Origin of the sequence: Pseudomonas sp. NPDC086581, assembly GCF_044746165.1 — a bacterium.
Taxonomy (GTDB): domain Bacteria; phylum Pseudomonadota; class Gammaproteobacteria; order Pseudomonadales; family Pseudomonadaceae; genus Pseudomonas.
Window position 1 is genome coordinate 278510 of record NZ_JBIVBR010000006.1, and the last position, 83044, is coordinate 361553.

Below are 83044 nucleotides of genomic sequence, written 5' to 3' on the forward strand. Positions count from 1 at the left end.
GTAGTAGGTATTGACGATGCCGACGTCGCACTGGCCGGCGGCGATGGCCTGCAGCAGCGCGTTGTCATCGGAGAATACGTCGGTCGCCAGGTTGTTCACCCAGCCCTTGAGGATTTCCTCGGTCTTTTCGGTGCCATGGGTCTCGATCAGGGTCGCGGTCAGCGACTGGTTGTAGACCTTCTTCGCAGTGCGCAGGCACAGGCGGCCTTCCCACTTCGCATCGGCCAGCTCCTCGTAGGTCGAGAGTTCCTCGGGCTTCACCCGCTGGGTCGAATAGGCGATGGTGCGCGCGCGCAGCGACAGGCCGGTCCAGCTGTCGGTGCCTGAGCGGTACTGCGGCGGGATGTTGGCATCCAGGGTCGGTGAATCGAACGGTTGCAGGATGCCCATCTTCTCGGCCTGCCAGAGATTGCCGGCGTCGACGGTAAGCAGCAGGTCGGCTGGCGTGTTGGCGCCTTCGGCCTTGATCCGCGCCATCAGCGGCGCTTCCTTGTCGGTGATGAACTTGATCTTCACCCCGGTGGCCTGGGTGTAGGCGTCGAAGACCGGCTTGATCAGCTCGTCGATGCGCGAGGAGTAGACCACCACTTCGTCGGCGGCCTGGGCGGTGCTACCGAGGGCGGCCAGCAGAAGGGTGGCGAGAAGACCTTTGCGCACGAGCATGGGGATGTCCTTTGCGGGGAAGATATCCCGCAAATGATAAGGAACCTCATTTGCTAACGAGCCGCGCGTTTGTGTCGGGGTGTTTCGATGGGGTGCGGTTTGGGGTCGCGGGGGAGTCAGGTGCGGAGCTCGCCGGCTGACTCCGAGTCATCCAGGCACTCCGTTCGGCTCCCTCTCCCTCCGGGAGACGGCTGGGGTGAGGGGCCGCAGGCCGCCTTGAGTTACACCCGCGCCAGATTCGGCAAATCCCCCGACAGTCCCAGCGCCTGGCGCACGAAAACACCCTTGGCCTCATGGTGCTTATTCACCAGCCGCAGCCCAGCGTTACGCAGCCAGCGCACCGCCAGCGGGTCGGCCTGGAACAGGCGCTGGAAGCCTTCCATCGCCGCCATCATCGCCAGGTTGTGTGGCATACGCCGACGTTCGAAGCGACTCAGCACACGTTCCTCGGCGATATTCTCGCCACGGGCGTGGGCATGCTCGATCACCTCTGCGAGCACCGCGGCATCCAGGAAGCCCAGGTTCACGCCTTGCCCGGCCAGTGGGTGGATGGTGTGCGCGGCGTCGCCGATCAGCACCAGCCCCGGCTCCACATAACGCTTGGCGTGGCGCTGGCGCAGCGGGATACACAACCGGCGATCGGCGTGCGCGATGGCACCCAGGCGATGTTCGAAGGCGAGGCCCAGGGCCTTGCAGAAGCCTTCGTCATCCAGCGCCATGAGCTTCTCGGCCTGCTCCGGGGTGGTCGACCAGACGATCGAGCACCAGTGTGCGTCGCCCTCCTTCGCCAACGGCAGGAAGGCCAGCGGGCCGTCGTCGGTGAAACGCTGCCAGGCAGTGGCCTGGTGCGGCTTCTCGCAGCGCACGCTAGTGACGATGGCGTGGTGCAGGTAATCCCACTCGCGGGTCGCGCAGCCGGCCAGCCGGCGTACCGCGGAGTTGGCACCGTCGGCGGCGACCACCAGCGGCGTACGGATTTCACGGCCGTCGGAGAGGCTCAGCAGCCAGTCGTCGCCGGAGTGGCGCAGTTGTTCCAGGCGCGCATTGGGCAGCAGGCCGAGGGCGGACTCGTGCAGGCGCTCCAGCAGGGCGTCCTGCACCACGCGGTTCTCGACGATATGGCCGAGCATCTCAGCGTGTACGCTGGCGGCGCTGAAGTGAATCTGCCCGGTACCCGAGCCGTCCCACACCTGCATCTCGCAGTAGGGCTCGGCGCGCCGTGCAGCGATGCCGTCCCAGGCGTGCAGGCGTTGGAGAATACGTCGGCTGGCCTCAGACAGCGCACTGACGCGCGGCTCGAAAGGCGCTTCGCGGTCGAACGGCTTGACGCTCAGCGGCGAGCCGTCCAGCAGCAGGATATCCAGCCCGCTGCCTTCCAGGGCCAGGGCCAGCGCGCTGCCGACCATTCCCGCCCCGACGATAACCATATCCGCGTGCATGTGCGTTCCTTCTTCAGCGGCCCGCGCAGCTTCGGCGCGGGCATCGAAATTCAAGCGGCCTGCCGCGCGCGCGGCTTGAGCCGGACGTACAGGGTCTTCTGCACCCGCGCCACCAGGGTGCCTTCGCCGTCACGCACTTCGGCGTGCAGGCGCGGCAGGTATTTCTCGCCCGCCGCGGTGCGCGCGCGGATGTCGTCGAGCAGGTGCTGGTCGATACGGAAATCGGCATACACCGGCCCTTTGCCGGGGCTTACGAATTCGATGTTGGCGGCCTTGTCCCAGACGATGTAGTCGCGCCCCAGGTTCTCCATCAGCATCAGCATGAAGAAGGGGTCGGTCATGCTGTACAGGCTGCCGCCGAACTGGGTGCCGACGTAATTGCGGTTGAACAGGCTAAGGCCCATCTTCACGCGGATCTCGCGGAAGTCCGCGCTGATGTGGCGCACCCGCACCCCGGCACCGAGGTACGGCGGATAGAGGTTCAGGCCGAAACGCAGCAGGCGGGCGCGGCGGGAGCTCTTGCGTACTTGCATCGACTCAGACCGGTCGGGCGCCCAGGCCCATGGCCTGGCGGGCGAACCAGCGCTTGGCCGGGGGCAGCAGGTCGAGGCCAAGCAGCCCGATGTTGCGGCCGGTGGCCAGCAACGGCTGAGCATTGGAGAACAGACGGGTGACGCGGTCGGAGAAACCGACGGTCATCTGCTGGTCCAACCGCTGGCCATCCAGGTAGCGCTGCAGCACGGCGAAATCGCCCGGCGCGGCCTCTTCCTGCAACAGGCAGTCGCCCAGGGCCTTGGCATCGCGCAGCGACAGGTTGAAGCCCTGTCCGGCAATCGGGTGCAGGCTATGTGCGGCGTTGCCCAGCACGACGAGGTGCGGACGAATCTGCTCGTCGGCCTCGGTCAGGCTCAGCGGGTAGCCATAGCGCACACCGACCTGGCGCAAGGTGCCCAGACGGTAGCCAAAGGCCACCTGCAACTCGGCGAGGAAAGCCGCGTCGGACAGCTCGCGCAGGCGCTCGGCGTCGCTGCCATTGCGGGTCCAAACGAGCGCGCAGCGATTTTCCGGCAGCGGCAGCAGGGCCAGCGGGCCGTTCTCGGTGAAGCGTTCGAAGGCTTGTCCGCGATGGGCTTCGGACGGGCTGATGTTGGCGATCAGCGCGGTCTGCCCGTAGGACGAGGAGCGCACGTTGATGCCCAACTGCTCGCGAAGACCGGAGCGGCCGCCGTCGGCCAGCACGGCGAGGTCGCAGTCGATCTGCGAGTCGTCGTCCAGGGTCAAGCGGTAGCCGTCGCCCAGTGCATCCATCCGGCGCACTTCGGCCGGGCAGCGCCAGCTCACCACTTCCGGGTCGAGCGCATGCCACAGGCACTGGCCGAGCCAGGCGTTCTCCACCACGTAGCCGAGAGCGGGAACGCCCTCTTCCACCGCCGTCAGGCGCGCGGCGCCGAAGCGGCCGCGGTCGGAGACGTGGATCTGGGTGATGGGTTCGGCGCGCTGGGCAATCTGCTGCCACAGCCCCAGGCGCTCGTAGATCTGCCGGCTGCCGAAGGACAACGCCGAGGAGCGCGCGTCATAGCTGGGCTGGTAGGCATCGCCGGGGGCGAAGGGCTCGATCAGCACGATCTGCCAGCCGCGCGCACGGGCGCCGGCCTGGAGGATCAGCGCAAGGCTTGCGCCGACGAGTCCGCCACCGATGATGGCCAGTTGCGTACGTTGCATCTCAGGCGGCCTGGGTCTTGGCTTCGGCCATCAGCGCTTCGATCTCGGCGACCGTTTTCGGCACGCCGTTGGTCAGCACTTCGCAGCCGGTCTTGGTCACCACCACGTCGTCCTCGATACGCACACCGATGCCGCGCCACTTCTTCGGCACGTCGGTGTTGTCCGGGGAGATGTAGATGCCCGGCTCGACGGTCATCGCCATGCCCGGTTCGAGGACGCGCCATTCGCCGCCGACGCGGTACTCGCCAACGTCATGCACGTCCATGCCCAGCCAGTGGCCGGCGCGGTGCATGTAGAAGGCCTTGTAGGCCTCGCGCTCGATCAGCTCGTCGACGTCGCCCTTGAGCAGGCCCAGTTCCACCAGGCCGGCAGTGATGACCCGCACGGTGGCCTCGTGGGCTTCGTTCCAGTGACGGCCCGGAGCGATGTAGTCGAAGGCCGCCATGTTGGCGTCCAGCACCAGCTGGTAGATGGCCTTCTGCTCGGGGCTGAAGACTCCGCTGGCCGGGAAGGTGCGGGTGATGTCGCTGGCGTAGCAGTCGATCTCGCAGCCGGCGTCGATCAGGATCAGGTCGCCGTCCTTGATCTGCGCGTCGTTCTCCCGGTAGTGCAGGATGCAGGCGTTGCGACCGGTGGCGACGATGGAGCCGTAGGCCGGCATCTTCGCGCCGCCCAGACGGAAGGCGTATTCCAGCTCGGCTTCCAGGTGGAACTCGTAGAGGCCCGGACGGCAAGCCTGCATGGCGCGGATGTGCGCGCCGGCGGAGACTTCCGCGGCATAGCGCATCACCTTCACTTCGCCGGCACTCTTGTACAGGCGTTGGTCGTGCAGCAGGTGGTCGAGGGCGACGAACTCGTTCGGCGGCTGCGCACCCTGGCGCGCCTTGGAGCGAATCACGTTGATCCAGTCCATCAGCCGGCGGTCGAATTCCTGGTTGGCGCCCAGCGCGTAGTACACACGGTCGCGGCCCTCGATCAGGCCGGGAAGGATGTCGTCGATATCGCCGATGGGGAAGGCATCGTCGGCGCCGAAGGTGCTGATGGCGCCGTCCTGGCCGGCGCGCAGGCCGTCCCAGAGTTCACGCTCCGGATCGCGCTCGCGGCAGAACAGCACATACTCGCCATGCTCGCGGCCGGGGATCAGCGCCATCACCGCTTCCGGTTCGGGGAAACCGGTGAGGTATTGGAAATCGCTGTCCTGGCGGTAAACGTGCTCGACGTCGCGGTTGCGGATGTACATCGGCGCCGCCGGGAGAATGGCGATGCTGTTGGGTTCCATCTGCGCCATCAGCGCCTTGCGACGACGGGCGTATTCCGACTTGGCGATACGGATCATGCGCGACCTCAATGCAGGGAGGGTTTCTCGGCCGGTGCCGGCACCTTGCCGAATTCAGAGAACAGCAACAGCGGGGCGACGCGCAGGTATTCCTGCACTTCCATGTAGTCGGCCTCGCCGTCTTCGGATTCTTCCAGCTGGCCGCCAACCTGGGCGATGGCGGCGATGTCCTGCAGCACTTCGTCGGCTTCGTCGGACAGGCTGGGGGAACGCAGCGCCAGGCCGAAGCCGGCGAGGAAACCCTGGCACCACTGGCCCAGCGCTGTGGCGCGTTCAAGCAGCGGTTCGTCATCGTTGGGCAGCATCAGCACCACGGCCATCTCGCCCTGGGTGAAGTCCTGCTGGACCATGCCCAACAGACCGCCCAGGGCTGCGCCCAGGCGCTCGCCCGGTTCGCCGCCGAGCAGCTCACCAGCGGCCTGCAGCCACTCGCCCTGGTCGAAGCCTGAACCGGCGCAGACGCGACCGAGTAAGTGACCGTGCAGTTCGGCGGGGGAAATCGGCAGGGCAGCCTCAGCGAGCAGGGCGGCGAAGGCGGTGTAGGCGGAGCTGGAAGTGGACATGATCGAACCTGGGTGACGGCTAGGCGCCATCAGGCGCCGCGCATAGAATATGGTCCGTTATCCTAGCACCGGCACACACCCCAAGACCATGTGACGACGTGCCGGGCAGCCGTGCGTTGACCCACCCCCACGGCAGTCCTATATAGTTCTCGATTACTTAAGCAACTCCCAAGCGAGAGCCCATGGAAGACGCCGACCTGCACGCGCTGATCGCCAAGTTCGACCTGCTGCTCCAGCGCCTGGAACAGCTCAAGGCCGAGAACCGGCTGCTGCGGGCGAACGAGAAAAGCTGGCGGGAAGAACGCGCCCATCTGATCGAGAAGAACGATTTGGCTCGGCAGAAGGTCGAAGCGATGATTTTGCGTCTTAAAGCCCTGGAGCAGGACTCATGAGCCAGTCGAACACCCTGAACGTCCAAATCCTCGACAAGGAGTACTGCATCGCGTGCCCTGCGGACGAGCGCGTCAACCTGGAAAGCGCCGCGCGCTATCTGGACAGCAAGATGCGCGAGATCCGATCCAGCGGCAAAGTGATCGGTGCCGACCGTGTCGCGGTGATGGCGGCCCTGAACATCACCCACGACCTGCTGCACAAGCAGGAGCGCGTGGAGCACGACAGCGGCTCCACCCGTGAGCGCGTGCGCGAACTGCTCGAACGCGTGGATCGCGCGCTGACCACAGACACCCCTACCACCGATAAAGACCAGGGTGAAGTCTGACCAGGGAAATTTCCTTGGGGTATAATCGCCTCGCTCCCTGGTGTGTTTGCCAGTCGGTGATGTCCCTGAGCCGATAATTGCAACAACGGGGGTTGCCAGTTGGGCTGGTGTGCATGTCCGCACGACGGAAAGCCTTAAAGCCTACTGCAACCACCACCTTGAACTCTCGGGTTCAAGGGCTAACCCGACAGCGGCATGTCCGGGGAGCTTTACCCTTCCATGATCCACGCAGATTCCCTCTCTCGTCCTGCCCTGCGCCGCCAGTTGCGCCAGGCCAGACGCGCGCTCACTCCCCTTCAGCAACGCCTCGCCGCCCAGGCCCTGTATCGCCAGCTCGCGCAGCATCCGCTGTTCCGCCGAGCGAAGCACGTTGCCCTGTACTTGCCGGCCGACGGCGAAATCGACCCGCGCCCATTGATGAAGGCTGCGCAGAAGCGCGGCAAGGCGACCTACCTGCCGGTGCTCTCCGACTGGCCGCGTACGCACATGACCTTCCAGCAGGTGGGCATCGGCGAACGCTGGGTGCGCAACCGCTTCAACATCGCCGAACCGCAGGCCGACCGCCGTCGCCAGCGACCTGCCTGGGCGCTTGACCTTCTCCTGCTACCGCTGGTCGGTTTTGATCCACAAGGCGGCCGCCTGGGAATGGGCAAGGGGTTCTACGACCGTACCCTGGCCTACCTGGGAATGCGCAAAAATTGGCAGAAGCCGACGCTATTGGGCTTGGCGCACGAGTGCCAGAAGGTCGACAAGCTGGAGCTGGCGAGCTGGGATGTGCCGCTGATGGGCATAGTGACGGACGGCGGCTGGTATGGCCGTCTCGCGACGGAATCGCGTTCCTTGCGATAGCCGTGGCGGAAGCAGCTGACTCAGGTGAACTGGATCAGGGCTGCTGGGTGACCTGCACCGGGGCATTGCCCTGGCGTTGTTCCCACAGGCTCTGGGTGTAACCGGTAGTGACGACACCCAGACCGAAAAGTATTACCAACACCCACAAAAGATCAGGCTTGCGTTTCATCGATTGCCTCCCCCTTCCAGGCAAACTGTCAACGATGACCGGCGGTGGTTTTTTTATCCGTCCGGCGGGCCAAGCTAAAAACGGCGGCATTCTCCGACAATGAAAAGCTTCTCGCAATTCTGACGCCAACCGATCGTCGGAGGAGCTGTCGCTCCCAAAACTCCCGGCACTTTCAGGCAATGTTCATGCCGGTAATCCCACATCTTCTTCTTACAATTTGTATCCGGCGAGCTGTCAGCTTGTCGCAGGGAAACGCCCACCCGCCTACCCTTAGTCAAATCCCGCCACACACAAGGAGACCCTCGCGGATGGCACGTGCTTACTGGCTGATGAAATCCGAGCCCGACGAACTTTCGATCCACGACCTGCAGCGCCTGAAAACCGCGCGTTGGGACGGCGTGCGCAATTACCAGGCACGCAACTTCATGCGCAGCATGCAGCCGGGCGACCTGTTCTTCTTCTACCACTCCAGCTGCCCGGAACCTGGCATCGCCGGCATCGCGCAGATCGACGGCGAAGCCTATCCCGATCCAACCGCGCTCGATCCGCAAAGCCACTACCACGACCCCAAGGCCAGCGACGAGAAGAATCCCTGGACGGCCCGCGACGTGAGCTTCGTCGAGGCCTTCCGCTCGGTGCTGCCGCTGGGCACACTCAAGGCACAGGCTGGCCTGGAAGAGATGCCCCTGGTGCAGAAAGGCAGCCGCCTGTCGGTGATGCCGGTCACTGCCGAACAGTGGGCGATCGTCGTCGGCCTGGCGCACAAGTAGAGGCACTGTGCTATTAGGTTACTGAAGCCCCCGGAATTCGCCGTATGCACCGCCTTCAGTCCTCACTCGCAACCTACCTCGGGCTTGGCGGTCTGCTCTGCATGCTCCTGCTCGCCAGCGCCTGGCTTGGCGAGGAGCTGGCGAGCAGCGAGCGGCAGCGCGTGCAGGAACGCCTGACCTACCAGGGTCGCAGCCTGGCGCACCAGCTGGAAGCCAACCTCCACGAGCAGGTCCTGGGCCTGGACCTGCTGGCCCAGCTGTGGACCCATCACGGTCGCATGCCCCGTGCCGAGTGGGAGCTGGATGCGCGCTTCTACGTGCGCAGCTTCCCCGGCTACCAGTCGATCCAGTGGGCCGACCCGGACCTGAACATTCGCTGGCTGGAACCACTGCAGGGGAACGAGGCGGCGCTCAACTTCCGCCTGACCGAGCAGCACCCCAACTACCCGACGGCGATGGGCGCCCGCGACAGTGGCAAAGCGCGCCTGAGCGACAGCGTGGAACTGCTCCAGGGCGGACGCGGTTTCGTGCTCTACACCCCGGTCTACATCCGCGACGCGGACAACCAGCTCCGCTTCGACGGCTTCATGCAGGGGGTCTTCCGCGTCGGCCCGCTGATGGACAACCTGCTCAAGCAGGCTGACAACCACCTGTTCAGCGTGCGTCTGCTGGAGCACGGCCAGCCGCTCTATGTGCGCGACCAACCCGACAGCGATGCCGACCAGCCCCTGCGCGTCCCACTGCGCCTGCTCGATAACCGCAGCTTCGAGCTGGAGCTGCGTCCCACCGCGACATTGGTGCAATCACTGTCCACGCCCTTGCCGATGGTTGTATTCGGCGGCGGCGTCACCATCAGCCTATTGCTGGTGGCGTCGCTATTCCTCGCCCGCGAGAACGCCCGCCGGGCCACTGCGCTGAGCGCCAGCAACCAGTTGCTCAGCCAGGAAGCCGAGCAACGCCAGTCGGTAGAGGCAAACCTGCGCGACAGCCGCGAGCGCTTGCAACTGGCGCTGGACCTCACCGACTCCAGCCGCGATGCGCTGTTCATCTTCGACCTGCAACAGCGCGAGCTGCTGCACATGAACCGGGCGACCTACAACGGCCTGGGCTACAGCGCCGAGGAATTCCGCCACCTGCTGCGCGATGATCCGGAGCGGCTGATTCCCGGCTTCCACGCCTGGATCCAACTGGTCCAGCAGGCGCACCGGCTGAACCTGTCGATGATCTTCCAGCGCGAGATGCAGCGTCGCGATGGCAGCCTGCAACCGGCGGAGATCAATACCCAGCTGATCCACCAGGGCGACCACGACTATCTGATCGCCGTGGCCCGCGACAACAGCGAGCGCCTGCAACTCGAAGCACAGTTGCACAAGCTCTCGCAGCAGGACGGTCTCACCGGCCTGTTCAACCGCCGCTACTTCGATCGCCAGCTACAGAGCGAGTGGCGCCGCCTGCGCCGTGCCGACGCGCCGCTGGCGGTACTGATGCTCGACGTCGATCACTTCAAGCGCTTCAACGACTGCCTGGGTCACCTCGCCGGCGACGACGCACTGCGCCGCCTCGCCAGCTGCCTGCAGGAATGCCTGCAACGTGAGGGCGATGTGGCGTGCCGTTATGGTGGCGAAGAGTTCGTCATCATCCTCACCGATACAGGCCTGGAAGGTGCCAACCATGTTGCCGCGCGCGTCCACCAGCGCGTGGCCGAGATGGGCATCGCGCATCCGGCCGGCGAGCTGGGGCGGCTGACGGTAAGTATCGGCCTGGCCATCGCCACGCCGGGGCAGGACGCCGAGCCGGACCAACTGATCGCCCAGGCCGATCAGGCGCTGTATGCCGCCAAGCACAAGGGACGAAACCAGACCTGCGTGTGGCCGGTGGATATGGCCGAGCGCACGCTCTCCTGAATACCCGTGCGAAGCTTGCCCTTTCCCCAGTCCTGGCTGCGCGCCCCGCTCCGAAGAGAGAGGGAGCCGTTCGGCGCTCGCTGCAATCACGGTGTCAGCCGGCGAGCGCTGAACTTCCGCCTCACTCGGGACAGTCCCCTCTCCCTTCAGGGAGAGGGTTACGGAGAGGGAGCGGGGCAAACGTGATCGCATTAATCACGCCCTGGTACCTACCCAAGTCAGGCCATCTGCCCGATGGTCCGGCGGAAGCGCCACAAGGCGCCTGCGAAGAACGCCGCGCCGATCCCGACGATGGCCAGCAGTTGCGGCCAGACGATGGACAGGTCCGCGCCGCGATAGAGGATCGCCTGGGCCAGGCTGACGAAGTGGGTAGTCGGCGCCGCCAGCATGATGGTCTGCACCAGTTCCGGCATGCTCTCGCGCGGCGTGGTGCCGCCGGAGAGAATCTGCAGCGGCATCAGGGTGAGGATCACCAGCAGCCCCAGTTGCGGCATCGAGCGCGCCACGGTGCCGATGAAGATGCCCATGGATGTAGTGGCGAACAGATGTAGCGCCGCGCCGAGCAGGAACAGCCCCACCGAGCCGCTGATCGGCACGTCCAGCCAGCCACGCACCACCAGCTGCAGCGAAATCGCCGCCGCCACCAGCACCACGGTGCCCATGGACCAGACCTTGGCCATCATGATCTCGAAGGCGGTCAGCGGCATCACCAGCAGGTGCTCCACCGTGCCGTGCTCGCGCTCGCGGATCAGCGCGGCGCCGGTGAGGATGATCGACAGCATGGTGATCTGGTTGATCACTTCCATCACTGCGCCGAACCAGGCCTGGGTCAGGTTCGGGTTGAACTCCATGCGCACCGCCAGCTCCGCCGGCATCGCCGGCTCGGCGCGGTAGCGGCTGACGAACTCGCGCACCTCGGTGCCGACGATGTTCTGGATGTAGCCGGCACCGGAGAATGCCTGGCCGGTCTGTGTCGCATCGACATTGACCTGGATCGCCGGTTGCCGCCCGGCCAGCACGTCGCGCTGGAAGTCCGGCGGGATGTCCAGGGTGAAGGTGTACAGGCCGACGTCCATGCCGCGGTCCATCTGCGCGTGGCCGATCATTTCCGGCACCCGGAAGTACGGCGGCTGGAAGGCGTTGACGATGCGCGAGGAGAGCTGCGACTGGTCCTCGTCGACGATGGCAATCGGCGCGTGGTGCAGGGTTTCCGGCACGCCGGTGGCCGAGCTGTAGACGCCCAGGGTAAAGGCCCAGGCGATCAGGATCAGCATCGCGTAGTCGCGGCCCAGGCTGCGGAATTCCTTGATGCCGAGGTTGAAGATGTTCGCCAGCTTGTTCAACTCAGACCTCCTGCTTCTTCAGGCAGGCCACGCTGAGCAGCGTCAGCACCACCACCATGGCCAGCAGCGGCAGGTAGTAGACCCACAGGTCAGCAAACCCCAGCGCCTTGGAGAAGGCGCCACGGCTGACGATGAGGAAATGCGAGGTCGGGTAGAGCTTGCCGATCACCGCCGCCGCGCCTTCCAGCGAGGACACCGGGTGGATCAGCCCGGAGAACTGGATCGCCGGGATCATGGTGGCGATGGCGGTGCCGAACACCGCAGCGATCTGGCTCTTCATGAAGGTCGAGAGCAGCAGGCCGAGCCCGGTGCTGGTCACCACGTAGAGGAGCGCGCCGACCAGCAGGGCCAGGAAACTGCCCTTGAGCGGCACCTGGAACAGCAGCACGGCCATGGCCAGCATCAGCACGAAGTTGATCATGCCCATGCCGATGTACGGCAGCTGCTTGCCGAGCAGGAACTCCAGGCGCGTGACCGGGGTGACGTAGAGGTTGGTGATCGAGCCCAGCTCCTTCTCGCGCACCACGCCCAGAGCGGTGAGCATCGCCGGGATCATGATCAGCAGCAGCGGGATCACCGCCGGCACCATGGCCTTGAGGCTCTCCACGTCCGGGTTGTAACGGAAGCGCACTTCGGTGCTCGCCGCGGCACTGGCGGCGGCGTTGCCATTCTGTCGCGCGAGGTCGGCGAGGTAGCTGGCGTGCAGCCCCTGTACGTAGCCGAGCACGGTGTTGGCGCGGGTCGGCATGGCGCCGTCGATCCACACGCCAATGGCCGGATCGGCGCCGCGCTTGAGATCACGGCCGAAGTTCGGCGGGATCTCCACCGCCAGGCTGATATCACCGCTGCGCAGGCGCCGCTCCAGCTCCTCGGGGTTCTGGATCGGCGCCTTCTCGATAAAGTAGCGCGAGCCGGAAATGTTCAGCGCATAGGCCTGGCTGGTGGTGGTCTGGTCGCGGTCGAGCACCGCGTAGGTGAGGTCCTCGACGTCCATGTTGATGCCGTAGCCGATGATGAACATCAGCAGCGCGGTGCCCACCAGCGCCAGGGTCAGGCGGATCGGGTCGCGGCGCAGCTCCATGGCCTCGCGGCGCGCATAGCTGAACAGGCGCAGCCAGCTGAAGCGGTCGCTGCCCTTGTAGCGGGCGGGCGCGGCAGGCTGCTCGGGAGCGGGCGTGGCGTCGGGCACCGGCGCGCTGCCGGCGGCCTCTTCAAGATAGGCGATGAAGGTGGCTTCCAGGGTCGGCAGGCCACGCTTGTCGATCAGCCCCTGCGGGGTATCGCTGTCGAGCACCTTGCCGGCGTGCATCAGCGAGATGCGGTCGCAGCGCTCCGCCTCGTTCATGAAGTGGGTGGAGATGAAGATGGTCACGCCGTCGTTGCGCGACAGCTCCACCATCAGCTCCCAGAAGCCGTCGCGCGCCACCGGGTCGACGCCCGAGGTGGGCTCGTCGAGGATCAGGATTTCCGGCTTGTGGATCACCGCAACCGCCAGCGACAGGCGCTGGCGGATGCCCAGCGGCAGGCTGTCGGGCAGCTCGTCGCGGACCTTGCCCAGGTCGAAGCGCTGGAGCATTTCCTCGACGCGCGGGGCGATCTGCTCATGCGGGATGTGAAACAGCTTGGCGTGTAGTTCGAGGTTCTGCAGCACCGTCAGCTCGGCGTACAGCGAGAAGGCCTGGGACATGTAGCCGACGCGCCGACGGGTCTCCATGTCGTTGGCGTTCACCGGCTGGCCGAACAGCGCGCAGGTACCTTCGCTGGCCGGTAGCAGGCCGGTGAGCATCTTCATGGTGGTGGACTTGCCGCAGCCGTTGGAGCCGAGGAAGCCGAAGATTTCTCCGCGCTCGATGCGGAAGCTGACGCGGTCCACCGCGACGAAATCGCCGAAACGGCAGGTCAACCCTTCTGCTTCGATGGCAATCTGCGGCGCGCCGTCAGGCTGCGGCCGCGGGGGAATGACCAGCTTGTGGTGACCGGCGCGCTTGCTCTCGGGCAGCAGCGCAATGAAGGCCTCTTCCAGATTCTGCGTGCCGGTGTGTGCGCGCAACTCGGCGGGTGTGCCAGTGGCGAGCACCTTGCCATCGTCCATCGCCACCAGGTGATCGAAGCGTTCGGCCTCTTCCATGTAGGCGGTGGCCACCAGCACGCTCATGCCCTCGCGGCCGGCGCGGATGCGCGCGATCAGCTCCCAGAACTGGTTGCGCGACAGCGGGTCGACGCCGGTGGTGGGCTCGTCGAGGATCAGCAGGTCAGGGTCGTGGATCAACGCACAGCACAGCCCGAGTTTCTGCTTCATGCCGCCGGAGAGCTTGCCCGCCGGGCGTTCCGCGAAGGGCGCAAGGCCGGTGCTGTGCAGCAGGTCGGCGATGCGCCGCTCGCGCTCGGCCTTGTCGTGGCCGAACAGGCGGCCGAAGAAATCGACGTTCTCGAACACCGAGAGCGTCGGATAGAGGTTCTTGCCCAGGCCCTGGGGCATGTAGGCGATGCGCGGGCACACGGCGCGGCGGTGGCGTGCGTCGCGCATGTCGCCGCCGAGCACCTGGATTTCGCCGTCCTGCATCTTCCGCGCGCCGGCCAGCAGCGCCAGCAGGCTGGACTTGCCGACGCCGTCCGGGCCGATCAGGCCGACCATGCGGTTGGCCGGAATCTCCAGGGTGACGTCGTCCACCGCGCGGGTCTCGCCGTAGCGCAGCGAGACGCCAGCCAGACGGGCCACGCAGTCGGCGGCGTTCATTGCGGGACCTTGATCTGCAGTTCAGCCGGCCACTGCACCTGCGGGTCGAGGCGCAGGTAGGCCATGCCCGGCACGCCGGTCTTCACGTAGGTGATGTACTTCTCCAGCAGGCCCGGATCGAGGCGCGCCTTGACGCGGAACATCAGCTTCTCGCGCTCGTTGGCGGTCTCCACGGTCTTGGGCGTGAACTGCGCGACGCTGGCGACGTAGGACACCTTGGCCGGGATCACGTACTCGGGCACGGCATCGATCACCAGGCGTACTTCCTGGCCCAGTTCGACCTTGCCGGCCTGGCCCGAGGGCAGGAAGAAGGTCATGTAGACGTCGGCCAGGTCGACCATGTTGAGCAGCTTGCCACCGGCCGCCAGCACCTCCCCCGGCTGCGCCACGCGGTACTGCACACGACCGTTGCGCGGGGCCTTGAGCAGGCTGTCGTCGATGTCCGCCTGCAGGCGCTCGACGCTCGCGGTGGCAGCCTCGATGGCCGACTGCGCTTCGATCACCTGGGAACGCGCGGCGGAAATGCCAGCCTGCGCCGACACCACCTGGGAACGCGCCGCGGCAAGCGCCGCTTGCCCGCTCTGCATCGTGGCACGGTCATCATCCAGTTGCTGCTGCGGCAGGGCGTTGCGCTTGACCAGTTGCTCGGTGCGGGTGAAGCGCTTCTGTGCGGCGGTCAGTTCCGCCTGGCGTTGCGCGACCACGGCTTCGGCGGTGGATTCCTCGCTGGTGCGCTGGGCCACCAGGGACTCGGCGGTGAGCCGGGCATTCTGCGCCCGCCGCACTTCCGCCTGGGCCTGGGCGAGCTGGGCCTGGAGCACCTGGGTGTCCATCTTCGCCACCACGTCGCCGGCCTTCACGAAGTCGCCTTCGTCCACCAGGATTTCCGCCACGCGGCCGGGCAGCTTGGTGGCCACGTCGACTTCGGTGGCCTCGATGCGCCCATTGCCGCTGGCGAAGCCTTCGGGCAGGCCCGTCGGCTTGAACGTCTGCCAGGCCAGCGCGGCGAGCACGGCCACCACCAGCACCGCGAGACCGCGGGTGCGCCAGCTTTTTGCGTTTCCTGTCATCCGATTTCCCCTTTGTCCAGGCGCTCGAATTCGAGCGGATCATGAGGGGATGTTCGGCGACCAGCGGCAAACGGGGTTTGATTCAGGTCAGGCGTGCGCCGGAAATTTCCTACGCGCCTTGTGAGGCGGGGCTTTCAGCCCGGCATTGCGGCGAGCAGCCGCAGCCGGGTGTCGCTTCGCCTGCATGAGGCGCACTCATGCAGGCGAAGACCGGAGGGGATCAGGGCTGGACGATCAGGTTGTTGAACAGCAGGTCGTCGACCAGCGGCTTGCCCTCCTCCTGCTGGAGGGCGGTCTGCACCTGCTTGAGGGCTTCCTGGCGCAGCTTCTCCTTGCCGTCGACGCTGCCGAGGGAGTCGTCGGTCTGCTGGGCGAACAGCATCACCAGCTGGTTGCGGATCAGCGGCTCGTGGTGTTCGACCTTCTCGGAGGCCTCCTTGCCGATGACCTTCAGCGCGATGTCGGCCTTGAAGTACTTCAGGCGCGGACCGCTGCCATAGTTGCCCACCAGCGCCGGGGTAAGGTCGATGAACACGGGCTTGTTGGCGTCTTCCGGCTTGGCTTCCTCGGATTCGGAAGCCATGACGAAGGTACTGAAGGAAAAGGCCAGCAACAGGGCGAGGAAAGCTCTCAAGGCGATGTCTCCGGATTCGATGGGCAAAGGATAGCCACACTCTCGCCGCCGCCCAAGCTATATCGGGGCATAAGCCCGGGCCATGGTGATTTGCCCCCTCTGCCCGCGCTCCTACACTGGCCCACTACTCACCAAGAAGAACCTCCAACGGAGTACGTCCTCATGAAAGCCGTGCTGTGCAAAGCCTTCGGCCCCGCCGAAACCCTGGTGCTGGAAGACATCGCCAGCCCTGAGCCGAAGAAGAACGAAGTCGTGCTGCAGGTTCACGCCGCCGGGGTGAACTTCCCCGACACGCTGATCATCGAGGGCAAGTACCAGTTCAAACCGCCCTTCCCATTCTCGCCGGGTGGCGAGGCTGCCGGCGTGGTCGGCGCAGTCGGTGAAAAAGTCAGCCATGTGAAACCCGGTGACCGCGTGATGGCCCTGACCGGCTGGGGCAGCTTCGCCGAGGAAGTCGCGGTGCCCGGCTACAACGTCATGCCGATCCCCGACGGCATGGACTTCCCCAGCGCCGCCGCCTTCGGCATGACCTACGGCACCTCCATGCACGCGCTCAAGCAGCGCGCCAACCTGCAGCCGGGCGAAACCCTGCTGGTGCTCGGCGCCTCCGGCGGCGTCGGCCTGGCCGCGGTTGAGATCGGCAAGGCCATGGGCGCCAAGGTCATCGCCGCCGCCAGCAGCGACGCCAAGCTGGAAGTGGCCAAGGCCGCCGGCGCCGACGTGCTGATCAACTACAGCGAAGGCAGCCTGAAGGACAAGCTAAAGGAAATCACCGGCGGCCAGGGTGTGGACGTGATCTACGACCCGGTGGGCGGCGACCTGTTCGAGGAAGCCTTCCGCTCCATCGCCTGGAACGGCCGCATGCTGGTGGTCGGTTTTGCCAGCGGCACCATCCCGGCGCTGCCGGCCAACCTCACCCTGCTCAAGGGCGCCTCCCTGGTCGGCGTGTTCTGGGGCTCCTTCGCCCAGCGCCAGCCGCAGGACAACGCCGCGAACTTCCAGCAGCTGTTCGCCTGGTTCGCCGAAGGCAAGATCAAGCCGCTGGTGTCGCAGACCTATCCACTGGAAAAAGCTGCCGACGCGATCAATCACCTGGGCCAGCGCAAGGCGGTGGGCAAGGTGGTGGTGACCGTTCGCTGAGCGCTTCCCGCACCATGAAAAAGCCCCGCTGATGCGGGGCTTTTTCATTCCTACGAGTGAGCACCGGCGCTGGGCGGTTCGCGAGCAAGCTCGCTCCTACAAATAAGCACTTCGGCGCGGGGTGAAGCTGTAAGAGCGAGCTTGCTCGCGAACAACCGGCCACACCGGGCCATCTGGATCGTAGGGCGCATAACGCGCCAGCGTTATCCGCCGCGGTGGCATCGGCGGATAACCCGTTCCGGGTTATGCGCCCTACGTACAGGCTCTGTCTCTGGCTTCCAGAGAAATGTCCGCTCACGCCGAGTGCCCCGTTCAGGAGGCCTCGTTGAAGCGGAGTTTCAGGGGTTGAGCGGCATGGATGCCGCGAGAGCGTTGTCGGGTCAGGGATGGCCCGTCGAGGGGGACGCCTAGTTCGTGCCCCTGAAACTTCGCTTCAACGAGGGTATTTTTCGCCTAAGCGAAAAACCGGATGTCCGGGGCAAGACCTCTGCCTTCTTTGGGGCGTTTGCCAAAGAAGGTCGCCCGAGGGGGCGAAACAAAGAGTCCCAGCGCACGCCGAAGCGGCGCGGGAAAACCCAGCGCGACGCAGGCACATCGCGGACGCAGTCCGCTCCTACGCGAACTCGATGCACCGTAGATCTCCGGTTGGAACGGATTACGCCGCGAAGGATTTCGCGGAGGAGCTCCGCTCATACAGAAGCAAAAGCCCCGCGTGAGCGGGGCTTCTTTTGCTCCGGAGGCTCAGGAATACAGCGCCTTGAACTGCTCGCGCAGCACGTTCTTCTGCACCTTGCCCATCACGTTGCGCGGCAGCGCGTCGACCACCATCACCCGCTTGGGCTGCTTGAAGCGCGCCAGCTTGCCGTCCAGCGCAGCGAGCACCTGCGCCTCGCTCGGCGCCTCGCCCTTGCTGGCCACCAGCACCGCGGTCACGCCTTCGCCGAAGTCCGGGTGCGGCACGCCGATCACCGCCGATTCGGCCACGCCCGGCAGAGTATCGAGGATTTCCTCCAGCTCCTTGGGATACACGTTGAAGCCGCCGCTGATGATCATGTCCTTGTTTCGGCCGACGATCTGCACGTAGCCGCGGTCGTCGACGAAGCCGATGTCGCCAGTCATGAAGTAGCCGTCCGCGCGCAGTTCCTCGGCGGTTTTCTCCGGCATCCGCCAGTAGCCCTGGAACACGTTCGGCCCGCGCACTTCGATCATCCCCGGTTCGCCCTGGGGCAGCAGCGTCGGTTCGGCCTGGGCCGGGTCGGTGATGCGCAGCTCGACGCCCGGCAGCGGGAAACCAACGGTGCCGGCGATGCGCTGGCCGTCCAGCGGGTTGGAGGTGTTCATGCCGGTCTCGGTCATGCCGTAGCGTTCGAGGATGGCCATGCCGGTGCGCTCGGAGAACGCCTTGTGGGTCTCGGCGGTGAGCGGTGCGGAACCGGAGATGAACAGGCGCATGTGCGCCACCGCCTCGCGAGTCAGACCGGGCTGGTCGAGCAGACGGGTGTAGAAGGTCGGCACGCCCATCAGCAGGTTCACCTGAGGCAATAGCTTGAGCATCTGCGCCGCGTCGAACTTGCTCAGGAAAAGCATCGAGCCGCCGGCCATCAGCAGGCTATTGCAGGCCACGAACAGGCCGTGGATGTGGAAGATCGGCAGCGCATGGAGCAGCCAGTCCTCGGCAGTGATCTTCCAGGCATCCACCAGAGCGCGGGCGTTGGAGACCAGATTGCCATGGCTGATCATCGCGCCCTTGGAACGCCCGGTGGTGCCGGAGGTGTAGAGGATCGCGGCAAGGTCGGAAGCGGCACGCTCGACATCGGCAAAGCGCCCCGGCTTGCCGTGAACACGCGCCATCAGCGAGCCGTCGCCGGCATCGCCCAGGGTTTCCACGTGCGCCACGCCGCTGACTTTCGCCAGCTCGCGGGCCTGGGTCTCGAAGGCCGGTGCACAGACGAACAGCGAGGGCTCGGCATCGTCGAGGAAGTAGCGCAGCTCCTCGCCGGTGTAGCCGCTGTTGAGCGGCAGGTAGACCGCGCCGACGCGCAGCACGGCGAGGTAGAGCATCACCGTCTCGGGGCTCTTGTCGACCTGCACGGCGACGCGGTCGCCCGGCTGTACACCGAGCTCCACCAGCGCATGGGCGAACTGCGAGGTGCTGCGCAGCATGTCGGCGTAGCTGTAGCCGCCGCCATCCGGGGTACGGATGAACGGCTTGGAAAGGTCGCTGGGCAGGTGTTTGCCGACTTCGGCAAAAAGACTCTGGTTCATGGTGAGGTCCTAGCGTTTTGTTTTCGCCGACAGGGTGGCCAGTTTGCGCACCTCGGGTGAGGCGGTGACCGCGCCCTGGTTGGCGTAGGCTTCGTGGTTCTTTTCGATCTGGCGCAGTTCGTAGCGGTAATTGACCATCAGCCCGGCAGCCTGGCGCAGGCCGCTGGCGGAAAGGTCGCCGCGCCAGTTCAGGCGTTCCAGGCGGGCACCGTTGCCCAGGTGGAAGCGCGCCACCGGGTCCAGCGGGAAACCCGCTCCGTTACGGGCATGCAGGAAGTACTCGGCGGCGAGCGCCAGCATCGGTTGCTCCGTGCGCGGCGGCGGTGCTGCATCGGGCTTGAGCGCCTTGAGCAGCTCGGCGGTGGCCGCGCCCAGTTGCGGGTCGTCGCCCAGGCTGTCGAGCCAGCGGCGGAAGCCAGGCACCGGCGACAGGGTGACGAACTGGCGCAGGCCGGGAATCTCCCGCGCCAGCTCCTCCACCACCTGCTTGATCAGGAAGTTGCCGAAGGAGATGCCGCGCAGGCCGTCCTGGCAGTTGCTGATGGAGTAGAACACTGCGGTGTCCGGCTCCTCCGCCGGCAGCGCTTGCGCACCGGGCTCCAGAATGTCCGCGATGGCACCGGGCATCGCACGGGTCAGTGCCACCTCGACGAAGATCAGCGGCTCGTCGGCCAGCGCCGGGTGGAAGAAGGCGAAACAGCGGCGGTCAGCAGGCTGCAGACGGCTGCGCAGGTCGTCCCAGTCCTTGATGGCGTGGACGGCCTCGTACTGGATGATCTTTTCCAGGATCGACGCCGGGGTCGACCAGTCAATACGCCGCAGCACCAGGAAGCCCCGGTTGAACCAGGATGCCAACAGGTGCTGCAGGTCGTGGTCCACCGCGGCCAGCTCGGGATTGGCTTTGAGTTCCTGCAGCAGCAGGCGGCGCATGGCGATCAGCTCGGCGGTGCCGCCGGGCGCCTGGTTGAGGCGGCGGAACAGCTCCTGGCGCGGCGGCTCGCTGGCCTCGAACAATGCGGTGGTGTTGGCCGACGACGGCTCGTCGAGGTAGCGCTGGCAGGCTTGCGCCAGCGCGTCGTGGGGCGGTGCGAAGTCCGTCAGCAGAGTGTCGAAGAAGGCCTTCTGCTGGTCCTGCGGACAGTCCCGATAGGCGCACAGGACCTGCTTCGCCAGGGCCACGCCCGAGGCTTCGCCATGGCTGGAGATCAGCTTGTGGCAAGCCTGCGCCAGCGCCTGGGCATTGCCCGGCGCCGGCTCGCGCGACTCCAGCAATTGCCGGCCGCGCTCGGTGATGCTTTGCAGCAGTTCCTGGAAGAAGCTGATGTTCATGCGTCCCCCTCAGCTTGTGGATAAGTAACTCAATCCCCCGCCAGCATCGGCGGCGGGCAGCGCTGGTACCAGCGCGAAGCCTGCTCGTAGGCGTGGGCCAGTTGCAGCACGGCCATGTCGGCCTGGTGCCTGCCGATGATCTGGATACCCATGGGCAGACCCTGCTCATTGAAGCCCACCGGCACGTTGGCTGCCGGGCACCCAGACAGGGTGGCCGGGATCACCACTTCCATCCAGCGGTGGTAGGTATCCATGGCCTGGCCAGCGATTTCCTTGGGCCAGTCCCAGGTCTTGTCGAACGGGAACACCTGGGCGCTGGGCAGCAGCAGGTAGTCGTAGCGCTCGAACAGTCGGCTGATGGCACGGTACCAGTCGCTGCGCGCGGCGGAAGCACGGAACACGTCCATGGCGGAGAGTTTCAGGCCGTTCTCCACTTCCCAGATCGCCTCGGGCTTGAGCAGCTCGCGCTTGGCCGGGTCGGTGTAGGCCGCGCCGAGAGACCCGGCGACCATCCAGTGACGCAGGGTGCGCCAGGTATCCCAGAGGCGCTCGGGGGAGAAGCCCATGGCGGTCGCTTCGACGTGGCAACCGATGGCTTCGAAGTCGGCGAAGGACTTGCGGCACAGCTCCAGCACGCCCTTTTCCATCGGCAGGTGGCCGCCCAGGTCGCCCAGCCAGCCCAGGCGCGCACCCTTGAAGTCGCGCTCAAGCCGGCCGGCGAATTGCTCACCGCTCTCGGCGATGGACAGCGGCGCACGGGCATCGCCACCAGCCTGTACCGACAGCAGCAGCGCCACGTCGCGCACGCTGCGGCCCATCGGGCCTTCGTAGCCCATCTGGTCGATGAACAGGTCGGCGCTGTCGTCGAAGGGCACGCGCCCCTGGGACGGACGGAAACCGATGATGTTGTTGAAGGCTGCCGGGTTGCGCAGCGAGCCCATCATGTCGCTGCCGTCGGCCACCGGGACCATCTGCAGCGCCAGGGCCGCCGCCGCGCCACCGCTGCTGCCGCCGGCGGTACGGTCGGGCGCGTAGGCACAGCCGGTGACACCGAAGATCGGGTTGTAGCTGTGCGAGCCGAGGCCGAATTCGGGGGTGTTGGTCTTGCCGATGATGATCGCGCCGGCCGCCTTGATACGTTCGACCATGATGCCGTCGCGCTCGGGCAGGTAGTCGCTGAACAGCGGCGAGCCGAGGGTGGTGCGTATGCCCTGGGTCAGCGACAGGTCCTTTACCGCGTGGGGCAGGCCGTGCATCCAGCCGCGGTATTCGCCGCGGGCCAGGTCGGCGTCGCGCTGGTCGGCTTCGGCCAGCAGGAGGTCGTCCGGCTGCTGGCTGACGATGGCGTTGACTGCCGGGTTGTAGCGCTCGATCTGCTCGAGGTGCGCCTGCATCACTTCACGGCAGGAAACTTCGCGCAGGCGGATGCGCTGGGCCAGCTCAAAGGCCTGGAGCTGGACGAGTTCGTTTTGCTTGTTCTTCTGGCTCATGGAACGAGGCCTTTTTTCATCAGGATTTCCCGCAACGGGAAGGTTCAGTCGGGTTCAACGGCCCCATACGCTGATGGGGCTTGTAGCGAATAGCGCGTTCGCCGGGCCGCACGCTGCCGGCACGCCCACCAAAGTGGACGCGAGCAGCAACGGTCTGTGGCTTTCCCGGTCGGGGATCAGCGCATCAGGTTGGTCCAGATACGGTCGGCCAGGCGGATCGCGCCTTCGCCACAGGTCTTGCTGAACACCACCTTGGTGCCCTCGGGGATGTGCAGTTCCGGCGCGTCCTTCAGGCTGGCGTCGAGGAAGGGTTCAACACCCTTGATCGGGCTCTGGTGCTTGAGGAAGTTCTGGGTCATCGCCGAGTTCTCAGGCTGGCTGAGGAAGGCGATGAACTTCTTCGCGTTCTCCGGGTGCTTGGCGCCGGCCGGGATCACCAGGTTGTCCACCCAGGCCATCACGCCCTCTTTCGGGTAGAGGTACTTCAGGCTGGATTTCATCTCACGCGCACGCATCGACGAGCCGCCCCAGAACATCGACATGTCGACTTCGCCCGAGGCCAGGTTCTCGCGGATCGAGCCGGCCTTGGAGCTGTAGGTCTTCACGAAGGGCTTCTGGGTCTTCAGCAGGGTCAGCACCTGTTGCATCTGCTTGGGGTCCTCGCTGCACAGCGGGATGCCCAGGTAGAGGCTGGCGGTGTCGATTACCTCGCTCGCCGAGTCGAACATGTTGATCTTGCCCTGCAACTCCGCCGGCGGAGTGAACAGCACCGAGTAGCTGTCGGCCGGGCCGCTGTACTTGGCGCTGTCCAGCACCACGCTGGTGGTCCCCCAGATGAAGGGCACGGCGTAGGCGCCTTCCGGGTCCCAGGTGGGCTTCTTCAGGTTGTCCTCGACGTTGGCGTAGTACGGCTGGCTGGCCGGGTCGAAGCGCTCCAGCAGCTTCTCCTGGATCAGGATCGGCACGAACTGGTGCGAGGGAATGGCCACGTCGTAGCCGGTACCGCCCTGCTTGAGCTTGGCCAGCAGCGTTTCGTTAGAGTCGTAGGAGTCCACGGTCACCTTGATGCCGGTTTCCATCTCGAACTTCTCCAGGATCTGCGGCGTGAAATAGCCACTCCAGCTCACCACGTTCAGTTGCTCGGCGGCGTGCACGTTGGCCACCAGCCCCATGGCCAGCGAGGCCCCTACAGCAGCGATCAGTTTGCTCATCTTCTACTCCGGTATGTGGGCTCAGGCTTTCTTCTTGCCAAGCAGGAAGGACAGGGTTACGAACAGCACGGAAACGCCGAGGATCAGGGTCGACACTGCATTCACATCAGGCGTCACGCCCATGCGCAGCAGGCCGAAAATGAAGATCGGCAAGGTGGTGGCGCCGGCCTGGGAGACCATCATCGAGATCACGAAGTTATCCAGCGAGACGATGAAGGCCAGCATCAGCCCGGAGAAGATCCCCGGCATCAGCAGCGGCAGGGTCACCTTGCGGAAGGCCCGCCAGGGGCCGGCGTAGAGGTCGGCGGCGGCCTGCTCCAGGGACAGGTCCATGTCATTGAGACGGGCGCGGATCGGCAGGTAGGCGAACGGGATGCAGAACACCGTGTGGGCGATGATCAGGTTGCCGTAGCCCAGCGACAGGCCGAGGGTGGAGAACAGCGCCAGGGTGGCGACGCCGACGACGATCTCGGGCAGCACCAGCGGCAACATGATCGCCCCCATGGACAGACGCAGACCCTTGAATTTTGCCCCGCGCGAGGTGCCCAGCGCAGCCAGGGTGGCAATCACGGTGGCGATCACGCTGGCGCACACGGCGATCAGCAGGCTGTTGCCGGCGGCCTGGCGCAGCGCCTGGTTGGCGAAGGCGCTGCGGTACCAGTCGAGGCTGAAGCCGGTCCACACGGTGGCGGACTGGTTGGCGTTGAACGAAAGCACCACCAGCACCACGATGGGCGCGTAGAGGTACAGGTAGAACAGGAAGCTCAGCGCGCCGAAGCCACGGAAATCCTGCACACCCAAGCGACGTTTAGTCAGCAGCGACAGCATCATTCACCTCCCCGGGCGATGCGCAGGCGTTCGGCGCGCATCGCGTAGAACATCAGCACCAGCATCACGGCTCCCATCAGCACCAGCGACAGCGCCGCACCGAAGGGCCAGTTCCGCGAGTCGCTGAACTGCCGGAAGATCAGGTTGCCGAGCATCATCTTGGTGCCGCCGCCGAGCAGCTCGGGGGCGATCATCGCGCCCAGGCAAGGCACGAAGGTGAGGATGGCGCCGGCCAGGATGCCCGGACGGGCGATCGGCAGGACCACCTTGCGCAGGGTGCGGATACGCCCGGCGTAGAGGTCCTGGGCCGCTTCGAGCAGACGCATGTCCATCTTCTCGAGGGTGGCGTAGATCGGCAGCACCACGAAGGGCGCGTAGGTGTAGACAAGCCCCAGCAGCACGGCTCCGTCGGTGTAGAGCATGTTCAGCGGCTGGTGGATGATGCCGAGGCTCATCAGCGTGCCGTTGACCACGCCGGTGCCGCGCAGCAGCAGGATCCAGGCGTAGGTGCGGATCAGCAGGTTGGCCCAGAACGGCACGGTGATCAGGAAGATCAGCAGGCCGCGACGGTGCGCCGGTTGCATCGCCAGCCACACCGCCACCGGGAAGCCCACCAGTAGGGTGATGGCGGTGGTCGCCGCGGCGATACCGATGGAGCGCAGGGCGATCATCACGTAGGAGTCGGCGAAGGCCAGGCTGTCGTCGAGCTGGCGCTCGAACAGCAGCGAGACATAGGCGTCGATGCTGAAGTGCGGGTTCACTCCGCCATAGGGGTTGGCCTGCATCAGCGAGTAACCGACCACGATGAAGATCGGCACGATCAGGAACAGCCCGATGGAGACCAGTGCGGGCGACACGCCGAGGAAGCTGCGCAGCGCCTGGCGCCGCTCCAGCGAATTGCCGGCGGTTGTGGATAACCGGTTCATGCTCACCTCCGCTCAGTCCACCAGGACGCTGGCGCTGCCTTTTTCGAAGAGCAGCCCGGCGCGTTGCCCGGCTGCCAGACGCCCGCGCTGGCCGGCGCTGTTGGGCGCGCGGACCGTCAGGCGGGTGCCGTCGGCAAGGCTGATCTGGTACTGCAGGTCGGTGCCCAGGTAGATCTGCTGGACCACGGTGCAGGGCGTGGCGGACGGAGTGTCCTCGGCCACCAGTTGCAAGCGCTCGGGGCGGATCGACAGGGTGACCTCGGCGCCGACTTTGAGGCCTTCGCGGGCCTGGGCTTCGATCAGTTGCTCGCCGGGAACGCGGTACTGCGCGCAGTCGCCGGTGAAGTTCTCGACCCGCGCCGGGAGGAAGTTGGTCTCGCCGATGAAGTCGGCGACGAAGCGGTTGCGCGGGTTTTCGTAGATGTCGTCCGGGCGGCCGACCTGCTGCACCTCGCCCTCGGAGAGCACGGCGATGCGGTCGGACATGGTCAGGGCTTCTTCCTGGTCATGGGTGACGAAGATGAAGGTGATGCCGGTCTTGGACTGGATCGCCTTGAGCTCTTCGCGCATGGCCTGGCGCAGCTTGAGGTCGAGTGCGGACAGCGGCTCATCGAGCAGCAGCACTTTCGGATGCGGCGCCAGCGCGCGGGCCAGGGCGACGCGCTGTTGCTGGCCGCCGGAAAGCTGGGTCGGCTTGCGCTGGGCGAAGCGTTCCATCTGCACCAGGGCGAGCATCTCGCGGACGCGCTCGGCAACCTGCGCCTTGCTCATGCGCTGGCCCATCGGGTGGGACTCCAGGCCGAAGGCCAGGTTCTCGGCGATGGTCATGTGCGGGAACAGCGCGTAGTGCTGGAACACGGTATTCACCGGGCGCTCGAAGGGCGGCCGGTCGGCGATGTTCTCGCCGTAGAGCTGGATTTCCCCGGAGGTGGGGAACTCGAAGCCGGCGATCATCCGCAACAGGGTGGTCTTGCCGCAGCCGGAGGGGCCGAGCAGGGTGAAGAACTCGTTGTCGCGGATGTCCAGGTCGACGCATTTCAGAGCGACGGGACCACTCGCCGGGTCGCCGTAGACCTTGCGCACGGAGCGGATGGAGACCGCCGCCGTCTGCAGGCTGTGCAGGGCACTCATGGTGAAACCTCCGTACCTTCCCTTCCGCCACCAGCAGGTGGTCGGGGGATCTTGTAGTTGTTCTGGCAGGACTAGAGACGCTGGGGTGCAGCGCTGGCCTTGGGTCAGGCCCAAGTTGTGATGTTGTTGAGGCGGATATTCGAAGAAAGGTAGTTGAGCGGAAAGCTCAATTTTCTTACATTCGATATTAAATAATTTAACAGCTAAAAAGTTGATACCCCCGAGGCCTCGCCATGTCCATCCAGCGTCTTCCGCCGCTCAATGCCGTCCGCGCCTTCGAGGCCGCCGCCCGGCTGGGCAGCTATGTCGCCGCCTCGAAAGACCTGCATGTGACGCAGCCGGCCATCGGCCGTCACGTGAAGCTGCTGGAGGACTGGCTGGGCGTGCAGCTGTTCGAGCGCACCCCGCGCGGGGTCAGCCTGACGCCAGCCGGGCAGCGCTACTACGCGAAGATATCCACCGCCCTGCAGCAGATCGCCGACGCCGGCCACGAGTTGGCACCCGGCGGCACCGCACGCTGGCTGAAGATTCTGGTGGTGCCGGCCTTCGCCAAGCGCTGGCTGATGCCGCGCCTGGAAACCCTGCGCCAGCAGCGCCCCGGCCTGAAAGTGGCAGTGGAGCCGAACCCGACTTTCACCGAAGTGGACGGTAAAAGCGCCGATCTGGGTATTGTCTACGGGCTTCCCGGCGTCTATCCGCAGTGCCACAGCACCCTGGTGCGACCGGCGGTGTTCCCGGTGTGCTCGCCCTCTTACCTTGAGGAGCACGGCCCACTGACCAGCGTTCACGAGCTCGCGCAGCACAAGCTGATCCACGTCGACGACGGCGAATGGTGGAACCTCTGGCTGTCCACCATCGGGCTGGACCTGCGGGTGAACTCCGACGTGCTCTACGTCAGCAACGACCACGCGCTGTCCATGGCCGAGGCCGGCCACGGCATCGCCCTGGCCAACCTGGTGCTGGTGAAGCACCAGCTGGCCGCCGGCACGCTGGTGCGACCACTGCCCGAGGAGGTGCCGCTGGAGAGCTACCAGCTGCTGCTGCCGCCCGGCGCGGTGAGCGCCGATGTGGCCTGGTTCGAGGACTGGATTCGTGCGGCGCTGCAAGAGGAATTCTCGCCCAGCGCAGGGCCGCGTGACTGAGTCAGCCGCATGGCTAGGCGGAGCGCCGAGGACAGTGCGACCAGCACGGCGAGGCGCCCCAACGACGCCAGGCGGTTGAATCAGCCGCGCGGCGCGTAGGCGAAGACGTCGGCGCGCATTTGATGCGGGTCCATGCCCGCCGCCACCAGCGCGTCCAGCGTGCCGTAGACCATCGCCGGCGAGCCGCTGGCGTAGACGCGCAGGCCGGACAGATCGGCGAAGTCCTCGCACACCGCTTCATGCAGCAGGCCGCAACGCCCCTGCCAACCGCACAGGTCGCTGACGATCTTGTGCAGATGCAGGTTGGGTACGCTCTCCCACTGTTCCCAGTGCGGCAGCTCGTAGAAATCCTCCGGGCGCCGCACCCCCCAGTAAAGGTGCACCGGGTGGGCGAAACCGGTGGCGCGGCAGAATTCGATCAGGCTGTGCATCTGCGCCATGCCGGTGCCGGCAGCGATCAGCACCAGCGGGCCGTCCGGCAGGTCGGCCAGGTGCGCATCACCGAAGGGCATCTGCACGCGAGCAAAGCGGTCGCGTTGCAACTGGGTCAGCAGGTCGATGGCGCTGTTCTCGCGGGCCAGGATATGCAGCTCCAGGTCGCGTCCTTCCTGCGGCGCGGACGCCAGGGAGAAGGCCGCCGGGTCGCTGCCCTCGCGCTCGATCAGCACGTATTGCCCGGCGTGGTAGCGCGGGGGTTTGCCGGCCGGGGCACGCAGGCGCACACGCCAGACGTCACCGCTTACCGGCTCGCAGAGGGTCAGCTGGCAGGACAGCGTGCGCACCGGCAGCTCGCCGGGGGCCAGCACACCGTCCCAGTGCAGCACGCAGTCCTCCAGCGGCTCGGCCAGGCAGGTGAAGAGCTCGCCGTGGTCGCGCACCTCGCCGTCCTGGCGCACGCGGCCTTCCACCAGCAGCGCCGCGCAGATGTGGCAATTGCCGTTGCGGCAGCTCTGCGGGCACTCGTAGCCCAGGCGCCGCGCACCGTCGAGGATACGTTCCCCGGGCCGCAGGTCGAGCTGGGCACCGGAAGGTTGCAAGGTCACTTTCAAGCGATGTTCTCGTTCTTCTGATTTCGTCGGAGTAGCCGATTCCTCCTGGATACTCCGCGCCAGCACTTCCCCCCTCTCCCCAACCCTCTCCCTGAGGGAGAGGGGTTAGACCGTGCCGGCTGACACCATGGCGTCATCCTGCACCGAACGGCCCCTCTCCCGCTTGCGGGAGGGGGTCAGGGTGAGGGGCTGTTGATCTCGCCTGTTCGCGAGCAAGCTCGCTCCTACAGGGTGCCCCAGACATCAGTCGATGCCCAGGCTCGCCCAGATTTCGTCGACGCGACGGGTCACCGCCGGGTCCTTTTCGATCACCCGGCCCCATTCGCGGCTGGTCTCGCCCGGCCACTTGTGGGTGGCGTCCAGGCCCATCTTCGAGCCCAGGCCGGAGATCGGAGAGGCGAAGTCCAGGTAGTCGATCGGGGTGTTGTCGATCATCACCGTGTCGCGCTTGGGGTCCATGCGCGTGGTGATGGCCCAGATCACATCGTTCCAGTCGCGGGCGTTGATGTCGTCGTCGGTGACGATAACGAACTTGGTGTACATGAACTGTCGCAGGAACGACCAGACACCCAACATCACGCGCTTGGCGTGGCCGGGATACTGCTTCTTCATGGTCACCACCGCCATGCGGTAGGAGCACCCTTCGGGCGGCAGGTAGAAATCGGTGATCTCGGGGAACTGCTTCTGCAGGATCGGCACGAAGACTTCGTTCAGCGCTACACCGAGGATCGCCGGCTCATCCGGCGGGCGGCCGGTGTAGGTGCTGTGGTAGATGGGTTTCTGCCGGCGGGTGATGCGCTCGACGGTGAACACCGGGAAGCGATCTACCTCGTTGTAGTAGCCGGTATGGTCGCCGTAGGGGCCTTCATCGGCCATCTCGCCGGGATGGATCACCCCTTCGAGGACGATTTCGGCGCTGGCCGGCACCTGCAGGTCGTTGCCGATGCACTTGACCAGTTCGGTCTTGTGCCCGCGCAGCAGGCCGGCGAAGGCGTATTCGGAGAGGGTGTCCGGCACCGGGGTCACGGCGCCGAGGATGGTCGCCGGGTCCGCGCCGAGGGCCACAGCCACCGGATAGGGCTGGCCAGGGTGCTTCTGGCACCACTCGCGGAAGTCCAGCGCGCCGCCGCGGTGGCTGAGCCAGCGCATGATGACCTTGTTGCGGCCGATCACTTGCTGGCGGTAGATGCCCAGGTTCTGCCGCTCCTTGTTCGGCCCGCGGGTGACGGTCAGGCCCCAGGTGATCAGCGGCGCGACGTCTCCGGGCCAGCAGGTCTGCACCGGCAGCTTCGACAGGTCGACGTCGTCGCCCTCCTCGATCACTTCCTGGCACGGCGCGTCCCTGAGGACCTTGGGCGCCATGTTGATGACCTTCTTGAAGATCGGCAGCTTGGACCAGGCGTCCTTCAACCCCTTGGGCGGCTCGGGCTCCTTGAGGAAGGCCAGCAGCTTGCCGATCTCGCGCAGTTCGGAGACGTCCTCGGCGCCCATGCCCAGCGCCACGCGCTCGGGCGTGCCGAACAGGTTGCCCAGTACGGGGATGTCATAGCCGGTGGGTTTTTCGAACAGCAGGGCCGGGCCCCTGGCGCGCAGGGTGCGGTCGCACACCTCGGTCATTTCCAGCACCGGGGATACCGGCGCCTGGATGCGCTTGAGCTGTCCGCGCTGCTCCAGGGCAGCGATGAACTCGCGCAGGTCGCGATACTGCATGAGGGTCTCGATGGCGGCAGGATGATGCGACAGTCTACCGCCTATCAGCGCCTTGCAGAAACACGAAGGCCGGGTTTCCCCGGCCTTGTGCGGTTCGAGAGGCGCTTACTTGCTGCGCTTCATCGAATCGAAGAACTCATCGTTGGTCTTCGTCTGGCGCAGCTTGTCCAGGAGGAATTCCACGGCGGCGATCTCGTCCATCGGGTGGAGGATCTTGCGCAGGATCCACATGCGCTGCAGCTCTTCCTCACCGGTGAGCAGCTCTTCGCGACGGGTGCCGGAGCGATTGATGTTGATCGCCGGGAACACACGCTTTTCCGAGATGCGACGGTCGAGGATGAGTTCCGAGTTACCGGTACCCTTGAATTCCTCGTAGATCACTTCGTCCATCTTCGAGCCGGTTTCGATCAGCGCGGTGGCGAGGATGGTCAGCGAACCGCCTTCCTCGATGTTGCGCGCGGCGCCGAAGAAGCGCTTGGGCTTCTCCAGGGCGTGGGCGTCGACACCACCGGTGAGCACCTTGCCGGAGCTGGGGATCACGGTGTTGTAGGCACGGGCCAGACGGGTGATGGAGTCCAGCAGGATGATCACGTCCTTCTTGTGCTCGACCAGGCGCTTGGCCTTCTCGATCACCATCTCGGCGACCTGCACGTGGCGGGTCGGCGGTTCGTCGAAGGTGGAGGCGACCACTTCGCCGCGCACGGTGCGCTGCATCTCGGTCACTTCTTCCGGGCGCTCGTCGATCAGCAGGACGATCAAGTGGCACTCGGGGTTGTTGCGGGTGATGTTCGAGGCGATGTTCTGCAGCATGATGGTCTTGCCCGCTTTCGGCGGGGCGACGATCAGGCCGCGCTGGCCCTTGCCGATCGGCGAGCAGAGGTCGATCACACGGCCGGTGAGGTCCTCGGTGGAGCCGTTGCCGGCTTCCATGGTCAGGCGCTTGGTCGGGAACAGCGGCGTCAGGTTCTCGAAGAGAATCTTGTTCTTCGCGTTCTCCGGACGATCAAAGTTGATTGAGTCGACTTTCAGCAGGGCGAAATAACGCTCACCTTCCTTCGGCGGACGAATCTTGCCGATGATGGTATCGCCCGTGCGCAGGTTGAAGCGACGGATCTGGCTGGGCGAGACATAGATGTCGTCCGGGCCGGCCAGGTACGAGGAATCGGCGGAGCGCAGGAAGCCGAAGCCATCCTGGAGAATCTCCAGCACGCCGTCACCGGAGATTTCCTCGCCGCTTTTCGCGTGCTTTTTCAGCAGTGCGAAGATGATGTCCTGTTTGCGCGAACGAGCCATGTTTTCCAGGCCCATGGCATCGGACATTTCCAGCAATTCGGCAATCGGCTTTTGCTTGAGTTCGGTCAGATTCATAGAAGGGACGTAAATACGCTGAAAGGGGAAAAGGGAACAAGCGTGATGCTTGAAGAGCCGCGCCGTAGATGACGGACAGGATCGCTTGGAATTCGAATGGGAAGTGCGTCGGCGACGGCTTGCAGGGGACAACGAAACAATCGTTGTGCGCCCGAATTTAACACCCGAGTTTCGGAGCGTCTAGGGGCAATAACGAAAAAACCCCGCGCATTGGCGGGGTTTTTCGGGCTTCTTCGACTTAGATGTTGCTGTCGAGGAAGGCGGCCAGTTGCGACTTGGACAGTGCGCCGACCTTGGTCGCTTCGACGTTGCCGCCCTTGAACAGCATCAGGGTCGGAATGCCACGCACGCCGTACTTCGGCGGGGTGTCCTGGTTCTCGTCGATGTTCAGCTTGCAGACTTTCAGCTTGCCCTGATAGTCCTTGGCGATCTCGTCGAGTACCGGGGCGATCATCTTGCACGGGCCGCACCATTCGGCCCAGTAGTCGACCAGCACGGGACTATCGGACTTCAGTACGTCCTGCTCGAAGCTGGCATCGGTAACATTGACGATATGTTCGCTCATGTATTCTCTCCGTCAATCGGATGCGAAAAAGTGTCCGCCATCATATCCCGCCTCGGCCCACACCGAAAGGCGCAGCCGATTGAGTGTATCTATCGCTGCCGCGGTGACTTCTGATCGGTGACAACCCCTTCATTGGCACTACCTGCCTAAAATGGCAGGATGTCTCCCGTATTTATCCGGACCCGCCCCTATGCCCCATACACCTGCCAAGACCTTTCCCATGATCGCGGCCATTGATCTTGGCTCGAACAGTTTCCACATGGTTTTGGCGAAGGCCGATCACGGCGAGATCCGCATCCTCGAGCGGTTGGGCGAGAAGGTCCAGCTGGCCGCTGGCATCGGTGAGGACCGCATGCTCACCAAGGAAGCGATGCAGCGCGGCTACGACTGCCTGAAGCAGTTCGCCCAGTTCATCAACGGCATGCCCCCGGGTTCGGTGCGCGTCGTAGGCACCAACGCCCTGCGCGAAGCACGCAATCGCGCCGAATTCATCCGCGAAGCCGACCGCATCCTCGGTCACCCGGTGGAAGTCATCTCAGGCCGTGAAGAAGCGCGCCTGATCTACCTGGGCGTCTCCCACACCCTGCAGGACAACCCCGGCAAGCGCCTGGTGGTCGACATCGGCGGCGGCAGCACCGAGTTCATCATCGGCCAGCAGTTCGAATCGCAGCTGCGCGAGAGCCTGCAGATGGGCTGCGTGAGCTTCACCCAGCGCTACTTCAAGGACGGCAAGATCACCCCGGCGCGCTACGCCCAGGCCTACACCTCGGCGCGCCTGGAGCTGATGAGCATCGAGAACAGCCTGCGCCGCCTGGGCTGGGACGAGGCCGTCGGCGCCTCCGGCACCATCCGCGCAATTTGCCTGGCGATCCAGGCCGGCGGCCACGGCAACGGCGAGATCAACCCCGAGGGCCTGGCCTGGCTCAAACGCAAGATGTTCAAGCTGGGCGAGGTCGAGAAGCTCGACATCGACGGCATCAAGCCGGACCGCCGACCGATCTTCCCGGCCGGTATGGCGATCCTCGAGGCCCTGTTCGACGCCCTCGAGCTGACCCGCATGACCCACTCCGAAGGCGCCCTGCGCGAAGGCGTGCTCTACGACCTGCTGGGCCGCCACCACCACGAGGACGTCCGCGAACGCACCATTGGCGCCCTCATGGAGCGCTACCACGTCGATCCGGAACAGGCCGCGCGCGTCGAGGCCAAGGCGCTGGCGTCCCTGGACCAAGTCGCCAAGGCCTGGGACCTGAACGACGAGGGTCACCGCGAGCTGCTGATGTGGGCGGCGCGCGTGCATGAACTGGGCCTGGACATCGCCCACTATCACTACCACAAGCACGGCGCCTACCTGCTGGAGCACTCGGACCTGGCCGGCTTCTCGCGCCTGGACCAACTGACCCTGGCGCTGCTGGTGCGCGGCCACCGCCGCAACATCCCGGTGGACAAGTTCAACGAGCTGGGCGACGAGGGCGACAAGCTGATCCGCCTGTGCATCGTGCTGCGCTTCGCCATCCTCTTCCACCACATCCGTGGCACCCAGGAAATGCCGGCCGTGACCCTGAAGGCTTCCGGCAAGTCGCTGGACGTGCGCTTCCCCGACGGCTGGCTGGCCGCCAATCCGCTGACCCAGGCGGACTTCGAGCAGGAAGCCGAATGGCTCAAGCGCGTGGGCTACTCGCTCAGCGTGAGCTGATCGCCCCGCGACAGACGAAGGCCCCGGCGCACAAACGCCGGGGCCTTTTCATTTCGAATGCCAGGCCCTGTAGGAGCGAGCTTGCTCGCGACCCCCTGCTCCGCTGCGGGACCGGCTCGTGAGCAACGACTGGGCGTCCCCTCGGTCCTACGAAGAGCATTCGTGCAGCCATGAAAAAGCCCTGCCGAGGCAGGGCTTTCACGCCACGCGGACGGATCAGCGAACGCTGATCACCGGCGTGCACAGGCGCTCCAGCAGCGTCGCCTGGGCGTTGCGCGCGTTCTGGTTGCCGCTGGGGCTCTGGCGCACGTAGCTGCCGTCGGACTGCAGTACCCAGGCCTGGGTGTTGTCGGTCAGGTAGGACTCCAGCTCTTTCTTCACGCGCAGCACGAGCTTCTTGCCTTCCACCGGGAAGCAGGTCTCAACGCGCATGTCGAGGTTGCGCTCCATCCAGTCGGCGCTGGAGAGATAGAGCCTCTCCTCGCCGCCGTTGAGGAAGTAGTAGATCCGGCTGTGTTCCAGGAAGCGGCCGATGATCGAGCGCACCTGGATGTTGTGCGACACGCCCGGCACGCCCGGACGCAGGCAGCACATGCCGCGCACCACCAGGTCGATCTTCACGCCGGCCTGGCTGGCCTTGTACAGCGCGCGGATGACCTTGGCGTCGGTCAGCGAGTTGACCTTGGCCATGATGTGCGCCGGCTTGCCTTCGGCAGCCTGGGCGGCCTCGCGGTTGATCATCTCCAGCAGGTTCTTCTTCAGGGTGAAGGGCGCGTGCAGGAGCTTCTTCATGCGCAGGGTCTTGCCCATGCCGATCAGCTGGTTGAACAGCTTGTGCAGGTCCTCGCAGAGCGCCACGTCGGCGGTCAGCAGGCTGTAGTCGGTGTACAGGCGGGCATTGCCGGCGTGGTAGTTGCCGGTGCCCAGGTGCGCGTAGCGGCGCAGCTCGCCGTCCTCGCGACGCAGGATGAGCATCATCTTGGCGTGGGTCTTGAAGCCGACCACGCCGTAGATCACCACCGCACCGGCCTGCTGCAGGCGGCTGGCCAGCTGCAGGTTGGATTCTTCGTCGAAGCGCGCCCGCAGCTCGATCACCACGGTGACTTCCTTGCCGTTGCGCGCGGCTTCCACCAGTGCGTCGACGATCTCCGAGTTGGCCCCGGAGCGGTACAGCGTCTGCTTGATCGCCAGCACGCTGGGATCCTTGGCGGCCTGGCGCAGCAGGTCGACCACCGGGGTGAAGGACTCGAACGGGTGCATCAGTAGCACGTCGAGCTTGCCCAGCACGTTGAACAGGTTTTCCTTCTTTTGCAGCAGCTTGGGAATCGCCGGGGTGAACGGCGGGGACTGCAGCTCCGGATGACTGGCCAAGCCTGTGACGCTGAACAGGCGGGTCAGGTTGACCGGTCCGCTGACGCGGTACAGCTCGGTCTCGGACAGGCCGAACTGCTTGAGCAGGTAGTTGGACAGCGGCACCGGGCAGGTATCCACCACCTCCAGACGCACGGCGTCGCCGTAACGGCGCGAGAACAGCTCGCCACGCAGTGCGCGGGCCAGGTCCTCGACGTCCTCGGCATCCACCGAGAGGTCGGCGTTACGGGTCAGGCGGAACTGGTAGCAGCCCTTCACCTTCATGCCGTGGAACAGATCGTCGGCGTGGGCGTGGATCATCGACGAGAGGAACACGTAGTTGTCGCCGGGGCCGGCGACGTCTTCGGGCAGGCGGATGATCCGCGGCAGCGAGCGCGGCGCCGGGATGATCGCAAGGCCGGAGTCGCGGCCGAAGGCGTCCAGGCCTTCGAGCTCGACCATGAAGTTCAGGCTCTTGTTCACCAGCAGCGGGAACGGGTGCGTTGGATCGAGGCCGATCGGGGTGACGATGGGCGCGATCTCGTCGCGGAAGAAGCGACGAACCCAGGCCTTGATCTTCGGCGTCCAGTAGCGGCGGCGGATGAAGCGGATGTCGTGCTTGGCCAGCTCCGGCAACAGGATGTCGTTGAGGATGCTGTACTGGCGGGCGACCTGCTCGTGCACCTGCTCGCTGATGCGTGCCAGCGCCTGGTGCGGCAACAGGCCGTCGGCGCCGGCCTGTTCACGGGCGAAGGTGATCTGCTTCTTCAGGCCGGCGACGCGGATCTCGAAGAATTCGTCGAGGTTGCTGGAGAAGATCAACAGGAACTTCAGGCGTTCCAGCAGCGGGTACGACTCATCCAGCGCCTGTTCCAGCACGCGGATGTTGAACTGCAGCTGCGAGAGCTCGCGATGAATGTAGAGGGCACTGTCGTCCACGTTGATCGCCGGAACTGCCGGTTCGACGGGCGGCGGCGTCGCCTCGGCGACCTCATCCACGACGACTTCGGTGATTTCAGCGGTGGTGTCAGCTTCGATAACTTCGGTTTCGCTAATGCCTTCGGTATTCATCGCGGGTCTCATCGTCGGAGGGGTTAGCCCCCGCTTTTCAATTGTTGTGCGGCGCGCTTGGCGAAGTAGGTCAGGATGCCATCTGCGCCTGCGCGTTTGAAGGCCAGCAGCGATTCGAGGATCACCGCCTCGCTGAGCCAGCCGTTGTTGATCGCGGCCATGTGCATCGCGTACTCGCCGCTGACCTGATAGACAAAGGTCGGCGCGCGGAATTCGTCCTTGGCGCGGCGAACGATGTCGAGATAGGGCATGCCCGGCTTGACCATGATCATGTCGGCGCCTTCGGCGAGGTCAGCGTAGATCTCGTGCAGCGCTTCGTCGCTGTTGGCCGGATCCATCTGGTAGGTGGCCTTGTTGCCCTTGCCCAGATTGGCGGCGGAGCCGACGGCATCGCGGAACGGGCCGTAGTAGGCGCTGGCGTACTTGGCCGAGTAGGCCATGATGCGGGTGTTGATGTGGCCGGTGGATTCCAGGGCCTCGCGGATCGCGCCGATGCGGCCGTCCATCATGTCGGAGGGCGCCACGACCTGGGCGCCGGCTTCGGCGTGGGAAAGCGCCTGCTTGACCAGCACATCAACGGAAATGTCGTTCAGAACGTAGCCGTCCTCGTCGAGGATGCCGTCCTGGCCGTGGCTGGTGAACGGGTCCAGCGCCACGTCGGTGATGATGCCCAGCTCCGGGAAGCGCTCGCGCAGGGCGCGGGTGGCGCGCTGGGCGATGCCGTCAGGGTTGAAGGCTTCGGCGCCATCGAGGGATTTCTTCTCCAGCGGGGTCACCGGGAACAGCGCCAGCGCCGGGATGCCCAGCTCCACCAGCTCTTCGGCTTCCTTGAGCAGCAGGTCGATGGACATGCGCTCCACACCCGGCATCGAGGGCACCGCTTCACGCTGGTTCTTGCCGTCGAGGACGAACACCGGAAGGATCAGGTCGTTGCTGGTCAAGACATTTTCGCGCACCAGACGGCGGGAAAAATCGTCACGACGATTGCGACGCAGACGAGTGAAGGGGAAGGCACGATCGGCGGGAATGAAGCTCACGGCGTACTCCAGGGCCTGATGCAGCAGGCACAGTCTGACAGTTATAGCCCTGAATTATGACCGATTGGTAACAACCGGTAACAGTGACCCTTGGTCGCGGCATCCTGCCGCAGCGGCATGCCGCCGCTCTGCACCGGTACAGAGTTGTTCCAGGTCAGCTGTGCTGACTGGGGTGCCTTCCCTGCGGGCGACAACCGGGTTAGGCTTCGCGTTCATTTCGCTGCGTTGCCTCGATAATGCTCCAACAATTCCTGCAGGATTTCGGCTACTTCGCGCTGTTTCTCGGCACGTTCTTCGAGGGTGAGACCATTCTGGTCCTGGCCGGCTTCCTGGCATTCCGCGGCTACATGCAACTGGAGTACGTCATCGCGGTGGCATTCTTCGGCAGTTACGCGGGCGACCAGCTCTGGTATTTCCTCGGCCGTCGCCATGGTCGCAAGCTGCTTGCGCGCAAACCGCGCTGGCAGAAGATGGGCGACAAAGCCTTGGAGCACGTGCGCAAGCATCCCGACCTGTGGGTGCTGAGCTTCCGCTTCGTCTACGGTCTGCGCACCGTGATGCCGGTGGCCATCGGCCTGTCCGGCTATCCGCCGGCGCGCTACCTGCTGCTCAACGGCATCGGCGCCATCGTCTGGGCCACCGTGCTGGGCAGCGCTGCCTTCTACTTCGGCAGCGTGCTCGAAGGTGTGCTGGGCAACATCAAGAAGTACGAACTCATGGTCCTCGGTGGCCTCGTGGTGATCGGCCTGCTGTTCTGGCTGCGTCGCCGCTTCAAGGCCAGCAAGACCGACTGAGCACCCCGGCCGTTCAGGCCGCCTGCGGCAGGCGCTCGGCGCGCCGCAGGCCCAGCAGACCGATCAGGCTGAGCAGCGAGTAGACCGCCAGCGCCCAGGGCGCCCACTGCGGCAGCTCGATCCCTCCCCATAGCGCCATGACCGCCACTGCCAGCACGTTCAACGCTAATCGCAACAGTTCCAGGCGCAGCGCCCAGTTACGGTTCTCCAACCAGCAGCCGATGGCGTAGAGCCCGAAGGCCATCCAGCTCCAACCGATCACCAGCGGCAGCACCTGCCAGTGCTCCCCGACGCCCAGCAACCAGGTGCCGGCCACCACGTAGGTGGCGAACTGCAGCCCGGCGTACCACTGCCTGCCACGCGTCAGCGGCACCTCGAACTTACGGAAGGACGCCAGGTCCGGCTTGGCCATCGGGTAGCGCTGGGCGACATCCTCGGGGCGCCAGCCGGTGCGCATGAACCAGATGCGCAGCTTGTCCCAGGTACTGCCGGCGCGGCGCGCATCGTTCCACAGGTGCGCGTAGACCTGCAGGTTGGCCCACAGCGGGTTCCAGCTGGCCAGCGGCACAGTCACGCCGAACACCACCGGCTCCTCGTCCAGCTCTTCCTGGAAGGTGCCGAACAGGCGATCCCAGACGATGAACACGCCGCCATAGTTGCGATCCATGTAGACCGGGTTCTGCGCATGGTGCACGCGGTGGTTGGATGGGGTGATGAAGATCCATTCGAACCAGCCCAGCTTAGGGATGTGCCGCGTGTGCACCCAAAATTGGTAGAGCAGGTTCAGCGCGCCGACGGTGAGGAACACCAGCGGCGGCACGCCGACGATGGCCATGGGCAGATAGAAGATCCAGCCGAAGATGAAACCGGTGCTGGTCTGCCGCAGCGCGGTGGAGAGGTTGTAGTCCTCGCTCTGGTGGTGCACCGAGTGAGCGGCCCAGAGCACGTTGCGCTCATGGCCCAGGCGGTGGTTCCAGTAGTAGCAGAAGTCGTAGAAGACGAAAGCGAACACCCAGACCCAGAGGTTCTGTGTGGACATCTCCAATAGCGCCAGATGCTGCCAGGCGATGACGTAGGTGAGCACCGCCAGGCCCTTGGTCAGCAGGCCGCTGGTGGTTGACAGCACACCGGCGCTGAGGCTGTTCAGCGCATCGCTCAGACGGTAGGTGCGCACGCCACGCCAGCGGTCGGCGAGCAACTCGATGGCGATCAAAAGGAAAAAGAAGGGTACGGCGAAGAGGATGTAGTTCATGGCGTGGCCGAGTCGTTATGCTTATGGGAAGGCCCAGATTCGTTGATCCTAGCCTCTACCTCCGCGCCGGCCCCGACCGCCGGCGCCAAGCCGGGCGGCATATCGCGACATGCCCGGCATCCTCGAACAGGAGCAGTCCATGCAGAAGAAAGTTGCCGTCATCCTCTCCGGCTGCGGCGTCTACGACGGCGCCGAGATCCACGAAAGCGTGATCACCCTGCTGCGTCTTTCCCAGCGCGGCGCCAAGGTGCAGTGCTTCGCCCCGAACATCGCCCAGCACCATGTGCTGAACCACCTCACCGGCGAGGAAATGGCCGAGAGCCGCAACGTGCTGGTGGAATCCGCGCGCATCGCCCGTGGCGAGGTGAAGGACGTGCGCGAAGCCAAGGTGGAAGATTTCGACGCACTGATCGTGCCCGGCGGCTTCGGCGCGGCGAAGAACCTCAGCGACTTCGCCTTCAAGGGCGACCAGTGCGAAGTACAGCCGGACGTACTGGCCCTGGCCAAGGCCTTCGCCGCGGCGAAGAAGCCGGTTGGCCTGCTCTGCATCGCCCCGGCCCTGGCCGCGCGCATCTATGGCGCCGGCGTGGAATGCACCATCGGCACCGACGAAGGCACCGCCCAGGCGCTGACCAGCATGGGCGCCAAGCACATCGACTGCGCCGTGGAAGACATCGTCGAGGACAAGGACCACAAGCTGGTCACCACCCCGGCCTACATGCTCGCGCAATCCATCGCCGAAGCCGCCAGCGGCATCAACAAGGCGGTCGACCGGGTGCTGGAACTGGCCTGAGCGGTACGCTGAACGCAAAACGCCCGGCAATGCCGGGCGTTTTCGTTTTGTGCCAGATCAGCCCTTGCGGCTCTCCGCCTCGCGCAGCAGGCGCGTCAGCAGCCGGTCCAGGCCGTTGGCGAAGGCCTGGCGGTCCTTGTCGCCGTAGGGCGCCTGCCCTCCCCCCACCTGGCCCTGTTCGCGCAGGTCGGTGAACAGGTTGCGCACGGCCAGGCGCTCGCCCATGTTCTTCTCGTCGAACTCGCGGCCACGCGGGTCCAGCGCATCGACGCCCTTCTTCACCAGCCGGTCGGCCAGCGGCACGTCGCTGCAGATCACCAGGTCGCCGGGCTCGGCCTGCTCCACCAGGTAATCGTCGGCGGCGTCCATCCCGCTGGGCACCACTATCAGGCTGACGCAGGCGAACGGCGGCTTGGCCACGGGCTGGCCGGCGACCATCACCACCTCGAGCTTGCGCTTGAGGGCGAACTTGGCCACCAGTTCCTTGGCCGCGCGCGGGCAGGCGTCGGCATCGATCCAGATACGCATAATCGGAAAACCAATCTCCAGAAAGCACGACGGCCAGTATCGCACTGGCCGTCGTGTATCGCTCAGCTATCGCCTCAGGACGAGGCGATCTCGGCGGCCTTGCGGCGCTCGGAGAAGTAGCTGCGTCCGTAGAGCACGGCCACCGCCACCAGCGCCACGGCCTGGGCCGACAGCGAGTAGGCGTCGGCCTTGATGCCGAGCCAGTCGAAGTCGAAGAAGGGCACCGGGCGGGTACCGATCACGCCGGCTTCCTGCAGGGCGACCACGCCGTGGCCGGCGAAGACCACCGACAGGGCGCACAGCAGCGCGGCGTTGACGGTGAAGAACAGCTTCAGGGGCAGCTTCGCCGAGCCACGCAGGATCACGAAGGCGATGGCGATCAGGATCACCACAGCGGTGCCCGCACCAGCGATCACTGCGTTGTGACCGGCCGGGCCGGCCTGCAGCCAGAGGGTCTCGTAGAACAGGATGACCTCGAACAGCTCGCGGTAGACCGAGAAGAACGCCAGCACCGCGAAGCCGAAGCGGCCACCGCCGCCCACCAGGCTGCTGCGGATGTAGTCCTGCCAGGCGGCGGCGTGGCGGCGGTCGTGCATCCACACGCCGAGCCAGAGCACCATCACGCAGGCGAACAGCGAGGTGAAGCCTTCCATCAGCTCGCGCTGGGCACCGCCGATGTCGATGACGTAGGCGGCGACTGCCCAGGTAGCGAAGCCGGCAACGAAGGCCAGGCCCCAGCCGATGTGGACGCCGCGCACGGCCTTCTCCTGCCCGGTGTTGCGCAGGAAGGCGAGGATCGCGGCCAGCACCAGGATCGCTTCCACGCCTTCGCGCAGGAGGATCAGCAGGGCCGAGACGAAGCTGATGGAGGTGCTCAGCGAGTCGCCGCTCAGGGCCTTGGCGGCGTCCGCCAGCTTGGCCTTGGCCAGTGCCAGCTGCTGAGCCACTTCGGCTTCCGGCAGGCCGTCACGCAGCGCCTGACGGTAGGCCATCAGCTGCTTCTCGGTGGCCTTGCGCAGGTCGGCGTCGACGTTGTCCAGCGAGCTTTCCACCAGCTCGAAGCCTTCCAGGTAGGCCGCCACGGACAGGTCGTAGGCCTGATCGTGGTCGCCGGAGCGGTACACGGCGAAGCTCTTGTCCAGGGTCGCGGAGGTGTAGTCGATCTGCTGCGCCGGACCACGGTGCTCCAGCGGCGGGTGGGCACGCAGGGCACGGAAGCTCTCGGCCGCTGCCTCGCCATCGCGCTCGGCGACATCGGCCGGGGTCTGGGTCGAAAGGGTCGCCAGCGGGTAGGCGTGGGCCGGATCGGCCTTGGCCTGACCGGCACTGAGGCCGGCGATATAGGACGCCAGGTCCCAGCGCTGACGCTCGTCGAGCTGGTCGGCGAACGCCGGCATGTCGGTGCCGGAAACACCCAGGCCGATGACGTTGCGCAGGTCGTACAGGCTCAGATGGTCCAGGCGCGCGCGGTCGGTCAGGTTGGCCGGCGGCGGCTCCAGGCCGATACCTGCAGGACCGTCGCCCTTGCCGGCGTCACCGTGGCAGATCGAGCACTGCTGGGTGTAGATCTCGGCGGCACGGGTCGGGTCCGGGGTGATCGAGGGGGTCTGCACCACCTGGTAGGTATCGGCGACACGCGCCTCCAGGTGACGAGCCTGCTGGGCGACCTGCTTGCCAGGAAGGCGCTGCTCGATGGCCTGCTTGAGGCCGGCGGCGTCCTTTTCCAGATCGGCGCGTTCGGGAACGGCCGGCAGGGTGACGATCAGCGCCTGCAGATTACCGACGAACTCCAGCTGCTCCTTGTATTCGCTTTCGTCCACGACCTTGCCGTCAGTGACGGTGGCCGGGTAGTCGGCAGCGAGATAGCTGAGCAGGTGAAGGGCTTGGGAGGGGTCGACAGCCGTGTCGGCGTGAGCTCCAAGGCTGAAGAAACCGACCAGCGGCAACAGCCAGACGAAAAGTTTGGAGGGGCGCATACGGAAAGGTAAATGAGAATGAAAGAGGTTAAATTGTCACCTCAGGTTTCCGTCTATGCAAGGAGAAATGTCCCGCAGAGTTGCGTCCGAAGCGCTCAGGAGGCCACTCCGGAGGCCAGAAATCAGCCTTAGACCGGTGCGCGGCGGACGGTGGCGAGCAGTGCGGCGGCGCCCACGAAGAGGGTCGCGAAAGTCCGATTCATCACCCGCTGCTGACGTTGCGAGCGCAGGGCGCGCAGTACGCGCGCGGCCAGGCCGGTGTACCCGGCCATGACGATCAGGTCCACGGTGATCATGGTGGCGCCCATGATCACGTACTGGATCGCCATCGGACGGTGCGGGTCGACGAACTGCGGCAGCACCGCGAGCATGAAGATCACCGCCTTGGGGTTGCTTGCGTTGACCAGGAAGCCGCGCAGCACCAGGGTCAGCGGCCGGCCGATGGGGCGCTCGCCGCTCGCCGCCATCACCTGCGGGGCAGCGGTCCACTGGCGGTACGCAAGGTAGACCAGGTAGACCACGCCGAACCACTTGATCGCGCTGAACGCCACGGCCGAAGCCGAGAGCAGCGCGCCAACGCCGGCAGCGACGATGGCGATCTGCAGCGCCAGGCCGATCTGCAGGCCCAGGGCATTCCAGTAACCGCGCCAGAATCCGTATTGCAGCCCGCAGGACATCGAGGCAATGGCACCGGCGCCGGGAGACAGGCTGATTACCCAGCAGGCGATGAAGAAGGCGAACCAGGTACTGGCGAGCATTGCGGACCTCACGGCGCCCAGGCAGGGCGCAATAATTTGTTACGGGGAGCCAGTGTGCCTCAGTCGCGCCGACTCGCCCAGCATTGCCGACGAAGGTCGGATGATCCTTGTGGGAGCGCGCCATGCGCGCGAGCGCGGGCATGGCGCGCTCCTACATTTTGGGTGCCCAACAAAAAGCCCGGCACTAGGCCGGGCTTTTTTCGTTTCGCGACAGACCGATCAGCTCGGGATGTCCTTGCGCAGCTTCACCGGCTCCTCGCCGCGCTTGCGCGCCAGGGCGCCGCGCAGGCGGATGTTGATCGCCTCCACCGCCAGCGAGAAGGCCATGGCGAAGTACACGTAGCCCTTGGGCACGTGGATCTCGAAGGCCTCGGCGATCAGCACGGTGCCGACCACGATGAGGAACGACAGCGCGAGCATCTTCAGCGACGGGTGCTTCTCGATGAAGGCGCTGATGGTGCCGGCCGACAGCATCATCACGCCGACGGAGATGACGATGGCCGCGACCATCACCGGCACGTGCTGCACCAGGCCTACGGCGGTGATCACCGAGTCCAGCGAGAAGACAATGTCGATGATCGCGATCTGGATGATGATGCCCATGAAGCCGCGGGACTTGCCGCCCTGCTGCCCGCCCTCTTCCGCACCTTCGAGGCTGTGGAAGATTTCCATGGTGCTCTTGAACAGCAGGAACAGGCCGCCGAAGAACAGGATCAGGTCACGCCCGGAAATGCCGTGGTCGAACACGGTGAACAGGTCGGCCGTCAGGCGCATCACCCAGGTGATCGACAGCAGCAACAGGATGCGCGTGCCCATCGCCAGCGCCAGGCCGAAGAAACGCGCCTTGGGTTGCTGCGCGGGCGGCAGGCGGCCGACCAGGATGGAAATGAAGATGATGTTGTCGATGCCCAGGACGATTTCCAGGGCAGTCAGGGTCAGAAAGGCAACCCAGATCTCAGGGCTAGTGAGCCATTCCATAGTGGGGGATGTCCGTTGGGGTCAGGGGGTGGTGGGGAAATTCGGGCCGCGCCAGCGGCGGATGGCCTTCTGGAAGAACAGGTTGTTCGGCACCTGCAGCAGCGCGCCGGGGGTGCCGTCCTCGGCGACTTCTTCCAGGGTGGTGTAGAGCAGGTTGATCGCGATCACCCTACCCTTCACGCCGGGCTTGTCGGCGGACTCGATGACCTCCACGCGGTCGCCCAGGCGGAACGGCCCCATGGTGAAGATCATCAGCGCGCAGAACAGGTTGGAGAGCACGCTCCAGATGGCGAAGAAGGCCACCGCCGCAACCGCGGCGAAGCCTGTCAGCGCGGCCCACAGTACATCGGCGGAAACGCCCAGGCGCTCCAGCACCAGCATCACCGCCGAGCCCATGACCAGCCAGCGCAGGCCGCCGCGCAGCGGCAGCAGCAGCTCCGGCGGCATCGGGTAGCGCTCGCCGAGCCGGCTGACGGCGCGCGTCAACACGCGCTGCAGCAGCCACGCCAGCAGCAGGACGAGGATGATCTGCCCGCCGCGCAGCAGCGGTTCGCTCCACGCCACCAGCAGGTTCACATTGTCCATCACTCGCTGGCCTCGAGCTGGCGCTGCAGCTCTTCGAGGGTTTCCAGCGCCATCAGCCAGGACTCTTCCAACTCGCTCTCGCGACCCTTCAGGGTCGCCTGGCGGGCGAGCAGATCGCGCAGTTCATCCTTGCGCGAGGACTCGTAGAGCGCGCTGTCGCCCAGGCGCTGTTCCAAGTCGGCGAGCTGCTCGTGGACCTTGCCCAGCTCCTTCTCCAGCTTGTCCGCCTCGCGCTTGTGCGGGGCGAGCTGCTGGCGCAGGGCCGCGGCGGCCTGGCGCTGGGCGCGCTTGTCGGTCTTGTCGCCAGCGGGAGCGGCGGGCGACGACGGCGTCTGCCGCGCGCGGAAGTCCACCAGCCAGCGGGCGTAGTCTTCGAGGTCGCCGTCGAATTCCTGGATGCGCCCGTCGGCCACCAGCAGGAATTCATCGGTAGTGCTCTTGAGCAGGTGACGATCGTGGGACACCACCACCACGGCGCCGGAGAATTCCTGCAGCGCGAGAGTCAGCGCCAGGCGCATTTCCAGGTCAAGGTGGTTGGTCGGTTCGTCGAGCAGCAGCAGGTTGGGCTTCTGCCAGGCGATCAGCGCCAGGGCCAGGCGCGCCTTCTCGCCACCGGAGAAGTTCAGGACCGGCTCGTCGCAGCGCTCGCCACGGAAGTCGAACCCGCCGAGGAAGTCGCGCAGGGTCTGCTCGCGTTCCGCTGGCGCTATGCGCGCCAGGTGCAGCAGCGGGCTGGCCTTGGGATCGAGGGAGTCGAGCTGGTGCTGGGCGAAGTAGCCGATGGCGAGGTTCTCGCCACGGGCAAGCTCACCCGACAGCAGCGACAGATCGCCGGACAGGGTTTTGATCAGCGTGGACTTGCCCGCGCCGTTGGGACCGAGCAGGCCGATGCGCGCGCCGGGCACCAGCTGCAGCTTGACCTTCTCCAGCACGGTCTTGTCGCCGTAGCCAAGACGGGCTTCGGAGAGATTGAGCAGCGGGCTGGAAATCTTGTCGGATTCGCGGAAGACAAAGTCGAAGGGCGAGTCGACGTGGGCCGGCGCCAGTTCTTCCAGGCGTTCCAGCGCCTTGATCCGGCTCTGCGCCTGGCGGGCCTTGGTGGCCTGGGCGCGGAAGCGGGCAATGTACTTTTCCATGTGCGCGCGCTGCGCCTGCTGCTTCTCGTACGCCTGTTGCTGCTGGGCGAGGCGTTCGGCGCGGGTGCGCTCGAAGGCCGAGTAGCCGCCGCGGTACAGGGTCAGCTTGCGCTGTTCGAGGTGGGCGATGTTGTCCACCACGGCGTCGAGGAAGTCGCGGTCGTGGGAGATCAGCAGTAGCGTGCCCGGATAACCCTTGAGCCACTCTTCCAGCCAGAGGATGGCGTCGAGGTCGAGGTGGTTGGTGGGCTCGTCGAGCAGCAGCAGTTCGGACGGGCACATCAGCGCCTGCGCCAGGTTCAGGCGCATCCGCCAGCCACCGGAGAAGTCGCCGACGCGGCGGTCCATCTGCTCGGAGGTGAAGCCCAGGCCGGCCAGCAGCTTGCGCGCGCGGGCATCGGCGGTGTATCCGTCGGCACTGTCCAGCTCGCTGTGCAGGCGCGCCAGGGCGGTGCCGTCGTGGGCGTCTTCCGCCGCGGCGAGGTCCGCCTGGATCTTGCGCAGGTGCACGTCGCCGTCGAGCACGTAGTCGACGGCGAGGCGGTCGAGGGTATCGACTTCCTGGCGCATGTGCGCGATACGCCAGTCCGCGGGCAGGTAGCAGTCGCCGGCGTCCTGGCCGAGCTGGCCGCGCAGCAGGGCGAACAGGCTCGACTTGCCGGCGCCGTTGGCGCCGATCAGGCCGACTTTCTGTCCGGCGTGCAGGGTGAGTTCGGCACCTTCCAGCAAGCGCTGGGGGCCACGCTGTAGCGTAAGATTTTGTAGTCGAATCATGGCGGCGGAGTTTATCAGCTTCGCCTGGCAATCGCTGTGGGTGCTCTATGTCTGATGATGTCTGGTCGTATGCGCTGAAACTCTACGCCCGCCCTGGGATTGAGGCGGTTTGCCTGTCCCTGCAGGAAGGCGGCGCGGATGTCTGTCTGCTGCTCGCTGCGGCGTGGCTGGGCGGCACTGGCGTGGCCTTCGAAACGTCGCGAATGAGCGAGCTGGAAGGGACCGCGCAGGGATGGCGTGAAGAGGTGATTGTGCCTTTGCGTTCGCTGCGTCAGCGCTGGCGAGAATCGGCGAAGCAGGATACGCAGCTGGCGCCGCTGAGGGAACGGATCAAGCAGCTCGAACTGGAAGCAGAACAGGTGCTGCTGGGGAGACTGGAGATGGTGGCGCAGGATTGGCCACGGGGTGAAGCGGAGGATCTGGCGCGCTGGCTGGAGGCCGCGGCAGGCGAAGCGGGCGGCTTGCGCCGCGATGCGCGGGAAACCCTGCGCACCGCGGCGAGCCTCTCCTGAGCCTTAGGAAGCGCTGGAGGAGTTGCTGCTGGCCGGAGCAGCCGGTGCCGGAGTGGTGCTGGCAACCGGGGTAGCGGCCGGAGTGCTCGGCTGGGCAGCCGGTGCACTCGGGGCAGCCGGAGCGGCCGGCTTGGCAGCGACGGCAGGCTTGGCCGCAGCCGGTTTGGCTGCAGGCTTGGCTGCAGGCTTGGCTGCAGGTTTTGCAGCAGGCTTGGCTGCGGCTTTCACGGCCGGTTTGGCAGCCGGTTTGGCGGCAGCGGCGGGCTTGGCGGCAGCAGGCTTGGCGGCCGGCTTCGAGGCGGGTTTGGCAACGGCTTTCGCAGCAGGCTTCGCAGCCGGTTTAGCGGCGGGCTTGGCAGCGGCTTTCGCAGCAGGCTTCGCAACCGGTTTAGCGGCCGGTTTTGCAGCAGCGGCAGCAGGCTTGGCAGCGGGTTTGGCTGCCGGCTTGGCGGCGGCTTTCGCAGCAGGCTTCGCAGCCGGTTTAGCGGCAGGCTTGGCGGCGGGCTTGGCAGCAGCAGTCTTGGCGGCCGGCTTGGCTGCAGGTTTTGCAGCAGGCTTGGCGGCTGGTTTGGCTGCAGCCTTGGCAGCTGGTTTGGCTGCAGGTTTGGCAGCAGCTTTCGCGGCAGCAGGCTTGGCAGCGGCAACCTTGGCAACCGGCTTCGCAGCAGGCTTGGCGGTGGGTTTAGCAGCGGCTTTGGCGACAGGCTTGGCGGCAGCTTTCACGGCCGGTTTAGCAGCAGGTTTGGCAGCGGCCTTGGCAACCGGTTTTGCGGCAGCGACCGGTTTGCGGGTTGCCAGGGACTTGCCAGCGGCTTCCTTCACCTTGGTCACGCCCTGGGCGAGCTTCAGGCTCTCCTGCACATCGCGCTTGAGGTTGGCGATGTAGGCACGGGTTTCAGTCTGGCGGCTCTTCAGAACATCCAGCACGCCATCGAGCTCAGCGATGCTCGACTTGGCCTTGGCCTGCGCTTTCGCCTTGCCGGCCTTGGTCGCGTCCTGCAGCTTGGTGCGTGCGTTGTGCAGCTTCTCCTGAGCCTTGCCGCGTTGTTTCTCGAGCTTGGCGAGCAGCTTTTCGGAATCGACGAGCGCCTGCTTGCAGGCACCTTCGAGGTGTTCGATCAGACTGTTGGACAACTGGTGCAGCAGGTGCAGAGGGGTAGTGACGGGTTTCTTGTTGGCCGACATGACGTGCCTCCTGGCGGACGTGGTTGCGCCCATACTAGCCCCGCTGATGGCCTCTCGCCAATGTCCCTATTGTGCTGCAGGCCGCAGCAGGCATTGGCTTCAGAGGTTTTCAGCAGTGCGCGAAGGCGCGTTTTTTCACTCACTCAATGACGCTGCCCCGAGCACTTGGTTCCGTTGGCGCAATCGGCCAGGCAGCGCAAACGCCCGTGGCGTGTGCGTTTGCGGGTGAAAAATAAATTTCCAGAGTTAGCCGAAAAAGCCCGTCGCAGAGCCTTTTGCACAACACGCAGCAGTCTTGAGGAAGGCGGACTGGCAGTCGTTCGAGGCGCGTCAGCACGACGCGAGAAACAAGGTCGCGGCACTGTGGAAATGCTCTTGCGAGCCCCCGTTCACAGCCTTCGTTGCGGCCCATTTTCAGCAGCGATTCATCACGCGAAAAAGACGGCGAGAGCACAGCTGCAAGCTGCCGAACGGCGTGAGTTTTTTAGCACGGCGCGCTCAGAGCGCGAAGATCGAAACATCGCGGACAGAGTCCACTCCTGTGGTCCTGAAGCTCCGTCCGCGATAGGCATGAACGACACGGACTCAACACAAACGAAAACGGCGCGAGTGCTTCAAGCGCTCGCGCCGTTGTCGGAAGTCCCTTCACTCAGGCCGTAACGGCTTTCTGCTCATGGGAGTTGTGCAGCACTTCGATCAGGCAGTCTTCCAATTCGAAGCGTTCGTGCAGTTGCTGGCGCAGGCTCTTCAGTTCACTGGTAAGGCAAGTGCCTTCGCGGCAATCGCCGTTGTCGCAGCGGTCGTTGAAGTTCAGCGCGTTGGCCGTGATGGTCTCCAGGCGCGGGTAGATCTGCTTGGCCAGTTCAAGGCCGCGCGTATCACCGAAGGCCTGCGCCTCGTTCATCAGTTGTTCGTACACTTCGAAGTGTCCCGCCGACACGTAGTCGAGCAGGAGCTGGCAGAAGCTCTGGAGGTTTTCGGCGTTGGTCTTCGGCGCCTGGACACCGTCCAGGGAATCGAATGCCCGGACCAACTCATGTCGATCCCGCAACCAGCGGTCGATCAGCTGGTGTACGCCTCCCCAACGTTCCTGGGCATTACGGCAGCTCTCGAGCATGTTGTCCTCACTTCCCTTTCGCCGTCCCGGCTAGGTCCGCCCCGGGACAATATTCTGTCGATTCTCGACGTCCGCGATGTATGAAGCTTGTTCGGCGGCGGCTTTCCGACGGAGTGGAAAACCAGAGTATGCCCGCCCGTTATCGCCTTCAAGACACCGGCAACGGGAAAATTCATACGAGCGTTTAATCGACAGACCGCGACGCCTCTGGCCTGCGCCGAAGAGGCGCAGACCATGGCGAATTGAGATGCGACGCTCAGCCGCGGCGGCGGAAGAACTGCACGATGGCGAACAGGGCATAACCGACGAAGGCCAGCAGGCTCCACTCCGCGATACTCATGCCGAGCAGCGTCCAGGTGACCTCGGCGCAGTCGGCCGAACCGTGGAACATGGTGTAGAGGATCTGCGTGTAGGGCATGCTCTCGAGCATGAAATCCAGCGGCGGCAGGCAGGACGGCAGTTGGTCCGGCGGCAGGGTCTGCAGCCAAAGCTGACGACCCGCAGTGCCAGCGCCACCCAGGGCGCTGAGCAGGATCAGAACCGAGTACACGCGCGGCGCACGACCGTGCAGCGCGGCGATCAGCGAGAACAGACCGCAACCGGCGAAGAAGATGCGCTGCAGGATGCACAGCGGGCAAGGCTCCAGTCCGACCACGTACTGCAGGTAGAAGCCGGTGCCAAGCAAGGCGACGCAGGCGAGGAAAGCGAGGAAGAACAGGGAACGAGGGCTGGCCAGGTTCATGGCGGCTCCGCTGAAAAGCGCTGTTGCACGAAAGGCCGCTACGGTAGTGGAAACACGGCGATCAGTTCAAGACGAGTGTCTAGACTGGCCGTGGCACTCATCCGGGAATTCCTGCCATGCGTCGTCATTTCCTACTTTGCTCGCTGCTTTCCCTGACAGCAGCACCGGCCATAGCCGCCACTGACCTCAGCCAGATTCGACTCCCTGAAGGCTTCCACATCAGCCTGCTCACCGACCAGGTGCCGGGCGCCCGCGCCATGGCCTGGGGCGAAAAGGGCACGCTGTTCGTGGGTAGCCGCTCCGCGGACAAGGTCTATGCGGTGAAGCCCGACGGCCGGGTAAAAGCGCTCGCCAATGGTTTGCAGATGCCCGTGGGCGTGACCTTCCACAAGGGCGACCTGTACGTGTCGTCGATCAACCGCATCGTCGTGCTGCGCGACATCGAAGCGCACCTGGACGCCCCGCCCAGGGCCGAGGAACTGCCGGCGCAGTTTCCGAAGGAAACCGCACATGGCTGGAAATTCATCGCCTTTGGCCCGGACGACAAGCTCTATGTGCCGGTCGGCGCGCCGTGCAACATCTGCCGCCCAGACCGCAACCAGTACGCCAACCTGCAGCGCATGAACGCCGACGGCAGCGCGCGGGAAGTGGTCGCCTACGGCATCCGCAATACGGTCGGCTTCACCTGGCACCCGCAGACCAGGCAACTGTGGTTCACCGACAACGGACGCGACATGCTCGGCGACGACAAGCCCGATGACGAGCTGAACAAGGTCAGCAAGCTGGGCGAGGACTTCGGCTATCCCGACTGTCACCAGGGCGACATCGCCGATCCTGAAGAGGGTAGGAAACCCTGCTCTGCCTTCACTCCGCCAGTGGCCAGGCTGGGCCCGCACGTCGCCGCGTTGGGGCTGCGTTTCTATACGGGTGAGCAGTTCCCCGCCGAGTACCGCAACAACCTGTTCATCGCCGAGCACGGGTCGTGGAACCGCACGCAGAAGATCGGCTATCGCGTTGCGCGGATCGAGCTCAACGAGGACGGCACGCTGAAGCGCCAGAGTGTGTTCGCCGAAGGCTGGCTCGACAAGAATGGCGGAGTCAGCGGGAGGCCGGCGGACGTACTGGTGGCACCGGACGGCTCGCTGCTGGTCAGCGATGATCAGAACGGTGCGATCTATCGCATTAGCTACAGCAAACCCTGAAAACGAAAACGACGCCCAGGGGCGCCGTTTTCACTTCGAGCAACGCGATCAGGCGCGCGCGGCCGCCGGCAGTGAGACCGGCGGAGCCAGCAGACCCAGGCCCTCCTGGAACAGCTGATTGCTCCGCTCCACTTCACCCAGCTGCGCCAGCAGGCGCGCCAGCTCGGCGCAGGTTTCCGCGCTGCGCTGGCGCGCCAGACTGGCCTCCAGGTACTCGCGCGCCTTGCCCCACAGTTTGTTTTGCAGGCTCAGGCGGCCGAGGGTCAGCAGCAGCTCGGGATCGTCGCCATGCTGCTTCAGCCAGCCTTCGGCAGTCTTCAACTGGTGCGCGCCATCGCGACCACGGGCGCGGCCATACAAGTGCACCAGACGGCTGTCGTAGCCTTCCTTGAGCGCCTTGCGCAGCACGTCCTCAGCCTCTTCTGGCGCGCCCAGACGCAGCAACTGTTCGGCGTACGCCGCTACCAGCGGCGGTTGCGCACGCAAGTTCGACGGCACGTTCTGCCAGCGCTGGGTCAGCGGCTGCAGACTGCTTTCCCCCTGGCCGATGCCCTGCTCGCCCGCCTCGCCCAGCGCGGCCATCCAGGTGCGGCGCTCCAGGTCCGCCAGCTCGGCGTTCTGCAGCACGCGCTCCTTGCGCAGTTCGGGCAGCAATACGCACAGGGCTTGCCAGTCATGGAGGCTGACGTAGAGCTGCTGGAGCAGGCGCAGGACGGTCGGATGACGTGGATGATCCTGGTGCAGCTTGTCCAACACCACGCGGGCGCGGGTGAAGTCGCCACGATTGATCAGCAGTTGGGAACGGGTCAGGCCTACCGCAAGTTCGGAGCCGGGCTCGCGCTCCTGGGCGCGGTCCAGCAGTTCGTCGCATTCTTCGGTCTTGCCCAGCTCGTTAGCCGCGCGGGCGGCGCCCAGGTAATGCGGCAGTGGGCGATCGCTCAGCTCGGCAGCACGACGCAGGTGACGCAGCGCCTGCGCCCAGTGGCCTTCGGCGAGATCACGCTGGCCGTGCTCCTCGGCCAGTTGCGAACGGCGGCGACGGTTGAAGCGCGACCAGGGGTTCACCACGCGGCCGGACACGCCCAGCAGGCGCAACACCAGGCGCACGACGAGGTAGATCACCCAGAGCACCACCAGCAGTGCGAGGAAGGTCCACAGGCTGGATTCGTAACGGAAGCTCTTGTAGGCGATCAGCACGTAGCCGGACTGCTCGGCGATGGCCAGCCCGACCAGGGTCGCCGCCAGGACCACGGCAAGGATCAGGACATAGACGCGGCTCATGGCTGGGTCCCCGCGTCGGGCGCCACCGCCTCCTGCTGCTGCACCGCATTCTCGCGGCGCGACAGGTAGGCCTGCAGCGAACTCAGGGCCGGGCCGAGGTCCGGCGTCTGCACGGTGACGGCCTGGCCGCTCAGCTCATCCAGTCGCGCAACCAGCGCGCGGCTGTCGGCAAGGTCGGCGTTGAAGAAGTCGCCGACTATCTGCTTGGCCTGCTTCAGCGCCTGCTCGTAGACGTCCTGCTTGCCGTTCAGCGCGGCCCACTGCGCCTGCTCCAGGGCAAGGCTCAGGGCGAGGCGGACGCGGTCCAGCTGCTGGCCGGAAAGCAGCGGGCGGATGTCCTGCCCGGCGTTGAAATCGATGCGCACGTATTGCGAGACGCGATCCCACCACTCGCTCCAGCGATCATTGCCGTCGCTCCAGGCGGTTTTCGGGCCGCTCCCGGTGTCGGAGGGTTTGAAGGCGGGGTTCAGCGGTTGCAGCTGCGCAGCCTGGTCGCGCAGCGCACCCAGCTGCAGGAACAGCCCGGTGCGATCCGGACGCGGCAGCGCGCGCAGCGCCTCGAGGCTCTTGGCCAATTGCGCGCGGGCAGCGAACGCCCCCGGATCATTGTTCATGCGAAGGATATCGTCGGCACCCTGGACCAGCTCGGTGGCGCTGTCGATGTCCTGCAGTGCGGAAAGGCGCAGCGCGGCGAGGCGCAGCAAGTGTTCGGATTCAGCCAGGCGCCACTGCTGGCGACTCTGCCCCAGGACCTGCTTGACCTGCTTGGCCAGCTGCTGCTGGTCGCCCTGCAGCTCCACCACGAGGCGGCGGCGGGCTTCGAGCTCGTCGGCGTTGGGCAGGGTATCCAGGCGCTTGTTCAGCTCCGCGTTGGCGTTCTGTAGGCCCTGCGCCTGGGCGCGGGCATCTTCCAGTTGCGCGGCACGCTGCTGCTCGGCGCCCTTGAGCTGCTGGACCTGCCAGACACCCCAGCCACCGGCGGCGAGGCCGGCGGCGCCGACCAGCAGGGCCAGCAGGGCGATGCCCGTGCCGCCCTTGCGCGGGGCCGGCACGGGGGCCGGACTGGACGATGTTGGTGAAGTCTCTTGGGGAGTGACGGCTTCGCTCACAGATCCATCCTTCGCTCGGAAATTGTTCTAGTCGGCGCTTCTCAACGCTTCCATTAATGCCGCCGGGCTTGCGCCCCGGCAATCGATTACGTGCAGCGCCCCCATCTCCCGCGCCAGCTCAGCCACCCGCGGGCTGGGCACGAACAACGGCATGGCACTGACTTGCGGCCAATCCGCCGCCGCCAGCTGGCGCAGGTGCTCGAGGCCCTGCCCACTACTGACCGCGATGGCGTTCAAACGCTCCCCCTGGATTCGCCGCAGCAGTTCGCCCGGAGAGTATGCCGGCATTTCGCGCCGGTAGAGTTCCAGATAGTCGACCACCACGCCTTGGCCGCGCAGGCGCTCGGCAAGGAATTCTCGGCCACTCTCGCCGCGCATGATCAGCACCTTCGGATCATGCACCTGCAGGGCTTGCTCGAACTCTGGCAGAGCCAGCAGGGCTTCGCTGTCGTCGCCGTCCTGCGGGCAGACCACATCCAGACCGTAGTCTTCGAGGATAGTCGCCGTGGCGGCGCCCACGGTGAACCAGCGCTGGGTCAGCGGCGGTTGCGGCCAGTAGCGGTCGAGCCGCTCCAGGCCCAGGCGCGCCGCGGGCTTGCTGACCACGATAACCGCGCAGTAGCGGTCCAGGTCAAGGATCAGGCTGCGCTCGACGGGTGTCTCTTCGCGCGGCGTGATCGACAGCAAAGGCAGGCAGTCGCCGTGAATGCCATGTTCGGCGAGGGTGGCGGCGAGCGCCGCGCAATCCTCTTCGGGACGGGTCAGCAGCAGCCGCCAGCGGCTCACGAGTGACCGGCCTCGCCGTAGACCGCGTCGAGGATTTCCTGGGCTCCCTGGCCCAGCAGGTCTTCCGCGACCTTCACGCCGAGGGTTTCGGCTTCGGCGAAGGGCGCACGGGCTTCGGCGCGCAGCAGTTCGGTGCCGTCGGGCTGGCCGACCAGGCCACGCAGCCATAACTGATCGCCCTCGAGGGTGGCGTAGCAGGCGATGGGTACCTGGCAGCCGCCATTGAGGCGCTTGTTCAGCGCGCGCTCGGCGGTGACACGCAGGGCGGTCTCACGGTGATGCAGCGGCTGCAGCAGGGCGTGGACTTCTGCGTCGGCGGTACGGCACTCGATGCCCACCGCTCCCTGGCCGCCTGCCGGAAGACTGACTTCAACGCTGATGGAAGAACGGATGCGGTCTTCGAAACCGAGGCGGATCAGACCGGCGGCAGCGAGGATGATCGCGTCGTATTTGCCGGCATCGAGCTTGGCCAGGCGGGTGTTGACGTTGCCGCGAAGGAAGCGGATCTGCAGGTCCGGCCGGCTGGCCAGCAGTTGGGCCTGGCGGCGCAAGCTGGAAGTGCCGACCACACTGCCGGCAGGCAGGTCGTCAAGGCTCGCATAGGTGTTGGAGACAAAGGCGTCGCGCGGGTCTTCACGTTCGCAGATGCAATACAGGCCCAGGCCTTCGGGGAAGTCCATCGGCACGTCCTTCATGGAGTGCACGGCGATGTCCGCTTCATTCTCCAGCAGGGCGGTTTCCAGTTCCTTGACGAACAGGCCCTTGCCGCCGATTTTCGCCAGCGGCGCATCCAGCAGCTTGTCGCCGCGGCTGGTCATCGGCAGGAGGGTCACGGTCAGGCCAGGGTGAGCCTGTTCTAGGCGGGCCTTGACGTATTCGGCCTGCCAGAGTGCCAGGGCGCTCTGGCGCGTGGCGATACGGATTTCGCGAGACATGGGCATTTCCAGGCAAAGGAAGCGTGCAAGAAAGTGCCCGCATGATAACAGCTCAAGCAAACGAAAAGCCCGGGGGCTGCCCCCCGGGCTTCAGTCGCTGCGGCACTGTGTCGCTACAGGTTATGCATGAGTCGCCGCACGCCGGCGACATGGCGGCGGCTGACAGTCAGCGCATCGCCATTGAGTCCTTTCAGGTACAGCTGGAAGTGCCCTAGCGGGGTGCGCTGCAGGCGTTCGATGCGTTCGCGGGAAACCAGCGCGTTGCGGTGGATACGCACGAATCGGTCACCGAACTCGTCCTCCAGCGCCTTCAGCGGTTCGTCCAGCAGCACTTCACCGCCCGCGTGGCGCAGGGTCACGTATTTGTGGTCGGCGATGAAAAAGATCACGTCTTCCAGCGGAATCAGCTCGATCCCTTTGCGGGTCCGCGCACTGATGTGGCTGCGCGGGCCGGGACCGCCGGCGGCCGGGGGCTTGGTCAGCGCCGCCAGCTGCACGCGGTTGGGCCGCGAAGCCTTCTTCAGGGCGTCTGCCAGGTCCTCGCTGCGGACCGGCTTGACCAGGTAGCCGACCGCACTGACCTGAAACGCCTCCAGGGCGAATTCATCATGGGCGGTACAGAAAATCACCGCCGGAGGGGCTTCGCGCTCGCACAGCTTGGCGGCCACCTGAAGCCCGTCCAGGCCGGGCATGCGGATATCCAGCAGGACGATATCCGGCTTCAGGCTGTCGATCAGCGTCAGCGCTTCTTCGCCGTTGCTGGCGGATGGCTCGAGGACGCGATAGCCGTCCAGTTGCCCCACCAGCCGGGCCAGGCGCTCTCGCGCCAGTGGTTCGTCATCGACGATCAGGACATTCATAAGCTCAGGCTTCCTGCATGAGACGCGCACATGGATAGCGTAGACAGGTGAAGTGCCGTCCGTCACGGCGCTCGACGGTGAGACTAGCTTTTGGCCCGAAAAGTGCCGCAAGTCGCGCTGCAATATTCTGCAGGGCCTGCTTGGTCCCCTTCGTGGGCAGCGTCTCGGTCGATTCGTCGTACGGGTTGCTCACGCAGAGCTGGAACACACCGTCACGGTATTCCGCCTCAACTTTCACCAGACCGCCTTCGATGCGCGGCTGGATGCCATAAATCAATGAGTTCTCAAGCAATGGCTGCAGCGTCAACTGGGGAATCGGCACGCCATCGGGCACGCCGCTCACTTGCCAGTCCATCTGCAACCGGTCGCCAAGACGGAACTGCTCAATGGAAAGATAGCGTCTGGCCAGCTCAAGTTCCTCTCCCCAGGAAATTAATGTTCCAGGTTTGGCCAGGCTGGCGCGGAAAAGGTCCGAAAGATTCAGCACCGCCAGCTCGGCCTTGGCCGGATCGATCTCGATCAGGCTGGCGATGCTGTTAAGGCTGTTGAACAGGAAATGCGGACGGATTCTCGCCTGCAGCGATTCGATCCGCGCCCGCAACTCAGCCTGCTGCTGCCGTCGCCATTGGCTCTGGAGATAGAAATAGCGTAGCAACAGCGTGGACATGATGAGCGCAATCAATGCATGGCGCAGGTAGAGATTGACCTCACCGGTGCGGTTCATCGGCCCGCCGAGGGAGAAATAATCCGCCACCCAGGTGCAAGCCAGCGTCAGCAGGACCACCAGCGCACAACTGAGCAGACCGGAGAACCACGCCGGCCAGCGCGCCATGAAAGGCCGCAACTGGCACAGCAGGCCGGCCGAGAGCAGCACGATCCACTGCACGAACAGCGAGGATAGGGCCAGCCGCACCCAATTGAAGCTGGGTGTCATCGGCTCGGCGAGTACCAGCACGAGCACCAGCAACTCAGCGAGCAGCACCAGGCTGAACAGCGCCTCGGGCTGGCAGAGTTCGGGGATGAAGAAATCTTCGTTGGGCGCCGGCTGGTCGCCGGTCTTCGTCAATCTGGGCATCGACGCAGTTTCCGTAAGCGCCTGCATGGCGGCAAGCGCCGCGTGATGGCAAAACGCTGGAATTGTCGGCCAGCGCAAGGATCGGCTCGGTCACCCGCGGCAATCGGCCCCCCGCTCCCCCGCCGCAACTCGCCAAAGCGCCGCCGGTTTTGTCATTCAGCCTGCTATTATCGTCGCACTTTGCCCTTCATGCAGGCCGCACGCCGCGCCTGCCCGTTTCCGGAAGAGAGATCCATGAGCGTAGAGAAGACCAACCAGTCCTGGGGCGGCCGTTTCAGCGAGCCCGTCGATGCCTTTGTCGCCCGCTTCACCGCCTCCGTCGACTTCGACAAGCGCCTCTACCGCCACGACATCATGGGTTCCATGGCCCACGCCACCATGTTGGCCAAGGTCGGCGTGCTGAGCGACGCCGAGCGCGACACTATCATCGACGGGCTCAAGCAGATCCAGAGCGAGATCGAGGCCGGCACCTTCGACTGGCGTGTCGACCTGGAAGACGTGCACATGAACATCGAGGCGCGCCTCACCGACCGCATCGGCGTCACCGGCAAGAAGCTGCACACCGGCCGTTCGCGCAACGACCAGGTGGCCACCGACATCCGCCTGTGGCTGCGCGACGAGATCGACCTGATCCTCGCCGAGATCACCCGCCTGCAGCAGGGCCTGCTGGGCCTGGCGGAAGCCGAAGCCGACACCATCATGCCCGGCTTCACCCATCTGCAGACTGCTCAGCCTGTGACCTTCGGCCACCACCTGCTGGCCTGGTTCGAAATGCTCAGCCGCGACTACGAGCGCCTGGTGGACTGCCGCAAGCGCGCCAACCGCATGCCTCTGGGTAGCGCCGCGCTGGCGGGCACCACTTACCCGATCGACCGGACCATCACCTGCGAACTGCTGGGATTCGAAGCGATCTCCGGCAACTCGCTGGACGGCGTGTCCGACCGCGACTTCGCCATCGAATTCTGCGCCGCCGCCGCCGTGGCGATGATGCACCTGTCGCGCTTCTCCGAAGAGCTGGTGCTCTGGACCAGCGCCCAGTTCCAGTTCATCGACCTGCCCGACCGCTTCTGCACCGGCTCCTCGATCATGCCGCAGAAGAAGAACCCGGACGTCCCGGAGCTGGTGCGTGGCAAGTCCGGCCGCGTGTTCGGCCACCTCGCCGGCCTGCTGACCCTGATGAAGGGCCAGCCACTGGCCTACAACAAGGACAATCAGGAAGACAAGGAACCGCTGTTCGACGCCGCCGACACCCTGCGCGACAGCCTCCGTGCCTTTGCCGACATGGTTCCGGCGATCAAGCCCAAGCGCGACATCATGCGCGAAGCGGCCCGCCGTGGCTTCTCCACCGCCACCGACCTGGCCGACTACCTGGTGCGCCGTGGCCTGCCGTTCCGTGACTGCCACGAAATCGTCGGCCACGCCGTGAAGTACGGCGTGGACAGCGGCAAGGACCTGGCCGAGATGAGCCTGGACGAGCTGCGCCAGTTCAGCGACCAGATCGATGACGACGTGTTCGCCGTGCTGACCCTGGAAGGCTCGGTGAACGCCCGCGACCACATCGGCGGCACCGCACCTAACCAGGTCCGCGCCGCCGTGGTACGCGGCAAGGAACTGCTGGCCGCGCGCTAAGCACAGCACCTCGTGCACTTCTGGAACCAGGAAAACTTCGAAGGACTGGAACGGCTCGCCGATGAACTGGCGGGCCTTCCCGGCCTGCAGGCGCTGGCGGACTACGCCCGCGCCCGCAGCCGAGGCGTACGCCGGCAGGCATTTGCCGCCCTCGAAGGATTTCTGCGCAATGCCCCTGCTCCCGATTCCCAATCCGCCCGCGAACTGAGCCTGCAGATACTCACGCTGCACAGCCAGACCCGCGAAGCCCACCAGTTCCTCGCCCAGCCATTGCTCGCGTGCTTCCTCTTTCCCACACTGCAAGCCTGGATCGACAGCGAACCGACGGCCCATGCCCCGTTGCGCTGGCTTGGGCTACTGCAGAGCGATGGCGATCTCCTGCGCCGGGCGCTGGCGGCGCGTCCCGAAGATGTCGCAGTCCGCTTCCGATTGATCGATTTCGCCCTGGGTGCTGCGGATTACGCCATGCACCACCTGGACGAAGGCTTCTTCATCGGCGAGCCGGCCGAGGCGCGCGAAGCGCTCGACCTCGCGGCCCGACTGATCAACGAAGCTCCCGACGCCAGCCCGTTTGCCCGCCAAGTCGAGGAAGGCGTGCAGCTATCAGCCCTGCTGGATGACTGGCTGACCTACTCGGCGCAGCCCGAAGGCGACTTTGCCGCCTGGTGCGCCGAACGGCAGCGCCCGTATGCCTGGGCGAAGAAGTACTACTACACGCAGTCCTGATTGCTCAGGTCCGCCCCAGATAGCCCAGCTGTGCCGGCGTCAGCTGCAGCATGCGCGCGGCCTTGTGGTCCTTGAGCCCGGGCAGTTCATCTTCCGGCAGCCGCGCCGCGCTCGCGGCCAGGTTGACGATCAGCGCCTCGCGGCTGAACACCCCGTGCTCGATGGCGTAAGCGGCGGCAATCAGGCTGCGCAGTTCCAGCGGCAGGCGCCAACGGGTACGCAGAGCGGAACCGAAGCTCGCGCCATGCTCTTTCACGACCTTATCCACTTCCGCTTCGCTCAGCTCGCCACCGGCGCTATGCCAGTCCTGCAGGCTGCGCAGCAGTGCAAGGTCGCCCAGGCAGTGCAGCAAGCCCGCGGTGAAGCAACGGTCGGCGTCCGCGCCCAGTGACTCGGCCAGCGCAAACGCGGCGTCGGCGGTATGCCGGGAAAGCTCCCAGAAGCGCTCGGCGCGCTCCTTGAGCAGCGGGTCATCGAGGGTCGAGGCGCGCTGCAGCGCCACCGCCAGCATCAGGTTCAGCGCCTGCGCCACGCCCAGGCGCGACAGCGCCTGCATCAGTGTCTGACAGGGCATGCCGACATGCCGCGCGGCGCTGTTGGCGGCCGAGATGAGGCTGGCGGTGATCTGCGGATCGTGCCCGAAGTCCCGTTCGAGCATCTCCAGGTTGATCTCGCTGGCCTCCATGCAGCGGTTCACTGCCGCACCGACCTCGCCCATCAGCGGCGCGCCCTCGGTGGCGTCGCGCTCGGTCTGCAGGAAGCGTTCCAGCGACAGGCTCTGCTCCAGCGTCGGCAGTTCGCAGACGACGTTTTCGCCCGGTGCCAGCAGCAGCGCGCGCAGGCGTTCGCGCAGGCTCTCGGCGTTGAAGGGCTTGACCAGGTAGGCCGTGGGCGCTAGCGGCAGGGCGGCGCGCACGCTGGCGGCATCGGCCTTGGAGCTGATCAGGATGAACGGCTGGGCGAGCGGCCCGCGGCGGCGCAGGCGCACGTGGCGCAGCAATTCCAGGCCGTCGCTGCCGGGTAGCTCGCGCTCGGCGAGGATCAGCGCAAAAGGATGGCGGCGGCAGGACTCGATGGCCGTATCACCGTCCTCGCAGAATTCGACTTTCGCGTCGCAACGCACGCTCAGCACCAGTTGGCCGAGCAGCTCGCGGCTCCACGGGTCGCTGGCAGCGACCAGTACGCCAGGCGAATCGCTCATGGATCGCACCTCGTTCGGGACGTATGCCGTCGCGAGCGGAAACAACCGATCCTGAGCCTTCCTTGCCGAGTGCTCGGTCCTTCGGATGCCGCCGGCCAGCGGCCTTCGGATACAGCGCAGCGTAGTCCAAAGCCCACCAGCTTTCCCCTGCGCACCATCAACTTCGCCGGACACTTCACATAAAAAATGCACGAAAAAAGGCCCGCTTGCGCGGGCCTTTCTCTCGAACGGTTAGAGCAGCGAGGCTCAGGCCAGTTCGTCGAAGCACTCGGCCAGAATGGCCAGGCCTTTTTCCAGCTGCGCGTCAGGGATGGTGACGGGCATCAGGAAGCGGATCACGTTGTAGTAGGTACCGCAGGAGAGCAGGATCAGACCTTTCTCACGGGCACGAACCACGATCTTGCTGACCAGTTCAGCGGCCGGCTTGTTGTGATCACCGCCTTCGAACAGCTCGATGGCGATCATCGAACCCAGGCCACGAACGTCGCCGATGACCTTGTGCTTGGCCTGGATGTCGCGCAGACCCGCCTTCAGGCTCTCGCCAACGGCTTGCGAACGCTCCAGCAGCTTCTCTTCGTCGAACACTTTCAGCACGGCCAGGGCCGCGGCGCAAGCGATCGGGCTACCGGCGTAGGTGCCGCCCAGGCCGCCGGGAGCGATGGCGTCCATGATTTCGGCTTTGCCGGAAACACCGGAGATCGGGAAACCACCGCCAACGGACTTGGCGAAGGTGGTCAGGTCCGGAACGATGCCCAGTTGCTCGGTGGCGAAGAAGGTGCCGGTACGACCAGCGCCAGTCTGCACTTCGTCAGCGATCAGCAGGATGCCGTGCTCGTCGCACAGGGCGCGCAGGCGCTGCATGAAGGCCTTGGAGTTGACGTAGAAGCCACCTTCGCCCTGAACCGGCTCGATGATGATGGCTGCGATGTCGCGCGGCTGAGCGTCGTTCTTGAAGATGCGCTCGATGCTGGCGATCGACTCGTCTTCGCTCACGCCGTGCAGTTCGCACGGAGCCAGGGCGCGGAAGATGCCGCCCGGCATCAGGCCCATGCCAGCGGAGTACGGAACGACCTTGCCGGTCAGGCCCAGGGTCATCATGGTACGGCCGTGGTAGGCGCCGGTGAAGGCGATCACGCCAGCGCGGCCGGTGGCGGCACGGGCGATCTTGACGGCGTTTTCAACGGCTTCGGAGCCGGAGGTGACCAGCAGTGTCTTCTTCGGGAAGTTGCCCGGAACGCGCTTGGCGATCTCTTCGGCCAGCTCGATGTAGGGCTCGTACGCCAGCACCTGGAAGCAGGTGTGGGTCAGCTTGGTCAGCTGTTCCTGAACGGCGGCAACCACTTTCGGGTGCAGGTGGCCGGTGTTCAGTACGGCAATGCCGCCGGCGAAGTCGATGTACTCACGACCTTCGACGTCCCACACGGTGGAGTTCTCGGCGCGCTCGGCGACGACCGGGTGGATCTGGCCTACACCACGCGGTACGGCGGCCTGACGACGTTGCAGCAGGGATTCGTTGGTTTTGCTCATAGCTTCCTCAGTGGCCGCTCATCGGGCGACCGGATCAAAGGATGAAAGCGGGGAGAAGCCACGCACGACAGCATACGATGATCGACTGTCGTGGCACTTGCGGCCCGCCGGACGGGTTGTCCGGTGCTACCACCGGAAAACGCCGACGCGAGGGTGGCTGTCAGCTCTTGCCTGCCACCCCGCGCCCACGGAAAAAACGGATCAGATACCGCCGAGGCAGAGGTATTTGACTTCGAGGTAGTCCTCGATGCCGTACTTCGAACCTTCGCGACCCAGGCCCGAGGCCTTGATGCCGCCGAACGGCGCCACTTCGTTGGAGATCAGGCCGGTGTTGATACCCACCATGCCGTATTCCAGCTGCTCGGCGACGCGGAACACGCGGGCCAGGTCGCGGGCATAGAAGTACGAAGCCAGGCCAAACTCGGTGTCGTTGGACATGGCGATGACTTCGGCCTCGTCCTTGAAGCGGAACACCGGCGCCAGCGGGCCGAAGGTCTCGTCCTTGGACACCAGGGCGGACTTCGGCACGTCGACCAGGATGGTCGGCTCGAAGAAGGTGCCACCCAGGGCGTGCGGCTTGCCGCCGGTGAGAACCTTGGCGCCCTTGGAAACGGCGTCGGCGATGTGCTCTTCGACCTTGGCGACCGCCTTGGAATCGATCAGCGGGCCGGTGGTGACGCCCTGCTCCAGGCCGTTGCCGATGTTCAGCTTGGCCACGGCGGCCTTCAGCTTCTCGACGAAGGCGTCGTACACGCCGTCCTGAACGTACAGGCGGTTGGCGCAGACGCAGGTCTGGCCGTTGTTGCGGTACTTGGAGATCAGCGCGCCTTCGACGGCGGCGTCCAGGTCGGCATCGTCGAACACGATGAACGGAGCGTTGCCGCCCAGCTCCAGGGACACTTTCTTGATGTCCTTGGCGCATTCGGCCATCAGCTGGCGACCGATCTCGGTGGAACCGGTGAAGGTCAGCTTGCGCACGATCGGGTTGCTGGTCAGCTCACCGCCGACTTCGCCGGCGCTGCCGGTGACGACGCTGAACACGCCTTTCGGAATACCGGCGCGCTCGGCCAGCTCGGCCAGGGCCAGGGCGGAGTACGGGGTTTGCGAAGCAGGCTTGAGCACCATGGTGCAGCCAGCGGCCAGGGCCGGGCCGGCTTTACGGGTGATCATTGCGGACGGGAAGTTCCACGGGGTGATGGCCGCGGTCACGCCGATCGGCTGCTTGATCACGATGATGCGCTTGTCGGGCTGGTGGCCCGGAATGGTGTCGCCGTAGATGCGCTTGGCTTCTTCGCCGAACCACTCGAGGAAGGAGGCGGCGTAGGCGATCTCGCCCTTGGCTTCGGCCAGCGGCTTGCCCTGCTCGATGGTCATCAGGCGGGCCAGGTCATCCTGGTTGGCGATCATCAGGTCGAACCATTTGCGCAGCTTGTTGGCGCGTTCCTTGGCGGTCAGCGCACGCCAGGCCGGCAGGGCCTTGTCGGCAGCTTCGATGGCGCGACGGGTTTCGTCGGCACCCATCTTCGGCACGGTGCCGATGATCTCGTTGGTGGCCGGGTTGTTCACGTTGATGGTCTTGCCGTTGTCGGCGTCGACCCAGGAACCATCAATGTAAGCCTGTTGGCGGAACAGCTTGGCATCATTGAGTTGCATGACCTGTCTCCTTTCGAGGAAAGCCTGTGGACGGCGGGTCGACCTGGAGTCCCCGCCTGCCTTGTTGTCTGGATGGGAGAGACCGCAGTCTCTGCCGTTCATTCGCCCCGGCCGCTCAGTATCGACGCGCAGGCGAATGCCGCCTCAGCCTGGAGGCGGCGCCCGGCGAACGGCTCTTAGTTCGCTCGGCATGCGGACACGAAAAAACGCAGGCCGGGGTCATTGCCCCGTCTGGTTGAACTCGTTCACGCACAGGTTCCCAGGCTCGGCCCAGGAGTACGACTGCCCTACAACCTTCCGGTACGCTGATCGACGGAAGCCGCACGGAGACCTGTCACAAGGGACATGCGGTGGGTGCAACGGAAGACTGTCATCCCGCAGGCTGATGGCCGGCTGGTGTGATGCCAATGCTCCGGTCTCCTGTTGTTGTGATGGGGAGGCGTTTGAAATCTCAAACGAATCCTAGGGCCGTCGACTGCAAAGGGCAATAGCTTGTTCGACAAAACCCACGATGGTATCCGCTCGCAACCGGTTTTCGGAGGTTTTCTACCGACAGGCGGCTGTTCTCGTTCGATATCATGAACGAGCGTACCTGCATTGGACGCCCGCACGTGAGATGCGTATGATTGCCGCCTGCCGCGCCAGCCGCGGCATTACGCACCAGTAGCTCAGCTGGATAGAGTACTGCCCTCCGAAGGCAGGGGTCGTGGGTTCGAATCCCGCCTGGTGCGCCATCCTCCGTTTCGCGACTGCCGCCGGCAGCCGGCGAAACCACCCGAAAAGCCCGCCCTGAGCGGGCTTTTCTGTTTCTGCCGGCAAGCACCACGCAGGCCAGGCCGGCCGATGGCCTTCACGGCCAGGAAAACCCTCGACGCCGGACGATTCCTCTTCGCCACCAGAGGCTGTATAAGCCTTGCGCCATCGCGCGCGAAAAGGACAAACCGCCCATGCTCCGGCTTCTGCTGCCCACCCTGCTCCTGGCCCTTGCCGGGTGCGCCACCAAACCGCCGGCGAACCCCGAAAACCTCTGCGAGATATTCCGCGAAAAGCCGAAATGGCACGAAGCGGCGCTGCAGGTGCAAAAGCGCTGGGGCGGCACCGTCCAGGTGCCGATGGCGATGATGTACCAGGAGTCCTCCTTCAAGCACGACGCCCTGCCACCGCGTTACTACTTCCTCGGCTTCATTCCCTGGGGCCGCGTCAGTTCCGCCTACGGCTACGCCCAGGCCAAGGACGAGACCTGGGCCGACTACAAGAAGGAGGCCGGTGGATGGGGCGCCGACCGCGACGACTTCGCCGATGCGCTGGACTTCATGGGCTGGTACATGAACAAGACCTACAACGTGAACCGCGTTTCCAAGTGGGATGCCTACGGCCAGTACCTAAACTATCACGAGGGCTGGGGCGGCTATCGCCAGCGCAGCTACGACGCCAAGCCGTGGCTGAAGACGGTGTCCCAGAAGGTCCAGGCGCGCGCCTCGCTGTATGGCGTCCAATACAAGAGCTGCGAACAGGAGTTATCGAGCGGGGGCTGGTTCTAGCAGCCGCGATAACTCGCCCTGCGGCTCAGGGGCAGTCAGTGCCCCATGATCCGCCGGTACTCGTCGCGGTATTGCTCGTAGGGCAGGTTGCGCCGCTGCAACTCCATCAGTTGCTGTTCCTGACTCAGTGGGCCGGAAACGTGGGCAACGGTTTCCGCGGCTGTCGGGGACACCGGCTGCGGGACCGCTTCGGGCGGCTGCGCTGGCCTGTTGGCGGGCAGTGGCGCCGGCAGGCTGCGGGGCGGACGGGCGACCAGCAGCGCGCTGGTGATCTCGCCGACAATCTGTTCAGACACCGCACTGACTTCCGAGGAGCCCATCGAGGTGAACAGGTCGCCGTCGGCTTCGCTTTCATAGCGGCGCGAGGCGAGCAACTGGCCTGTCAGGCCGTCGTGGTAGCGCACGGTGGAGGTGATCCACTCCTCGTCGCCACTGCCGGGACGGTTGTTGGCGTTGTGGCCGGAGCCGACCTCGATCACCACCAGGGTGGACAGGGTGTCGGTGGCGCGCGGTTCGCCGTCCTGCTCGGTGAGTTGGTAGTCCGCCGAGCCGGCCTCGTCGCGCAGCGCCTCGCGCCAGCTGGCCTTCAATACGCCCCAGCGCGGGTTGGCCGCCACCATGGCGTCGGGCTGGAAGTTCACCACCATCACGTGGCGGGTGTCGCGGTAGAGGGAAATGGGCGCGGTGCGGTCATCCCGGCGGACGTCCGAAGAACATCCACAGAGCAGGGAAACGGCCAGGGCGAGCGTGACGTTGCGCATGGTGCTTTCTCTTTATTGTCTGGCCAGCATTCTGCCAGCCAATCATGACGCCCGGATATCGTCCGAAGGTCAGTCCTCTACCAGTCCTCGTCCAGGCCCGGCTGGTATTCCTCCGCGTCCCCGTCCTCCTCCTCGTGATTGCCGGGCGGGTCCTCGAAGAACGCGGCATCTTCCTCCAGCAGGCCATCGAGGTCGTCGTCGAGGTCCAGCAGGTGGTCGTGTTCGGGTTCGTGAAGGTCGAGGTCGTCGTCAGTCATGGCCGGTCTTTCGTGGGGGGAAACAAGGAAGGGAATCACAGTATAAGTCGCGCCGCGGGGGCATGACGCTCCCGTGACGGCGGACGGCGCTTTGCGGCCTTGCCGGATCGCGATTCGTCCACGATTCTCTATGAACCACGGGCATCGCGCCGTGAACGACGAACAGGGGGTAGGAATGAAGACTGTGGCTCAGCTGTTGAACGCCAAGGCGGACCAGCAGGTTTACACCATCGCCCCGGATGCGCTGGTGATCGATGCACTGCGCCTGATGGCGGAGAAGAACCTCGGCGGCCTGCCGGTGGTGGAGGCCAACCAACTGGTCGGTTTCTTCAGTGAGCGCGACTACGCCCGGCGCCTGGCGCTCCAGGGGCGCAATTCTGAAAACACGCCGGTCAGCGCGGTGATGACCGCACCGGTGATCACCGTGGACACCCACCTGAACGTCGACAAGTGCATGGGCATCATGACCGAGCGCCACCTGCGCCACCTGCCGGTGGTGGAGAACGGCGAGCTGCTGGGGCTGCTGTCCATCGGCGACCTGGTGAAGGCCGCCATCGCCGAACAGGCCGAGCTGATCCAGCAACTGGAACAGTACATCCGCGGCGAGTGACCGCCCCGGCGGCCGCTCAGCGCGCGGCCGCCGTTTCCACTTCGCCACTATGCATGTCGACGATGCTCAGGCAACCATCGGCATAACCGCTGCCCGTGTCGATGTAGTGGGTGTTGCCCAGCGGGCGCACGGCGTTCTGCGCGGTATGGCCGACATACAGGCGCTCCAGCCCGGCAATGACCGTGGCGTCTTCCTTCTCGATGCGCGTGCGTGCCCACATCGAGAGGCCGACGGCGTTGCGTCGGGCGGTTTCACCCAGCTCGCCGGCCAGCGCGGCGACGCCGCTGTCCCAGTCGGGGAAGGCCGGTGAGACCGGCGCCTCGGCATGCACGATGCCGACGCGACGGCCCTCCCCCAGTTCGACTTCGATCACCAGTGGCAACTGCTGCAGCCGCCGGGCGATACGCTCGCGGGTCACCGGCGTGAGCTTGTAGAGCCAGGTGCCACCATTGCGGAAGTGCAGGTCGCGGTCATCGCCGGCCAGTACCACGTCGATCACCAGTTGCTCGTGGTTGCCGCGCACCGAGGCGAACCAGGGCTTGGCCAGCCAGTCGAGCACCTGCGGCGAATAGGGCCCGCGATCGACCAGATCGCCGGCGGCGAACAGGCGGTCGGCGGCCGGATCGAATCCGACCTGATCGAGCAGACGCTGCAGCAATTCGAAATGGCCGTGCACATCTCCCACCACGAAATCGCGGCCGCGCTGGTTACGCGGGAAGCGTTGCAGGGGTTGCTCCGGCAAGAGCGTATTCATTGCCAACTCCAGGTCGTTCAAGGGCACAGCTTAACAGCTGCACATTGCGTTCCAGCGGCACTGCGACGAAAGCCTCGGGGCCTGCTGACTCGTTGCTGCCCAGGCAGCGACGTCCCAGCATGGACTGCTGCCTCAGCAGCACAACGCCCGCAGCCATCTATAAAAATCCTTTTGTATCAGCTAGTTAACATTTACCAGGAAAGCGGTACGGATGTTGCGATGTCTCCCTCAAGCCATCCGGCCTTCATGACGCGTGAGCCAGTACAAGAGCAACGCAATAACAGCTTCATGCCTTGCGGCGACGACCGAGCACCACAGAGCAGCCGTCCTTTCGCCGCCCCCCTGGGGACACCATGTTCAAACGCAATACCCTTTCCTTCGCCGTCGTCCTGGGGCTTGCCAGCCTCAATGCCTACGCGGCCGATGACAATACGCAGAACAAGGAAGAAGCCAGCGCCGCGCCAACCCTGGGCAAGGTGGTGGTTACCGCGCAGAAGCGCGAGGAATCGGTACAGGAAGTGCCAGCACCGATCACCGTGCTGAGCGGCGAGAAGATCCGCGACGCCTCCCTGCAATCGGCCAGCGAGGTCACCCGTTACACCCCCAACGCCTCCGCCGGCACCACCGACGGGCACGGGCGCCCACGCTGGTGGATTCGGGGTCTGGGCACTGGTGACCAGGGCGCCAACACGGTCAGCCCGATCGGCATCTACGTCGACGACGTGTACATCGCCAACATCAGCGCCACCGGTTTCCCGCTGTTCGACCAGGAGCGCGTGGAAGTGCTGCGCGGCCCGCAGGGCACCCTGTGGGGCAAGAACACCACCGGCGGCGCGATCAACTTCATCTCGCGCAAGCCGACCTTCAGCCCCGAGGGCTACTTCAAGGTCGACATGGGCAACTACGCCAACCGCATCGTCGAAGGCGCGGTGAGCGACGCGCTGGTCGACGACAAGCTGGCCGGGCGCCTGTCCTTCCATCATCAGGGCCGCGACGGCTACACCGAGAACATCAACGACGGCGACGACCAGGGCGCGCTGGAAGACGACGCCGTGCGCCTGCAGCTGGCCGCGCGAGTGAACGATAACCTCGACGCCAACCTCAACGTCCACGCCCGCCATTACCACGACACCGCCAGCTACAACACCGTCAGCTACGGCACTCGCCCGAACGGCACCAACCAGTTCGGCTATTCCATCGACCCGGAACTGGGCAAGGCCAACTTCAACGCCAAGTACCAGGCCGAGATCGACCAGGCCGGCAGCAACCTCAACCTGGTCTGGCAACTGGGCGAGCTGGAACTGACCTCCATCACCGCCTTCGAGCACTTCACCCGCGACGGCTGGACCGACAGCGACAACACCCCGCAGGAACTGCAGCGCAGCTACAGCTACGCCGACAGCCAGCAATGGTCGCAGGAACTGCGCCTGGCCTCGCCGCGCACCGACCGGCTGAACTGGGTGCTGGGCTTCCACTACTTCAACGAAGACCTGGAATCGAAGAACGCCAACGCGGCGCTGCCCAACGTCTACATCCCCAGCTACTACAACAACGTCAGCTACGACCAGAAGACCGAGAGCTACGCGATCTTCGGCAGTACCACCTACAACTTCACCGACGACTTCAGCCTCACCGCCGGCCTGCGCTGGACCCGCGAAACCAAGGACATCGACCTGGAGCGCCTGGTCAACCGTGGCACGGCGCGATTCGGCGACGGCCACTGGTGGCAGCCGGGCAACGTAGAATCCCCGCTGGTCGTCAACGCCACCCAGGACGAGAGCAACACCTGGAGCGACTACAGCTGGGACCTGACGCCCGAGTACCGGATTTCCGACAACGCCCGCGCCTACTTCCGCTATGCACGCGGCTTCCGCTCCGGCGGCTACAACGCCGGCGTCACCAGCCAGGCCACCGTCGCCAAGGTCGATCCGGAATACCTCACCTCCTATGAGCTGGGCCTGAAATCGGAGTGGTTCGACGGCCGCCTGAACGCCAACGCCAGCCTCTTCTACTACGACTACGAGGACATCCAGCTCAACATCGTCACCGCGGTGAACAACCAGACCGTCTCGCGACTGGCCAACGGCGCTCAGGGCGAGGCGTACGGCGCCGAATTCGAGCTCGAAGCCATCCCCGTGGAAAACCTGCACGTCAACTTCGGCCTCGGCCTGCTGCACACCGAGTTCACCGACTACACCTCCGGCCCGAACGACTACTCCGGCAACCACTTCGTCCGCGCGCCGAACGTCTCGGCAGTGATCGGCGCCGACTACCGCATCCCGCTCAACGTTGGCGGCGCTGTCGTGCTGGGTACCGACTGGAACACCCGCAGCCGCCAGTACTTCTTCACCAACGACCAGAGCCAGAACATGCGCACCGGTGGCTACACCCTGGGCAACGCGCGGGTGACCTACGAACTGCCGGGCGAAACCACGCGCGTCACTGCCTACGTAAACAACCTCACCGACAAGGAATACCGCAACCACACCCTGCCCACCGGCTACCAGACCGCCGCCGTCATGTTCGGCGACCCGCGCACCTTCGGCGTCTCGGTCACCACCGACTTCTGAGCGAGGTAATCCCCATGAGTCTTCTGCATCGCGCGCTGCGCCGGCTGCTGCCGGCCGCCGCCGTGCTGCTCGCAAGCGGCGCCCTGGCCGCCGAGCAGCCCACCACCCTGCGCATCGCCACCGTGGCCTACGCCAACGCCGGGCAAATCACCTTCAACGGCCCGGCCTACGTAATCGACCGCGACAAGTGGCTGGAGCAGCAACTGGCCCAGCGCAATATCAAGCTGGAATGGGTGCCCGCCACCACCGGCTCGGTGGGCACCTTCGTCAACGAGGAGTTCGCCAACAAGCGCATCGACTTCGCCTTCTACGGCGACCTGCCGTCGATCATCGCCAACGCCTCAGGCGTGCAGACCCAACTGATCGTCCCTGGCGGCATCGGCAACAACGTCTACCTGGTGGTACCGCCGGGCTCCACGGCGAAATCCATCGCCGACCTCAAGGGCAAGCGCATCGCCCTGCACAGGGGCCGGCCGTGGGAGCTGTCGTTCGCCAAGCTGCTGGACGCCAACCACCTGGGCTTCGAGGACTTCCGCATCTTCAACCTCAACCCCCAGGCCGGGGCCGCTGCATTGAGCGCCGGGCGGGTGGATGCGTTCTTCACCCTGAGCGACGCCTTCCTGCTGGAAGACAAGCAGGTCGGCCACATCATCTGGTCGAGCAAGGAGGCCCCGGCCGACTGGAAGATGCGTGCCGAGGTCTGGGGCGCGAAGGATTTCGTGAAAGACCATCCCGACCTCACCCAGCTGGTGGTGGACGCCTACCTGAAAGCCGCGTGGTGGGTCTCCCAGGACGCCAACCAGGCGGAGTACCAGAACGCCCAGGCCCGCTCCGGTGTTCCGCTGAGCGTGCTGCAGCGCGAGGTCGCCGGCGAGCCCTGGGCCGCGCACTTCTCCCCGCTCTACGACGACGCCCTGCGCCAGCACTACACCGACGGCATCGCCTACAGCCTGAAGGCGAAACTGATCCGCAACGAGGTGAAGGTGGATGACCTGCTGGAACCGAAGTTCGTCGAGCAAGGGTTGAAGAACCAGCAGCTGGAAAGCTTCTGGCAACGCAGCTCGGGGCCTGCGGTGGCGGCCAAGCAGTGAGCTGAGATGCGGCGTGGACAAGGACCACGGCCACAAAAAAGCCCTCGCAAGAGGGCTTTTTCATGCCGGGAAGAAACTCAGGCCGCCGCGCCCAGCAGCTTCTGGCCCTGCTCCCAGAGGCCGGTCATCTTCCATTGCTGTTCCAGCACGCCGGGGCCGAATTCCTTCGAGCCGCCGAGGCTTTCGGCGAGGCCCTGGAAGTAGGCGCCCTCTTCGAGCAGCAGGATCAGCTTGGACGCCTTGATCAGGTCCTCGCCCCAGAAGGTAGCGCCGCCGTTGGCTTCGAGGATGGCCGGGGTGTGCGGGTTCTCGGCGAGCTTGTCGAGGATGAACAGCGGCTCGGGCTGGCGGCGGTCGATGTAGATCGGCAGCTCGCGGGCCAGGGTCACGCGCTGGGAGGCGGCGTAGCGGATCGGCAGTACGCGGTGGGCGCTGGCCCAGCCACCGAGGTAGGCGGTGTGCACGTGGATCACCACGTTCACCTCCGGGCGCGCCTGGAAGATCGCCGCATAGCGCTTGCCGTTGCCACCCGCGCCACGGCCACTGAGCGGGGTCGCGCCGGGGATGCTTTCGTCGAGGATCACTTCGCCGTCATAGGTAGCCACCACCGCGCGGATTTCCTGGTCGTCGGCCCAGGGGCTTGGCGCGTGGACGGCGATCACCTGGTCGCTATCCGGTACCCGCACGTAGGCCTGGTAGGTGTTGGTGGCGGTGAGGGTGCGGCTCTCCTTGAGCACGCGGAAGGCCTTGGCGAAGTCGCGGCGGACCTGTTCGAGCTGGCTGGCGAGTTGCGGGTCGAGGGTGGACATGGAGTGCCTCCTGGCAATCGGGGGATGGATGAACCGCGGGGCGGTCTTCCACTGACTGAGCAGGAGTTGTGCCACTAAAAAATATCTCTAAAAATCAATAGGTTAAAACTCAAAAAAGCCAACAAAGGCCGCCAACCCTGGCTGAACGGGCGAAATTGCTGCCCGCCCAGCATCCTCTGCTGACCCACTGCTGCTGTACAGACAAACGCCCTGCTGCCAGAGCAGCAATCCATCCTGAAAGCCCCGTCCCGCCTGGCCTGCAGGCTTTGGGCACAGCCCTTGCTCAATACCCTGCACGAGCAGCACGACGCTGCCCCCGCAAAGCAAAGGAGCATGGCCATGAGCACCGAATTCTTCTGGCGACTGCCGCTGGGCAGCGACGGTCCCTATCTCGCCTCTGACAAGAACAACCGTGGCAGCCACATCGAGCGCCCTGGCAACATCGCGCCGGGCCGCCTGCCCAATGGCGAGCCGGACGGGTTCACCTACATCGACTACATCGCCCAGGTGGCCAAGGCCGCCGAGATCGCCGGTTTCGAGGGCGCGCTGCTGCCCACCGGGCCGGAGCCGTGGATCGCCGCCGCCGCGCTGGCCCGCGAGACCCGCCGGATCAAATTCCTGATCGCCTTCCAGGCCGCCTGGACCCTGCCCGCCTACGCCGCACAGCAGGCAGCGATCCTCCAGCACCTGTCCCGCGACCGCTTGGAGTGGAACATCATCACCGGTGGCAACCCCGCCAGCCAGCGCGCCAACGGCGACTTCCTCGAACACGACAAGCGCTACCAGCGCACCGGCGAGTTCCTCGACATCATCGACGGCCTGTGGAAGAACGAGCAGTTCTCCTACCAGGGCGACATCTACCAGTTGGAGAACGGCTCGCTGCCGATCGCACTGCGCAACGTGCGCAAGCCCGGCGTGTACTTCTCCGGCTTCTCGGACCCGGCGCTGGACGTCGCGGCCAGGCACGCCGATGTTTACCTGAACTGGGCCGAACCCATCGACAAGCTCAAGCCGCACCTGGAACGCGTGCGCGAGCTGGCCGACAAGCAGGGCCGCGAGATCCGCTTCGGCATCCGCATCGACCTGTTCGCCCGCGAGACCGAAGAGGCCGCCTGGAGCGAACTGCGCCGCCAGTACGAGCGCATCGACGCGCGCACCAGCGCCTTCATCAAGAATTTCGCCACCGGCTCGGATTCCGTCGGCGCCGCGCGGCAGACCGCCTACCACCAGAACGTCGAGCGCTTCGACGACCTGATCATCGGCCCCAACCTCTGGGCCGGCTTCGGCAAGGCCAAGCCGGGCCCGACCATCGGCCTGGTGGGCAGCCACGAGAACGTCGCCGAACGCCTCGCCGAATACCGCGACGCCGGCTTCTCCACCTTCATCCTCGCCGGCAACCCGCACCTGGAAGAAGCCCTGCGCATCGGCCAGGAAGTCCTGCCGCTGGTGCAGGGCAAACGCGCCGACATCCACGAACTCAAGGCTCGCGCCTGAGCCACAAGGAGCTGAACATGTCCCGTCCCCTCGATACCCTCTGGTACACCCGCTGCCCGGTCCCCACCGGCCTTGGCATCGCCGTGCAGAAAGGCTGGCTGGAAGAATCCCTCGCCGAGCAGGGCACCCAGATCAAATCGCTGCGCGAGTCCGCCGACCAGGCAGTGCGCGAGTCGCACTTCGACCACACCCTGCAGAACTCGGTGCGCCACGGCGGCAATATCCCGGCCATCTGGGCCCGCGCCAGCGGCCGCGAAACTCGGGTGATCGGCCTGTCCTGGGCCGATGAGGCGCAGCTGATCTTGACCACCGCAGAGAGCGGCATCCGCACCGTGCGCGATCTGAAGGGCCGGCGCTTCGGCCTGCCGGACTGGAGCGGCGCGCAGATCGACTTCACCCGCGCCCAGGCCATCCGCGGCCTGGAAAACGCCCTGCGCCTGGAAGGCCTGGAAGTGCGCGACCTGGAGCTGGTGGACTTCGGCCTCAAGGGCACCTTCAGCGACGAGGCGCCAGGCAACATCGTCGGCATCACCGGCCACGGCGGCAGCCGCCGGCGCAGCCAGAACCCGGAGCTGGTCGGCCTGCTGCGCGGCGAAGTGGACGCGATCTTCCTCAAGGGCGCCCACGCCGTGCAACTGGCGCAGCAGTTCGGCCTGCACACGGTGATCGACACCGGCGCGCACCCGGAGCCGCTGATCCGCTCCAACAACGGCACGCCGCGCACCCTGAGCGTCGACCTCAACCTGCTGGAACAGCACCCCGACGCTGCCACCGCGATCCTCGCCTCGGTATTGCGCGCGGAAGACTGGGCGCACCAGCACCCGGACGACACCCGCCGCTACCTGGCGCGGGAAACCAACAGCAGCGAGTTTTGGGTCGCCACCGCCTACGGCGAGGATGCCCACCTGCGCCTGCGCACTAACCTCGAGGAGGGTTCGATCCTCGCCCTGCAGGACTTCACCGACTTCCTGCAACGCTGGAACTTCATCCCGGCGCGCTTCGACGTGCGCGAGTGGATCGACCCGCGCCCGCTGGAAGCCCTGCGCAGCCGCCTGGCACAGAAGACTGGCTGAACAACGTCACGAGGGCGAATCCCTCTGTTTCCCGACCTGGCCCCCGCGCGACGGCGCGGGGGCTTTCATCCCTGACGGACACCCATGAGCACACCGCTGGAAACCCTCTGGTACACCCACAGCCCCGTTCCCACGGGTCTCGGCATCGCCGTCGAGTCCGGGCGCCTGGCCCAGGCCTTCCGACCCTTCGGCACGCGCATCCAGTCGCTGCGCGAGTCGTCCGAACGCGAGGTGCGCGAGGCGCACTTCGATCATCACCTGCCCTACTCCGTACGCCACGGCGGCAACATCCCGGCCATCTGGGCCCGCGCCAGCGGCGCGCGCACGCGGGTGGTAGGGCTGTCGTGGAGCGACGAGGTGCAACTCATCGTCAGCGCCCCGGACAGCGGCGTGCGCAGCATCCGCGACCTGCGCCACCGGCGCTTCGGGCTGCCGAAGTGGGCCAATGTGCAGATCGATTTCACCCGCGCCCAGTCCCTGCGCGGCCTGGAAAATGCCCTGCGCCTGGAGGGCCTGGAAGTCCGCGACGTCGAACTGGTGGACTACCCCTACGGCGGCACCTACAGCGACGACCCGGTACGCCACGTGTTCGGCGCCCAGGTGGCGCTCAAGGGCAACCGCGTGGTGCAGCGCAACAACGAGCTGATCGGCCTCCTGCGCGGCGATATCGACGCCATCTTCCTCAAGGGTGCCCACGGCCTGCAGCTGGCTCACGAATTCGGCCTGCATGTAGTGTTGGACGTCGGCTCGCACCCCGAGCCGCTGGTGCGTTCGAACATCGGCACGCCGCGCACCCTGACCGTCGACCAGCAACTGCTGGACGAACATTTCGATGCCGCCGTACTGGTGCTCGACACCGTGCTGCGCGCCGAGCAATGGGCCTGGGCGCACCCGGAGGAGACCCGCCGCTTCCTCGCCCGCGAGCTGAACACCAGCGAGTTCTGGGTCGCCAGCGCCTATGGCGAGGACGCCCACCTGCGCCTGCAGACCAACCTGGCGGAGCGCTCGCTCAACGCCCTGCGCGACCTCACCGCGTTCCTCCAGCGCTGGGACTTCATCGGCGCCGACTTCAGCGTCGACGAGTGGATCGACCCACGTCCGCTGGAAGCCCTGTTGGGGAAGATCGATGTCGCCATCTAGTTCCGCACGGCCCGGCGCCTTCCTGCTCAACTTCATGCTGCTGGCGGCGTTCAGCGGCGCCACTATCGGCATGGCGAAGATCGTCACCACGCTCTACGCCATCAGCATCGGCGCCAACGCCATGCAGATCGGCATCATCTCGGCCATGGAGGCCCTCGGCATGGTGATCCTCACCCTGCCCGCCGGCTTCGTCATCGCCCGTTTCGGCGCGCGCCGCGTGTACTTCCTCGCCAGCCTCGGGCCGATGCTGCTGAACCTGGCCATCCCACTGTTCGGCGGGTGGCTGTGGCTGGCCTTCGCGCGCCTGCTGATCGGCCTGTGCATTCCCTTCCGCATCGTCGCCATGAACAGCGCCTTCCTGCGCCAGCTCAAGCGCATCGGCAACGACAAGGCCGGCTGGTATCGCGGCTCGCTGACCCTGGGGATGGGCCTGCTCGGGCCGCTGCTGGGCAATTGGCTGAGCGGCGCGGCAAGCTTCACCTGGGGCTTTGCCGCCATCGGCCTGTGCTTCGGCCTGATGGCCTTCTACAGCCTCGGTTTCTGGGAAGGCGAAGCACCCAGCGACGATGTGCCGGTGGCCGCCGCCACCGGCGGTTTGCTGCAGCAGGTCGGCGCCATGCTGGCCAATGTCGAGATCGCCGAGAGCTGCCTGGTCGAGCTGCTCAGCGCCGCCACCAGCGCGCTGTTCGGCACCTTCATCCTGCTGCTGGCGATGGACGTCGCCGGCCTTTCGCAAGGCCAGGCGGTGAGCCTGGTGATGATCCAGGGCCTGGCCTCGGTGCTCGGGCTGTTCAGCTTCGGCTACCTGATCGAACGCAGCGGCCGGCGTCTGGCCTACGTCGGCAGCCTCAGCGCAGCGCTGGCCGCACTGTTGCTGCTCGGCGTCGCCCGCGACTACTGGCTGCTGGCGCTGGGCGGCGTGCTGCTCAGCGCGTCGGCGGCGCTCATCCACCTGGTGAACATGGCCCAGTTGGGCGAGCACGCCATGGACAAGAGCAAGATTTCAGGCCTGTTCAACCTCGCGTCCATGTCCGGCAGTTTTTCCGGCGCGCTGCTGGGCGGGGCGATCAGCCACTTCGTCGGGCTGGGCAACCTGTTCCTCTGCTGGATTCCCCTGGTGCTGCTGGCCGCGCTGTTCTGCTGGCAACGCAAACAGCGCCGCCAGAACGCCGGGCCGCTGCTCGGGCAGGAGGGTTGAGACATGAGCCGAACATTCGATCGCCTGAGCTGGTTCGCCTCGCCGCTGCTCCTGCTGCTCGCCTGGTTCGTCGCCGCCCGCGCCGGCTGGTTCCCGCCGCAACTGCTGGTGCCACCGGCGGAAGTCTGGGCCAGCTTCCAGGACCTGCTGGCCAGCGGCGAGCTGCGCGAGCACGTGGTGAACAGCCTGTCGCGCCTGGCTATCGGCTTCACCATCGGCGCCGTCGGCGGGCTGCTGTTCGGCACTGCCATGGCGCTGTCGAAGACCGTGGAAGCCTACTGCGCGCCGCTGTTCCACACCCTGCGCCAGGTGCCGTCGATTGCGCTGATCCCGATGTTCATCCTGTTCTTCGGCGTCGAAGAGACCTTCAAGATCCTGATCGTCACCAAGGCCGCCTTCTTCCCCGTGGCACTGGCCGCCAGCGAAGGCGTGAAGGGCATTCCGCGCGGCTACTTCGAGGTCGCCAGCGTGTACCGCCTGCCGCTCTGGAGCCTGCTGCGCGATGTCGCCTTCCCCGCCGCCGCGCCGCCCATCGTCACCGGCCTGCGCATCAGCCTGACGCGCGCGTGGATGGTGCTGGTAGCCGCCGAACTGCTCGCCGCCGACAGCGGCCTGGGGCAGATGATCGAGCTGAGCCGGCAGATGCTGCGCATCGACATCGTGATGGTCGGCGTGATCGTCACCGCGGCCATCGGCTTCGTCCTCGACTTCGCCTTCCGCCTGCTGGAAAAGCGCCTGCTGCGCTGGAGACCAACGCCATGACTCGCTATCTCAAATCGCTGCGTGGGCTGCTGCTGCCGGCGCTGCTGATCGCCGCCTGGCACTGGCAGTCGCAACAGGGCGCCAGCGCTGCTTATGCCTTCGTGCCGCTGGAGCGCATCGGCGCCGGCTTCGTCGAGCTGATCAAGACCGGCGAGCTGTGGCTGAGCGTTTCCGCCAGCCTGCAACGCACCTGCCTCGGCCTGCTGCTGGGCGTGCTCGCCGGCTTCGCGCTGGGCGCCGGCATGGCGCTGTCGAAGCCGCTGGAGCGGTTGTTCGCGCCGCTCTACCACACGATCCGCCAGGTGCCGATCCTCGGCCTGATCCCGCTAATCGCCCTGTGGTTCGGCAGCGGCGAGCCGTCCAAGGTGCTGATCGTCAGCCTTGCCGCGTTCTACCCGATGACGCTGAACGCCTTCGAGGGCTTCCGCGACGTGGAGAAGCGCTACCGCGAAGTCGGCCGCCTGTATGCCTTCGGCCCCTGGCAGCAGTTCCGCGAAGTGCTGCTGCCCGGCGCGCTGCCCAGCCTGAGCAACGGCGTGCTGCACGCGCTGGCCTTCGCCTGGGTCAGCTCGGTGGGTTGCGAGCTGTTCCTGTCCACCGGCATGGGCCTGGGCAACCTGATGATGAACGCCGAAACCGGCTCGCGCATGGAGATCGTGGTGATCGGCGTGCTCAGCATCGGCCTGCTCGGCTACGCCATGAACCAGCTGTTCGCCCGCGCCGCGCGCCACCTGCTGCGCTGGCGCAACCTGCGCTGACCTTTTTGCCATGAGTGCCCAGACCATGAACGCGATCCTCGATCCCGCCCTCCTTCCGGCCCAGCAGGCGCAACACGGCGCGCTGGCCATCCAGGGCCTGAGCAAGGCCTATTCCATCGACGGCCGCAGCCTGCCGGTGCTGGAGAACATCGACCTGGCGGTTCGCCCCGGCGAGTTCGTCAGCATCGTCGGCGCCAGCGGCTGCGGTAAATCCTCGCTGCTGCGGCTGATCGTCGGCCTGGAGAACGACTACAGCGGGCGCATCCTCCTCGACGGCCAGGCCGTCACCGGTACCGGCCTGGAGCGCGGCATCGTGTTCCAGGACCACCGCCTCTTCCCCTGGAAGACCGTGGAGGAGAACGTCGCCTTGGCGCTGAAGCAGCAGAAACTCAGCCGCGCCGAGAAGCGCGAACGAGTCGCCGAGCACCTGGAACTGGTGGGCCTGACCGGCTTCGAGCACGCCTATCCGCACCAGCTCTCCGGCGGCATGGCGCAGCGCGCCGCCATCGCCCGCGCGCTGATAACCCGGCCCAAGGTGTTGCTGCTCGACGAACCCTTCGGCGCTCTCGACGCCCTCACCCGCGTGCGCCTGCAGCATGAGCTGCAGCGCATCTGGGTGCAGCAGCGCAGCACCATGATCATGGTCACCCACGACGTGGAAGAAGCGCTGTACCTGGGCGACCGGGTAGTCGTGATGGACGCCCGGCCGGGGCGGATTCGCCATGAGGTGCGGGTCGATCTGCCGCATCCGCGGGAGCGTGGGCATGCGTTGCTGGCCAAGCTCAAGGAAGAATTGTTGGCAGAGCTGATGCAGGGTTGATCCTGTAGGGCGCATAACGCCTCAGGCGTTATCCGCCCTACGAGTCCGTTCCTACATCGTCTGTTAGTCCGCTGCGAGTGCTAGCACCCAAGCTCGATCAGGGCTCGACACTCGCGCTCAGCGCCGCCGGGAAATCCGGGTGATACCCCGCGCCGATCTCCTCCAGCACCCCCGCCTTGCGCAGCTTGCCAAGCACCCGCGCATTGGCCTCGCACAGGCGCACCTCGATGCCGCGCCGCTGCAACTGCTCGATCACTTCCTGCAGCGTCTGCAAACCGGTGATGTCCATGAACGGCACATGGCGCAGGCGGATGATCAGCACCTTCGGGTCGGTGTGGGTCTTGGCCAGCGCGCGCTCGAAGGTTTCCGCCGCGCCGAAGAACAGCGGCCCTTCGATGCTGTAGACCAGCACACCGGGCGGCAGCTCGCCCAGGCCGCGGCCGCGCAGTTCCACGTCCAGCTCGGGGCCGTCGTCGGCATGCACTTCCACCGAGGACGCCATGCGCCGCAGGAAGTGCAGCATGGCGAGGATCACGCCGATGTTCACCGCGATCACCAGGTCGCTGAACACGGTGAGCAGGAAGGTCACCAGCAGGATCGCGACGTCGGCACGCGGCGCGCGCTTGAGCATGAACAGGAAGTGCCGCGCCTCGCTCATGTTCCAGGCCACCACGAAGAGGATCGCCGCCAGCGCGCAGAGCGGTATGTTCGAAGCCAGCGGCGCGAGGAACAGCAGGATCAGCACCAGGGTCGCGGCATGGGTGACACCGGCCAGCGGGCTGTTGCCACCGTTGCGGATGTTGGTCGCGGTGCGGGCGATGGCGCCGGTGGCGGCGATGCCACCGAACAGCGGCGTGACCAGGTTGGCGATGCCCTGGCCGATCAGCTCCTGGTTGGAATCGTGGCGGGTGCCGGCCATGCCGTCGGCGACCACCGCCGAGAGCAGCGACTCGATGGCGCCGAGCATGGCGATGGCGAAGGCCGGGCCGATCAGCTCCAGCACGCGCGGCAGGGTCACTTCCGGCAGGCTGAAGCTGGGCAGTCCCTGCGGGATGCCGCCAAAGGCGCTGCCGATGGTGGCCACACCGTCGAAATGGAACAGCGACTGGATGGCCGTCACCACCACCATCGCCACCAGCGGGCCGGGCACCCGGCGCAGCGCAGCGATGCGCGGCGTGAACAGCACCAGCGCCAGGCTCAGCAATGCCAGCAGCGTCGTCGCGATGTGCAGGTGTGGCAGCGCCTGGATCAGGTGCCAGAGCTTCTGGTGGAAGTGCTCGCCGGTCACCGCCGGCAGGCCGAAGAAGTCCTTCCACTGACCGACCCAGATGATCACCCCGATCCCGGCGGTGAAGCCGACGATCACCGGCGCGGGGATGAAGCGGATGATGCTGCCCAGGCGGCTGACGCCCAGCAGCACGAGAATCGCCCCGGCCATCAGCGTGGCGATCTGCAGGCCGCCCACGCCGTACTTCGCGGTGACCCCGGCGAGGATGACGATGAAGGCACCGGTCGGCCCGGCGATCTGCACGCGGCTGCCGCCCAGCAGCGAGACCAGGGCGCCGGCGAAGATCGCCGTATAGATGCCCTGCTCGGGCTTCACCCCGCTGGCAATGGCGAAGGCCATGGCCAACGGCAGGGCGACCACCCCGACGATGACGCCCGCCACCAGGTTGCGCGTCCAGTGCTCGCGGCCGAAGAGTCCGGCCTTCCAGGCTTCTCGCAGGGCGATCATCACAGTCTCCGACGGGATATCGATGCTGGATGCTAGCAGGCCCAGGGCCTGGATGGCCCGGCACAGGTCATGACTGTGGCGTGCTGTCGCAGGCAGAACAGAGTGAACAGAATATTGCACAACCCTGATGGCACGCAGGGTCCAGCAGGGTTCTCAGCCCCCTGTTCATGGGTATCCATGACCTGAATCAAGGCGATCGATTTGCCAGCCAACCGGAAAATTGGCACAATGTGTTCATTATGTTGAACATCAAGGCTTTACCTCTCCCCACTTCCCGCCTGGTTTCGCGCGAGCGTCACTGGACCGGCGACCTCTAGCTCCTCTCTTCGGCTGCTACCTGAGCGTGGCGCCAAGCGCGGCCAACACTCAACAGTGATTGCCGCCCGAGTCGGCGCCACCGACCCCGAACCGAAACCGCCGCAAGGATGCTCTTAGCGAGACTGCGCGCGGCTGCCCGTGGGAGGGCTTTACCATGCGTTCCTGGATTTACCTGTTTGCCGCCATCGGCTTCGAAGTCGTTGGCACCACCTCGATGAAATTCACCCACACGCTGTTCCCGATTGCCGGGCTGCTGCTGATGTACCTGATGATCGGCCTGTCGTACTACTTCCTGTCGCTGGCCATCAAGCGCGTGCCGGTTGGCGTGGCTTATGCCCTGTGGGAAGGCATCGGCATCGTACTGATCACCCTGGTCAGCGCCTTCTTCCTCGGCGAGCACCTGAGCCTGGACAAGGCCCTGGGCCTGGCCGTGATGATCGCCGGCATCCTGCTGGTGAAATCCGGCACCCGTACCGGCCAGCGTGAAGCGAGCCGTGAACTGAATGGGGAGGCCGTGACATGCTGAACCATGACCTGATTCCGATGGCCTGGCTGGGCCTGGCCATCGTCCTGGAAGTGATCGCCAACCTGCTGCTGAAGTATTCCGATGGCTTCCGCAAGCGCCTGATCGGCGCGGCCTCGATCCTCTGCGTGCTGGGTGCGTTCACCGCGCTGGCGCAGGCGGTGCGCGGCATCGAGCTGTCGGTGGCCTACGCCATCTGGGGCGGCTTCGGCATCCTCGCCACCGTCGCCATGGGTTGGGCCCTGTTCGGCCAGCGTCTGGTCTGGCGCGGCTGGGTCGGCCTGGCGATGCTGGTGCTGGGCATGGGCCTGCTGAAGCTGGCGTGACCGGCGAATGAAACGAAAAAGGCGGAGCTGGGCTCCGCCTTTTTTATTGCCTGAGAGAGGGGTGCCGTGCGGTTCGCGGGCATGGCCCGCTTGTGTCTGCAAAGCTCGATAAGCTCGAAGGTGAGAGCGACGGGAGGCAAGCTGCAGGTCCGCGGTGTTGGTCGCACG

General features: G+C 65.6%; 75 protein-coding genes, 1 tRNA gene and 1 other RNA gene (1 of these 77 only partly in view). 29 read left to right on the plus strand and 48 right to left on the minus strand.

What is annotated here, in order from left to right:
- From ACIPK7_RS14730 to ACIPK7_RS14755, 6 genes are all read right to left on the minus strand, one after another.
- A protein-coding gene (locus ACIPK7_RS14730; protein WP_401088507.1) for a Fe(3+) ABC transporter substrate-binding protein crosses the window boundary here: on the minus strand, nucleotides 1–663 show its 5' portion. Its footprint begins 339 nt before the window's first position; the window shows 663 of its 1002 coding nt (coding positions 1–663); it begins with the start codon at nucleotides 661–663; the stop codon falls past the left edge of the window.
- A gap of 221 nt (nucleotides 664–884) precedes the next feature.
- The gene (locus tag ACIPK7_RS14735) at nucleotides 885–2102 is read right to left on the minus strand and encodes a 2-octaprenyl-3-methyl-6-methoxy-1,4-benzoquinol hydroxylase (RefSeq protein WP_401088509.1); all 1218 of its coding nucleotides are present in this window, start codon (nucleotides 2100–2102) and stop codon (nucleotides 885–887) included.
- Between the two features lie 50 nt (nucleotides 2103–2152).
- On the minus strand, nucleotides 2153–2635 hold the full coding sequence (locus ACIPK7_RS14740; protein ID WP_401088511.1) for a DUF4442 domain-containing protein: 483 nt from the start codon (nucleotides 2633–2635) through the stop codon (nucleotides 2153–2155).
- Nucleotides 2636–2639: 4 nt separating this feature from the next.
- On the minus strand, nucleotides 2640–3824 hold the full coding sequence (gene ubiH / locus ACIPK7_RS14745; protein WP_192432288.1) for a 2-octaprenyl-6-methoxyphenyl hydroxylase: 1185 nt from the start codon (nucleotides 3822–3824) through the stop codon (nucleotides 2640–2642).
- 1 nt (nucleotide 3825) lies between these two features.
- Nucleotides 3826–5160: a Xaa-Pro aminopeptidase gene (gene pepP / locus ACIPK7_RS14750; protein ID WP_192432289.1), complete on the minus strand. Its 1335-nt coding sequence runs from the start codon at nucleotides 5158–5160 to the stop codon at nucleotides 3826–3828.
- 8 nt (nucleotides 5161–5168) lie between these two features.
- On the minus strand, nucleotides 5169–5723 hold the full coding sequence (locus tag ACIPK7_RS14755) for a UPF0149 family protein (RefSeq protein ID WP_192432290.1): 555 nt from the start codon (nucleotides 5721–5723) through the stop codon (nucleotides 5169–5171).
- A 182-nt stretch (nucleotides 5724–5905) separates the two neighbouring features.
- On the opposite strand from ACIPK7_RS14755, the gene ACIPK7_RS14760 reads away from it, so the two are divergent.
- From ACIPK7_RS14760 to ACIPK7_RS14775, 4 genes are all read left to right on the plus strand, one after another.
- The gene (locus ACIPK7_RS14760; protein WP_017521390.1) at nucleotides 5906–6115 is read left to right on the plus strand and encodes a TIGR02449 family protein; all 210 of its coding nucleotides are present in this window, start codon (nucleotides 5906–5908) and stop codon (nucleotides 6113–6115) included.
- Nucleotides 6112–6441 carry a cell division protein ZapA gene (locus tag ACIPK7_RS14765; RefSeq protein ID WP_045213134.1) on the plus strand — a complete coding sequence of 110 codons (330 nt, stop codon included), beginning with the start codon at nucleotides 6112–6114 and terminating at the stop codon, nucleotides 6439–6441. The genes ACIPK7_RS14760 and ACIPK7_RS14765 overlap by 4 nt, the downstream gene beginning before the upstream one ends.
- Nucleotides 6442–6472: 31 nt before the next feature.
- A non-coding RNA gene (gene ssrS / locus ACIPK7_RS14770) (6S RNA) lies at nucleotides 6473–6651 on the plus strand.
- 9 nt (nucleotides 6652–6660) lie between these two features.
- Nucleotides 6661–7290: a 5-formyltetrahydrofolate cyclo-ligase gene (locus ACIPK7_RS14775; protein WP_192432489.1), complete on the plus strand. Its 630-nt coding sequence runs from the start codon at nucleotides 6661–6663 to the stop codon at nucleotides 7288–7290.
- A gap of 34 nt (nucleotides 7291–7324) precedes the next feature.
- Here the strand turns inward: ACIPK7_RS14775 and ACIPK7_RS14780 are convergent, their stop codons facing one another.
- Nucleotides 7325–7459 (minus strand): hypothetical protein, encoded by a 135-nt coding sequence (locus ACIPK7_RS14780; protein ID WP_128082560.1) that lies wholly within the window; start codon nucleotides 7457–7459, stop codon nucleotides 7325–7327.
- 308 nt (nucleotides 7460–7767) lie between these two features.
- On the opposite strand from ACIPK7_RS14780, the gene ACIPK7_RS14785 reads away from it, so the two are divergent.
- The gene (locus tag ACIPK7_RS14785; RefSeq protein WP_401088515.1) at nucleotides 7768–8229 is read left to right on the plus strand and encodes an EVE domain-containing protein; all 462 of its coding nucleotides are present in this window, start codon (nucleotides 7768–7770) and stop codon (nucleotides 8227–8229) included.
- A 44-nt stretch (nucleotides 8230–8273) separates the two neighbouring features.
- Entirely contained in the window at nucleotides 8274–10133 is a 1860-nt protein-coding gene (locus tag ACIPK7_RS14790; RefSeq protein ID WP_192432292.1) for a diguanylate cyclase, read from the plus strand.
- A 218-nt stretch (nucleotides 10134–10351) separates the two neighbouring features.
- Here the strand turns inward: ACIPK7_RS14790 and ACIPK7_RS14795 are convergent, their stop codons facing one another.
- The 4 genes from ACIPK7_RS14795 to ACIPK7_RS14810 all read right to left on the minus strand — a co-directional run bounded on the left by ACIPK7_RS14795 (nucleotide 10352) and on the right by ACIPK7_RS14810 (nucleotide 15917).
- A complete protein-coding gene (locus tag ACIPK7_RS14795) occupies nucleotides 10352–11476 on the minus strand; it encodes an ABC transporter permease (RefSeq protein WP_401088517.1) in 1125 nt (374 codons plus the stop codon).
- Nucleotide 11477: 1 nt separating this feature from the next.
- Nucleotides 11478–14213: a ribosome-associated ATPase/putative transporter RbbA gene (rbbA, locus tag ACIPK7_RS14800; RefSeq protein ID WP_401088519.1), complete on the minus strand. Its 2736-nt coding sequence runs from the start codon at nucleotides 14211–14213 to the stop codon at nucleotides 11478–11480.
- Nucleotides 14210–15283, minus strand: coding sequence for an HlyD family secretion protein (locus tag ACIPK7_RS14805; protein ID WP_401088521.1), 1074 nt, complete (start codon nucleotides 15281–15283; stop codon nucleotides 14210–14212). The genes rbbA and ACIPK7_RS14805 overlap by 4 nt, the downstream gene beginning before the upstream one ends.
- A 220-nt stretch (nucleotides 15284–15503) precedes the next feature.
- On the minus strand, nucleotides 15504–15917 hold the full coding sequence (locus ACIPK7_RS14810) for a flagellar basal body-associated protein FliL (protein WP_192432296.1): 414 nt from the start codon (nucleotides 15915–15917) through the stop codon (nucleotides 15504–15506).
- 162 nt (nucleotides 15918–16079) lie between these two features.
- Here ACIPK7_RS14810 and ACIPK7_RS14815 point away from each other — a divergent pair, with 162 nt between their 5' ends.
- On the plus strand, nucleotides 16080–17057 hold the full coding sequence (locus ACIPK7_RS14815; protein WP_401088523.1) for an NADPH:quinone oxidoreductase family protein: 978 nt from the start codon (nucleotides 16080–16082) through the stop codon (nucleotides 17055–17057).
- A gap of 741 nt (nucleotides 17058–17798) precedes the next feature.
- Here the strand turns inward: ACIPK7_RS14815 and ACIPK7_RS14820 are convergent.
- The 7 genes from ACIPK7_RS14820 to ACIPK7_RS14850 all read right to left on the minus strand — a co-directional run bounded on the left by ACIPK7_RS14820 (nucleotide 17799) and on the right by ACIPK7_RS14850 (nucleotide 26237).
- Complete coding sequence (locus ACIPK7_RS14820; RefSeq protein ID WP_401088525.1) at nucleotides 17799–19322, minus strand: malonyl-CoA synthase; 1524 nt, start codon at nucleotides 19320–19322, stop codon at nucleotides 17799–17801.
- 9 nt (nucleotides 19323–19331) lie between these two features.
- The gene (locus tag ACIPK7_RS14825; protein ID WP_401088527.1) at nucleotides 19332–20651 is read right to left on the minus strand and encodes a malonyl-CoA decarboxylase; all 1320 of its coding nucleotides are present in this window, start codon (nucleotides 20649–20651) and stop codon (nucleotides 19332–19334) included.
- 29 nt (nucleotides 20652–20680) lie between these two features.
- Nucleotides 20681–22141 (minus strand): amidase, encoded by a 1461-nt coding sequence (locus ACIPK7_RS14830; protein WP_401088529.1) that lies wholly within the window; start codon nucleotides 22139–22141, stop codon nucleotides 20681–20683.
- Between the two features lie 176 nt (nucleotides 22142–22317).
- Nucleotides 22318–23313, minus strand: a complete 996-nt coding sequence (locus ACIPK7_RS14835) for an extracellular solute-binding protein (RefSeq protein WP_401088593.1) — start codon at nucleotides 23311–23313, stop codon at nucleotides 22318–22320.
- A 60-nt stretch (nucleotides 23314–23373) separates the two neighbouring features.
- Entirely contained in the window at nucleotides 23374–24180 is an 807-nt protein-coding gene (locus tag ACIPK7_RS14840) for an ABC transporter permease (RefSeq protein ID WP_401088595.1), read from the minus strand.
- A complete protein-coding gene (locus ACIPK7_RS14845) occupies nucleotides 24180–25106 on the minus strand; it encodes an ABC transporter permease (protein WP_192432302.1) in 927 nt (308 codons plus the stop codon). Before ACIPK7_RS14845 ends, ACIPK7_RS14840 begins: the two co-directional genes overlap by 1 nt.
- Before the next feature lie 12 nt (nucleotides 25107–25118).
- Nucleotides 25119–26237, minus strand: a complete 1119-nt coding sequence (locus ACIPK7_RS14850) for an ABC transporter ATP-binding protein (protein WP_401088531.1) — start codon at nucleotides 26235–26237, stop codon at nucleotides 25119–25121.
- 233 nt (nucleotides 26238–26470) lie between these two features.
- Here ACIPK7_RS14850 and ACIPK7_RS14855 point away from each other — a divergent pair, with 233 nt between their 5' ends.
- Nucleotides 26471–27379, plus strand: coding sequence for a LysR substrate-binding domain-containing protein (locus tag ACIPK7_RS14855; protein WP_401088533.1), 909 nt, complete (start codon nucleotides 26471–26473; stop codon nucleotides 27377–27379).
- 80 nt (nucleotides 27380–27459) lie between these two features.
- Here the strand turns inward: ACIPK7_RS14855 and ACIPK7_RS14860 are convergent, their stop codons facing one another.
- From ACIPK7_RS14860 to trxA, 4 genes are all read right to left on the minus strand, one after another.
- Nucleotides 27460–28428 (minus strand): CDP-6-deoxy-delta-3,4-glucoseen reductase, encoded by a 969-nt coding sequence (locus ACIPK7_RS14860; RefSeq protein ID WP_401088534.1) that lies wholly within the window; start codon nucleotides 28426–28428, stop codon nucleotides 27460–27462.
- Between the two features lie 243 nt (nucleotides 28429–28671).
- Complete coding sequence (ubiD, locus tag ACIPK7_RS14865) at nucleotides 28672–30138, minus strand: 4-hydroxy-3-polyprenylbenzoate decarboxylase (protein WP_192432306.1); 1467 nt, start codon at nucleotides 30136–30138, stop codon at nucleotides 28672–28674.
- Between the two features lie 105 nt (nucleotides 30139–30243).
- Nucleotides 30244–31506, minus strand: a complete 1263-nt coding sequence (rho, locus tag ACIPK7_RS14870; protein ID WP_015475046.1) for a transcription termination factor Rho — start codon at nucleotides 31504–31506, stop codon at nucleotides 30244–30246.
- Nucleotides 31507–31744: 238 nt separating this feature from the next.
- Nucleotides 31745–32071: a thioredoxin TrxA gene (trxA, locus tag ACIPK7_RS14875; RefSeq protein ID WP_081519510.1), complete on the minus strand. Its 327-nt coding sequence runs from the start codon at nucleotides 32069–32071 to the stop codon at nucleotides 31745–31747.
- Nucleotides 32072–32261: 190 nt separating this feature from the next.
- On the opposite strand from trxA, the gene ppx reads away from it, so the two are divergent.
- Nucleotides 32262–33764, plus strand: coding sequence for an exopolyphosphatase (gene ppx, locus ACIPK7_RS14880; protein ID WP_192432307.1), 1503 nt, complete (start codon nucleotides 32262–32264; stop codon nucleotides 33762–33764).
- 216 nt (nucleotides 33765–33980) lie between these two features.
- Here ppx and ppk1 read toward each other — a convergent pair whose 3' ends face one another.
- The gene (gene ppk1, locus ACIPK7_RS14885) at nucleotides 33981–36185 is read right to left on the minus strand and encodes a polyphosphate kinase 1 (RefSeq protein WP_401088535.1); all 2205 of its coding nucleotides are present in this window, start codon (nucleotides 36183–36185) and stop codon (nucleotides 33981–33983) included.
- Nucleotides 36186–36208: 23 nt separating this feature from the next.
- Nucleotides 36209–37222, minus strand: coding sequence for a porphobilinogen synthase (gene hemB / locus ACIPK7_RS14890; RefSeq protein ID WP_192432309.1), 1014 nt, complete (start codon nucleotides 37220–37222; stop codon nucleotides 36209–36211).
- Nucleotides 37223–37455: 233 nt separating this feature from the next.
- On the opposite strand from hemB, the gene ACIPK7_RS14895 reads away from it, so the two are divergent.
- On the plus strand, nucleotides 37456–38016 hold the full coding sequence (locus ACIPK7_RS14895) for a DedA family protein (RefSeq protein ID WP_026079304.1): 561 nt from the start codon (nucleotides 37456–37458) through the stop codon (nucleotides 38014–38016).
- Nucleotides 38017–38029: 13 nt separating this feature from the next.
- Here ACIPK7_RS14895 and ACIPK7_RS14900 read toward each other — a convergent pair whose 3' ends face one another.
- A complete protein-coding gene (locus ACIPK7_RS14900; protein WP_401088537.1) occupies nucleotides 38030–39268 on the minus strand; it encodes a sterol desaturase family protein in 1239 nt (412 codons plus the stop codon).
- Between the two features lie 139 nt (nucleotides 39269–39407).
- Here ACIPK7_RS14900 and elbB point away from each other — a divergent pair, with 139 nt between their 5' ends.
- Nucleotides 39408–40061, plus strand: a complete 654-nt coding sequence (gene elbB, locus ACIPK7_RS14905) for an isoprenoid biosynthesis glyoxalase ElbB (protein ID WP_081519505.1) — start codon at nucleotides 39408–39410, stop codon at nucleotides 40059–40061.
- A 57-nt stretch (nucleotides 40062–40118) separates the two neighbouring features.
- Here the strand turns inward: elbB and ACIPK7_RS14910 are convergent, their stop codons facing one another.
- The 6 genes from ACIPK7_RS14910 to ACIPK7_RS14935 all read right to left on the minus strand — a co-directional run bounded on the left by ACIPK7_RS14910 (nucleotide 40119) and on the right by ACIPK7_RS14935 (nucleotide 46796).
- The gene (locus ACIPK7_RS14910) at nucleotides 40119–40589 is read right to left on the minus strand and encodes a YaiI/YqxD family protein (protein ID WP_081519504.1); all 471 of its coding nucleotides are present in this window, start codon (nucleotides 40587–40589) and stop codon (nucleotides 40119–40121) included.
- Nucleotides 40590–40663: 74 nt separating this feature from the next.
- Nucleotides 40664–42565, minus strand: a complete 1902-nt coding sequence (locus ACIPK7_RS14915) for an FTR1 family protein (RefSeq protein ID WP_401088539.1) — start codon at nucleotides 42563–42565, stop codon at nucleotides 40664–40666.
- Nucleotides 42566–42693: 128 nt separating this feature from the next.
- Nucleotides 42694–43323 (minus strand): LysE family transporter, encoded by a 630-nt coding sequence (locus ACIPK7_RS14920; RefSeq protein ID WP_192432491.1) that lies wholly within the window; start codon nucleotides 43321–43323, stop codon nucleotides 42694–42696.
- A 219-nt stretch (nucleotides 43324–43542) separates the two neighbouring features.
- Nucleotides 43543–44301, minus strand: a complete 759-nt coding sequence (locus tag ACIPK7_RS14925) for a TerC family protein (protein WP_081519501.1) — start codon at nucleotides 44299–44301, stop codon at nucleotides 43543–43545.
- Between the two features lie 21 nt (nucleotides 44302–44322).
- A complete protein-coding gene (locus ACIPK7_RS14930) occupies nucleotides 44323–44886 on the minus strand; it encodes a mechanosensitive ion channel domain-containing protein (RefSeq protein WP_401088542.1) in 564 nt (187 codons plus the stop codon).
- Nucleotides 44886–46796 carry an ATP-binding cassette domain-containing protein gene (locus tag ACIPK7_RS14935; protein WP_401088544.1) on the minus strand — a complete coding sequence of 637 codons (1911 nt, stop codon included), beginning with the start codon at nucleotides 46794–46796 and terminating at the stop codon, nucleotides 44886–44888. Before ACIPK7_RS14935 ends, ACIPK7_RS14930 begins: the two co-directional genes overlap by 1 nt.
- Nucleotides 46797–46843: 47 nt before the next feature.
- Between ACIPK7_RS14935 and ACIPK7_RS14940 the strand changes: the two genes are divergently transcribed.
- Complete coding sequence (locus ACIPK7_RS14940; RefSeq protein ID WP_401088546.1) at nucleotides 46844–47308, plus strand: TIGR02444 family protein; 465 nt, start codon at nucleotides 46844–46846, stop codon at nucleotides 47306–47308.
- A gap of 3 nt (nucleotides 47309–47311) precedes the next feature.
- On the opposite strand, the gene ACIPK7_RS14945 is transcribed toward ACIPK7_RS14940, so the two are convergent.
- The 3 genes from ACIPK7_RS14945 to ACIPK7_RS14955 all read right to left on the minus strand — a co-directional run bounded on the left by ACIPK7_RS14945 (nucleotide 47312) and on the right by ACIPK7_RS14955 (nucleotide 50352).
- On the minus strand, nucleotides 47312–48493 hold the full coding sequence (locus ACIPK7_RS14945; RefSeq protein ID WP_401088547.1) for an AlgP family protein: 1182 nt from the start codon (nucleotides 48491–48493) through the stop codon (nucleotides 47312–47314).
- Between the two features lie 649 nt (nucleotides 48494–49142).
- Nucleotides 49143–49610, minus strand: a complete 468-nt coding sequence (locus ACIPK7_RS14950) for an Rsd/AlgQ family anti-sigma factor (protein WP_045213212.1) — start codon at nucleotides 49608–49610, stop codon at nucleotides 49143–49145.
- Between the two features lie 256 nt (nucleotides 49611–49866).
- A complete protein-coding gene (locus ACIPK7_RS14955) occupies nucleotides 49867–50352 on the minus strand; it encodes a disulfide bond formation protein B (RefSeq protein ID WP_192432317.1) in 486 nt (161 codons plus the stop codon).
- Nucleotides 50353–50468: 116 nt separating this feature from the next.
- Between ACIPK7_RS14955 and ACIPK7_RS14960 the strand changes: the two genes are divergently transcribed.
- Nucleotides 50469–51554: a PQQ-dependent sugar dehydrogenase gene (locus ACIPK7_RS14960; protein ID WP_401088550.1), complete on the plus strand. Its 1086-nt coding sequence runs from the start codon at nucleotides 50469–50471 to the stop codon at nucleotides 51552–51554.
- A gap of 48 nt (nucleotides 51555–51602) precedes the next feature.
- Here ACIPK7_RS14960 and ACIPK7_RS14965 read toward each other — a convergent pair whose 3' ends face one another.
- From ACIPK7_RS14965 to ACIPK7_RS14990, 6 genes are all read right to left on the minus strand, one after another.
- Nucleotides 51603–52835 carry a heme biosynthesis HemY N-terminal domain-containing protein gene (locus tag ACIPK7_RS14965; RefSeq protein ID WP_192432319.1) on the minus strand — a complete coding sequence of 411 codons (1233 nt, stop codon included), beginning with the start codon at nucleotides 52833–52835 and terminating at the stop codon, nucleotides 51603–51605.
- Entirely contained in the window at nucleotides 52832–53944 is a 1113-nt protein-coding gene (locus tag ACIPK7_RS14970; RefSeq protein WP_401088552.1) for a uroporphyrinogen-III C-methyltransferase, read from the minus strand. Before ACIPK7_RS14970 ends, ACIPK7_RS14965 begins: the two co-directional genes overlap by 4 nt.
- 27 nt (nucleotides 53945–53971) lie before the next feature.
- Nucleotides 53972–54730, minus strand: coding sequence for a uroporphyrinogen-III synthase (locus tag ACIPK7_RS14975; RefSeq protein ID WP_401088554.1), 759 nt, complete (start codon nucleotides 54728–54730; stop codon nucleotides 53972–53974).
- Nucleotides 54727–55665: a hydroxymethylbilane synthase gene (hemC, locus tag ACIPK7_RS14980; RefSeq protein WP_401088556.1), complete on the minus strand. Its 939-nt coding sequence runs from the start codon at nucleotides 55663–55665 to the stop codon at nucleotides 54727–54729. Before hemC ends, ACIPK7_RS14975 begins: the two co-directional genes overlap by 4 nt.
- A 113-nt stretch (nucleotides 55666–55778) precedes the next feature.
- Entirely contained in the window at nucleotides 55779–56525 is a 747-nt protein-coding gene (algR, locus tag ACIPK7_RS14985; protein ID WP_017521347.1) for an alginate biosynthesis regulator AlgR, read from the minus strand.
- 4 nt (nucleotides 56526–56529) lie between these two features.
- A complete protein-coding gene (locus tag ACIPK7_RS14990; protein ID WP_192432323.1) occupies nucleotides 56530–57600 on the minus strand; it encodes a sensor histidine kinase in 1071 nt (356 codons plus the stop codon).
- 234 nt (nucleotides 57601–57834) lie between these two features.
- Here ACIPK7_RS14990 and argH point away from each other — a divergent pair, with 234 nt between their 5' ends.
- Together argH and ACIPK7_RS15000 are read left to right on the plus strand one after the other, a co-directional pair.
- A complete protein-coding gene (gene argH / locus ACIPK7_RS14995) occupies nucleotides 57835–59229 on the plus strand; it encodes an argininosuccinate lyase (protein WP_192432324.1) in 1395 nt (464 codons plus the stop codon).
- A 12-nt stretch (nucleotides 59230–59241) separates the two neighbouring features.
- On the plus strand, nucleotides 59242–59955 hold the full coding sequence (locus ACIPK7_RS15000; protein WP_401088558.1) for a hypothetical protein: 714 nt from the start codon (nucleotides 59242–59244) through the stop codon (nucleotides 59953–59955).
- 4 nt (nucleotides 59956–59959) lie between these two features.
- Here the strand turns inward: ACIPK7_RS15000 and ACIPK7_RS15005 are convergent, their stop codons facing one another.
- The 3 genes from ACIPK7_RS15005 to gabD form a co-directional block, all read right to left on the minus strand.
- A complete protein-coding gene (locus ACIPK7_RS15005) occupies nucleotides 59960–61156 on the minus strand; it encodes an HDOD domain-containing protein (RefSeq protein WP_401088560.1) in 1197 nt (398 codons plus the stop codon).
- Between the two features lie 246 nt (nucleotides 61157–61402).
- A complete protein-coding gene (gene gabT, locus ACIPK7_RS15010; RefSeq protein ID WP_045213232.1) occupies nucleotides 61403–62683 on the minus strand; it encodes a 4-aminobutyrate--2-oxoglutarate transaminase in 1281 nt (426 codons plus the stop codon).
- 201 nt (nucleotides 62684–62884) lie between these two features.
- Entirely contained in the window at nucleotides 62885–64336 is a 1452-nt protein-coding gene (gene gabD / locus ACIPK7_RS15015; RefSeq protein WP_088415861.1) for an NADP-dependent succinate-semialdehyde dehydrogenase, read from the minus strand.
- Between the two features lie 657 nt (nucleotides 64337–64993).
- Here gabD and ACIPK7_RS15020 point away from each other — a divergent pair.
- Both ACIPK7_RS15020 and ACIPK7_RS15025 read left to right on the plus strand, forming a co-directional pair.
- Nucleotides 64994–65070, plus strand: a tRNA-Arg gene (locus ACIPK7_RS15020).
- A gap of 213 nt (nucleotides 65071–65283) precedes the next feature.
- Complete coding sequence (locus tag ACIPK7_RS15025) at nucleotides 65284–65877, plus strand: hypothetical protein (RefSeq protein ID WP_401088562.1); 594 nt, start codon at nucleotides 65284–65286, stop codon at nucleotides 65875–65877.
- Nucleotides 65878–65912: 35 nt separating this feature from the next.
- Here ACIPK7_RS15025 and ACIPK7_RS15030 read toward each other — a convergent pair whose 3' ends face one another.
- Both ACIPK7_RS15030 and ACIPK7_RS15035 read right to left on the minus strand, forming a co-directional pair.
- A complete protein-coding gene (locus tag ACIPK7_RS15030; RefSeq protein ID WP_401088564.1) occupies nucleotides 65913–66638 on the minus strand; it encodes a hypothetical protein in 726 nt (241 codons plus the stop codon).
- 77 nt (nucleotides 66639–66715) lie between these two features.
- Nucleotides 66716–66895 (minus strand): hypothetical protein, encoded by a 180-nt coding sequence (locus ACIPK7_RS15035; protein WP_192432328.1) that lies wholly within the window; start codon nucleotides 66893–66895, stop codon nucleotides 66716–66718.
- A gap of 175 nt (nucleotides 66896–67070) precedes the next feature.
- Here ACIPK7_RS15035 and ACIPK7_RS15040 point away from each other — a divergent pair, with 175 nt between their 5' ends.
- Entirely contained in the window at nucleotides 67071–67505 is a 435-nt protein-coding gene (locus ACIPK7_RS15040; protein ID WP_192432329.1) for a CBS domain-containing protein, read from the plus strand.
- A 16-nt stretch (nucleotides 67506–67521) separates the two neighbouring features.
- Here ACIPK7_RS15040 and ACIPK7_RS15045 read toward each other — a convergent pair whose 3' ends face one another.
- On the minus strand, nucleotides 67522–68259 hold the full coding sequence (locus ACIPK7_RS15045; protein ID WP_401088566.1) for a metallophosphoesterase: 738 nt from the start codon (nucleotides 68257–68259) through the stop codon (nucleotides 67522–67524).
- Between the two features lie 353 nt (nucleotides 68260–68612).
- On the opposite strand from ACIPK7_RS15045, the gene ACIPK7_RS15050 reads away from it, so the two are divergent.
- Entirely contained in the window at nucleotides 68613–70829 is a 2217-nt protein-coding gene (locus ACIPK7_RS15050; protein ID WP_192432331.1) for a TonB-dependent receptor, read from the plus strand.
- A gap of 14 nt (nucleotides 70830–70843) precedes the next feature.
- Nucleotides 70844–71920 (plus strand): ABC transporter substrate-binding protein, encoded by a 1077-nt coding sequence (locus ACIPK7_RS15055; protein ID WP_401088568.1) that lies wholly within the window; start codon nucleotides 70844–70846, stop codon nucleotides 71918–71920.
- 77 nt (nucleotides 71921–71997) lie between these two features.
- Here ACIPK7_RS15055 and ACIPK7_RS15060 read toward each other — a convergent pair whose 3' ends face one another.
- Nucleotides 71998–72729 carry a class II aldolase/adducin family protein gene (locus ACIPK7_RS15060; protein ID WP_192432333.1) on the minus strand — a complete coding sequence of 244 codons (732 nt, stop codon included), beginning with the start codon at nucleotides 72727–72729 and terminating at the stop codon, nucleotides 71998–72000.
- Nucleotides 72730–73068: 339 nt separating this feature from the next.
- On the opposite strand from ACIPK7_RS15060, the gene ACIPK7_RS15065 reads away from it, so the two are divergent.
- The 7 genes from ACIPK7_RS15065 (at nucleotide 73069) to ACIPK7_RS15095 (ending at nucleotide 79974) form a co-directional block, all read left to right on the plus strand.
- A complete protein-coding gene (locus ACIPK7_RS15065; protein ID WP_401088570.1) occupies nucleotides 73069–74223 on the plus strand; it encodes an LLM class flavin-dependent oxidoreductase in 1155 nt (384 codons plus the stop codon).
- Nucleotides 74224–74240: 17 nt separating this feature from the next.
- Nucleotides 74241–75296, plus strand: coding sequence for an ABC transporter substrate-binding protein (locus ACIPK7_RS15070; protein ID WP_192432335.1), 1056 nt, complete (start codon nucleotides 74241–74243; stop codon nucleotides 75294–75296).
- 84 nt (nucleotides 75297–75380) lie between these two features.
- Nucleotides 75381–76436 (plus strand): ABC transporter substrate-binding protein, encoded by a 1056-nt coding sequence (locus tag ACIPK7_RS15075; protein WP_401088572.1) that lies wholly within the window; start codon nucleotides 75381–75383, stop codon nucleotides 76434–76436.
- A complete protein-coding gene (locus tag ACIPK7_RS15080; RefSeq protein ID WP_401088574.1) occupies nucleotides 76423–77634 on the plus strand; it encodes an MFS transporter in 1212 nt (403 codons plus the stop codon). The genes ACIPK7_RS15075 and ACIPK7_RS15080 overlap by 14 nt, the downstream gene beginning before the upstream one ends.
- 3 nt (nucleotides 77635–77637) lie before the next feature.
- On the plus strand, nucleotides 77638–78396 hold the full coding sequence (locus ACIPK7_RS15085; protein ID WP_401088576.1) for an ABC transporter permease: 759 nt from the start codon (nucleotides 77638–77640) through the stop codon (nucleotides 78394–78396).
- Nucleotides 78393–79154 (plus strand): ABC transporter permease, encoded by a 762-nt coding sequence (locus ACIPK7_RS15090; protein ID WP_401088577.1) that lies wholly within the window; start codon nucleotides 78393–78395, stop codon nucleotides 79152–79154. The genes ACIPK7_RS15085 and ACIPK7_RS15090 overlap by 4 nt, the downstream gene beginning before the upstream one ends.
- 25 nt (nucleotides 79155–79179) lie before the next feature.
- Nucleotides 79180–79974: an ABC transporter ATP-binding protein gene (locus tag ACIPK7_RS15095; RefSeq protein WP_401088597.1), complete on the plus strand. Its 795-nt coding sequence runs from the start codon at nucleotides 79180–79182 to the stop codon at nucleotides 79972–79974.
- A gap of 97 nt (nucleotides 79975–80071) precedes the next feature.
- On the opposite strand, the gene ACIPK7_RS15100 is transcribed toward ACIPK7_RS15095, so the two are convergent.
- A complete protein-coding gene (locus ACIPK7_RS15100; RefSeq protein ID WP_401088579.1) occupies nucleotides 80072–81709 on the minus strand; it encodes a SulP family inorganic anion transporter in 1638 nt (545 codons plus the stop codon).
- A 472-nt stretch (nucleotides 81710–82181) separates the two neighbouring features.
- On the opposite strand from ACIPK7_RS15100, the gene ACIPK7_RS15105 reads away from it, so the two are divergent.
- Nucleotides 82182–82553, plus strand: coding sequence for an SMR family transporter (locus ACIPK7_RS15105; protein WP_401088580.1), 372 nt, complete (start codon nucleotides 82182–82184; stop codon nucleotides 82551–82553).
- On the plus strand, nucleotides 82547–82876 hold the full coding sequence (gene mdtI, locus ACIPK7_RS15110) for a multidrug/spermidine efflux SMR transporter subunit MdtI (RefSeq protein ID WP_024766311.1): 330 nt from the start codon (nucleotides 82547–82549) through the stop codon (nucleotides 82874–82876). The genes ACIPK7_RS15105 and mdtI overlap by 7 nt, the downstream gene beginning before the upstream one ends.
- Nucleotides 82877–83044 lie beyond the last annotated feature (168 nt).

Coding starts and splice junctions, on each gene's coding strand:
- ACIPK7_RS14780 (WP_128082560.1), bottom strand. CDS start 7,459: ATGAAACGCAAGCCTGATCTTTTGTGGGTGTTGGTAATACTTTTCGGT.
- ACIPK7_RS15065 (WP_401088570.1), top strand. CDS start 73,069: ATGAGCACCGAATTCTTCTGGCGACTGCCGCTGGGCAGCGACGGTCCC.
- ACIPK7_RS14785 (WP_401088515.1), top strand. CDS start 7,768: ATGGCACGTGCTTACTGGCTGATGAAATCCGAGCCCGACGAACTTTCG.
- ACIPK7_RS14735 (WP_401088509.1), bottom strand. CDS start 2,102: ATGCACGCGGATATGGTTATCGTCGGGGCGGGAATGGTCGGCAGCGCG.
- gabD (WP_088415861.1), bottom strand. CDS start 64,336: ATGCAACTCAATGATGCCAAGCTGTTCCGCCAACAGGCTTACATTGAT.
- ACIPK7_RS15005 (WP_401088560.1), bottom strand. CDS start 61,156: ATGAGCGATTCGCCTGGCGTACTGGTCGCTGCCAGCGACCCGTGGAGC.
- ACIPK7_RS14965 (WP_192432319.1), bottom strand. CDS start 52,835: ATGAGCCGCGTCTATGTCCTGATCCTTGCCGTGGTCCTGGCGGCGACC.
- rbbA (WP_401088519.1), bottom strand. CDS start 14,213: ATGAACGCCGCCGACTGCGTGGCCCGTCTGGCTGGCGTCTCGCTGCGC.
- ACIPK7_RS15090 (WP_401088577.1), top strand. CDS start 78,393: ATGACTCGCTATCTCAAATCGCTGCGTGGGCTGCTGCTGCCGGCGCTG.
- ACIPK7_RS15025 (WP_401088562.1), top strand. CDS start 65,284: ATGCTCCGGCTTCTGCTGCCCACCCTGCTCCTGGCCCTTGCCGGGTGC.
- ACIPK7_RS15050 (WP_192432331.1), top strand. CDS start 68,613: ATGTTCAAACGCAATACCCTTTCCTTCGCCGTCGTCCTGGGGCTTGCC.
- ACIPK7_RS14820 (WP_401088525.1), bottom strand. CDS start 19,322: ATGAACCAGAGTCTTTTTGCCGAAGTCGGCAAACACCTGCCCAGCGAC.
- ACIPK7_RS14955 (WP_192432317.1), bottom strand. CDS start 50,352: ATGAACCTGGCCAGCCCTCGTTCCCTGTTCTTCCTCGCTTTCCTCGCC.
- ACIPK7_RS15070 (WP_192432335.1), top strand. CDS start 74,241: ATGTCCCGTCCCCTCGATACCCTCTGGTACACCCGCTGCCCGGTCCCC.
- ACIPK7_RS15085 (WP_401088576.1), top strand. CDS start 77,638: ATGAGCCGAACATTCGATCGCCTGAGCTGGTTCGCCTCGCCGCTGCTC.
- algR (WP_017521347.1), bottom strand. CDS start 56,525: ATGAATGTCCTGATCGTCGATGACGAACCACTGGCGCGAGAGCGCCTG.
- ACIPK7_RS14825 (WP_401088527.1), bottom strand. CDS start 20,651: ATGAACATCAGCTTCTTCCAGGAACTGCTGCAAAGCATCACCGAGCGC.
- ACIPK7_RS15080 (WP_401088574.1), top strand. CDS start 76,423: ATGTCGCCATCTAGTTCCGCACGGCCCGGCGCCTTCCTGCTCAACTTC.
- ACIPK7_RS14960 (WP_401088550.1), top strand. CDS start 50,469: ATGCGTCGTCATTTCCTACTTTGCTCGCTGCTTTCCCTGACAGCAGCA.
- ACIPK7_RS14950 (WP_045213212.1), bottom strand. CDS start 49,610: ATGCTCGAGAGCTGCCGTAATGCCCAGGAACGTTGGGGAGGCGTACAC.
- ACIPK7_RS14850 (WP_401088531.1), bottom strand. CDS start 26,237: ATGAGTGCCCTGCACAGCCTGCAGACGGCGGCGGTCTCCATCCGCTCC.
- ACIPK7_RS15100 (WP_401088579.1), bottom strand. CDS start 81,709: ATGATCGCCCTGCGAGAAGCCTGGAAGGCCGGACTCTTCGGCCGCGAG.
- ACIPK7_RS14900 (WP_401088537.1), bottom strand. CDS start 39,268: ATGAACTACATCCTCTTCGCCGTACCCTTCTTTTTCCTTTTGATCGCC.
- ACIPK7_RS14910 (WP_081519504.1), bottom strand. CDS start 40,589: ATGCGTATCTGGATCGATGCCGACGCCTGCCCGCGCGCGGCCAAGGAA.
- ACIPK7_RS14930 (WP_401088542.1), bottom strand. CDS start 44,886: ATGGACAATGTGAACCTGCTGGTGGCGTGGAGCGAACCGCTGCTGCGC.
- ubiH (WP_192432288.1), bottom strand. CDS start 3,824: ATGCAACGTACGCAACTGGCCATCATCGGTGGCGGACTCGTCGGCGCA.
- ubiD (WP_192432306.1), bottom strand. CDS start 30,138: ATGCAGTATCGCGACCTGCGCGAGTTCATCGCTGCCCTGGAGCAGCGC.
- ACIPK7_RS14920 (WP_192432491.1), bottom strand. CDS start 43,323: ATGCTCGCCAGTACCTGGTTCGCCTTCTTCATCGCCTGCTGGGTAATC.
- ACIPK7_RS14990 (WP_192432323.1), bottom strand. CDS start 57,600: ATGCCCAGATTGACGAAGACCGGCGACCAGCCGGCGCCCAACGAAGAT.
- elbB (WP_081519505.1), top strand. CDS start 39,408: ATGCAGAAGAAAGTTGCCGTCATCCTCTCCGGCTGCGGCGTCTACGAC.
- ACIPK7_RS15060 (WP_192432333.1), bottom strand. CDS start 72,729: ATGTCCACCCTCGACCCGCAACTCGCCAGCCAGCTCGAACAGGTCCGC.
- mdtI (WP_024766311.1), top strand. CDS start 82,547: ATGCTGAACCATGACCTGATTCCGATGGCCTGGCTGGGCCTGGCCATC.
- ACIPK7_RS15035 (WP_192432328.1), bottom strand. CDS start 66,895: ATGACTGACGACGACCTCGACCTTCACGAACCCGAACACGACCACCTG.
- ACIPK7_RS15045 (WP_401088566.1), bottom strand. CDS start 68,259: ATGAATACGCTCTTGCCGGAGCAACCCCTGCAACGCTTCCCGCGTAAC.
- ACIPK7_RS14925 (WP_081519501.1), bottom strand. CDS start 44,301: ATGGAATGGCTCACTAGCCCTGAGATCTGGGTTGCCTTTCTGACCCTG.
- ACIPK7_RS14940 (WP_401088546.1), top strand. CDS start 46,844: ATGTCTGATGATGTCTGGTCGTATGCGCTGAAACTCTACGCCCGCCCT.
- ACIPK7_RS14840 (WP_401088595.1), bottom strand. CDS start 24,180: ATGCTGTCGCTGCTGACTAAACGTCGCTTGGGTGTGCAGGATTTCCGT.
- ACIPK7_RS14855 (WP_401088533.1), top strand. CDS start 26,471: ATGTCCATCCAGCGTCTTCCGCCGCTCAATGCCGTCCGCGCCTTCGAG.
- ACIPK7_RS14915 (WP_401088539.1), bottom strand. CDS start 42,565: ATGCGCCCCTCCAAACTTTTCGTCTGGCTGTTGCCGCTGGTCGGTTTC.
- ACIPK7_RS14935 (WP_401088544.1), bottom strand. CDS start 46,796: ATGATTCGACTACAAAATCTTACGCTACAGCGTGGCCCCCAGCGCTTG.
- rho (WP_015475046.1), bottom strand. CDS start 31,506: ATGAATCTGACCGAACTCAAGCAAAAGCCGATTGCCGAATTGCTGGAA.
- ACIPK7_RS14755 (WP_192432290.1), bottom strand. CDS start 5,723: ATGTCCACTTCCAGCTCCGCCTACACCGCCTTCGCCGCCCTGCTCGCT.
- ppx (WP_192432307.1), top strand. CDS start 32,262: ATGCCCCATACACCTGCCAAGACCTTTCCCATGATCGCGGCCATTGAT.
- argH (WP_192432324.1), top strand. CDS start 57,835: ATGAGCGTAGAGAAGACCAACCAGTCCTGGGGCGGCCGTTTCAGCGAG.
- pepP (WP_192432289.1), bottom strand. CDS start 5,160: ATGATCCGTATCGCCAAGTCGGAATACGCCCGTCGTCGCAAGGCGCTG.
- ACIPK7_RS14845 (WP_192432302.1), bottom strand. CDS start 25,106: ATGAACCGGTTATCCACAACCGCCGGCAATTCGCTGGAGCGGCGCCAG.
- ACIPK7_RS14790 (WP_192432292.1), top strand. CDS start 8,274: ATGCACCGCCTTCAGTCCTCACTCGCAACCTACCTCGGGCTTGGCGGT.
- ACIPK7_RS14760 (WP_017521390.1), top strand. CDS start 5,906: ATGGAAGACGCCGACCTGCACGCGCTGATCGCCAAGTTCGACCTGCTG.
- ACIPK7_RS15095 (WP_401088597.1), top strand. CDS start 79,180: ATGAACGCGATCCTCGATCCCGCCCTCCTTCCGGCCCAGCAGGCGCAA.
- ACIPK7_RS14765 (WP_045213134.1), top strand. CDS start 6,112: ATGAGCCAGTCGAACACCCTGAACGTCCAAATCCTCGACAAGGAGTAC.
- ACIPK7_RS15040 (WP_192432329.1), top strand. CDS start 67,071: ATGAAGACTGTGGCTCAGCTGTTGAACGCCAAGGCGGACCAGCAGGTT.
- ACIPK7_RS14740 (WP_401088511.1), bottom strand. CDS start 2,635: ATGCAAGTACGCAAGAGCTCCCGCCGCGCCCGCCTGCTGCGTTTCGGC.
- gabT (WP_045213232.1), bottom strand. CDS start 62,683: ATGAGCAAAACCAACGAATCCCTGCTGCAACGTCGTCAGGCCGCCGTA.
- ACIPK7_RS14835 (WP_401088593.1), bottom strand. CDS start 23,313: ATGGGGCTGGTGGCCAACGTGCACGCCGCCGAGCAACTGAACGTGGTG.
- ACIPK7_RS15105 (WP_401088580.1), top strand. CDS start 82,182: ATGCGTTCCTGGATTTACCTGTTTGCCGCCATCGGCTTCGAAGTCGTT.
- ACIPK7_RS15055 (WP_401088568.1), top strand. CDS start 70,844: ATGAGTCTTCTGCATCGCGCGCTGCGCCGGCTGCTGCCGGCCGCCGCC.
- hemC (WP_401088556.1), bottom strand. CDS start 55,665: ATGTCTCGCGAAATCCGTATCGCCACGCGCCAGAGCGCCCTGGCACTC.
- ACIPK7_RS14945 (WP_401088547.1), bottom strand. CDS start 48,493: ATGTCGGCCAACAAGAAACCCGTCACTACCCCTCTGCACCTGCTGCAC.
- ACIPK7_RS14805 (WP_401088521.1), bottom strand. CDS start 15,283: ATGACAGGAAACGCAAAAAGCTGGCGCACCCGCGGTCTCGCGGTGCTG.
- trxA (WP_081519510.1), bottom strand. CDS start 32,071: ATGAGCGAACATATCGTCAATGTTACCGATGCCAGCTTCGAGCAGGAC.
- ACIPK7_RS15030 (WP_401088564.1), bottom strand. CDS start 66,638: ATGCGCAACGTCACGCTCGCCCTGGCCGTTTCCCTGCTCTGTGGATGT.
- ppk1 (WP_401088535.1), bottom strand. CDS start 36,185: ATGAATACCGAAGGCATTAGCGAAACCGAAGTTATCGAAGCTGACACC.
- ACIPK7_RS14815 (WP_401088523.1), top strand. CDS start 16,080: ATGAAAGCCGTGCTGTGCAAAGCCTTCGGCCCCGCCGAAACCCTGGTG.
- ACIPK7_RS14830 (WP_401088529.1), bottom strand. CDS start 22,141: ATGAGCCAGAAGAACAAGCAAAACGAACTCGTCCAGCTCCAGGCCTTT.
- ACIPK7_RS15075 (WP_401088572.1), top strand. CDS start 75,381: ATGAGCACACCGCTGGAAACCCTCTGGTACACCCACAGCCCCGTTCCC.
- ACIPK7_RS14775 (WP_192432489.1), top strand. CDS start 6,661: ATGATCCACGCAGATTCCCTCTCTCGTCCTGCCCTGCGCCGCCAGTTG.